Source organism: Sphingomonas sp. YR710 (assembly GCF_900101455.1).
Lineage (GTDB): Bacteria > Pseudomonadota > Alphaproteobacteria > Sphingomonadales > Sphingomonadaceae > Rhizorhabdus.
In genome coordinates this window covers 1-113,427 of record NZ_FMZJ01000008.1, presented here as the reverse complement: position 1 = coordinate 113,427, position 113,427 = coordinate 1, and the positions used below count along the sequence as shown (strand labels likewise).

Annotated in this window: 108 protein-coding genes, 4 tRNA genes and 1 other RNA gene (1 of these 113 only partly in view); 62 read left to right on the top strand and 51 right to left on the bottom strand. The window is 62.9% G+C overall.

The genetic code is table 11. The features are described 5' to 3' along the window. The 4 genes from BLS13_RS11320 to BLS13_RS11305 form a co-directional block, all read right to left on the bottom strand. On the bottom strand, positions 1-1,027 hold the 5' portion of the coding sequence (locus tag BLS13_RS11320) for an MFS transporter (RefSeq protein WP_256325830.1). The gene continues 248 nt to the left of window position 1, outside the view; only the first 1,027 of its 1,275 coding nucleotides appear in the window; the start codon lies at positions 1,025-1,027; its stop codon lies beyond the left edge, outside the window. Positions 1,028-1,264: 237 nt separating this feature from the next. Next, the gene (locus BLS13_RS11315; protein ID WP_093452170.1) at positions 1,265-1,753 is read right to left on the bottom strand and encodes a heme-degrading domain-containing protein; all 489 of its coding nucleotides are present in this window, start codon (positions 1,751-1,753) and stop codon (positions 1,265-1,267) included. Then, on the bottom strand, positions 1,746-2,858 hold the full coding sequence (locus tag BLS13_RS11310; protein ID WP_093452169.1) for a Gfo/Idh/MocA family protein: 1,113 nt from the start codon (positions 2,856-2,858) through the stop codon (positions 1,746-1,748). The genes BLS13_RS11315 and BLS13_RS11310 overlap by 8 nt, the downstream gene beginning before the upstream one ends. 72 nt (positions 2,859-2,930) lie before the next feature. Next, a complete protein-coding gene (locus tag BLS13_RS11305; RefSeq protein WP_093452168.1) occupies positions 2,931-3,836 on the bottom strand; it encodes a TolB family protein in 906 nt (301 codons plus the stop codon). Positions 3,837-4,039: 203 nt separating this feature from the next. Here BLS13_RS11305 and BLS13_RS11300 point away from each other — a divergent pair, with 203 nt between their 5' ends. The 5 genes from BLS13_RS11300 to BLS13_RS11280 all read left to right on the top strand — a co-directional run bounded on the left by BLS13_RS11300 (position 4,040) and on the right by BLS13_RS11280 (position 9,799). Further along, a complete protein-coding gene (locus tag BLS13_RS11300) occupies positions 4,040-4,819 on the top strand; it encodes an IclR family transcriptional regulator (RefSeq protein WP_093452166.1) in 780 nt (259 codons plus the stop codon). Positions 4,820-5,030: 211 nt separating this feature from the next. Then, positions 5,031-6,314, top strand: coding sequence for a TetR/AcrR family transcriptional regulator (locus tag BLS13_RS21165; protein ID WP_093452165.1), 1,284 nt, complete (start codon positions 5,031-5,033; stop codon positions 6,312-6,314). Positions 6,315-6,393: 79 nt separating this feature from the next. Continuing rightward, the gene (locus BLS13_RS11290) at positions 6,394-8,073 is read left to right on the top strand and encodes an N-acyl-D-amino-acid deacylase family protein (RefSeq protein WP_093452163.1); all 1,680 of its coding nucleotides are present in this window, start codon (positions 6,394-6,396) and stop codon (positions 8,071-8,073) included. Positions 8,074-8,117: 44 nt separating this feature from the next. Continuing rightward, positions 8,118-8,609, top strand: a complete 492-nt coding sequence (locus BLS13_RS11285; protein ID WP_176943549.1) for a nuclear transport factor 2 family protein — start codon at positions 8,118-8,120, stop codon at positions 8,607-8,609. Between the two features lie 50 nt (positions 8,610-8,659). Continuing rightward, entirely contained in the window at positions 8,660-9,799 is a 1,140-nt protein-coding gene (locus tag BLS13_RS11280) for a phytanoyl-CoA dioxygenase family protein (RefSeq protein WP_093452160.1), read from the top strand. 222 nt (positions 9,800-10,021) lie between these two features. On the opposite strand, the gene BLS13_RS11275 is transcribed toward BLS13_RS11280, so the two are convergent. After that, positions 10,022-10,112, bottom strand: a tRNA-Ser gene (locus BLS13_RS11275). 77 nt (positions 10,113-10,189) lie between these two features. Between BLS13_RS11275 and BLS13_RS11270 the strand changes: the two genes are divergently transcribed. After that, on the top strand, positions 10,190-11,080 hold the full coding sequence (locus tag BLS13_RS11270) for a peptidylprolyl isomerase (protein ID WP_093452159.1): 891 nt from the start codon (positions 10,190-10,192) through the stop codon (positions 11,078-11,080). A 2-nt stretch (positions 11,081-11,082) separates the two neighbouring features. Here the strand turns inward: BLS13_RS11270 and BLS13_RS20695 are convergent, their stop codons facing one another. The 3 genes from BLS13_RS20695 to groES all read right to left on the bottom strand — a co-directional run bounded on the left by BLS13_RS20695 (position 11,083) and on the right by groES (position 13,357). Continuing rightward, a complete protein-coding gene (locus tag BLS13_RS20695; RefSeq protein WP_176943548.1) occupies positions 11,083-11,226 on the bottom strand; it encodes a hypothetical protein in 144 nt (47 codons plus the stop codon). Between the two features lie 120 nt (positions 11,227-11,346). Beyond that, complete coding sequence (groL, locus tag BLS13_RS11265) at positions 11,347-12,996, bottom strand: chaperonin GroEL (RefSeq protein WP_093452157.1); 1,650 nt, start codon at positions 12,994-12,996, stop codon at positions 11,347-11,349. 73 nt (positions 12,997-13,069) lie between these two features. Next, the gene (groES, locus tag BLS13_RS11260) at positions 13,070-13,357 is read right to left on the bottom strand and encodes a co-chaperone GroES (protein WP_037524518.1); all 288 of its coding nucleotides are present in this window, start codon (positions 13,355-13,357) and stop codon (positions 13,070-13,072) included. 233 nt (positions 13,358-13,590) lie between these two features. On the opposite strand from groES, the gene lnt reads away from it, so the two are divergent. Together lnt and metK are read left to right on the top strand one after the other, a co-directional pair. Next, positions 13,591-15,252 (top strand): apolipoprotein N-acyltransferase, encoded by a 1,662-nt coding sequence (lnt, locus tag BLS13_RS11255; protein WP_256325829.1) that lies wholly within the window; start codon positions 13,591-13,593, stop codon positions 15,250-15,252. An 84-nt stretch (positions 15,253-15,336) separates the two neighbouring features. Then, positions 15,337-16,539 carry a methionine adenosyltransferase gene (gene metK, locus BLS13_RS11250; RefSeq protein ID WP_093452153.1) on the top strand — a complete coding sequence of 401 codons (1,203 nt, stop codon included), beginning with the start codon at positions 15,337-15,339 and terminating at the stop codon, positions 16,537-16,539. Between the two features lie 33 nt (positions 16,540-16,572). On the opposite strand, the gene BLS13_RS11245 is transcribed toward metK, so the two are convergent. The 3 genes from BLS13_RS11245 to BLS13_RS11235 all read right to left on the bottom strand — a co-directional run bounded on the left by BLS13_RS11245 (position 16,573) and on the right by BLS13_RS11235 (position 19,372). After that, a complete protein-coding gene (locus BLS13_RS11245) occupies positions 16,573-16,974 on the bottom strand; it encodes a type II toxin-antitoxin system VapC family toxin (protein WP_218123269.1) in 402 nt (133 codons plus the stop codon). Further along, positions 16,971-17,210 carry a type II toxin-antitoxin system VapB family antitoxin gene (locus tag BLS13_RS11240; protein ID WP_093452151.1) on the bottom strand — a complete coding sequence of 80 codons (240 nt, stop codon included), beginning with the start codon at positions 17,208-17,210 and terminating at the stop codon, positions 16,971-16,973. The genes BLS13_RS11245 and BLS13_RS11240 overlap by 4 nt, the downstream gene beginning before the upstream one ends. A gap of 65 nt (positions 17,211-17,275) precedes the next feature. Then, the gene (locus BLS13_RS11235) at positions 17,276-19,372 is read right to left on the bottom strand and encodes a catalase (RefSeq protein ID WP_093452149.1); all 2,097 of its coding nucleotides are present in this window, start codon (positions 19,370-19,372) and stop codon (positions 17,276-17,278) included. A gap of 132 nt (positions 19,373-19,504) precedes the next feature. Between BLS13_RS11235 and BLS13_RS11230 the strand changes: the two genes are divergently transcribed. Both BLS13_RS11230 and BLS13_RS11225 read left to right on the top strand, forming a co-directional pair. Then, complete coding sequence (locus BLS13_RS11230; RefSeq protein ID WP_093452303.1) at positions 19,505-20,185, top strand: tRNA (guanine(46)-N(7))-methyltransferase TrmB; 681 nt, start codon at positions 19,505-19,507, stop codon at positions 20,183-20,185. A 477-nt stretch (positions 20,186-20,662) separates the two neighbouring features. Next, positions 20,663-24,754 carry an SIR2 family protein gene (locus tag BLS13_RS11225; protein ID WP_176943547.1) on the top strand — a complete coding sequence of 1,364 codons (4,092 nt, stop codon included), beginning with the start codon at positions 20,663-20,665 and terminating at the stop codon, positions 24,752-24,754. A 34-nt stretch (positions 24,755-24,788) separates the two neighbouring features. On the opposite strand, the gene BLS13_RS11220 is transcribed toward BLS13_RS11225, so the two are convergent. Both BLS13_RS11220 and BLS13_RS11215 read right to left on the bottom strand, forming a co-directional pair. Beyond that, positions 24,789-25,694 carry a glycoside hydrolase family protein gene (locus BLS13_RS11220; protein WP_093452146.1) on the bottom strand — a complete coding sequence of 302 codons (906 nt, stop codon included), beginning with the start codon at positions 25,692-25,694 and terminating at the stop codon, positions 24,789-24,791. A 4-nt stretch (positions 25,695-25,698) separates the two neighbouring features. Further along, the gene (locus BLS13_RS11215) at positions 25,699-26,475 is read right to left on the bottom strand and encodes an SDR family oxidoreductase (RefSeq protein WP_093452144.1); all 777 of its coding nucleotides are present in this window, start codon (positions 26,473-26,475) and stop codon (positions 25,699-25,701) included. Positions 26,476-26,699: 224 nt separating this feature from the next. Between BLS13_RS11215 and rimP the strand changes: the two genes are divergently transcribed. From rimP to rbfA, 5 genes are all read left to right on the top strand, one after another. Then, entirely contained in the window at positions 26,700-27,260 is a 561-nt protein-coding gene (rimP, locus tag BLS13_RS11210; RefSeq protein ID WP_093452142.1) for a ribosome maturation protein RimP, read from the top strand. A 7-nt stretch (positions 27,261-27,267) separates the two neighbouring features. Further along, a complete protein-coding gene (gene nusA, locus BLS13_RS11205; protein WP_093452141.1) occupies positions 27,268-28,908 on the top strand; it encodes a transcription termination factor NusA in 1,641 nt (546 codons plus the stop codon). Positions 28,909-28,969: 61 nt separating this feature from the next. Further along, positions 28,970-29,665 carry a DUF448 domain-containing protein gene (locus tag BLS13_RS11200; protein ID WP_256325828.1) on the top strand — a complete coding sequence of 232 codons (696 nt, stop codon included), beginning with the start codon at positions 28,970-28,972 and terminating at the stop codon, positions 29,663-29,665. 78 nt (positions 29,666-29,743) lie between these two features. Then, the gene (gene infB / locus BLS13_RS11195; protein WP_093452139.1) at positions 29,744-32,338 is read left to right on the top strand and encodes a translation initiation factor IF-2; all 2,595 of its coding nucleotides are present in this window, start codon (positions 29,744-29,746) and stop codon (positions 32,336-32,338) included. A gap of 159 nt (positions 32,339-32,497) precedes the next feature. Continuing rightward, complete coding sequence (gene rbfA, locus BLS13_RS11190) at positions 32,498-32,902, top strand: 30S ribosome-binding factor RbfA (protein WP_093452138.1); 405 nt, start codon at positions 32,498-32,500, stop codon at positions 32,900-32,902. Position 32,903: 1 nt separating this feature from the next. Here rbfA and BLS13_RS11185 read toward each other — a convergent pair whose 3' ends face one another. Beyond that, positions 32,904-33,635, bottom strand: coding sequence for an HPP family protein (locus BLS13_RS11185; protein ID WP_256325827.1), 732 nt, complete (start codon positions 33,633-33,635; stop codon positions 32,904-32,906). Positions 33,636-33,747: 112 nt separating this feature from the next. Between BLS13_RS11185 and BLS13_RS11180 the strand changes: the two genes are divergently transcribed. The 7 genes from BLS13_RS11180 to pnp all read left to right on the top strand — a co-directional run bounded on the left by BLS13_RS11180 (position 33,748) and on the right by pnp (position 39,796). Continuing rightward, entirely contained in the window at positions 33,748-34,347 is a 600-nt protein-coding gene (locus BLS13_RS11180; RefSeq protein ID WP_093452136.1) for a thymidine kinase, read from the top strand. Then, positions 34,344-34,868 (top strand): HIT family protein, encoded by a 525-nt coding sequence (locus BLS13_RS11175; protein ID WP_093452135.1) that lies wholly within the window; start codon positions 34,344-34,346, stop codon positions 34,866-34,868. Before BLS13_RS11180 ends, BLS13_RS11175 begins: the two co-directional genes overlap by 4 nt. A gap of 40 nt (positions 34,869-34,908) precedes the next feature. Then, a complete protein-coding gene (locus BLS13_RS11170; RefSeq protein WP_093452133.1) occupies positions 34,909-35,271 on the top strand; it encodes a DUF6491 family protein in 363 nt (120 codons plus the stop codon). Between the two features lie 51 nt (positions 35,272-35,322). After that, positions 35,323-36,006: a site-2 protease family protein gene (locus BLS13_RS11165; protein ID WP_093452131.1), complete on the top strand. Its 684-nt coding sequence runs from the start codon at positions 35,323-35,325 to the stop codon at positions 36,004-36,006. After that, positions 36,006-37,004, top strand: coding sequence for a tRNA pseudouridine(55) synthase TruB (gene truB, locus BLS13_RS11160; RefSeq protein ID WP_093452130.1), 999 nt, complete (start codon positions 36,006-36,008; stop codon positions 37,002-37,004). The genes BLS13_RS11165 and truB overlap by 1 nt, the downstream gene beginning before the upstream one ends. 1 nt (position 37,005) lies before the next feature. Continuing rightward, complete coding sequence (gene rpsO, locus BLS13_RS11155; RefSeq protein WP_037524500.1) at positions 37,006-37,275, top strand: 30S ribosomal protein S15; 270 nt, start codon at positions 37,006-37,008, stop codon at positions 37,273-37,275. 187 nt (positions 37,276-37,462) lie between these two features. Further along, positions 37,463-39,796, top strand: coding sequence for a polyribonucleotide nucleotidyltransferase (gene pnp / locus BLS13_RS11150; RefSeq protein WP_093452128.1), 2,334 nt, complete (start codon positions 37,463-37,465; stop codon positions 39,794-39,796). Positions 39,797-39,896: 100 nt separating this feature from the next. On the opposite strand, the gene BLS13_RS11145 is transcribed toward pnp, so the two are convergent. Further along, on the bottom strand, positions 39,897-41,084 hold the full coding sequence (locus tag BLS13_RS11145) for a carbohydrate porin (protein ID WP_093452127.1): 1,188 nt from the start codon (positions 41,082-41,084) through the stop codon (positions 39,897-39,899). Between the two features lie 151 nt (positions 41,085-41,235). Between BLS13_RS11145 and BLS13_RS20870 the strand changes: the two genes are divergently transcribed. Both BLS13_RS20870 and BLS13_RS11135 read left to right on the top strand, forming a co-directional pair. Then, positions 41,236-43,008: a methyl-accepting chemotaxis protein gene (locus tag BLS13_RS20870; protein WP_093452125.1), complete on the top strand. Its 1,773-nt coding sequence runs from the start codon at positions 41,236-41,238 to the stop codon at positions 43,006-43,008. An 87-nt stretch (positions 43,009-43,095) separates the two neighbouring features. Next, complete coding sequence (locus tag BLS13_RS11135) at positions 43,096-43,602, top strand: CcdC protein domain-containing protein (RefSeq protein ID WP_093452124.1); 507 nt, start codon at positions 43,096-43,098, stop codon at positions 43,600-43,602. A 209-nt stretch (positions 43,603-43,811) separates the two neighbouring features. Here the strand turns inward: BLS13_RS11135 and ssrA are convergent. After that, positions 43,812-44,192: a transfer-messenger RNA gene (gene ssrA / locus BLS13_RS11130) on the bottom strand. An 11-nt stretch (positions 44,193-44,203) separates the two neighbouring features. Beyond that, positions 44,204-44,644 (bottom strand): large conductance mechanosensitive channel protein MscL, encoded by a 441-nt coding sequence (gene mscL / locus BLS13_RS11125; RefSeq protein ID WP_093452122.1) that lies wholly within the window; start codon positions 44,642-44,644, stop codon positions 44,204-44,206. 133 nt (positions 44,645-44,777) lie between these two features. On the opposite strand from mscL, the gene BLS13_RS11120 reads away from it, so the two are divergent. The 5 genes from BLS13_RS11120 (at position 44,778) to BLS13_RS11100 (ending at position 48,031) form a co-directional block, all read left to right on the top strand. After that, positions 44,778-45,371, top strand: coding sequence for a LemA family protein (locus tag BLS13_RS11120; RefSeq protein WP_093452121.1), 594 nt, complete (start codon positions 44,778-44,780; stop codon positions 45,369-45,371). Positions 45,372-45,610: 239 nt separating this feature from the next. Then, on the top strand, positions 45,611-46,384 hold the full coding sequence (locus tag BLS13_RS11115; RefSeq protein ID WP_093452296.1) for a TPM domain-containing protein: 774 nt from the start codon (positions 45,611-45,613) through the stop codon (positions 46,382-46,384). Then, entirely contained in the window at positions 46,384-47,055 is a 672-nt protein-coding gene (locus BLS13_RS11110) for a TPM domain-containing protein (protein ID WP_093452299.1), read from the top strand. Before BLS13_RS11115 ends, BLS13_RS11110 begins: the two co-directional genes overlap by 1 nt. Before the next feature lie 17 nt (positions 47,056-47,072). Further along, positions 47,073-47,567: an NUDIX hydrolase gene (locus BLS13_RS11105; protein WP_093452297.1), complete on the top strand. Its 495-nt coding sequence runs from the start codon at positions 47,073-47,075 to the stop codon at positions 47,565-47,567. A gap of 56 nt (positions 47,568-47,623) precedes the next feature. Further along, entirely contained in the window at positions 47,624-48,031 is a 408-nt protein-coding gene (locus tag BLS13_RS11100) for an endonuclease domain-containing protein (protein WP_093452119.1), read from the top strand. 103 nt (positions 48,032-48,134) lie between these two features. Here the strand turns inward: BLS13_RS11100 and BLS13_RS11095 are convergent, their stop codons facing one another. The 3 genes from BLS13_RS11095 to BLS13_RS11085 form a co-directional block, all read right to left on the bottom strand. Beyond that, complete coding sequence (locus BLS13_RS11095) at positions 48,135-48,416, bottom strand: ETC complex I subunit (protein ID WP_093452118.1); 282 nt, start codon at positions 48,414-48,416, stop codon at positions 48,135-48,137. Positions 48,417-48,487: 71 nt separating this feature from the next. Continuing rightward, positions 48,488-50,929, bottom strand: coding sequence for an ATP-dependent helicase HrpB (hrpB, locus tag BLS13_RS11090; RefSeq protein ID WP_093452116.1), 2,442 nt, complete (start codon positions 50,927-50,929; stop codon positions 48,488-48,490). A 151-nt stretch (positions 50,930-51,080) separates the two neighbouring features. Beyond that, positions 51,081-52,094 (bottom strand): polyprenyl synthetase family protein, encoded by a 1,014-nt coding sequence (locus BLS13_RS11085; RefSeq protein ID WP_176943546.1) that lies wholly within the window; start codon positions 52,092-52,094, stop codon positions 51,081-51,083. A gap of 102 nt (positions 52,095-52,196) precedes the next feature. Between BLS13_RS11085 and BLS13_RS11080 the strand changes: the two genes are divergently transcribed. Together BLS13_RS11080 and BLS13_RS11075 are read left to right on the top strand one after the other, a co-directional pair. Then, positions 52,197-52,481 (top strand): chorismate mutase, encoded by a 285-nt coding sequence (locus tag BLS13_RS11080; protein WP_093452115.1) that lies wholly within the window; start codon positions 52,197-52,199, stop codon positions 52,479-52,481. A gap of 89 nt (positions 52,482-52,570) precedes the next feature. After that, on the top strand, positions 52,571-54,343 hold the full coding sequence (locus BLS13_RS11075) for a methyl-accepting chemotaxis protein (RefSeq protein ID WP_093452113.1): 1,773 nt from the start codon (positions 52,571-52,573) through the stop codon (positions 54,341-54,343). Positions 54,344-54,359: 16 nt separating this feature from the next. On the opposite strand, the gene BLS13_RS11070 is transcribed toward BLS13_RS11075, so the two are convergent. Then, positions 54,360-56,147 (bottom strand): ABC-F family ATP-binding cassette domain-containing protein, encoded by a 1,788-nt coding sequence (locus BLS13_RS11070; protein ID WP_093452112.1) that lies wholly within the window; start codon positions 56,145-56,147, stop codon positions 54,360-54,362. 185 nt (positions 56,148-56,332) lie between these two features. On the opposite strand from BLS13_RS11070, the gene BLS13_RS11065 reads away from it, so the two are divergent. From BLS13_RS11065 to BLS13_RS11050, 4 genes are all read left to right on the top strand, one after another. Further along, positions 56,333-56,560 carry a hypothetical protein gene (locus BLS13_RS11065; RefSeq protein ID WP_093452292.1) on the top strand — a complete coding sequence of 76 codons (228 nt, stop codon included), beginning with the start codon at positions 56,333-56,335 and terminating at the stop codon, positions 56,558-56,560. Positions 56,561-56,594: 34 nt separating this feature from the next. Then, on the top strand, positions 56,595-57,260 hold the full coding sequence (locus BLS13_RS11060; RefSeq protein ID WP_037524628.1) for a response regulator transcription factor: 666 nt from the start codon (positions 56,595-56,597) through the stop codon (positions 57,258-57,260). A 121-nt stretch (positions 57,261-57,381) separates the two neighbouring features. Further along, positions 57,382-58,689, top strand: a complete 1,308-nt coding sequence (locus BLS13_RS11055) for a sensor histidine kinase (protein WP_176943545.1) — start codon at positions 57,382-57,384, stop codon at positions 58,687-58,689. 68 nt (positions 58,690-58,757) lie between these two features. Next, positions 58,758-58,834: transfer RNA gene (locus BLS13_RS11050), tRNA-Pro, on the top strand. A gap of 405 nt (positions 58,835-59,239) precedes the next feature. Here BLS13_RS11050 and BLS13_RS11045 read toward each other — a convergent pair. From BLS13_RS11045 to BLS13_RS11025, 5 genes are all read right to left on the bottom strand, one after another. Then, entirely contained in the window at positions 59,240-59,998 is a 759-nt protein-coding gene (locus BLS13_RS11045) for a DUF4198 domain-containing protein (protein WP_176943544.1), read from the bottom strand. Positions 59,999-60,032: 34 nt separating this feature from the next. Beyond that, a complete protein-coding gene (locus BLS13_RS11040) occupies positions 60,033-61,235 on the bottom strand; it encodes an aromatic amino acid transaminase (RefSeq protein ID WP_143011937.1) in 1,203 nt (400 codons plus the stop codon). 83 nt (positions 61,236-61,318) lie between these two features. After that, positions 61,319-61,828 (bottom strand): hypothetical protein, encoded by a 510-nt coding sequence (locus BLS13_RS11035; RefSeq protein WP_143011936.1) that lies wholly within the window; start codon positions 61,826-61,828, stop codon positions 61,319-61,321. Positions 61,829-61,881: 53 nt separating this feature from the next. Further along, a complete protein-coding gene (locus tag BLS13_RS11030; protein ID WP_176943543.1) occupies positions 61,882-64,773 on the bottom strand; it encodes a TonB-dependent receptor domain-containing protein in 2,892 nt (963 codons plus the stop codon). A 453-nt stretch (positions 64,774-65,226) separates the two neighbouring features. Beyond that, complete coding sequence (locus tag BLS13_RS11025) at positions 65,227-65,697, bottom strand: Lrp/AsnC family transcriptional regulator (protein ID WP_093452103.1); 471 nt, start codon at positions 65,695-65,697, stop codon at positions 65,227-65,229. A 112-nt stretch (positions 65,698-65,809) separates the two neighbouring features. On the opposite strand from BLS13_RS11025, the gene BLS13_RS11020 reads away from it, so the two are divergent. The 9 genes from BLS13_RS11020 to BLS13_RS10980 all read left to right on the top strand — a co-directional run bounded on the left by BLS13_RS11020 (position 65,810) and on the right by BLS13_RS10980 (position 75,602). Further along, positions 65,810-66,061, top strand: a complete 252-nt coding sequence (locus BLS13_RS11020) for a DUF6356 family protein (protein WP_093452102.1) — start codon at positions 65,810-65,812, stop codon at positions 66,059-66,061. 34 nt (positions 66,062-66,095) lie between these two features. Continuing rightward, the gene (locus BLS13_RS11015) at positions 66,096-67,130 is read left to right on the top strand and encodes a YeiH family protein (RefSeq protein WP_256325826.1); all 1,035 of its coding nucleotides are present in this window, start codon (positions 66,096-66,098) and stop codon (positions 67,128-67,130) included. A gap of 601 nt (positions 67,131-67,731) precedes the next feature. Then, complete coding sequence (locus BLS13_RS11010) at positions 67,732-68,280, top strand: thermostable hemolysin (RefSeq protein ID WP_093452100.1); 549 nt, start codon at positions 67,732-67,734, stop codon at positions 68,278-68,280. Next, complete coding sequence (locus BLS13_RS11005) at positions 68,277-70,319, top strand: AMP-binding protein (protein WP_093452099.1); 2,043 nt, start codon at positions 68,277-68,279, stop codon at positions 70,317-70,319. Before BLS13_RS11010 ends, BLS13_RS11005 begins: the two co-directional genes overlap by 4 nt. Continuing rightward, the gene (locus tag BLS13_RS11000; RefSeq protein WP_093452097.1) at positions 70,306-71,061 is read left to right on the top strand and encodes an SDR family NAD(P)-dependent oxidoreductase; all 756 of its coding nucleotides are present in this window, start codon (positions 70,306-70,308) and stop codon (positions 71,059-71,061) included. Before BLS13_RS11005 ends, BLS13_RS11000 begins: the two co-directional genes overlap by 14 nt. A gap of 17 nt (positions 71,062-71,078) precedes the next feature. Continuing rightward, positions 71,079-71,729, top strand: a complete 651-nt coding sequence (locus BLS13_RS10995; RefSeq protein WP_093452096.1) for a tetratricopeptide repeat protein — start codon at positions 71,079-71,081, stop codon at positions 71,727-71,729. Positions 71,730-71,790: 61 nt separating this feature from the next. After that, entirely contained in the window at positions 71,791-72,276 is a 486-nt protein-coding gene (locus BLS13_RS10990; protein ID WP_256325825.1) for an RNA polymerase sigma factor, read from the top strand. 82 nt (positions 72,277-72,358) lie between these two features. Continuing rightward, positions 72,359-73,321, top strand: coding sequence for a FecR family protein (locus BLS13_RS10985; RefSeq protein WP_093452093.1), 963 nt, complete (start codon positions 72,359-72,361; stop codon positions 73,319-73,321). Between the two features lies 1 nt (position 73,322). Next, on the top strand, positions 73,323-75,602 hold the full coding sequence (locus BLS13_RS10980) for a TonB-dependent receptor (RefSeq protein WP_256325824.1): 2,280 nt from the start codon (positions 73,323-73,325) through the stop codon (positions 75,600-75,602). Between the two features lie 5 nt (positions 75,603-75,607). Here BLS13_RS10980 and BLS13_RS10975 read toward each other — a convergent pair whose 3' ends face one another. Genes BLS13_RS10975 through BLS13_RS10955 form a run of 5 tightly spaced genes read right to left on the bottom strand, consistent with a single transcriptional unit; the run spans position 75,608 to position 82,423 of the window. After that, the gene (locus tag BLS13_RS10975; RefSeq protein ID WP_218123268.1) at positions 75,608-76,690 is read right to left on the bottom strand and encodes a PLP-dependent cysteine synthase family protein; all 1,083 of its coding nucleotides are present in this window, start codon (positions 76,688-76,690) and stop codon (positions 75,608-75,610) included. Positions 76,691-76,719: 29 nt separating this feature from the next. Beyond that, positions 76,720-77,541, bottom strand: a complete 822-nt coding sequence (locus BLS13_RS10970; RefSeq protein WP_093452090.1) for an ATP-binding protein — start codon at positions 77,539-77,541, stop codon at positions 76,720-76,722. Positions 77,542-77,590: 49 nt separating this feature from the next. Continuing rightward, a complete protein-coding gene (gene prsR / locus BLS13_RS10965; protein WP_093452088.1) occupies positions 77,591-78,955 on the bottom strand; it encodes a PEP-CTERM-box response regulator transcription factor in 1,365 nt (454 codons plus the stop codon). Beyond that, positions 78,952-81,027 (bottom strand): XrtA/PEP-CTERM system histidine kinase PrsK, encoded by a 2,076-nt coding sequence (gene prsK, locus BLS13_RS10960; protein WP_093452087.1) that lies wholly within the window; start codon positions 81,025-81,027, stop codon positions 78,952-78,954. Before prsK ends, prsR begins: the two co-directional genes overlap by 4 nt. Before the next feature lie 7 nt (positions 81,028-81,034). Then, the gene (locus BLS13_RS10955) at positions 81,035-82,423 is read right to left on the bottom strand and encodes a TIGR03013 family XrtA/PEP-CTERM system glycosyltransferase (protein ID WP_093452085.1); all 1,389 of its coding nucleotides are present in this window, start codon (positions 82,421-82,423) and stop codon (positions 81,035-81,037) included. 116 nt (positions 82,424-82,539) lie between these two features. On the opposite strand from BLS13_RS10955, the gene BLS13_RS10950 reads away from it, so the two are divergent. Together BLS13_RS10950 and BLS13_RS10945 are read left to right on the top strand one after the other, a co-directional pair. Then, positions 82,540-83,625, top strand: coding sequence for a mannose-1-phosphate guanylyltransferase/mannose-6-phosphate isomerase (locus BLS13_RS10950; protein WP_093452084.1), 1,086 nt, complete (start codon positions 82,540-82,542; stop codon positions 83,623-83,625). A 112-nt stretch (positions 83,626-83,737) separates the two neighbouring features. Further along, a complete protein-coding gene (locus BLS13_RS10945; RefSeq protein ID WP_093452082.1) occupies positions 83,738-84,100 on the top strand; it encodes a response regulator in 363 nt (120 codons plus the stop codon). 10 nt (positions 84,101-84,110) lie between these two features. On the opposite strand, the gene BLS13_RS10940 is transcribed toward BLS13_RS10945, so the two are convergent. From BLS13_RS10940 to BLS13_RS10910, 7 genes are all read right to left on the bottom strand, one after another. Beyond that, a complete protein-coding gene (locus BLS13_RS10940) occupies positions 84,111-84,818 on the bottom strand; it encodes a 2OG-Fe(II) oxygenase (RefSeq protein ID WP_256325823.1) in 708 nt (235 codons plus the stop codon). Positions 84,819-84,909: 91 nt separating this feature from the next. After that, entirely contained in the window at positions 84,910-85,734 is an 825-nt protein-coding gene (locus BLS13_RS10935) for an MOSC domain-containing protein (RefSeq protein WP_256325822.1), read from the bottom strand. Between the two features lie 17 nt (positions 85,735-85,751). Beyond that, the gene (locus BLS13_RS10930; protein WP_093452079.1) at positions 85,752-87,044 is read right to left on the bottom strand and encodes an amidohydrolase; all 1,293 of its coding nucleotides are present in this window, start codon (positions 87,042-87,044) and stop codon (positions 85,752-85,754) included. Beyond that, on the bottom strand, positions 87,041-87,694 hold the full coding sequence (locus tag BLS13_RS10925) for a DUF4893 domain-containing protein (protein ID WP_256325821.1): 654 nt from the start codon (positions 87,692-87,694) through the stop codon (positions 87,041-87,043). The genes BLS13_RS10930 and BLS13_RS10925 overlap by 4 nt, the downstream gene beginning before the upstream one ends. Before the next feature lie 75 nt (positions 87,695-87,769). Further along, complete coding sequence (locus BLS13_RS10920; RefSeq protein WP_176943542.1) at positions 87,770-88,360, bottom strand: methyltransferase family protein; 591 nt, start codon at positions 88,358-88,360, stop codon at positions 87,770-87,772. A 25-nt stretch (positions 88,361-88,385) separates the two neighbouring features. After that, on the bottom strand, positions 88,386-89,171 hold the full coding sequence (locus BLS13_RS10915; protein WP_093452077.1) for a 3-hydroxybutyrate dehydrogenase: 786 nt from the start codon (positions 89,169-89,171) through the stop codon (positions 88,386-88,388). 21 nt (positions 89,172-89,192) lie between these two features. After that, complete coding sequence (locus BLS13_RS10910; protein WP_093452075.1) at positions 89,193-90,329, bottom strand: patatin-like phospholipase family protein; 1,137 nt, start codon at positions 90,327-90,329, stop codon at positions 89,193-89,195. 276 nt (positions 90,330-90,605) lie between these two features. Here BLS13_RS10910 and BLS13_RS10905 point away from each other — a divergent pair. Further along, positions 90,606-90,681 (top strand) — tRNA-Ala (locus tag BLS13_RS10905). A gap of 320 nt (positions 90,682-91,001) precedes the next feature. On the opposite strand, the gene BLS13_RS21030 is transcribed toward BLS13_RS10905, so the two are convergent. Genes BLS13_RS21030 through BLS13_RS10880 form a run of 5 tightly spaced genes read right to left on the bottom strand, consistent with a single transcriptional unit; the run spans position 91,002 to position 93,885 of the window. After that, positions 91,002-91,451 carry an HU family DNA-binding protein gene (locus BLS13_RS21030; protein ID WP_256325820.1) on the bottom strand — a complete coding sequence of 150 codons (450 nt, stop codon included), beginning with the start codon at positions 91,449-91,451 and terminating at the stop codon, positions 91,002-91,004. A gap of 18 nt (positions 91,452-91,469) precedes the next feature. Beyond that, entirely contained in the window at positions 91,470-92,813 is a 1,344-nt protein-coding gene (locus tag BLS13_RS10895) for a hemolysin family protein (RefSeq protein WP_093452074.1), read from the bottom strand. 27 nt (positions 92,814-92,840) lie between these two features. Then, complete coding sequence (locus BLS13_RS10890; protein WP_093452072.1) at positions 92,841-93,317, bottom strand: nucleoside deaminase; 477 nt, start codon at positions 93,315-93,317, stop codon at positions 92,841-92,843. Between the two features lie 40 nt (positions 93,318-93,357). Then, complete coding sequence (locus BLS13_RS10885; protein WP_093452071.1) at positions 93,358-93,543, bottom strand: YqaE/Pmp3 family membrane protein; 186 nt, start codon at positions 93,541-93,543, stop codon at positions 93,358-93,360. 24 nt (positions 93,544-93,567) lie between these two features. Next, on the bottom strand, positions 93,568-93,885 hold the full coding sequence (locus BLS13_RS10880; RefSeq protein WP_256325819.1) for a hypothetical protein: 318 nt from the start codon (positions 93,883-93,885) through the stop codon (positions 93,568-93,570). 162 nt (positions 93,886-94,047) lie between these two features. Here BLS13_RS10880 and rpmB point away from each other — a divergent pair, with 162 nt between their 5' ends. After that, positions 94,048-94,338, top strand: a complete 291-nt coding sequence (rpmB, locus tag BLS13_RS10875) for a 50S ribosomal protein L28 (RefSeq protein WP_037524458.1) — start codon at positions 94,048-94,050, stop codon at positions 94,336-94,338. Positions 94,339-94,432: 94 nt separating this feature from the next. Here the strand turns inward: rpmB and BLS13_RS10870 are convergent, their stop codons facing one another. After that, on the bottom strand, positions 94,433-95,392 hold the full coding sequence (locus BLS13_RS10870) for an esterase-like activity of phytase family protein (protein WP_093452068.1): 960 nt from the start codon (positions 95,390-95,392) through the stop codon (positions 94,433-94,435). A 182-nt stretch (positions 95,393-95,574) separates the two neighbouring features. On the opposite strand from BLS13_RS10870, the gene BLS13_RS10865 reads away from it, so the two are divergent. Beyond that, the gene (locus BLS13_RS10865; RefSeq protein ID WP_093452066.1) at positions 95,575-95,919 is read left to right on the top strand and encodes a glycine zipper 2TM domain-containing protein; all 345 of its coding nucleotides are present in this window, start codon (positions 95,575-95,577) and stop codon (positions 95,917-95,919) included. A 72-nt stretch (positions 95,920-95,991) separates the two neighbouring features. Here the strand turns inward: BLS13_RS10865 and BLS13_RS10860 are convergent, their stop codons facing one another. Beyond that, entirely contained in the window at positions 95,992-96,423 is a 432-nt protein-coding gene (locus BLS13_RS10860) for an ATP-binding protein (RefSeq protein ID WP_093452065.1), read from the bottom strand. Between the two features lie 44 nt (positions 96,424-96,467). Here BLS13_RS10860 and BLS13_RS10855 point away from each other — a divergent pair, with 44 nt between their 5' ends. Both BLS13_RS10855 and BLS13_RS10850 read left to right on the top strand, forming a co-directional pair. Further along, positions 96,468-96,896: a FecR family protein gene (locus BLS13_RS10855; RefSeq protein ID WP_256325818.1), complete on the top strand. Its 429-nt coding sequence runs from the start codon at positions 96,468-96,470 to the stop codon at positions 96,894-96,896. Next, positions 96,896-97,486 (top strand): OmpA family protein, encoded by a 591-nt coding sequence (locus BLS13_RS10850; protein WP_093452063.1) that lies wholly within the window; start codon positions 96,896-96,898, stop codon positions 97,484-97,486. Before BLS13_RS10855 ends, BLS13_RS10850 begins: the two co-directional genes overlap by 1 nt. A 4-nt stretch (positions 97,487-97,490) precedes the next feature. On the opposite strand, the gene BLS13_RS10845 is transcribed toward BLS13_RS10850, so the two are convergent. The 3 genes from BLS13_RS10845 to BLS13_RS10835 are packed head-to-tail and all read right to left on the bottom strand — an operon-like array spanning position 97,491 to position 100,848. Then, a complete protein-coding gene (locus tag BLS13_RS10845) occupies positions 97,491-99,494 on the bottom strand; it encodes a CHASE2 domain-containing protein (protein WP_176943540.1) in 2,004 nt (667 codons plus the stop codon). 28 nt (positions 99,495-99,522) lie between these two features. Then, positions 99,523-100,485: an MBL fold metallo-hydrolase gene (locus tag BLS13_RS10840; RefSeq protein WP_093452060.1), complete on the bottom strand. Its 963-nt coding sequence runs from the start codon at positions 100,483-100,485 to the stop codon at positions 99,523-99,525. A gap of 27 nt (positions 100,486-100,512) precedes the next feature. Continuing rightward, positions 100,513-100,848: an STAS domain-containing protein gene (locus BLS13_RS10835; protein ID WP_093452059.1), complete on the bottom strand. Its 336-nt coding sequence runs from the start codon at positions 100,846-100,848 to the stop codon at positions 100,513-100,515. A 162-nt stretch (positions 100,849-101,010) separates the two neighbouring features. On the opposite strand from BLS13_RS10835, the gene BLS13_RS10830 reads away from it, so the two are divergent. Continuing rightward, positions 101,011-102,012, top strand: a complete 1,002-nt coding sequence (locus BLS13_RS10830) for a sensor histidine kinase (protein ID WP_176943539.1) — start codon at positions 101,011-101,013, stop codon at positions 102,010-102,012. Positions 102,013-102,019: 7 nt separating this feature from the next. Here the strand turns inward: BLS13_RS10830 and grpE are convergent, their stop codons facing one another. Then, entirely contained in the window at positions 102,020-102,562 is a 543-nt protein-coding gene (gene grpE, locus BLS13_RS10825) for a nucleotide exchange factor GrpE (protein ID WP_093452056.1), read from the bottom strand. A 163-nt stretch (positions 102,563-102,725) separates the two neighbouring features. Between grpE and BLS13_RS10820 the strand changes: the two genes are divergently transcribed. The 4 genes from BLS13_RS10820 to BLS13_RS10805 all read left to right on the top strand — a co-directional run bounded on the left by BLS13_RS10820 (position 102,726) and on the right by BLS13_RS10805 (position 107,089). Beyond that, complete coding sequence (locus BLS13_RS10820) at positions 102,726-103,859, top strand: 8-amino-7-oxononanoate synthase (protein ID WP_093452054.1); 1,134 nt, start codon at positions 102,726-102,728, stop codon at positions 103,857-103,859. Next, complete coding sequence (gene bioD / locus BLS13_RS10815; protein WP_093452052.1) at positions 103,856-104,485, top strand: dethiobiotin synthase; 630 nt, start codon at positions 103,856-103,858, stop codon at positions 104,483-104,485. The genes BLS13_RS10820 and bioD overlap by 4 nt, the downstream gene beginning before the upstream one ends. After that, positions 104,482-105,735, top strand: coding sequence for an adenosylmethionine--8-amino-7-oxononanoate transaminase (locus BLS13_RS10810; protein ID WP_093452051.1), 1,254 nt, complete (start codon positions 104,482-104,484; stop codon positions 105,733-105,735). The genes bioD and BLS13_RS10810 overlap by 4 nt, the downstream gene beginning before the upstream one ends. Positions 105,736-105,910: 175 nt before the next feature. Continuing rightward, entirely contained in the window at positions 105,911-107,089 is a 1,179-nt protein-coding gene (locus BLS13_RS10805) for a glycosyltransferase family 4 protein (RefSeq protein ID WP_093452280.1), read from the top strand. A gap of 18 nt (positions 107,090-107,107) precedes the next feature. Here BLS13_RS10805 and BLS13_RS10800 read toward each other — a convergent pair whose 3' ends face one another. Together BLS13_RS10800 and BLS13_RS10795 are read right to left on the bottom strand one after the other, a co-directional pair. Next, the gene (locus BLS13_RS10800; RefSeq protein ID WP_093452049.1) at positions 107,108-107,404 is read right to left on the bottom strand and encodes a DUF2218 domain-containing protein; all 297 of its coding nucleotides are present in this window, start codon (positions 107,402-107,404) and stop codon (positions 107,108-107,110) included. A gap of 5 nt (positions 107,405-107,409) precedes the next feature. Continuing rightward, on the bottom strand, positions 107,410-108,042 hold the full coding sequence (locus tag BLS13_RS10795; RefSeq protein WP_093452048.1) for a PadR family transcriptional regulator: 633 nt from the start codon (positions 108,040-108,042) through the stop codon (positions 107,410-107,412). Between the two features lie 117 nt (positions 108,043-108,159). Here BLS13_RS10795 and BLS13_RS10790 point away from each other — a divergent pair, with 117 nt between their 5' ends. From BLS13_RS10790 to BLS13_RS10765, 6 genes are all read left to right on the top strand, one after another. Then, complete coding sequence (locus BLS13_RS10790; RefSeq protein WP_093452046.1) at positions 108,160-109,473, top strand: replication-associated recombination protein A; 1,314 nt, start codon at positions 108,160-108,162, stop codon at positions 109,471-109,473. Further along, positions 109,470-109,814, top strand: coding sequence for a hypothetical protein (locus BLS13_RS10785; protein ID WP_093452045.1), 345 nt, complete (start codon positions 109,470-109,472; stop codon positions 109,812-109,814). The genes BLS13_RS10790 and BLS13_RS10785 overlap by 4 nt, the downstream gene beginning before the upstream one ends. Then, positions 109,811-110,698, top strand: a complete 888-nt coding sequence (locus BLS13_RS10780; RefSeq protein WP_093452043.1) for a hypothetical protein — start codon at positions 109,811-109,813, stop codon at positions 110,696-110,698. The genes BLS13_RS10785 and BLS13_RS10780 overlap by 4 nt, the downstream gene beginning before the upstream one ends. 18 nt (positions 110,699-110,716) lie before the next feature. Then, a tRNA-Thr gene (locus tag BLS13_RS10775) sits at positions 110,717-110,792 on the top strand. Positions 110,793-110,959: 167 nt separating this feature from the next. Beyond that, the gene (locus BLS13_RS10770) at positions 110,960-112,240 is read left to right on the top strand and encodes a tyrosine-type recombinase/integrase (RefSeq protein WP_093452042.1); all 1,281 of its coding nucleotides are present in this window, start codon (positions 110,960-110,962) and stop codon (positions 112,238-112,240) included. A gap of 447 nt (positions 112,241-112,687) precedes the next feature. Next, complete coding sequence (locus BLS13_RS10765; protein WP_143011935.1) at positions 112,688-113,338, top strand: hypothetical protein; 651 nt, start codon at positions 112,688-112,690, stop codon at positions 113,336-113,338. Positions 113,339-113,427 lie beyond the last annotated feature (89 nt).

Genomic DNA, 113,427 nt, shown 5'->3' with positions numbered 1-113,427 from the left:
GGTTCGGCGTCAGTTCCTGAAGCGCTGCAAGTCCACCGCCGAAGTTGAACCCGGCAAAGAAATTCATCAACGCAATCATCGTCAGCGCCAGCCCCGCGGTCGGCATCAGCGGAAAGCCGACCGACAGCGGCACCAGGATGCTGAACCCGATCAGCGCGGCGCGCAGGTTGGCATCGGCATAGCCCCGGCGGCGCAGCCAGGAGGCAAAGAAGCCTCCGGCCAGCGCCCCGCTGGTCCCGCACACGAACACGACCGGACCATAATATTGGCCGACCTCGGCGGTGCTCCAGCCAAAGGCCCGTGCGAAGAAGGCCGGAATCCACACCGTCGTCCCGTTCCCGCACAGGATCATCAGCGCGAATCCGAGCGCGATCCCGACATAGGAGCGCCAGCGCGTACCGACATGGCCGAAGAACTCGCCCAGCGACACGCTGGCCTGAGCAGCACCCGCACCCTGCCGCGCAGGCTCGCGGATCGTGAAGCACAGCAGGGAGAGGATGATGCCGGGCAGTCCGAGCAGCAGAAAAACGACCTCCCACCCCTTCAGACTTCCCAGTACCAGCACTGTCACGATGGACGATGGCGGGATGATCGACGAGATGAGTCCTCCGATCACCAGCGCCGACGCGCCGCCGATATACAGGCCCATCTGATACACGCCCATGGCGGCGGCGAGCTTCTTTTTCGGAAAATAGTCGGCCAGCAGCGAATACGCCGCGGGGGTCAGCCCGCCCTCGCCCGCGCCGACCCCGACCCGCGCGAGGAACAGGCCCCCAAACGACCGTGCGACGCCGCACAGACTGGTGCAGATGCTCCACACGAAGATCGATCCGGCGATAATGTTGCGCCGGCTGGAACGGTCCGCGATGCGCGCCACAGGCAGGCCGACCGCGACATAAAAGAGGGTGAAGCTGAGACCGTACAACAGGCTGATCGCCGTATCGGATATCTTCAGGTCCTGCTTGATCGGCTCGACCAGCAATGCCAGCGCCTGCCTGTCCACGAACGCCAGCGTGTTGGCAAGCATGAGGAGTATCGCGACATACCAGGCGCTCCGGGACGATGGCCAGGGACGGGTCGGTGCGCTGTTCCCGGGCGCTGCTGACACCTCCGGCGGCGCCTTCCCTCCACCGGGATAAGATATTGATCGATCAGACACCCGCCTGCTCCTTCCACTTTTCGGCTTTATGCGCATGAACAAGGCATTCGCGAGCGCAGGGATCCGGATCGGGAAACGCGATCCGGCGAACGGATGGTGGGGAGTTCATGCGGATGCCTCGCCCTGATGCGCCTTCAGCGCTGCCAGCGCCTCGATGACGATCCCATGGTCCTCCTCCTGCGCCAGCCCGCTGATCGCTGCGGCGCCGATGACGCCCGTACCGATCAGGCGGATGGGAACCGCACCTCCGGCGGGCGCATAGGTCGCACGATTGAGGCCGAACCGCTCGAACAGGCCATCGCCCGCCCGGAACATCAGGTTGAGCGCGTAGCTCGACCGCTCGAAACGCATGGCAATGGCGATCTTGCGGTCGACCCAGGCCAGATTATCCTGCGTCGCGCCCGGCATCACGACGCTGAACAATCGTGTTCCCGCGCGCCGTATCTCGATCGCCACAGGCGCGTGGCGCGCGGCGGCATGATCGCGCAACCGGCACCCCAGCCACCATGCGTCATCGGCATCGAAACGCCGCAGGAGCAGCGCCTGCTCCGCGCGGTCGATCTCCTCCGGGGTCGGCTCGCCCTGCTCAACCATCCAGCGTCACCCAGCCGGCACCGTCAGCGCTGCTTGCCACCGCGCGCTCGACGAAGCGCATACTGCGAACGCCCGCTTCTATGCCCGGCAGCATGTTGTCGATCAGCTCCGGCTTGCCCGCGCAGGCCTCGGCAAAATCGCGGTAGAGGATCGCGAACGGCGCGATCAGGCCATTACCGATGCCGCGCGGCACCGGCGTGGGCGCCAGCAGCCCCGCTGACGCCGGCGTCAGCAGACTGGTGTCACCGCCGCGCACCAGCCGCAGCATATCGGCCTGATCGAAATGCCAGTGCAGCGCTCCGCGATCGCCATAGACCTGGAACGACAGCGCATTGCGCTCGCCAAAGGCGATCTGCGACGCGATCAATGCACCCCGTCCGCCGCCCCCGAAGCGCAGCAGGACGGTACAATCATCGTCCAGCAGCCGCTCGTCGCCCTGACTCCCGAGGTCCGCGCATATCGCCGTCACCGGCGTGCCGGTGACATATTCGGCCAGGTTGAAGGCATGGGTTCCGATGTCGGACACGCATCCCCCGACACCGGCCTGCGCCGGGTCCGTCCGCCAGCTGCGCACAGCATCCGGTCGCGCGGGACCGGCCAGCGTGCCCTGCGCGTAGGTGACGATGGTCTTGCGCACCGCGCCGATCTCTCCGGCGGCGATGCGCGCCCGCGCCTCCCGCACCATCGGATAGGCACTGTAGGTGAAGGTCAGCGCATAGCGGCTATCGCCTTTTGCCAGTGCATCGCGCAACAGCAGCACCTCCGCCAGCGTCGCGGTCGCAGGTTTGTCCGATATGATATCCACTCCCGCCGCAATTGCCTGTAGCGCAACAGGCAGATGGAGATGGTTCGGCGTGGCGATCGCCACCATATCGATGCCGTCCGCGCGTGCGCTCTCTGCGGCAAACAACGCTTCGGCCGTTGGGTAGCAGCGGTCGGGCGCGATACCATATCCTCTTGCGGCCTCGAGCGACTTGTCCCGGTTCCCGCTGAAGACGCCCGCGACCAGATCGATCCCGGCAATCTGCGCGCCCAGCCGGTGAATGCCCCCGATGAAGGAACCCGGCCCGCCGCCGACCATGGCCAATCTCCGCCTGACGATCATCCTGCATCCTTTCGCAGACGACGGGTTGGTCCCGCGCGCCTCTGATTAACGTGTCCCCGGCAGTACCCGACGTCAGCAAGCCTCGACGTCGGGATAAGCGACATAGGCCAGCCGTCGCGAGTCCGGGGACCAGCTGTTGACATTGATCGTGCCCTGCCCGCCGCTCAGCGTGACCAGCGTGCGGGCGTCGCCGCCCGACGCATCCATCAGCCGGATCTGAACGGGCATGTCGGGCGGGTGCCCCTGCGTCCCAGGCGGGAAGCTGAGGAAGGCGATATGTGCACCGTCGGGCGAGACGTGCGGGAACCAGTCGACGGAGGGGCTATCGGTCATCCGGGCGAGCCCGCTACCGTCGGGACGGATGCGAAACAGGCGGGCATGGCCGGCAACGCTCGCGCCGACCTCTCCATTGAACCAGATCCATTCGCCGTCAGGCGTCCATTCCGGTCCGTCGAGCGGCACGCGTCCACTGAGGAGAACTGTGCCCGTCCCGCCCGTCGACGGCACCAGCCGAATGCCGCACCCTTCTTCCGGGTCGCCATAGTCGATCGTCGTGCAGGCGAGCGTTGCGCCGTCTGGCGACACGCCATGCAGGTAATAGCGAACGCTTCCCGGCGGGGTCAGCCGAACCGGCGTGCCGCCCACGACGGGGACCGAATAGACGCCGCCCTCCGCCGACAGAAACAACGTGGTGCCATCCGGCGAGATCAGATGATCGTTGTTCGCGCTTTCCATGCCGTCGATATCGATCCACGCCAATCGCGCGGCTCCGTCCACAGGCAGGATCGCGATACGCCCTCCGCCATTGACGCACAGCCCCGCGCCATCGGGCGTCCAGTTGGGCGCTTCCAGCATATGATTGGCCTGATATATCAGCCGATTTTCGCCGCTATCGATATCAAAGATCCTGACCTGTGCGCACGTTCCCGCACGCAGCGGGCGCAACGCGCCGCCCGGACTGTGCCCGGCGACGATCATCGGGCGCTCCCGCCTGCTCTTCGCAATTTCGATTGCCTCTTATTTGGTATCTTGCCCGCCATCATAGGCACGAATATTGTACACAGGCCAATTGATTTCTCAATAGCCAAACTGAAGAGCGACGGTGCGCTTCGGTCACGCCGCTTGACTGCGCACTGCCAGTAAGCAAGCAAGGCCGCGGATTATCAGGAGAGCCCAACGTCATGGAACAAAAGGCCGAACGTCGCCGCGGCATCCAGTCGGTTGAGATCGGCTTGCGGGTGCTCGACGCGCTGGTCGGCCTGGGCAAAGCTTCCCCCCTCAGCGCCATCGCGCAGGCGAGCGGGCTGCCCGCGTCGCAGGCACATCGTTACCTCGCCAGCCTGATCGTCGCAGGCATGGCGCGACAGGACGCGGCGAGCGGCCGTTACGATGTCGGGCCCGCCGCGCTCCGCCTCGGGCTGGGCGCGCTTGCCCGCATCGACGCCGTCCAGATTACCGATGCCGCCATCACCGCCTATTCGGAACGTACGGGTCGCACCGTCCAGATCGCGGCGCTCGGGCCGCTGGGGCCCACCATCATCCGATGGTCCGTCGGTCGCCCACCCGTGATGACCTCGTTCAACATCGGATCGGTGCTGCCGTTGCTGACCTCGGCGACCGGCCAGATCTTTCTCAGCTATGCCTCTGCCAACGAGATTGAACCTCTCCTCGACGCGGAGCTGGCGGCCAGCGGGCAGACGCGGGAGGAAGTTGAGGCGATCCGCAGGCGGGTTCTCGCCGAGGGCATGGCGGGGGTCGAGGGGACGATGGTCCCCGGCTTGCGCGCAGTCGCTTTTCCGATCTTCGACTTGCAAGGCAGGGCAATTCTGTCGGCAACCGCGCTATCGACGGGCAGCGCGATGCTCCCACACGAACAGGCGTCGACGGCCGAACTGGGCAGAACCTGCCGGCTGATCAGCCTGCAATTGGGATATGCCGGCAATGTGCACGGTGATGATTAGAGGACTTTGAAAAATTAGGGTTTCACAGAAGAATTGATTGACAATTTCCCCTATCGATATCGCGCGCTGCCCCCTCCAAATTCGCCCGGAATTGCGCCTATCTCCACGTCCAGTCAAATATTTGACTTCAAACTAACTGCCCGGCAGTCTGCGGACTGCAATCTGGATAGACACCCGGCCCGCTGGGCTGAATGCGAACAGGGAAACCATCATGCCTGAAAAGGCGCTCGGCCTGCACCAGATCTCCGATCCGCCCGCCAGGGGAATCCGCCGCTCTGAAATCCTGGAAACGGCCGCACGGATGTTCGCAATCTCCGGCACGCGGACGTCGCTGAAAGACATCGGCAATGAATGCGGAATTCTTCCCGGCAGTCTCTATCACCATTTCGAATCCAAGGAAGCGATCGTCATCGAGTTGATCCGTCGCTATCAGGCCGATCTCGACCGCGTGGCAGCGGACGCACTCGAAGAACAGCGGACCGCAATTCCGGCACCGCTCCGCGAACGGGTGATACGGTTCGGACAAGCCATCGCGGGATGCGCGGTGCGCCACCCCGCCGCCTTGCTGATGACCTTGTACGAACCGCCGACGGGTGCCAGCGACGAATTGCGGCAGTTGGTCGGGCAGACGCCGACCGCCATTCACGACGCGATGCTGGCAATTCTGCGGTCGGATTATGATGGCCGCGGCAGCGTCCGCGCGGGTGTCGACCCCGCCATGCTCGGCGACCGCCTTTGCGAAAGCATGTTGCGCCATGGCGTCGCCGACTTCCATCTCGGTCCCGAGGCGCAGGATCTGCCGGACCTTCGCTGCCGCATCCTGCTCGACGGGCTGGCGACAAACCCGACTGACACTGCCGCCCTCGACACCTCACCGGCCGTTCGCGCCGTGGCGGAGGCAGCCGCCCTTTGGCACGACGGAGAACAGGATAACGAACGCAGGGCCCACTTGCTGCAGGTCGCGCGACATGAGTTCGCCCGACGCGGATATGGGGTGACAACCCTGCGTGACATAGCCGCCGCATCGGGGATCAGCGCGGGCACTGCCTATCGCGTGTTCCCGTCGAAGGAAAATCTGCTGAATGTGATCATCGACAACTTTGAGACCCAGCGCAACGCGGCATGGGACGCCGTTCTCCATTCGCCATCGACTCCGCTGGAAAAGCTCGATGCCCTGCTCGGCCTCCACGTCAGGCTGCAAGAGCGGTTCAGCGATGAAATCCGTATTCAGTTCCGGTTCGTCCTCGAAACGCCGCTGGGCGCGCGGCGCATCGCGGCACCATCACGATTGCACGACCTGGAACGTCTGCTCGAAGCGGGGGTGAATTCGGGGGAGATCCGACGTCAGGACCTGCCAATCGGTCTCTACGCGCGGTGTGTCTATGAAGCGTTCTGGACGTCGGAAGGCCTGCTGCGTCAGGCTGGACCGGAAAGAGCTCGGGAGCTCGCTCGCAATACCGTGCTCGCCGGGGGGCTAGACCGCGAATTTTCTTGAACCAAATATTTGACCCGATATACGCCGATGAAAGCAGCCGAACCCGAAATGGCTGTCTTGCGCATTTGGGAGATCGATAATGGCCTATGATCTGGTCGTGCGTAACGGCACGCTCATCGACGGGTCGGGTGCCCCCAGACAAACGGCCGATGTCGCGATTACGGGCGGTCGTATCGTCGCGACAGGCAAGATCGACGAACGGGGGCGCGAGGAAATCGACGCTGAGGGCCACATCGTTGCGCCGGGCTTCGTCGACGCGCACACGCACATGGATGCGCAGGTCTTCTGGGATGAACTGGGGTCCACGTCCTGCTTTCATGGCGTCACCACCGCCGTAATGGGCAATTGCGGTTTCACCCTTGCTCCTTCCCGGCCGGGCGAAACCGCACTGGTGGTCCGAAATCTTGAACGCGCCGAAGATATTTCGGCCGCAGCCATGGCGCAGGGGATCGACTGGACGTGGTCGACATTTGCCGAATATCTCGACGCCGTCGAGGCCCAGCGCAAGGGCATCAACTATGCCGGTTCCATCGGCCATTCGGCGCTGCGCACCTGGGCCATGGGCGATCGCGCCTTCAGTGAGACTGCCACGGCCGAAGAAATCGATGTCATGGCTACCGAACTGCGCTCGGCGCTCGCCGCCGGGGCCGTGGGTTTCTCCACCTCGCGCCAGATCACGCACCTGACGGGCGACGACAGGCCCGTCGCCTCGCGGCAAGCATCATGGGACGAAGTGGTCACCCTGGTGGGGATCATGTCGCGCGAGAGCAATGGCTGTTTCCAGCTGGCGCCGGAAACGCATCATTACGACCCTGACGGCATGGCCGATTACGAGCGGCGCCTTCGCGAGCTGACGCTGTCGACCGGCGTTACCGTGTCATATGGCGTGATCGGCGGCAAGAACACGCAATTCATCGACGAGACCGTGGCGCTCGGCGGCAGCATGTACGGCTTCACCCATTGCCGCGGCGTCTCGGAAGTTCAATCGTTCCGCACCAGTCTTCGCTTCGATATCATCCCGGAATGGAAAGAGGTACGCGGCAAGCCGCTCGAGGAACAGCGACGGCTCCTGCAAGATCCCGAGGTTCGCGCGCGGCTGGTTCATGCCGCGCACCACGGCGACTACGGCAATTCGCGCGGGGATTCATCGAAACCCAAATATGACAAGCTGCAGGTGATGCGTTCGGCCTATCTGCCAAATCCTTCCGTGCAGGATCTTGCCGGCCAACGCGGAGTCGATCCCGTGGAGCTGATGATCGACCTCGCGCTCGAACAGGACTTCGACGTCTTTTTCCAGCAGTTCTTCAGCCCCGAAACCGACGAACAGATGATAGCGCTGCTGCGCAATCCCAACACCGCGATGACATTCTCGGATTCGGGCGCTCATGTGGGATCGATCATTGATTCATCGATCCAGTCGCACCTGCTTGCCTATTGGGTGCGCGAGCGCGGGCTGCTCACGCTCGAAGAGGCGATCCAGATGATGACGAGCCGCCCGGCCCGAATCTGGAAGCTGAACGACCGCGGCCTGCTTCGCGAAGGCTTTGCCGCCGACATCACGATCTTCGATCCCGAGACAGTCGCACCCTGCCTGCCAAGCGTCGCCTACGATCTTCCCGGCGGTGCGCGTCGGCTGTTTCAGAAGGCGCAAGGGTATAAGGCGACGATCGTCAACGGCCAGGTCTTCATGCGGGACGGCGAGCCGACTGAGGCCCGCGCAGGCCGATTGCTTCGCGCGGCCCCCGGCACAAGACATTGACCATGCCATTGCCCGACATCGTGCAACAAACCGGGAGACGCAAATTGGACGACGAGCTGCTCGCGCGCATCGAAAGACTTGAGGCGATCAACGAGATTCGAAACCTCATGGCGGACTACACCCACTATTTCGATACGGGCTGGGAGGGCGCGGGCAAAGACGCGGCCAAAGTCGGCGCGGTGTTTACTGAGGATGCGGTCTGGGGCGGCGATTCAGGCAGGCAGAAGGGACGCGGCAGGATCGAGGGCTGGTGCGCGAAGTACGGGCACACCGCGCAGATGAGCCTGCACATCGCCATGAATCCCAAAATCGAAGTCGATGGCGACACGGCCAGCGGTTCGTGGAGCGGGCTGATTCCGCTGGTCACGCCCGATGGCGAGGCGCTCTGGGTGGGCGGCCGGTACGAATGCGATTTGGTGCGGACCACATCAGGCTGGAAATTCTCACGAATGAACTTCCTGACGGCGTTCCAGACGCCTTACGATGAAGGATTCGCGCGGACGCGCTTCGTCAAACCGGCTTCGTACAAGGAATAGAGCGACTGGGTCGCCTTGTGGCACGAAGATGAGGTCAGAGAGGACAAGCGATGGCGACTGTAGATGATCGGCAGACCCAGGGCACGGCGCTGACAGCCTACTTCCGGGAAGGGGAAGAGCGCGCTCGCAATCTCGACAATCGCGGCCCCATTCGGTTGACCGAGCAAGGCAAACTGGCGCCTGAAATCCTGGATTCGTATAAAGAACACGGCTTCTATATTTTGGAAAATGTGTTCGACGATGCCGAACTGGCCGAAATAAGGGCCGAGTTTGAAGGCATCGTCGATCACCTGCCGACTAGCCCGACTTCGTCGATCGACAAGCACGGTCGCCCGGCGCTGGGCCTGGGACTTCCCCAATCGCCCTTCCACTGGTCGAAACCGCTCGGCGATCCGTTCGGCGGGGCCAACGGCATGGCACGAGCGCCGGTCAAGATGATCGAAGGCAGACCAGCAGCAGAGCAACCCCGGGAAGTCGTCTTCATCATCCGCGGGCCGCTCCAGTTATCGGATGCCGCACTCAGAGCTTACGCGCATCCGGGACTGCTGGCCGTTACCGAGGCCATCAATGGCGAGGATTTCGTTCCGTTCAGCGAAGGATATGTGGTCAAACAACCGGGTGCGGGAGCAGCCTTCGCCTGGCATCAGGACGGTATGACCCATTGGGACCATCCCGAATGGGATCCGCAAATCCACGGCTTCAACTTCATGATCCAGCTTTACGGATCGACCGCCGCCAACGGCGTATGGTTTGTCCCGGGAAGCCACCGCCGCGGAAAGCTGGATATTCACGATCTCGTGACCACCGCAGGTGGGAACCTGCTACCCGATGCCGTTCCGTTCGTCTGCAACCCCGGCGATGTCGCGATCAGCAACCGCCAGATCCTGCACGGTTCCTTCGCCAACACATCCGGCGACCTGCGCGTATCGCTCAATTTCGGATTCCACCGGCGCAGCGCGATCATCGGGTTCCAGGGGAAAGGCCAGCAAGGGAATATCATCTACGACGCAGATTTAGTTCGCAAACGGTCGGAACTGATCGGTTACGCGATCGACGCGCGCCGCCAGCACTTCCCTGTCGAGAAGCCCTTCGTTTACCAGCCATATGCGCAAAGTGCCGAGTTGTTTCACTGGAACGATGCCGCGCGTGCCGATATCAGCGCCTATTACATGCGCGACCTGAATATATGAATGCTGGCCTGTCCCGCAAAGGCCCGACACCTTCAGCACCAACCCATGCCGACGCCAACGCACAGCGTAGCCAGACCATATTTGCTGCCGATTATCTCAAGTCGATGGACAACTATCTTTGCGAGGTGCGCAATCCCTCGACAACCCGTTCGGCCCGAGGTTGTTACCCATGTTCTTAGGTACGGTCTGTTACCTATGTGTCCGGACTGGACACAAGGCATGTGGCGGAGCGGGAGGGATTCGAACCCTCGATACGCTTTTGACGTATACTCACTTTCCAGGCGAGCGCCTTCGACCACTCGGCCACCGCTCCGCACTTTCGCTGGAAGGCAGCCCCCTATCGTGTCGTCGCGGCTTCCGCAAGCATAGTCGGCATGGCATGTTGGGAAGATGAAACACGCCCTCTCCTTGTTATGCCGCACTCTCCCGCTGGTTGCGATCGCGGCAGGCGTGCCATCCTCTCCCAAGCCCGCCACACCTTCCGAAATCGTCGCGGCAGCGCCCAGCGAGGCCTGGCGGGCGATCCCGGCGGATCAGTTGCTGATGATCGACCTCGATACCGGCCAACGGGTGACAATCGCGCTCGCGCCGGATTTTGCGCCGGTCCATATCGCCAATATCCGGATACTGGCGCAGCAGCGATGGTATGACGGCACCACGATCAACCGGGTGCACGACAATTACGTCACCCAATGGGGCGATGCGACCGAGAAGAAGCCGCTGCCGGCCGGGATCATCGCACAGCCGCCGGCCGAATATGATCGCGACAGCAAGGGGGTGCGGTTTCGCCCGCTCGGCTACCGCGATGCCTATGCCCCTGAAGCCGGGCATGTCGATGGCTGGCCCGCGGCGCGCGATGGCGCGCTGACATGGCTGGTGCATTGCTACGGCATGGTCGGCGTCGGGCGCGGGCTGGCGCCGGACACAGGCACCGGTGCCGAACTATATGCGGTGAGCGGGCACGCGCCGCGGCACCTCGATCGCAACATGGCGGTCGTGGGGCGCGTCCTGGGCGGCATGGAAGCGCTGACCGCTTTGCCCCGCGGCACGGAACAACTGGGATTCTACAAGGAAGGCGCTCCACGCCCCCAGATTGTCCACGCAAGACTTGCCAGCGACCTGCCGAAAGATCAGCAGCCGACGTGGCAAATCCTGCGCACCGATACACCGACCTTTACCGCCTGGGTGACGGCACGCGCCAACCGCAAGGACGACTTCTTCATCAGGCCGGCCGGATCGGTGGACATATGCAACGCAACACCACCGGTACGCACGAATTGATATCAGTGGGTATGGCGACCGCGCAGCGCGTCTTCGATTGCCACGAACAGGATGGTGACCATGAACGCTCCGGCTGAGGCCAGAACAACGCCCAGATAGGCTTTTTCGACGACCGACATGATGATCTCCTCATTTATGAAGGTCATCTTTCCGCCGATCGCATCGCCGATCGTTGATCCAGATCAATTCGAACCACCGCAAATGCAAAAAGGCCCGGGAATTGCTCCCGGGCCTTCCTGTTTCGCTTGGAACGGTTGGGGTAGGACTTAGAAGTCCATGCCGCCCATGCCGCCCATGCCGCCCGGCATGCCGCCGCCGCCCATCGCAGGCTTGTCTTCGACAACGTCGGAGACAGCTGCTTCGGTGGTGATCAGCAGGCCGGCAACCGAAGCTGCATCCTGCAGCGCGGTGCGGACAACCTTGGTCGGGTCGATCACGCCGGCGGTCACCAGGTTCTCGAACACGTCGGTCTGCGCGTTGAAGCCGAGCGTCGGATCGTTGCCGTCGAGCAGCTTGCCCGAAATCACCGCACCGTCATGACCGGCATTCTGCGCGATCTGGCGGACCGGCGCGTAGAGCGCCTTGCGGACGATATCGATGCCGCGGGTCTGATCGTCATTGGCACCCTTGAGGCCTTCGAGCGCGCGCGTTGCATAAAGAAGCGCCGTGCCACCACCGGGGACGATGCCTTCTTCGACAGCCGCGCGGGTTGCATGGAGCGCGTCGTCGACGCGATCCTTGCGCTCCTTGACCTCGACTTCGGTCGAACCACCGACCTTGATGACCGCAACGCCGCCGGCGAGCTTGGCAAGGCGCTCCTGGAGCTTTTCCTTGTCATAATCGCTGGTGGTGTTCTCGATCTGGCGACGGATCGCTTCGACGCGGCCCTTGATCGAATCGGCATCACCGGCGCCATCGACGATGGTGGTGTTGTCCTTGTCGATCGTGACGCGCTTGGCGGTGCCGAGCATGCCGACGGTGACGTTCTCGAGCTTGATGCCGAGATCTTCCGAGATCATCTCGCCCTTGGTCAGGATCGCGATGTCCTCGAGCATGGCCTTGCGGCGATCGCCGAAGCCCGGCGCCTTGACGGCTGCGACCTTGAGGCCGCCGCGCAGCTTGTTGACGACGAGCGTGGCCAGGGCCTCACCCTCGATGTCTTCCGCGATGATCAGCAGCGGACGGCCCGACTGGACGACCGCTTCGAGGATCGGCAGCATCGCCTGCAGGTTGCTGAGCTTCTTCTCGTGGATCAGGATGTACGGATCGGCGAGTTCGACCGACATCTTCTCCGGGTTCGTCACGAAGTACGGCGACAGATAGCCGCGATCGAACTGCATGCCTTCGACGACATCGAGTTCGAATTCGAGGCCCTTGGCCTCCTCGACGGTGATCACGCCTTCCTTGCCGACCTTTTCCATCGCTTCGGCGATCTTCTCGCCGACGACGGTGTCGCCATTGGCCGAGATGATGCCGACCTGCGCAACTTCATGCGAACCGGCAACCGGCTTCGAACGGGCCTTGAGGTCCTCGACGACCTTGACGACGGCGAGATCGATGCCGCGCTTCAGATCCATCGGGTTCATGCCGGCCGCAACCGACTTCATGCCTTCGCGCACGATCGCCTGGGCGAGCACGGTCGCGGTGGTGGTGCCATCACCGGCGATGTCGTTCGTCTTCGAAGCGACTTCGCGCAGCATCTGCGCGCCCATATTCTCGAACTTGTCCTTGAGTTCGATTTCCTTGGCGACGGTAACGCCGTCCTTGGTGATGCGCGGCGCACCGAACGACTTGTCGATCACGACGTTGCGGCCCTTGGGGCCGAGGGTCACCTTCACCGCATCGGCGAGGATGTCGACGCCGCGCAGAATGCGCTCACGGGCGTCACGCGAAAACTTGACGTCTTTCGCTGCCATGTTCCTAATTCCTTCTCAAATTCGTTGCCGGCGGATCGCCGGGATCAAAAAGCAGTCTCGAAATCGCAGGCGTTCAGCCGACGATCCCCAAGATGTCGCTTTCCTTCATGATCAGCAGGTCTTCACCGTTGATCTTGACCTCGGTGCCGGACCATTTGCCGAACAGGATCTTGTCGCCAGCCTTGACATCGAGCGGCGTGATCTTGCCGTCATCGCTCTTCAAACCCGAACCGGCCGCCACGACCTCGCCCTCCTGGGGCTTTTCCTTGGCGCTGTCGGGAATGATGATGCCGCCGGCCGTCTTTTGCTCGGCCTCGACGCGGCGAACAAGCACGCGATCGTGGAGTGGACGGAAACCCATGCTTCACCCTTTCCTTATCTGCGCGAACGGGTGGGCATCATGCCCGCCATCGCCCGTGCATCGATGGAGATAGAACTTTTAGCACTCACCGGTGACGAGTGCTAGCGGCGATATGTGTGACCGGTTGTTGGCTGTCAAGAATGGCCTTCGCGCTTTTTTGTTACAGGCAATCGATCACATGGCCTTCCCGGCCACCCGGTTTCGGCGATATGGGTGCGCCGCCCGATGATTCAATGCCGTCCCAACCGTTTGCCGATACGGAGCCCCGCCTGAAAATCCTGCTGATCGCACTCGTGCTGGGAATGATCTCGGCGCTCGGTTTCGCCCCGCTGAACCTGTGGGGGCTGACGTTGCTCAGCATGGCCGGGCTGATGTGGCTGGTGCTGCGCGCTGCACGTCTGCGGCGGGCAGCGGCGATCGGCTACTGGTTCGGCATGGGCCATTTCACGATCGGGCTGAACTGGATCGCCACCGCCTTCTATTATCAGGATGCGATGCCGCACTGGCTCGGCTGGATCGCGGTGGTGGCGCTGGCCTTCTACGTTGCCGTGTTCCCGATGGCCGCGACCGCAATGGCATGGTGGCTGTCCGCCAAACGGTCTCCCAAAGCCGCGGCAGATCAGGGGGCATCCCCTCCCCGTGCGTCACGCCTTCCTCTCCATCGCATCTGGCGGTCATCCTTGCCTTCGCAGGGGGGATTTTCGCGGCATCATTATGCGTTCATTCCGATCTTCGCCGCGAGCTGGATCCTCACCGAATATCTGCGCGCCCTGCTGTTCACCGGCTTTTCGTGGAACCCGCTGGCCGCGATCATGATTTCGGCGCGAACCGGCGAGCCGCTCTATATCGGGCTCACCCGGCTGATCGGCACGTATGGCATGTCGGGGGTGATGATCCTGCTGTCCGGCGTGGTGCTGATAGCGACGATCCCCGCACCTCGCAAAAAAGCCTGGACGCGACTCGGCGCCGCGATCATTGCCGCCATCGGCGCGCAATTCGCATCGCACGCGCTGCTCGGATCCTTGCCAACCACATCAAGGCCGCGCGTCCTGGTGGTCCAGCCCAATGTCGGCCAGTCCGAAAAATGGGACAAGGATCTCGAAGCGCGCAACAATGCCCGGATCGAGGCGCTGACTGGGCGGCCCGGCCCGATGCCCCGCATGATCCTGTGGCCGGAAGCCGCCACCGCCGACTATCTCGAGATAGAAACCGCCGCGCGCGAGCGGATCGCGCGCGTGCTCGGCCCCGGCGACATCATCCTGACCGGCGCCGACTCGCTCGAATATGGGCGCGACGAGCGGCTGGTCGGCGCGCATAACAGCCTGTTCGCGATGAATGCGCGCGGGCAATTGCTCGGCCGCTATGACAAGGCTCATCTTGTCCCTTATGGCGAATATCTGCCGATGCGCCCGATCCTGTCCGCTATCGGGTTGTCGCGACTCGCACCGGGCGACATCGATTTCTGGTTCGGCCCCGGCCCGCGCACGATGGTGCTGCCCGGCTTCGGCAAGGTGGGCATCCAGATTTGCTATGAAATGATCTTCTCGGGCCAGGTCATCGATCGCGATCATCGCCCGGATTTCCTGTTCAACCCGTCCAACGATGCCTGGTTCGGGCCATGGGGCCCGCCCCAGCACCTCGCCCAGGCGCGGCTGCGCGCGGCGGAGGAGGCGATGCCGATCATCCGGTCGACGTCTAACGGCATATCCGCGGTGATCGATGCCAATGGGCGGCTGCTCGATACGATCCCGTGGCACAAGGCCGGCGTGATCGACACCAAATTGCCCGCAACGCAGCCGCCAACCCCGTTTTCGCGCTTCGGCAACCTGCTGCCGATGCTGTTCGCGCTGCTGCTGTTTGCGACAGGATTTGCGATCCGGCGAAAAGCGCGCTAAAGGCGATATAAGGAAGTCTTTATATCTTTATATCTAAAAGCCGCCTACTCAATGATGACAGACACTGGAAGGATCCGTCCCACGATGCGCAGCAATTTCCTCTTCACGTCCGAAAGCGTTTCTGAAGGACATCCCGACAAGGTTGCCGATCAGATTTCCGATGCGGTCGTCGACCTGTTCCTGTCCAAGGACCCGTTCGCGCGCGTCGCCTGCGAAACGCTGACGACCACCAACCGGGTGGTGCTGGCCGGCGAAATCCGCTGCAAGGGCGTTTATGAGGAAGCGACCGGCTGGGCGCCGGGCGCGCTCGACGAGATCGAGGCCGCTGTCCGCGCGACCGTGAAGCGGATCGGCTATGAGCAGGCCGGCTTCCACTGGAAGACCTTCGAATTCTCCAACTATCTGCACGGCCAGTCGGCCCATATCGCCCAGGGCGTCGACGAAAGCGGCAACAAGGACGAAGGTGCTGGCGATCAGGGCATCATGTTCGGCTATGCGACCGATGAGACGCCCGATCTGATGCCGGCCACGCTTTATTATTCGCACAAGATTCTCGAGCGGATGGCCGCCGACCGCCACTCGGGCGCCGCGCCGTTCCTCGAGCCCGACGCCAAGAGCCAGGTCACCTTGGAATATGAAAATGAGGTGCCGGTGCGCGCAACCGCGCTGGTCGTCTCGACCCAGCATTCGCCCGAGTTCAGCAACGATGCCGGCCAGGCGAAGCTGCGCGAATATGTGAAGGGCATTTTCGAAGAAATCCTGCCCAAGGGCTGGCTGCCCGGCGACGAGGCGATCTTCGTCAACCCGACCGGCCTGTTCGAAATCGGCGGCCCGGATGGCGACGCCGGCGTCACCGGCCGCAAGATCATCGTCGACACCTACGGCGGTGCGTCCCCGCATGGCGGCGGCGCGTTCAGCGGCAAGGATCCGACCAAGGTCGATCGCTCGGCGGCCTATATCTCGCGCTACATGGCGAAGAACATCGTCGCCGCCGGGCTCGCCCGCCGCGTGACGATCCAGCTCAGCTATGCGATCGGCGTCGCCGAGCCACTGTCGCTCTATGTCGACACCCACGGCACCGGCACCGTGCCGGAAGCCGCGATCGAGGCGGCGCTGCCCAAGCTGGTGCGCCTGACCCCGAAGGGCATCCGCACCCATCTTGGCCTCAACAAGCCGATCTACCAGAAGACCGCCGCCTACGGCCATTTCGGCCGCACGCCCGAGGGCGACTTCTTCCCGTGGGAGAAGACCGATCTGGTCGACGCGCTGAAGGCTGCTCTGGCCTGAAAGCATATAAGGGGCGAGCGATGCTCGCCCCTTTCACATCGCCTGGGATATATCCGTTCGGATGAAGTCGTCGCCCTTGAATAGCAGATCGGCGCCGATCGCCTTGGTGCAGCCATAGGCGAAGCAATCGCCCATATTGAGCGCTGCCGGGTGGCGCCCTTTGCCGAAATGCTCGAAAGCTGCCAGCGCAGCTTCCGTTTCCGCTTGCCCGATCACCATCAATTCTATGCCAGTCAAACCCAGGAAGTCCGCGACCATCGCGCGTGTTTCGTCGATGCTATAACTGAGCTTTCGGGCTACCGCGGCGACGGTTTCGAATACGGCCATACCCGACGTACAGCGCCGGCCAGCAGCTTGCAGCCGATCGGCTAGCGCCTCCCAGCCCGGTTCTTGGGTCATCAATGCGACCAGAGCCGATGCGTCGACAAAGATCATAGATCGCCCGACAAATCATCAAAGAACGCCTTGTCCGCGACGAGTCCCGTCTTCGGTCGGCGCAACACCTCTTCCTGAAAAGCTGCAATCCGTTCGCGGAGAGGAATCGCAGTGGCATCCCGCTCCAGTTCATGCTGAACGGCCAACCGAACCGCCTCCGTCAGTCCAACCCCGCGCTTGCGCGCCAGTTCTCTGACGAGAGTATCTGTCTCGATATCCCGCACGTGAAATGCCATCACAGCCTCCGCTATCCAGCTAGCCAAAATAGGATAGCCGGATAGCGGATTGCGCGGAAGCGATTTTACGCCAGCGTGCGAACGTTCAGCTCGCGTGCCCAGAAGCGCTTCTTCGCCGCCTCGACAAACGCCGCGCCGAGATCGGTCACGCCCGCATCGGGCTCGACGCCAGCCTTGTCGAGCAACGGCCTGGCCGCCGCGCTCGCACCGATCGCCTTCAGATGGCCGAATGCGTCCATCGCGAACTGCACCGCCGCCGCTTCCTTCAGCAGAGCCTTGCACCCCACTTCCGACAGGATGATCGCGACTGCGTCGAAGATCTGCGATGGCGATCCGGCCAATTGGCCGTCGGCCTTCATCACCGAACCGTCGGCGAGTTTGGCACCGCCCACTTTGGGTGCGACGATCACCGGCTTGCCGCCCGCTTTCTTCACCGCGGCCACCACCGCCTTGATCTCGGCGCCGTCGGATCCGTCGGCGATCAGGATGCCGACCGCGCGGCCTTCGAGCGTGTCCTTCATGTTCGCCTGGATCGACAAGGCCGGGCTCGGGTCCATCGCGAACGGCTCGCGCGCCGCCGGGGCCTTCTTCGGCAGCTCGATGCCGAGGCCGCCCGCGACCCGCTTCGCCAGATCCTCGTCGACATTGCGCAGGTTCGCCAGCATTCGCGGCGGCACCTGCTCCAGCCCGACCTTCGACAGTTCGAAGGTGAAGGAGGAAGCGACATGCGCGCGCTCATTGTCGGTCAGCGAGGTCCAGAACAGCCGCGCCTGGCTGTAATGATCGGCGAACAGCTCGGCCCTGATCCGCAGCTTGCCGCCCTGCTCATCCGCTTCGGCGCGGCCCTCCACGGTCGTGAAGCCGGTCGCCGGGCATTCGCGCGGCCCGCCATCCTCGCCATGCTCGGCCAGACTGTTGGGCTCGTAATTGGCGCGCCCCTTCGGGACGGCCATCTGCATCTGGCCATCGCGCTGGAAATTCATGAACGGGCATTTCGGCGCATTGATCGGAATCTGGTGGAAGTTCGCCGTCCCGAGCCGCGATTTCTGCGTGTCGAGATAGCTGAACAGCCGCCCCTGCAGCAGCGGATCGTTCGAGAAATCGACGCCGGGCACGATGTTCGCGGGGCAAAACGCGACCTGCTCGGTCTCGGCGAAGAAATTGTCGACGTTGCGGTCGAGCACCATCCGCCCAACGATCCGCACCGGCAGCACTTCCTCCGGAATGATCTTGGTCGGATCGAGCACGTCATAGGGCAGCGCATCGGCGAACGCCTGGTCGAACAGTTGCAGGCCCAGTTCCCACTCGGGGAAATTGCCGGTGTCGATCGCCTCGAACAGGTCCCGCCGATGATAATCATTGTCGGCCGCCTGCAGCTTCAGCGCCTCGTCCCACAATGTGGATTGCACGCCGAGCTTGGGCTTCCAGTGGAATTTGCAGAAGGTCACCCCGCCCTTCGCATCGACGAGCTGAAAGGTATGGATACCGAAGCCTTCGATCGTCCGCAGCGAGCGCGGGATCGTGCGATCGGACATCGCCCACATCAGCATATGGGTGGTTTCCGGCATCAGCGACGCCCAATCCCAGAACGTATCGTGCGCGCTGCCGGCCTGCGGGTAAGCGCGATCGGCCTCCATCTTCACGGCGTGGACCAGATCGGGGAATTTGATCGCATCCTGGATAAAGAAGACCGGGATGTTATTGCCAACCAGATCCCAATTGCCCTCCTGCGTATAGAATTTGACCGCGAAACCGCGCACATCGCGCGGCGTGTCGACCGATCCGGCGCCGCCGGCGACAGTCGAGAAGCGCACGAATACCGGCGTTTTTTCACCGGGGCGCTGAAACAGATCGGCCTTGGTGATGTCAGCCAGCGATTCATAGACCTCGAAAAACCCGTGCGCCGCCGAACCGCGCGCGTGGACGATCCGTTCCGGAATGCGCTCATGATCGAAATGGAAGATCTTCTCGCGCAGCACAAAGTCCTCGAGCAGCGTCGGCCCGCGCGCGCCGGACTTGAGGCTGTTCTGATTATCAGAAACGCGAATGCCCTGATTGGTGGTAAGGTGGCCGCTGCCCTCATGAGGGCCCTTGGCCGGAACCTGCTGGTGCGTTTCGCCGCCATTGCCGCGCGTCGTCTCGAAATCGGAATTGGTCGCCATGCTATCCTCCGCTCGTTGAGCCACCCCAACGCGCAGGCAATCGGCAGGTTCGATGAATTAAGACGATCAGGGTAATCGATCCTGTGCTGCGGCGCTGGCATTTGCGCGGCAAGCTGCTCTATGGGCACCGCCATGAACGATCCCACGACCATCCGCCGGCTCTACGGCCGCCGCCAGGGCCACAAATTGCGGCAGGGCCAGGCCGAACTTGTCGAGCAGCTATTGCCCGAACTGTCAGTCCCCGAAACCGGCGCGGTGACTGCCGAACTGCTGTTCGGCAACGATCGGCCGCTGGAGTTCGAGATCGGCTTCGGCAAGGGCGAGCATATGGCCGGCCAGGCGCTGATGCGGCCCGATCATGGCTTTATCGGCTGCGAACCGTTTCTCGACGGCGTGGTCGGCGCGCTGATGAAGGTCGAAGAGCAGGTGATCGATAATATCCGTCTGCATATGGGCGATGCGCTCGACGTGCTCGAACGGCTGCCCGATGCCTCGCTCGACCGCGCCTATCTGCTTCATCCCGATCCCTGGCCGAAGGCGCGCCACGCCAAGCGCCGCTTCATGAACGCCGGCCCGATCGCGATGATCGCGCAGAAGATGAAACCCGGCGGCGAATTCCGCTTCGGCACCGATCACCCCGTCTATGTGCGGTGGGCGATGATGGTGATGGGCCAGTCACCGGATTTCGAATGGCTCGGCGAACATCCCCGCGACTTTCTGGTGCGCCCCGACGACTGGCCCGAAACGCGCTACGAAGCCAAGGCGCGCGCGCAGGGTCATGAAGTCTGGTACTTCCGATACCGGCGACGCTGAAAGCCCTTACCACTCTTCCCGAGCGGAATGCCCCGCAATCTGGGCCACGCCCAGACGATAGGACTTTTGTGCCCTGATCTCGAACTGACGACAGACTTGTTGGCCCCGCTCGTCAGGCCGGACAAGTTGGGGGCGATTGGCTTCCTTGGTGCCCCGCACGCATACAGACGGGCGCAGGTTCGCCCGCGCGGACCCAGGCCAAATCCCGAGCTACTTATGCGTTCCTCCGAGCGAACATGCTGACGATCGCCACAAAGCGACGGAACATGCACAGGGAAGATCCGTGGAGATCTCCGATCTCACAGCCAAAACGGTCCTGTTCATGTCTTTTCAGATGTACATCTATGCAGAATGAGATATTTTTATTGATAATCACCGCCTTCTTCCTTCATGTTGCGCCGATTCGACTTTTCGGTAAAGTATGTTTTCGTTTTCAAGCAAAACGAGATCCCGAATGCGCGGCCGGGGGGAGCAACCTTGCGAAGTAATCTCAAGCAGCATTATTTGGATGACGCAAAGTTAGCCCAGCTTACCTGGCTCGAATTCGCGCGCGCAATGCGAACACACCGGGTGATCGCCTTCGTTGGCAGCATGGCGACGGAGGCACTGGGGTACGGGTCGTGGAACGATCTGCTGACCGCCTTCATAGCCGCCGCCAGGGATGTCGTCGGCGAACTTCAGCTCGCAGATGATCCGTCCGCCGCCGCAGATCTCGAGAGCGACCGTAAATGGGCCGTTCAGAAGATCGACGACATCGCGAACGAAGGTATCAACGATACCGTCAAGATGAGCCTGATCGAAGAGGTATTGGAAAGTGCCCGGATTCGACGCTGGCGGATCGGGCAAGAGCATTTCGACTGGCCACTCGACACTGTTCAGACACCGCTACAAGTGCTCGCCCAGCGGTTCGCTGTCAGATTTCGTGGGCCGACGGCGCTCGCCACCGCCGCTCCGGTGGGCCATTCCGCCGGCATGGACGTCCCGCGCATTCTGTTCGACGATCTTGACATCGGCCGCTTCGCCACGACGAACTACGACTTCGAGATTGAGCGCAAGACGTTCTTGCGCGATCATCCGGTACAGACCGACGGGGTTGTGGAATCGCCTTTCGCTCAACTTTCGAAGCTGCGCAAAGGCATCGACGCCGCCCACGGATCCGAAATATTCAGTTGGGATCTGGGAAGTGGACGGCTCCGCCGTGTCCTTGCGCATGGCAAGGCTGCCGAAAGCGATCTGCTGAATCGCGAGCGCATCGATCGGCTGATCGAGTTCGCCATCGGCACCGATGATGTCGACACCCATGTGATGCACATGCACGGGCGCGCTTGCGACTGGGACAGCATGATCGTCACGCGGCGCGACTATGACGAATTATACCGCCGGAGCGATTTGAACCGGCTTCCGTTCGAATTCGCCAAACGCCTGATGACGGGCGGAAACCCGATCCTTTTCGTCGGCCTGGGCATGAATGAGGATGAGCTGAATCGGGAACTGGAAGAATTCATCAGCAACAAGCCCTACCACCGTGCCGCGCCGGCCTTTCTGCTGTGGAGCGCAATCCCCGACGCGCTGGATGAAAAACAACGGCATATCAAACGACTGGACTGGTTGCACCGTTTGGGCGTGCTGACGATCTTCGACACAGATCTGGGCAGCGAGGAGATTCGGCTCGCCTTTGAAGACGCCACCAGAAAGCGCGAGATCGCAAGAAAGAAAGGCACAAAAAAGGGCATTCCCGTAAAAGGGCCGTACATTTCGCGCCCACAGCAACTGTACGCGCTCGCGCTCGGTGCATCGACACTCGCCAAGCGGCTCAAACATCCATTGCGGGAAGACCATTGTGGCGGCGCCTGGCGCGAAACGAAGCCGATCATAACGGCGGCGGACAAAACCCATCCGCAATTGAAGAAACTGTGGGCGACCTATCGGCCAACGCGCGCAAAACGCCCCCCGCAGCCGCCCGAAGATCTTGTTGACGCCGCGCGCAAGGAGCGCATGCTCTGCGTGCTTGGATCTTCCGGGGCCGGCAAAGGCTTTATCGCCACGGGGCTGGCGGAAAGCCTGTCGGATTGCTCCTGCCTCCTTATCAACGGTGGCTTCAGTTTCGACACCGACTCCATGCTCAATGGCATCGCGCATTTCCTGAGCAACTTCCTGGCCAAGCGAAATGCTGCGGGCGAAAGCCGCAGCCGGTTTTTCGGCAGGCTTCGCCAAGCGTGCAAGAACGCGGAAGGTCCGGTCGTCCATATCATCCTCAACGGATCCGAGCGCTTCTTTTCCATAACCGGCCGCCCCTTGAGCGCCGAACTGGACGAACTGATGCGCATGCAGATACCCAATATTCGGTGGGTGCTTTTCGGGACGGAACGGATAAGAAGCTATGCGCTGAACAGGCTCGGCGCGCGAGAATGGCGGCTGCGCATCTCGCATGACGATGTTTCCGACTTTCAGAAGCAAAATCCCGATTACGCCCTGCCGAGGCTGCCGTTTCGGCAAATGCGTTTTATCGCCGAAGGTCTGGCGCAGAGCCTGATCGCGCAACGCGATCCCAGGCACCTCTCGTCGATTTCATCGGGCGACTGGCGCAACCTTATGGCCGAAATTCAATCGGTAGATGCTCTGGCGGCAAGCCATATCAGCGGCAATACGCAGAATCTGCGCGAGGCATTTTACGATTGGGCGCTGGACAACGACGTGCTCGCCGCGGCGTTCGGGGTGGATCTGGAGGATCGCCGCGGCCGCGAAACCGTCAAGCTCGCGCAAGAAATACTGCGCGTGTTGGCGTTTATCGGACTGCCCGTGGAAGCCGACGTCCTCGCGCGAACGCCGCTGCTGAAAGGCAGAAGGGCGCTAAAAGACGCCATTCGAAAACTGGTGGAGATTGGCTTCGTCATTCGGCTCGCGGGATTCCCGTACAAGCGTCGGCCCGAATACCGCTACGCCCTGCACAGGTCATTGCTTGCCGAACTGCGCTATCGTTTTGGAATCCCGCTTACCGAGGCGAAACTCTCGACCGCGTTCAACATGTCGCTGTACGTCGCGCAACCCATCGATGGCTTCATTCCTGAGCCCGACATTCACGACGAACTTGGCGAGTTGATGGATCGTCTGATGGGATCCTATCGCGAGGCCGACGGTGACACGCTGCAGCGCGTGGCAGAACGATATGAGCTTGACCGCGATCAGTTGTCCGAATGGCTAAAGCAAGCCGGCGCCGCCGCGCAGGCATGCGCCAATCTCGATGAGGAAAACGAGCAGCTTCGGATTCACCGGCTTTGCCGCACGGAAAGCGTCCAGTGCCTGCGTGCCTCGCTAGCCGTAATCCGAGGATATTACTCGACAACGGGGATACTGACGCTCGATACCGGAGATCGACTCGTGCGGCAGGACCGCGACGGGATCCTGCTCGAACATGCCGAACGGCTCGACCGGTTGATCGATGCCTATGCGAAAACGAGTCTCGCTCGCGAATATTTGAAAGCGAAATTCAATCGGACATTCGAATCGGATAGTCGGTTCGATGAGATCTACGGCACCGGCGAGCCATTTTACGCGGACGAGCTGGTCTGGCTTCACAACGAACGCGGCGTCGTGTGTCTCGCAATGGGCGACCTTTACGAAGCCGATGCTTCGTTCGAGCGTGCGATGCACGTCAATCGAAAGTATGTGGAATATGATCACCGCGCCCACAACTGGCGGCGCATTCGCCTCAACCAGCTGACCGTGGCGATCGAAATGGGCGATATCGGGCTGACCCGGCGCCTTGCGGAAGAAATCATTTCAGTTTCCGAGGTACCGCTGCCAGCAGAAGAGGGATTGTTACCGCAGGAGGCCGAACTCGCGATTGCAATCGCTAGGGGGCATTTGGGTTGGTGCAGCCACTTGCAGGGCGAATATGACCGCGCGGAGATTCAATATCGCGATGCAATAACGGCGTTGGTCGATCTCGAGGAGGTGCGCGCTCAGGCCTACTTCCTCAGGCTCCGGGTTAACGCGTTCAACCGCTCCAAGCCCGGAGAGGACAATCATCTCGAGATTGAGAAGGCGCTCGATCTCGCGCAATCGACGCGGCAAATGGATCTTGTCTATCGCTTCCAGGTAAGCTTGGCCGACGCCTATTTTTTTAGCCCCAACAGCCAGGACGGCGGGCGTCAACACCCGGGGAATCGACGCCAGCGCGCCCATCGCCTTCTCGAAGAAGCGATGCAATACGCACTGCAAACTGATATTCACCGGGTCCGATGCGAAGCAGCGATGACGATCGCACGGATCCGCTACGTCAGCGGAGATTATGAAGGCGCGCTGCGGTTTGCCACCGATGCGCTGATGGTCGCCACGCGATATGGCATGGAGTTGCGCAAGATCACGCTGCGCGCCGATATCGCGCGCATCATGGCCGCGCGCGGCGATCCCGTCACCGCCCAGAAACTGGCGCTCACCGCCGTCAACGCCGCATCGCGCCAGCGCTTCCAAACGGCGATCGACCGGGCGGAGCGGGTCTTGCTGGATATTCCCAGCCTGTCGGCCGCGATCCGCTCGTCCGACAGCTCGGGCAGGCGAAAGTTCTGACCCCGTCGAGCCACCTCAACGATCTGCCCGTCGATCACCCATAGCGCGTAACCGTCGCCCGGCGCAGCACGCGATCTTCGAGCGAATAATAGAGCCAGATCCCGTCCCGCTTGATGACAACAGACGCCGCGAAGGCGATATCCGTCGCCGTCCGGTCCTTTGCCGGCGGCGGCATCAGCAGCGGCTCGACGCCGCGCGCCGTCACTTTCGCATAATCGGGGGAGAACTCGATCCAGCCGATCCGCCAGCGCGCGTCGACCGTCGCGCCATTATAGAACATCACCGGGTTCTTGCCCGGCTGCTCGAGCATCGGGCCGGTCGACAGATGCCAATTGTCCCACGCGCCCTCGCGGATCGGAAAGGGATCCTCCACGACAGTCCATGGCCCTTCGAGTCCCGGCCCAACCGCCATGCCGACGCGCGAGGCATTGTCCTTCGCATATTCGTAGAACAGCCGACATTGGCCGTCCGAGCCCTTGGCTAATGTCGCCTCCTTGATATTGCCCTCCCCCTTCGGCGCTTCAAGCATCACCTTCTGCTTCTTGAGTTCGACAAGGTGCGGCCCTGCTGCGACCAGCATTGCCCCCTGCTGCCGGGCGGCATCGACGCCGGTGTAGAAGATCAGATATTCGCCGCGCTCGTTGCAGACCATCGATGGATCCTCGCAGCCGCCAGCGTCGACCGGCTCCGGCCCCGGCACGATCGACGGCTCCTTACGCATCACGAAGTTGAGGCCATCAGCAGAATCGCCGGCCCAGATCACGCCTGTCGGATCGGTCGGCCCCAACGGATTGGGAAGAACGCGCACCAGCATGCGGTGACGCGACTCGCCTTCGAGCCACACATAGGGGCTCATCAGGTCGTGCCCCGCCAGCCGGCCTTCGGGGCCAGCAATATCGAGCATCACGTCATCCAGCGCCTCGACGACAAAAGCGACCATCGGATCAGGCTCCCAATGCAACGGTGAGTGACAGGGCGCCGTCGATCGTGACGGTGGTACCGGTGATATAGTCGGCGGCCGGTGAGAGCAGGAACACCACCAGATCGGCAACTTCCTCGGGCCGCCCGGCGCGTCCCCATGGAATTGCGGCTTCTTTCGCGCGCAATTCCTGCGGATTGTCGAGCGCCGACTGGTTCATCGGCGTCAGGATCATGCCAGGCGCAACGCCATTGACCGCAATGCCCTTGGGCGCGAGTTCCAGCGCGAGCGTCGCGGTGAGCTGGGCGAGGCCGCCCTTCGCCGCGTCATAATCGGCACCGCCGGGCCGCGGCGCGCGTTCGTGGATCGAGGAGATGTTTACGATCCGGCCCCTGCCCGCGCTTGGCTGCAGCCCGCGTACCAGGCGGCGGCAGGTCAGGAAGGGACCGTAGAGATCCGATCGGACAACCCGGTCGAACTGCGCGAGGCTCATATCAGCGATCATCACATCCGTCATGTTGAGGCCCGCCGAATTGACAAGCAGCGACACGGTTCCGAAGGCTTCTTCCGCCGTCGCGAACAAGGCCTCGATCGCCGCCTCGCTGCCAACGTCGGCCTGCACTGCGATCGCACGACCGCCGCCCTGCCCGATCTCGGCGACAACCGCATCGGCGGCGGCCCTGTCGCGAAAATAGGTCAGCGCCACGGCCGCACCGGCCTTGCCCAGCGCAATGGCGGATGCCCGACCAATCCCCGACTCCCCCCCGGTCACCACGGCGACGCCGCCCTCGACCACGGCCATTCAGCGCGAGTCCGGTCGATTTGAACTCGGTGCGTAGCGCGGGATATTGAGCATTGTAACGTCTCCTTACGTTTCCGCCCAACTCGGCAACGCCTAACTGGTTGCATCTTGCCCCGCCCCGATAGTTCGCCTATATCGCCGTCATCTTCTCGACATTGGAAACACTGCCGGGGTCGGGGGCGAAAGCCTCCGGCGCGAAAACCCTTGTGCGTATTGGAAGCGGAATGGCGGATATCGCCGCACTGACGAAGCTGATCGAACCCGAAGCGGAAGCGCTCGGACTCAAGCTCGTGCGTGTTGCGTTCTTCGGCGGCAAGAGCGATCCAACGTTGCAGATCATGGCCGAGCGGCCAGATACGCGCCAGCTCGTTATCGCCGATTGCGAGGCGCTTTCGCGGCGGATTTCCGAGAAATTCGATGAGATCGATCCGATCGAGGAAGCCTATCGGCTCGAAGTCAGTTCGCCGGGCATCGACCGGCCGCTGACGCGCCCCGAAGACTGGACCGACTGGGCCGGCTTTGAAGCGCGGGTGAAGCTCGCGGCGCCACTTAATGGACGCAAGCAATTTGACGGACGGATATTGGGTCGCGATGGCGACTCGGTCCGGATCGATGTAGATAAGCTCGGTGAGGTGGCAGTACCGTTCGCGCAGATTGCGCAGGCGAAGCTCGTCCTGACCGACGCCCTCATCAAGGCCACCGCACCGCTCTCCGCCGAGGGTGTCGATAAGATTGTAGAAGACGCGCCGCGGCGCGGCGCCGGCAAGATTCAACTGGAAGGATAGACTCGTCATGGCCACCGCCATTTCCGCCAACAAGGCCGAGCTGCTCGCCATCGCCGATGCGGTGGCGCGCGAAAAGCTGATCGATCGAGAGATCGTGATCGAGGCGATGGAGGACGCGATCCAGCGCGCCGCCCGTGCCCGCTACGGCGCCGAAAACGACATCCGCGCCAAGATCGACACCAAGCAGGGCGATATGCGGCTGTGGCGCGTCGTCGAGGTGGTCGAGCAGGTCGAGGACTATTTCAAGCAGGTCTCGGTTGCCGATGCACAGAAGCTGCAGAAGGGCGCCGTCGTCGGCGACTATATCGTCGATCCGCTGCCCCCGATCGAATTCGGCCGCATCGCCGCGCAGGCCGCCAAGCAGGTGATCTTCCAGAAGGTCCGCGATGCCGAACGCGACCGCCAATATGACGAGTTCAAGGATCGCGCCGGCGAGATCATCACCGGCGTCGTCAAGCGGGTCGAGTTCGGCCATGTCGTCGTCGATCTCGGCCGCGCCGAAGGCGTGATCCGCCGCGACCAGCAGATCCCGCGCGAAGTCGTCCGCGTCGGCGATCGCGTCCGTTCGCTGATCCTCAACGTCCGCCGCGAAAATCGCGGACCGCAAATCTTCCTGAGCCGCGCGCATCCCGACTTCATGAAGAAGCTCTTCGCGCAGGAAGTGCCCGAGATTTACGACGGCATCATCGAGATCAAGGCCGCCGCCCGCGATCCGGGCAGCCGCGCCAAGATCGGTGTCATCAGCCACGACAGCTCGATCGATCCGGTCGGTGCCTGCGTCGGCATGAAGGGCAGCCGCGTCCAGGCCGTCGTGCAGGAAATGCAGGGCGAGAAAATCGATATCATCCCCTGGTCGCCCGACACCGCGACCTTCGTCGTCAACGCGCTGCAGCCGGCGCAGGTCTCCCGCGTGGTGATCGACGAGGAAGACAGCCGCATTGAAGTGGTCGTCCCCGACGATCAACTCAGCCTCGCCATCGGCCGCCGCGGCCAGAATGTCCGTCTCGCTTCGCAGCTCACCGGCTCGGCGATCGACATCCTCACCGAGGCCGATGCCAGCGAGAAGCGCCAGAAGGAATTCGTCGAACGTTCCGAACTGTTCCAGAACGAACTCGACGTCGACGAGACGCTCGCGCAGCTGCTGGTCGCCGAAGGCTTTGGCGAACTCGAAGAGGTTGCCTATGTCGAGACCAGCGAACTGGCCTCGATCGAAGGCTTTGACGAGGAACTAGCCGGCGAGTTGCAGAGCCGCGCCCAGGAGGCACTCGATCGTCGCGAAGCCGTCGCCCGCGAGGCGCGCATCGCGCTCGGCGTCGAGGATGCGCTGGCCGGGCTGCCCTATATCACCGAAGCGATGCTCGTCACGCTCGGCAAGGCCGGCATCAAGACGCTCGACGATCTCGCCGATCTGGCGACCGATGAGCTGATCCAGAAGAAGCGCCAGGAGCAGCGGCGTCGCGGCAACACCGCCGATCGTCCGCACAATGATCGCCACGAGCGCAATACCGAAGCCGACAAGGGCGGTGTCCTGGCCGAATATGGCCTGACCGAAGAGCAGGGCAACGAGATCATCATGGCCGCGCGCGCGCACTGGTTCGAAGACGAACCAGCATCCGGGGAGGTCGCTCCCGCGAATGGCGAACAATGAAACCCGCAACGGCGTAAAAGCTAAGGGCAAAAAACCCCTCCCTGCCAAGGGAGGGGTTGGGGTGGGTCAGTCCGGCCAGGGACCGGCAGATGCGTCTGCCTCTGCTGCCGGCCTAACCCACCCCCCAACTCCCTCCCTCGGGAGGGAGGGGGAGTTCCCCGAGCGCACCTGCATCCTGTCGCGCGAGCATGGCACGCGAGACGGGCTTATCCGGCTTGCGCTCGGCCCCGATGGCAATGTGCTGCCCGATCTGCGCGCGAAAGCGGGCGGCCGCGGTGCGTGGATAGCCGTCGACAGAGCGACGCTGGAAACGGCGATCGCCAAGGGCAAGCTCAAGGGCGCGCTCGCGCGGGCGTTCAAAACCGGCGACTTCGCGATTCCCGCCGATCTGCCACAGCGAATCGCCGACGGTCTGCAGCGCGCCGCGCTCGACCGGCTCGGCCTGGAGGCGCGCGCCGGCGCTCTGCTCACCGGTTCGGAAAAAATTGCCGAAGCCGCCCGTCGCGGTCAGGTCCACCTGCTGATTCACGCTGCGGATGCTGCGGAAGATGGCAATCGCAAGCTCGATCAGGCGCTTCGCGTGGGCGCCGACGAAGAGGGAAGTGGCCGGCAGGGCATGGTAATTCCCGTCGATCGCACTACATTGTCGATGGCGCTCGGGCGCGAAAATGTGGTACATATTGCTTTGACTGCGCCGGCATCCGCTGCGCGCGTCTCCGATGCGTTTAGCCGCTGGTGCGGCTTTATTGGATGTTAGAGCGTCAACGAGCCTTGCGAACCGGCTTCGCAGGGTCCATCGGCGCTCATTAAGTGAAGTGAAGGGTTCGGTTACCAGATGAGTGATAACGACAAGCCGAAACTGGGCATGCGCGCGCCGCTCGGCCTCAAGCGTACGGTCGAAACGGGCCAGGTGAAGCAGAGCTTCAGCCATGGCCGGTCCAACACCGTCGTGGTCGAGGTGAAGCGCCGTCGCATCCTGGGACGGCCCGGCGAAGCCGAGCCTCAGGTGATCGAGGAAGTCGCTCCCCCCGCAGTTGCGCCACCGGCGCCTGTCGCGGCCAGCGCCCCGCCGCAGCCTGCGCGCCCTGCGCCAGCGCCTGCGCCTGTATCACGCCCTGCGCCGGCACCAGCGCCTCTCGTTTCCCGCGGTCGCCCGAACGATCTGCTGAGCCGCCAGGAATTGCAGGCGAAGCTGCTGCGCGAGGCCGAAGAGTCCCGCATGGTCGCGCTCGAGGAAGCACGCCGTCGCGAGGAGCGTGCACGACTCGAAGCGATCGAAGAAGAAAAACGCCGCGCCGAGGAAAAGAATCGCGCCGAGAGCGAGCCTCCTGTTGATGCAGATGCCCCCGCAGCGGCAGCGGTAGCCGAACCGGCCCCCGCGGCCGCCGAAGCGGCTGCGCCGGCCGCCGAGCCCGTAGCCGAAGCCCCTGCCTCGGAAACCCGTGACGCAGTGCCCCCGCCGCGCCGGTTCACGCCCGTCATTTCGCCCAAGCGTCCCGAACCGAGCCGTCCGCAGCAGCGCGACCGCAAGGGCGACGATCGCCGGCAATCCGGCAAGCTGACCGTCACCAAGGCGCTCGACGACGACAGCGGCGCGCGCGCGCGCAGCCTCGCCGCGCTGAAGCGCGCCCGCGAAAAGGACAAACGCGCCCATCACAGCGTCGTCCAGACCAAGCAGGTCCGCGACGTCAATGTGCCCGAGACGATCACCGTCAGCGAGCTCGCCAACCGTATGGCCGAACGCGGCGCCGATCTTGTGAAGTCCTTGTTCAAGATGGGCATGCCCGTCACCGTCAACCAGACGATCGACCAGGATACCGCCGAGCTGCTCGTCACCGAATTCGGTCACAACATCCGCCGCGTCTCCGACAGCGATGTCGATCTGATCGCCGCCGACGATGTCGATCATGACGAGACCCTGCTGCCGCGTCCGCCGGTCGTTACGATCATGGGCCATGTCGATCACGGCAAGACCAGCCTGCTCGATGCGCTGCGCGGCACCGATGTCGCCAGCGGCGAAGCCGGCGGCATCACCCAGCATATCGGCGCCTATCAGGTAACGGTCGCCGACGGATCGAAGATCACCTTCCTCGATACGCCGGGGCATGAAGCGTTCAGCGAAATGCGCGCCCGCGGCGCCAATATCACCGACATCGTGGTGATCGTGGTTGCCGGTGATGACGGCCTTCGTCCGCAGACGATCGAGGCGATCGCGCATACCCGTGCGGCCGGCGTGCCGATGATCATCGCGATCAACAAGATGGATAAGCCCGGTTCGAACCCGCAAAAGGTTCGCGAGGCGCTTCTCCAGCATGACGTGCAGGTCGAAAGCATGGGCGGCGACGTTCAGGAAGTCGAAGTGTCGGCGCTGAAGAAGACCGGCCTCGAGGAACTGATCGAGAAGATCCAGCTCCAGGCCGAAATCCTCGAACTGCGCGCCAATCCCGATCGCGCCGCCGAAGGCACCGTCGTCGAAGCCAAGCTCGACAAGGGTCGCGGCCCGGTCGCGACGATCCTGGTCGGCCGCGGTACGCTGCGGGTCGGCGACATCTTCGTGGTCGGCGCCGAGAGCGGCAAAGTCCGCGCGCTCGTCAACGACAAGGGCCAGCAGGTCAAGGAAGCCGGTCCTTCGGTTCCGGTTGAGGTGCTCGGCCTGTCGGGCGTCCCCGGCGCCGGCGATCCTTTGTCGGTGGTCGAGAACGAAGCCCGCGCCCGCGAGGTCGCGGCCTATCGTGCCAGCGTGATCCAGCAGAAGCGCACCACATCCGCGCCAGCCAGCCTGGAGTCGATGTTCTCGGCGCTGCGCGAAAAGCAGGCGCAGCAATATCCGGTGGTGGTCAAGGCCGATACGCAAGGCTCGGTCGAGGCGATCGTGGGTTCGCTCAACAAGATTTCGACCGACCTCATCCAGGTCCGCATCCTACACGCGGGCGTCGGCGGCATTACCGAGAGCGACGTCACGTTGGCGGCGGCTTCGAAAGCGCCGATCATCGGCTTCAACGTGCGGGCCAATGCCAAGGCGCGCGAATTCGCCACCCGCGATCAGGTCGCGCTCAAATATTATGACGTGATCTATGATCTGCTCGACGAGATCCGCGCCGCGATGGCCGGGCAGCTCGGGCCGGAATATCTGGAGCATGTCGTCGGCCGCGCCGAGATCCGCGAAGTCTTCTCCGCCGGCAAGCATGGCAAGGCAGCTGGCCTGCTCGTGCTCGAAGGCTATATTCGTCAGAAGCTGCGCGCCCGCATCCTGCGCGACGACGTCATCATCTACAACGGCCAGATCTCCTCGCTGCGGCGCTTCAAGGACGATGTCCCCGAAGTCCGCGCCGGCCTCGAATGCGGCATCACGCTGGATTCGACGACCGACATCAAGGCGGGCGATATCGTCGAGACGTTCGAGGTCGAGGAACGCGCCCGGACTTTGTGAGCCCTATTTCTCCCCTCCCTGCAGGGAGGGGATCAAGGGGTGGGTGGCGACCGAGGCGGCTCGACGCCGCCGAGGGCGCTTGCGGCAAGCGCGGACGCTCGCTGCGCTCGCGACCCACCCCCTACCCCCTCCCTAAAGAGAGGGGATAAGGATTTTGGAATGCGTCGTAACGAATCCCCTGAAGGCAAATCGGTCCGCCTGCTTCGCGTGGGCGAACAGGTGCGCCATGCCCTGTCCGATATCCTGATGCGGGGCGAGGTCCATGACGAGACGCTGGCAACCCATATGGTCTCGGTCACCGAGGTCCGCATGTCACCGGATCTGCGCCACGCGACGGCGTTCGTGAAACCGTTGCTCGGCAGCGACGAGGAAACCGTGCTCAAGGCGCTGCGCATCAATACCGCCTACCTCCAGAAGGAAGTCGCCCGGCGGGTGAACACCAAATATGCCGCGAAACTGAAATTCCTCGCCGACGATAGTTTCGACGAGGGCAGCCATATCGACAGCCTATTGCGCGATCCGAAGGTGGCGCGCGATCTGACCGGCGACAGCGACGCCGAATAGATTATCGGCGACTGCCCGCCCGACGACGGGCGGCATGGTGCTCCGCTGCGTGCAGTAGATTTTCGAGATCCGCCGGATCGACATCAAGCGCGTCAGGATATTCCGCGATCGCGCGTTCGAGATCCTCGCGGCGGAAGTCGCCGAAGGCCGCGTGCTGCGGCTGCGGTTTGGCAACGTGCGGATAGCTGTGCCCCGAAACGCGATGAAATCCCCACGCGGCCGCAATCAATAGCACCGAATCGATACCGACCGGCACGATCGCGAAGTCATATCCGGCCGACTTAACCGCCGCCCCGCCGAACACGGCAGTGAGGGCAATCGCGCCGCCCGGCGGGTGTAGGCACCGCAACGCCGTCATCGCCGCAATTGCGCCAGCCACGGCAACGCCGGCCGCAATCATCTGATCCGGGATCATGCGCGCCGCAGCCACGCCGACTACCGCAGAGAGGATATTGCCAACCAGCGCGGCATAAGGCTGCGCGAGCGGGCTGGCCGGCACCGCGAAGAGCAGAACCGCTGCAGCCCCCATCGGCGCCACCAGCAGCGGCAAGTCCACATTGGTCCCGATCAGACTGCGCACCAGCAAGCCGGTAGCCGCAATCCCGACCAGCGCGCCGATGCACGCGAGCAGCCGATCGCGCACGCCATGGTCCGCCGGCACGGCGACCATCATCGCATGGTAGCGACTCCAGCGGAATTTGACGCGGGGTGCCTCGGGTTGTGGCCTGCTCATGCCCAGCCTTTAGCCGATCCCGCAGGCTCCACGCGACAAACATGTCCTTTACGGGAGCATAAACGCGCCGATCCTCTGGACGCCGCTGCGCGCCCATAGAATAAGAGGCGCGATGGCCAAGCTCTATTTCTATTATGCCGCGATGAACGCCGGCAAGTCGACGACGCTGCTGCAGGCGAGCTTCAACTATCGCGAGCGCGGCATGGAGACCATGTTGTTCACCGCCGCGATCGACGATCGTTATGCGAAGGGGACGATCAGTTCGCGGATCGGGCTGTCGGCGGAGGCCAGTCTGTTCGATACGAACACCGACATAAGGGCGGCGATCGAGGCCGAAAACGCGATCCGTCCGCTAAGCTGCATCCTTGTCGACGAAGCCCAGTTCCTCACCCGCGACCAGGTGTTCCAGCTCGCCGACGTATGCGACGACATGAACATTCCCGTGCTGGCTTACGGCCTGCGGACCGATTTTCGCGCCAACCTGTTTACCGGCAGCATGCACCTGCTGGCGATCGCCGATACGCTCGTCGAGCTGAAGGCGGTGTGCGTGTGCGGGCGCAAGGCGACGATGAACTTGCGGATCGATGAAGACGGCCGCGCGGTGGCGATCGGTGCGCAGACCGAAATCGGCGGCAATGATCGCTACATCGCCTTATGCCGCCGCCATTTCGTCGAGGAAATGCGCTGGACCGCCGGCAAAGTGCAGCGATGAACCGTCGCGCGGCCTTCGCGATCTCGCTCGCCCTGCTCGGCGGCTGCACCACCGCGCCCCGCGTCGTGCCGGCCGCACAGATCCAGGCGGTGCTGCCGGGACGTTATGATCCGGACAACAGCTTCGCGAAGATCATCCGCGGCGAACTGCCGGCGGCGAAGGTCTATGAAGATGATCGGGTGCTCGCCTTCATGGATTACAAGCCGGTCGAGCGCGGGCATGTGCTGGTGATCTCGAAACGATCGCAGGCGCGCAACCTGCTCGATGTGGATCTGGCCGATTTCGACCGCATCATGGCGGTCGCCCGCCGGATCGGCCAGGCGCAGATGAAGGCGCTCGGCGCCAACGGTTTCTCGATCGAGCAGAATAATGGCTATGGCCAGACCGTGCTCCACCTGCACGTCCATGTCATCCCGCGCTACAGCGGCCAACCCTGGGGCGAAAAGAGCGGTCCGCCGATGCCGATGGAGGCGCGCGAGGCGCTGGCCGCACAAATTCGCGCGGCGCTTCCGCCACGCTGAGTCAGCCTCGGTTCAGGCCCGATTCTATAAAGGAAAGGTCATGGAACGGATGCTCGCCTTTGGTACCGTGATATTGGCTTTGGCCGTCGCCGCAGCGGCCACGCCGCCGACCCCGCCGCAGGAAACCCATATCGCCTTCGCCAACCATGGCGGCATCAGCGATTGGCAGTCGGATGGCGACGAGGCGATGTATCTGCGGAGCAGCAACGGCAAATGGTATCATGCCAAATTGCTGGGCCGTTGCCTTGATCTCGATACGGCGCTGGCGGTGGGCTTCGACACGGGGCCGGTCGGCGATTTCGATAAATTTTCGAAGATCGTCGTCCATGGCCGCCCCTGCCCGATCACCAGCCTGGTGCGGAGCGATCCGCCACCGCGCAAGGTGTACAAACCCCACCATTGATCGCAGCCGCCGGCACTGGCGTCCGCGGCGGCTTGCCGGTAGAGCGCGGCGATGAACCCCGCCAACCCGATCTATGAGGCCGCGACCGCGATCATCCCGATCCTGATCGCGGTCACCTTCCACGAGGTCGCCCATGGGCTGGTGGCGAACTGGTTCGGCGATCCGACGGCCCGCCTCGCCGGCCGGCTGAGCCTCAATCCGTTTCGTCATGTCGATCCGGTGGGCACGATCCTGCTGCCTGTATCGCTCGCCATCGCCGGCGCGCCGGTCTTCGGCTGGGCGAAGCCGGTTCCGGTGCGCACCGATCGCTTGCGCAATCCGCGCTGGCACGGCGTGCTGGTCAGCGCCGCCGGACCGGCGACGAACTTCCTGATGGCGGTGATCGCCGCCGCCTTGCTCGCGATCCTGTTCCGGCTCACGCCCGGCGAACGCGGCACCGGCACGCTCTTCCTGCTGGTCAACCTCGATGTGTTCGTGACGGTCAACCTGTTCCTCGGCATGTTCAACCTGCTGCCGATCCCGCCCCTCGACGGCGGCCGGGTGATCGAGGGACTACTGCCGCCCGCCGCCGGTCGGCGCTTCAACGCCTTCGGCCGTTATGGCTTCGCGCTTCTGCTGTTCCTGCTGGTCGCGCTGCCGATGCTGATGCCGTCGGTCGATCTCATCGGCCAGATCGTGCAGCCCCCCGTCAGGATGCTCAATCGGGCGCTCTTCGATCTGTTCATGGTCCGCTGATGCACGGCTGGATCATCATCGACAAGCCGGTGGGGCCCGGATCGACGCCGATGGTGTCGGCGGTCAAGCGCGCGCTGCGGGTAGGCGGCTATGGCAAATATAAGGTCGGCCATGGCGGGACGCTCGATCCGCTCGCGTCGGGCGTGCTGCCGATCGCGATCGGCGAGGCCACCAAATTGTGCGGCCGCATGCTCGACGCCGACAAGGCCTATGATTTCACGATCAAATTCGGCGAGCAGACCGATACGCTCGACGCCGAAGGTCCGGTGATCGCGACGTCGGACGCACGGCCGACGCTGGCGGAGCTGGAAGCGGTGCTGCCGCGCTTTACCGGGCCGATCGAGCAGGTGCCGCCGGCTTATTCCGCACTCAAGATCGACGGCGAGCGGGCATATGATCGCGCGCGGGCGGGAGAGACATTCGAGATCAAGACGCGGGCGGTGGTCGTGCATTCCCTCGATATTGTTGAAAAGGAAAAAGAAGAAGGCCCTCACCCAACCCTCTCCCGCGAGCGGGAGAGGGCTTCACTGCACCTTCTCCCGCTCGCGGGAGAAGGCCGGGATGAGGGTCTTCTTCTTTCTTCCGTCACCCTCTCCGCCCGCGTATCGAAGGGCACCTATATCCGCAGTCTCGCCCGTGACATCGCGCTGGCGCTCGGCACCGTCGGCCATGTCACCATGCTCCGCCGCACCAAGGCCGGGCCGTTCACGCTCGAACCGGCAATTTCGCTGGACAAACTCGATGAACTCGCTAAGGGCCACCGGCTTGAAGCTATAACTTTGCCGCTGACGGCGGGGCTGGACGACATCCCGGCTCTTGCAGTCACCCCCGATCAGGCGAAGGCGCTCCGCGAGGGGCGCATTTTGATCGGGACCGCCGCAACCACGGGTCTTCATCTGGCGATCGACGGGGACATCCCCGTTGCGCTGGTCGAGGCCATTGATCGCGAGATCAGGGTGGTGCGCGGCTTCAACATGACGATGTCGAAGGATATTTAAGATGACGATTACCGCAGAGCGCAAAGCCGTAGTGATTTCCGAGAACGCCCGCAGCGAAGGCGATACAGGCAGCCCCGAAGTCCAGATCTCGATCCTCACCGAGCGCATCGTCAACCTGACCGAGCATTTCAAGATCCACGCGAAGGACAATCACTCGCGCCGCGGTCTGCTGATGCTGGTCAACAAGCGCCGCAGCCTTCTCGACTATCTCAAGCGCGAAGACAGCGACCGTTACGCAGCCCTCATCGCGAAGCTCGGCCTTCGCAAGTAACACCAACGGCCCCCGATCCGGGGGCCGTTTCCATTCCGGCCACGGGCAATTCGGCTCGTGGTGGATCGGCAGGCCAATAGCCTGCCACAAGCGGGCGATGTGCCCGCTGAGCGGGCCCGATGCATCAGAAAGCGCATCCGCCCGATAGGCCCCGGACGCATAGGGCGTTCGGAGAGAAGGAACGAAAATGTTCAACATAAAGAAATCCGAAATCCAGTGGGGCGATCAGACGCTGACTCTGGAAACGGGCCGCGTCGCCCGTCAGGCCGATGGCGCCGTCATGGCGACCCTGGGCGAAACCGTTGTGCTGTGCGCCGTTACGGCCGCCCGCAGCGTGAAGGAAGGGCAGGACTTCTTCCCGCTCACCGTCCACTATCAGGAAAAATATTCGGCGGCCGGCCGCATCCCCGGCGGCTTCTTCAAGCGTGAGCGCGGCGCGACCGAAAAGGAAACGCTCGTCAGCCGCCTGATCGATCGCCCGATCCGCCCGCTGTTCCCCGAAGGTTTCTACAACGAAATCAACGTCATCTGCCAGGTTCTGAGCTATGACGGCCACAACGAGCCCGATATTTTGGCGATGGTCGCCGCTTCGGCAGCCCTGACCCTGTCGGGCGTGCCCTTCATGGGCCCGATCGGCGCCGCCCGCGTCGGCTATATCGACGGCGAATATATCCTGAACCCGACCCTCGACCAGGTGAAGGCCGGCGAGCTCGAACTCGTCGTTGCCGGCACGCAGAATGCGGTGATGATGGTCGAATCCGAAGCCAAGGAGCTTTCGGAAGAAGTCATGCTCGGCGCCGTGATGTTCGCGCATCGCAATTGCCAGGCCGTGATCGGTGCGATCATCGATCTCGCCGAAAAGGCCGCCAAGGATCCGTGGGAAATGGCCCCGCAGGCCGATCTGTCCGCCGCCAAGACCAAGCTCAAGAAGCTGATCGGCAAGGACATCGACAAGGCTTATAAGCTCACCGACAAATCGGCCCGTTCGAACGCCCTCAACGAAGCCCGCGCCAAGGCGAAGGCGGCATTCGCCGACGCCGCCCCGCAGGACCAGATGGCCGCCAACAAGCTGGTCAAGAAGCTCGAAGCCGAAATCGTCCGCACCGCGATCCTCAAGGACGGCCGCCGCATCGATGGCCGCGACACCAAGACGGTTCGCCCGATCGAGGCGATGGTCCACTTCCTGCCGCGCGCCCATGGTTCGGCCCTGTTCACCCGCGGTGAGACCCAGGCGATCGTGACGACCACGCTCGGCACCAAGGATGCGGAGCAGATGATCGACGGCCTGACCGGCCTGTCCTACGAAAACTTCATGCTCCACTATAACTTCCCGCCTTACTCGGTCGGTGAAGTCGGTCGCTTCGGCGCGCCGGGCCGTCGCGAAGTCGGCCATGGCAAGCTGGCATGGCGTGCGCTGCACCCCGTGCTGCCGACCAAGGAAGAGTTCCCCTACACGATCCGCGTCCTCTCCGACATTACCGAGTCGAACGGCTCGTCGTCGATGGCGACGGTGTGCGGCGGTTCGCTGGCGATGATGGATGCGGGCGTTCCGCTGAAGCGTCCGGTATCCGGCATCGCGATGGGCCTGATCCTCGAAGGCAAGGATTTCGCCGTGATCAGCGACATCCTGGGCGACGAGGACCATCTCGGCGACATGGACTTCAAGGTGGCCGGCACGTCCGAGGGCATCACCTCGCTGCAGATGGACATCAAGATCGCGGGCATCACCGAGGAAATCATGCGGATCGCGCTGGCGCAGGCCGGCGAGGGCCGCGCGCATATCCTGGGCGAAATGTCCAAGGCGCTCGATCACACCCGTACCGAGCTCAGCGCCCATGCGCCGCGCATCGAGACGATGTCGGTGCCCAAGGACAAGATCCGTGACATCATCGGCACCGGCGGCAAGGTGATCCGCGAGATCGTTGCCACCACCGGCGCCAAGGTCGACATCGACGATGACGGCACGGTCAAGATCAGCTCGTCCGACCCGGAGAAGATCGAGGCCGCGCGCAAGTGGATCCAGGGCATCACGATGGAAGCCGAAGTCGGCAAGATCTATGATGGCAAGGTCGTCAACCTCGTCGATTTCGGCGCGTTCGTGAACTTCATGGGCGGCAAGGACGGTCTCGTCCATGTGTCCGAGATCAAGAATGAGCGCGTCGCCAAGGTCTCCGACGTCCTGAGCGAAGGCCAGGAAGTCAAGGTCAAGGTGCTTGAGATCGATCCGCGCGGCAAGGTTCGCCTGTCGATGCGCGTCGTCGATCAGGAAACCGGTGCCGAGTTGCCCGACGAACGCCCTGCACGTGAACCGCGCGAAGGCGGTGACCGCCCGCGTGGCGATCGCCCCGATCGTGGCCCACGCCGCGATGGCGAGCGTGGCCCCCGGCGTGACGGCGACCGCGATCGCGGCCCACGCCGCGACGGTGGCGATCGTCCGCCCCGCCGCGAGCGTTCTGAAGGCAGCAATGACGACGGCCCCGCGCCCGAGTTCGCCCCGGCCTTCCTGAAGCGCGAAGACTGATCTTCGGCATCACCACAAACAAGGGAAAGGGGAGCCTCGAGCTCCCCTTTTTCGTTTCCGGCTATCAGGTGGAGCCGCCGGCATGGCATGCCCCCTGCAGTCACAGCGAGAGTGTCGTCCGTAGGCCCATGACAACCAGCGAGCCCCGCCGCCGGTCGCCTCCAGGATCGAATATCCACTGAATGTCCGGCTGCAACGTAAGGCGCGACGCTACCCGATCCGATACCGTCAATTCGATCGCCCGCTCTGACTTTGCCGGGCTACCGCCGGCATCCCTCTCATTCGCGCGATAGGCCGAAGACAGGCGACCTTCGTGAATTCCTAGCGATAGAGCGCTGTCCGGATGGCCGACAATCAGCTCCCGCACAGAAATTCCAAGTTGCCATCCACCGGAATAGGGGGTCGTTCGACCATCAGACCAACCTGCTCTCCCAAATAGCGATACGTATCCGGACGAACCACTGTTCAGGATTGGTATGTCGGCAAGCAGATAGCCACCGAACGCACGGCGACGAAGGGGTTCACCATTGGGATCAAGCTGGCGAACGTCGTCCTGCCTGCGTGTATAAGCCCACGCCCCCAGCGAAATTTTAACATCGCCCTCGTGCCCAACTTCGCCGATTACAAGCGCGCCGGAATTGAAACTCACATCAACGCCGCCGGCATCGCCCACCGTTCCGGCAGCTGCATTGACCACCGCAAAATGGGTGTAATAACCATGTGCTTCAACGCGAAGCCGCACGGCAAGCGCCGTGGAGGGAAAGATCGACGGCCCGTTTGGCCCTGTAGCCGCGATTTCCGAGCCGATCCCGAATGGTGGAGCCAGCAACAAGCCCGCAGATGGCGCCGAATAAAATTCGCTGTTCAAATCGTACAGACCAAGGCGCAGACCGACATTATCGCCGAACTGCTGATTTAACCATGCCTCGAAGAGGCGCAGGCGCTGGCTCGATACTTCGATATTGTCGATACCCTGTAGCGTTCCGGCGGCATCGTTCGGCGAACCACCGTTATTGTTGAGCAGATGAATATGCGCACTCGCGCCTGTCCACCCAGCCAGACGATCCAGATCGGCGGTTCCCACCAGATCGACATTGTCGAGGCCATAAGGCTTATTACGCAGCCCCCCGGCGACAGGCGCCATGACATCGATCTTATAAGTCAGGCCAACGTCCCAGATCCGAGCTGCGGTAGCGTTCGCGGCCTTAGCCTGGGTAGAATTTGAAATATCCAACAGTGCAACCATTAAGGTGCACAGCATTCCAGTGCAGTGATTACGCTTTATCATTTCAATGTACCAGATGTAACGCCATCAGCGATTTATCAATCATCGTCATATCTGAACATTAATTACAAATTGTTAACTGAGTCACGATATTCAGCTGATATAGATATGAAATTAACCATAAGTATTTATACTTATTAGGAGCTACTTCACGATGACTTTGTCATTGAACGCAAAGGCGAAATTGACCGGCGGGCTGACGATCGCCACGATATCCCTTTGTGCCACGGTCGTTCTTTGGTCGGGCCACACCCAAGCACAATCGTTCGATCAGTTACGGGCTTCAGGGGAGCTGCTGCGCAATCATATGGACGCCGACATGATGCACGATGCAATTCGGGCCGATGTGCTGAGCGCACTCATGTCACGCGACCCTGCAACGGGCCTGTCCATGGCGGCAGCGGCCGACGATCTTCATCGCCATATCGAGCGGCTGAAGGCCGGAATTGCCGCCGATCGCGCATATCGCGGCTCTCCAGCCGTCAGTGGATCGACCGCCAAATTGGCCAAACCGATCGACGATTATGCCGCGGCAGCCGACCGGATAATACGCGTCATGCACGACCACCCTGACCAGACGACCGACGAACTCGCAAATTTCAAAAGGCAGTTCGACGCTCTGGAGACAGGGATGGAAAATGCAGGTAACATCATCGCCGAGCATGCCCGAAGCGTTGAGACGCAGGCACGATCGGAAAGGCGACTTTCGACGATCATCGTCAACGTTTCGCTCGCCGTGCTGTTGATCGAAACCCTGATCGTCATCGCCCTGATTGGCCGCCACCTGCTGCGGCCCCTTCTCGGGCTCCATCATGCCATGCAGAAGCTTTCTACAGGTATCCTCGATGTCGATGTACCCGCTGCGGATCGTAACGACGAGATAGGCCTCATGGCCGGTGCTATCAGTCGCTTCCGTACCGAATTGATCGACCGGCGACGGCTCCAGGAAGCAATGGATGGCGAAGCACGGCATGCACAGGTTCGGATGATCGACGAACTTGCCGAAGGTCTCAAAGCGCTGGCCGACGGGAATCTTTCAGGCCAGATCGGGACGCCCTTCCCATCGGAATATGAACCGCTCCGCAACAACTTCAATCACGCGTCCCGGACGCTCGGCGCCGTCCTGCAGCAGGTAGGATCCACGGTGGCACGTGTTCACTCGGGCTCGGGCGAGATTGTTTCCGCATCGAGCCACTTCGCGCAACGAACCGAAGCGCAGGCCGCGGGCATCGAACAGGCCGCCAGTTCGATGCGGACGATAACCACCTCGGTAACGCAGAGTGCCAGCGGTGCCGCGCAGGTCAACGAATCTGTCGCCGGGGCCCACGGCGATGCGATGCTGGGCGGTGAGATCGTTCGCGATGCGATCGACGCGATGGCCCGCATCGAGGAATCCGCCCGGGCGATAGGGCAGATCGTCAACGTTATCGATGCCATCTCCTTCCAGACCAATTTGTTGGCGCTCAATGCAGGCGTCGAGGCGGCGCGCGCGGGCGATGCCGGCAAGGGGTTCGCGGTGGTGGCCACCGAAGTAAGAGCGCTCGCCGAGCGCTCGCGTGAGGCGGCGCGCGAGATTGCCGATCTGATTTCGAAAAGCTCCGACCAAGTCTCGATAGGTGTCGATCTAGTTGGCCGAAGCGGCGCGGCGCTTGAACGAATTGTCGCCAAGGTCGGCGAAATACGCGATCTGGCCGGAAGCATCGCGACGTCGGCCGATGAACAGGCAAACAGTCTAGCCAACGTGAATATCGTTGTCAGCAATATCGACCAAGGTATCCAGCAAAATGCGGCGATGGCCGAGCAATCAACCGCTGCAGCGAGGTCGCTGGCGAGCGAAGCAGATGATTTGGCGGTGATGATCGCACGGTTCCGCTTCGAAAGTAACGAGAAGGAGCAGGATTACCCGATACGATCGCGCGCCGCCTGAACAGGATCGGATCGTCCAACCGATTGACTATGCCGCATTGCAGCGCCGTGATAATGATCAACGGAGCGTTCGGAGGCAGCGATCCATATGAGCCAGACCGATATCATGCGGTACACGATCACGGCGGCGTTGATCGCCGCCGTCATGTTCCTGCGGCTGCGCAACATGGGCAAGATACGCAAGCTGCGGATCGAGGTGCTGTGGGTCATCCCGACGATCTATCTGGCCTTCGCCGGCTTGCTGTTCTGGCGCATGCCCCCCGAAGGCCTGGGCTGGCTTTGGACTATCCTGGCCTTTGCGGTCGGTGCGGCGATCGGATGGCAACGTGGCCGGATGGTTGCGGTCACCGTCGATCCGGTAACGCACGAACTGAACCAGCGCAGTTCGCCGGCCGCGATCCTGTTCATCCTGCTGCTGATCGCCATCCGGCTGGGCATGCGATCGGCGCTGACGGGCAGCGGCGCCTATTGGCATCCGGGCGCGGCGCTGGTGACCGACATCTTCGTCGCGTCAGCCGTCGGCATTTTGGCCGTCTATCGTCTGGAAATCTACCTGCGCGCGCGAAGGCTGCTCCGCGAAGCACGGGGTTATTGAGGCGCCCCAACGCGGACGCAGGCGCCGACTTGGTGCGAACACTTCCCAACCCGTCACCCTGAACCTGTTTCAGGGTCCACTCCTCCGCGGGAGACGCTCTACTTGTGGCACGGTGGATGCTGAAACAAGTTCAGCATGACGATGAGGAAAAGGCGGCCGTTTGAATCTACGTCAACGGCTCACAAGACGGTTTCACCACAATAGAACCAAGTGGGGAGCTTCTGTTGCCCGGTGCTCCCCGTACCGCTGGATTCCGCTTCTGTTGCCCGGTGCGGACCGAACCGCGCTTAGCCTTGTAACCTAGTTCCCGTGAGGGAGTTCAGTTACGCAGCAATCGCGAGTGCTTCGTTATCGTTAGCACTTGTAGTTTTGAACGGTTTAACGGCTCATTCAGGCCGGGCAAACTGCCGTCTTTGAATACACGTCGATCCTAGTTCGGCCCCGTCAGGAAACCCGTATCCGGGCCTTCTGGTGGAGCCGCCGGGTACCGCCCCCGGGTCCGCTGCATCTATTACACGACACGATTTATCGCCATATCCGGGCAAGCCCGGCAGGACCTATATAAGCGCGCGCGCAGAAATGAGAAGGGTGTGCGTGGCGCTCAGCCCTTCTTCTTCAGTTCGGCCAGAATCTCACGCAACAGGACGACATCCTCCGGCGGCGGAGCGGGCGCGGCGACCTCCTCGACCTTCTTTTTGGCGTTCAGCTTGTTGATCGAGCGGACCAGCAGGAAGATGACAAAGGCAACGATCAGGAAATTGACCGCCACGGTGGCGAACTGGCCAAAGCCGATCATCGACACGCCGGCCTTCTTGAGATCGGCATAATTGTTCGCGGCCCCGGTAAAATCGGCCGGAATCGGCCCCAGTCGCACGAAATAGCTCGAAAAATCGAGGCCGCCAGTGATGTAACCGATCGCGGGCATGATGATATCGTCGGTCAACGACGATACGATCTTGCCGAAGGCGCCGCCGATGATCACGGCCACGGCCAGATCGACGACATTGCCGCGATTGATGAACTCCTTGAATTCGTTCAGCATGATGCTCTCCCTGACGATCGCCTTTATCCTAGATGATCACGGGCGTGCAATAAAGCGGGGGCATGGGATTGAAGCGCGAGCAGGCAAAACCTACCTACGCGGATAATACAGTTTATGCAGGGATGATCGCTACATGTCTTCCGTCCGCCGCTTTTCGCCACTGTTGCTGGCCCCCGTCGCCGCCTTGTCGCTGTCCGCCTGCGGGCTGAACAGCGTGCCTGCCGCGCAGGAGGAGGCCAAAGCCAAATGGGCCGATGTCCAGACCCAGTATCAGCGCCGCGCGGATTTGATCCCGAACCTCGTCAACACGGTGAAGGGTTTCGCGACGCAGGAGAAATCGGTGCTGGTCGAGGTGACCGAGGCGCGCGCCAAGGCGACGAGCATCCAGATCTCGGCAGCGGATCTGCAGGATCCCGCCAAGGTCAAGGCGTTCAGCGACGCGCAGGCGCAGCTCGGCAAGTCGATCGGCCGGCTGATGGTCGCTTCGGAACGCTATCCGGAGCTCAAGTCGAGCCAAAATTTCATGGCTCTGCAGTCGCAGCTTGAAGGCACCGAGAACCGCATCGCCATCGCCCGGCGCGATTATAATGAGTCGGTCCGCGCCTATAATACGCTGATCCGGACCTTCCCCGATGCGATCGGCGCTAAAGTCTTCCACGGCGCGCAGCCTATGGCCCCGTTCGAGGCTTCCGCGGCCGCAGCCAACGCCCCGACCGTCTCGTTTTGAGCCGGACGGTGGCCGTTCGTTCCAATCCTCCCCCGGCAGGGGGAGGTGGCAGCCGAAGGCTGACGGAGGGGGAGGTTGGCGGTCCGCCGGGCAGGAGAAGAAAAGCGGTGAATTCCAAAGCGGATTTGATCGCCACCCGCCCCCTCCGTCGCCTTTGGCGCCACCTCCCCTTGGCGGGGAAGGATCAAGCCCGCGGATTCGATTATAGCCCGTATGGGATCAAGTCCGGGACGACGATCATGAGGATGCTGGCCCTTCTCCTTCTTGCCTTTGCCTGGCTCTCCCCCGCTTCCGCGCAAACCTTCCCCCCGCTCACCGGCCAGGTCGTCGACAACGCCCACCTGCTCTCGCCCGAGCAGACAGCGGACCTCACCGCGAAGCTCGCCGCGCTCGAACAGAAAACCGCGCATCAGATGGTGGTCGTCACCGTCCCCGATCTGCAAGGTTATGAGATCGAGGATTATGGCTATCGGCTGGGGCGTACCTGGGCGATCGGGCAGAAGAAGATCGACGACGGGCTGCTGCTGATCATCGCGCCCAAGGAGCGCAAGGTGCGGATCGAGGTCGGCTACGGGCTCGAACCGATCGTCACCGATGCACTGTCGAGCGTGATCATCCAGAACCAGATCGTACCGGCCTTCCGCAAGGGCGATATGGCCGGCGGCATCATGGCCGGCAGCAATGCTTTGATCGACATATTGAAGCTGCCCGACGATCAGGCAGCCGCCCGCGCCAAAACGCTCGTCAGCAAGCAGAAGCAGCAGGAAGGCAGCGGCATCCCGGTATCGTTGATCTTCTGGCTGGTCGTCGGCGGCTTCATCCTTGTCTCAACCATTGGCCGCCGCATGGGCGGGCGCCGTTATGGGGGTTTACCGGTCGTGCTTTGGGGCCCTGGCCTCGGCGGCTGGGGTGGCCATGGCGGCGGCGGATGGGGCGGCGGCTCCGGCGGCGGTGGCGGTTTTTCGGGCGGCGGCGGCTCGTTCGGCGGCGGCGGATCGTCGGGGAGCTGGTGATGAAGATCAGCAAACAGGATATCACGCTGGTCACCGATGCCGTCGGCGCGGCGGAAGCGCGGACCGATGGCGAGATCGCGACGATCGTTGCCGATCGTTCGGACCCTTTTCATGACGTCGCCCTGATCTGGTCGGCGCTGATCGCCCTGCTGGCATTGGCGGCGCTGGCGGCCTTTCCGGATTTCTATATCGGCCTGTTCGATCGCGCGACCGGCGGCTGGGCGCATGTCTGGACCCACCGCGAATTGCTGACCGCCGCTTTGATCGTGGTGACGATCAAATTTGCGGCGATGCGCGCGCTCCTGCTGTGGCAACCGCTGCTGCTCGCGCTCACCCCCCGCAAGGTGAAGGCCCACCGCGCCCGCGCCCGCGCGATCATGCTGTTCAAGGCCAGCACCGAGAAGCGCACCCGCACCCGCACCGGCGTTCTCATCTATCTGTCGATGGCCGAACATCAGGCCGAACTGATCGCCGACGAAGCGATCGCCGCCAAGGTCGCACCCGAAATATGGGGCGATGCGATGGCGGCGATGATCGGCCATCTGCGCGAGGGCCGGCCGGGCGAAGGCATGGCCGCGGCGGTTGCCAAAGTCGGCGAGGTTCTGGCAATCCACTTCCCGTTCAGCGGCACCGACCCTGATGAAATGCCGAACCGGATGATTACCTTGTGAACCAACCGATCGAAGTGATGTGGGAAGGCCGCTTCATCACGGCCAAGCGCGAAGGCAAATGGGAATATGTCGGCCGCGCGCGCGGGATCGCCGCCGCGGTGATCGTCGCGATCGACGATGGCCATGTCCTGCTCGTCGAGCAATATCGCGTGCCGCTCAAGGCGCATTGCCTCGAACTGCCGGCCGGCCTGATCGGCGACGACAGCGAGGGCGAACCGATGGCCGAAGCCGCCGCGCGCGAACTGGAGGAGGAAACCGGCTACCGCGCCGCCGCGATCGAATCGCTCGGTAATTTCGCCTCGTCGCCGGGCATGGTCTCGGAGACCTTCACGTTGGTGCGTGCGACCGGGCTGGAAAAGGTGGGCGATGGCGGTGGCGTCGACGGAGAAAATATCCTCGTCCACCGCGTCCCGCTGGCCGGCGTCGCGGACTTCATCGCTGCGAAGCGCGCCGACGGCGTGATGATGGACGTGAAACTGCTGCTGCTGCTCGGCGCGGGGATATTGAATTGATCCTCCCCCGCCAGGGGGAGGTGTCAGCCACAGGCTGACGGAGGGGGCGGACGGCAATGCGCCTGGAAGGATCCACAACCGGCCGGCGTAACGCCAAGCGACTACGTCAAGACATGACGCCCCCGGAAATCGCCTTGTGGCTCGCGCTGCGACGGAACGAAGACGGGCTGCGCTTCCGCAGACAGCATCCTGCGGGCAACTATGTGCTCGACTTCTATTGCGCACCTGCGCGTTTGGCGATCGAGGTCGATGGCGAAGCCCATGATCGGGGCGATCGCCCGGCGCGGGATGCGCATCGCGACGCATGGCTTACCGCGCAAGGCGTGCTTGTCGTGCGCTACCCCGCTGAGGAAATATTGGCCAATCTGGACGGCGTGGTCCGCCAGATCATCGCCATCGCAACCGACCGCCGACCGCCCCCTCCTTCGCCTTCGGCGCCACCTCCCCCTGGCGGGGGAGGATGATAAACCCTAATCCTCCCCCGCCAGGGGGAGGTGTCGGCCGCAGGCTGACGGAGGGGGCGGACGACGAGCCGACTACCGCTTCGCGCTGCGGCACCGCCTGATTTTACTTAAAATTGTCCGCGTAAGCCTGAATCTTGAGCGTCCGCACCGCCGGCGGCACGACATGCGCGGTCAGCCCCTCGCGCGAGGCATAGGCCTGCGCAGCGCTCAAGGTCGGGAAATAGAGCAGCACCTGCCCCTTGGTATCGCCAGAGCCCGCCCAGCCGGTCAGCGGATCGGGCTTCTTGGCCTCGGCGGGTTCGAACTCCAGCACCCATTGGCCGGTGCCTGCGCGGCCCGACTGCATGCTGTTCTTGATCCGCTGATAGATGCGCGCCTGCGTCATATCCTGCCTGTTCCCTGCGCCCTGTGGCTCATGTTGCGATGCCGCAGTGCGGGGGGATGCGTCAAGGGCCGTTACGTGCGCCCTATCGCCCTCTTTGTCCTGAGCGTCGGATCAGCCCCCGCCGGATCGTCCGGCCAAGGATGCCGTGGATAGCGCCCCCGCATCTCCTTCGCCACCGCCACCCAGCTGCCCGACCAGAAGCCCGGCAGGTCGCGAGTCGTCTGGATTGGCCGGCCGGCAGGCGACGTCAGGCGCAGCAACAGCGGCACGCGGCCATCGGCGACCATCGGGTGTGTAGCGAGACCGAACAAGGTCTGCGGACGCAATTCGACGGCGGGGCCACCCTCGGCTGCATAGTCGATCGCGTGATGGCTGCCGGCGGGCGAGACGAACTGTTCGGGCGCGATGCGGTCGAGCAGGCGGCGGCCGTCCCAGCCGAGCAGTCCGTCGATCGCACCGTGCAGATCGGATGCCGTGATATCCGACAGGCGCCGTCGCCCCTCGACCAAAGGCGCGAACCAGTCGTCGAGCTTCGCGATCAGCGCTTCGTCCGAAAGATCGGCGATGTCTGCGCCATGCGCGATCGCGAACGCCGCACGGGCACGCAGCCCGGCAAGGCTCTCCGGCCACGCGATCAGGCCGAGCCCGCGCTCGCGCACCGCTTCGACGAGGGCCGCTGCGATCTCCTTGCGATCGGCGGCCTCGTCGCGCCCGGCGGACAGCACGATCGCCCCCAACCGCCGCTCGCGCCGCGCCTCGACCGCCCCGGTGGCCGGATCGAAGCGCGCCGTGCGCCGTACCTCGATGCGATCCACAAACATCGCTTCAATGTCGGCAGCATCGATCGGTGCCGCCGACAAGATGCGAGCGCCGGCCGCCGAGCCCTGCGTCTCGGCCACCGCGAGCCATTCGTTGCGCGCGAGCGGCGACGTCGGATCAAGCCGGAAGCCGCGCCCGCCGCTTGAAATCCAGTCCTCGCCGCTCACAGATCGCCGCCGCGCGATGCGATCGGGGAAGGCGAGCGCTACACAGGCCGCGACATCGGCCTCATCGGCAACCGCATGCGCGCCAACCAGCCGTGCCCAGCGTGCGGCCAGCTTGCGCGATGCGTCGGCGCGCCGCCCCCGCTCCTGCCGCCACCGCCGCAGCCGCAGATCGAGATCGGCATCGCTGCCGCCCAGCCCGCGCTCCGACAGCAGCACCGCGACATGCGCCGCTGTACCGCCCATCCCGCGTTCGCCCGCGCGCACCAGCATATGGCCAAGCCGCGGCGGCAGCGGCAGGCTGGCGATGCGGCGGCCATGCGCGGTGACCCGTCCGTCGCCATCGAGCGCATCGAGCGCGATCAGCCGCTCGCGTGCCTCGGCGATCCCGGCGGCCGGGGGCGAGTCGACCCAGCGCAAGGATGCCGGATCGGTCACGCCCCAGATCGCGCAATCGAGCAGCAACGCCGACAGATCGGCCTCCAATATCTCAGGCGGATCGAAGCGCGGCAAGCCTGCCGTCGCCGCCGCCTCCCACAGCCGATAGACGATGCCTGCCTGCTGCCGCCCGGCGCGGCCCGCGCGCTGCGTAACCGCCGCCTGGCTTGCGCGCTCGGTGACGAGCCGGGTCATGCCGGCCGCGCGATCATAGCGCGGGCGGCGGGCAAGGCCGCTGTCGACGACGATGCGCAGGCCATCGATCGTGATGCTGGTTTCGGCGATCGAGGTGGCGAGCACGAGTTTTCGGTATCCGGCAGGCGACGGCGCGATCGCCGCGCGCTGCTCGGCCGGATCGAGCGAGCCGTGCAGACGATGCAGGATGACATCGGGCGGCAGATCGCCGAGCCGTTCGGCGGTACGCTCGATCTCGGCGACACCGGGCAGGAAGGCGAGCAGGCTCCCGCCCTCCTCCGCCAGCGCGCGGCGGATCGCCGGCGCCATATCATCCTCGATCCGCCGTTCGGCGTTACGCGGCAGATGGCGATATTCGAGCGCGAAGCTGCGCCCCTCGCTCTCGATCACCAGTCCGTCCATCAGCCCGGCAAAGCGCGCACCGTCGAGCGTGGCGGACATCGCGACCAGCCGCAGATCGGGCCGCAACGCCGCCTGCGCATCGAGCGCGAGCGCGAGCCCGAAATCACTGTCGAGACTGCGTTCGTGCACCTCGTCGAACAGCACCGCCGAGATGCCCGGCAAATCGGGATCGCTCTGGATGCGATTGACGAAGATGCCCTCGGTGACGACCAGGATGCGGGTGGCGGCGGACTGCTTGCTGTCGAGCCGGGTCGCATAGCCGATCGTGCCGCCCACGGCCTCGCCCGCCAACGCCGCCATCCGCTCGGCCGCCGCCCGCGCCGCAAGCCGGCGGGGGGAGAGAAGAAGGATCTGGCCGGTGCACCATGGCCGGTCGAGCAGGGCCGGCGCCACGGCCGTCGTCTTGCCGGCACCGGGGGGTGCCACGAGCACCGCGTTCGGCGCGGCGTCGAGCGCGGCGATCAGATCAGGCAGGACGGCGTGGATCGGAAGCATGGCGGCTCGCCCGAATGAGGACGGTAAAATCCTCCCCGGCACGGGGAGGGGGACCATGCGCAGCATGGTGGTGGGGCATTCCGACGGTTCCGCAAGCCCCTCCACCGCTCTTCGAGCGGGCCCCCTCCCCGTCCCGGGGAGGAATTAGGAATTAGTAAGCCCGCGCGACCGCGAACTCCACCGCCTCGATCAACGCCGTCTTGGCCTGCCCGTTCGGAAAGCTCGCCAGCGCATCGATCGCGCGGCGGCCATAATGGCGGGCGCGCGCGGCCGTATCGACCAGCGCGCCGGTCGATTTCAGGATCGCCGTCGCCCGCGCCAGATCGTCATCATCGTTGCGCAAGCCCTCGATCGCCTCGCGGAGGAAGGTGCGGTCGTCCTCGCCGGCGCGTGCATAAGCGAGGATGATCGGCAGGGTCACCTTGCCGTCGCGGAAGTCGTCGCCGGCATCCTTGCCCATCGTCGCATCGTTCGATTCATAATCGATCGCATCGTCGACGAGCTGAAAAGCGATGCCGAGATAACGGCCGAAATTGTCGAGTGCTTCTTCAATTGCGGGCTCGCGCTCGGCCACCACCGCCGCGATCCGGCAGGCCGCGGCAAACAGGACCGCCGTCTTCGCCGCGATGATATCGAGATAGCGATCCTCGTTCGTATCGATCCGGCGCTGCGCGGTCAGCTGGTTGACCTCGCCCTCGGCGATTACCGCCGAGGCATGCGACAGGATCTTGAGCACGCGCAGCGAGCCATCCTCGACCATAAGCTCAAACGACCGGCTGAACAGGAAATCGCCGACGAGCACACTCGCCGAATTGCCCCAGATCATGTTGGCGGTGCGCCGTCCGCGCCGCAGCCCCGAACCGTCGACGACATCGTCGTGCAGCAGGGTGGCGGTATGGATGAACTCGACGATCGCCGCGAGCTTGTGGTGCCGGGTGCCCTGATAATCGAGCAGCTTGGCGCAGGCGAGCGTAAGCATCGGCCGCATCCTCTTGCCGCCACCGGCGATCAGGTGGCCGGCCAGTTCCGGGATCAGCGGAACATCGGATTGCATCCGCGTCAGGATGACGCTGTTGACCTTGTTCATGTCGGCCGCAACCAGCGTCATCATCGGGTCGAGCGATGGCGCGGCAGATCGGCGGATCGGCGTCACGGTTGCAGTCATGCGCGTGCCCATGGCGCGGACCCGCGCGAAAGGCAAGCGGATGGGCTTGCGTTCATGCCCATTGGTCAACAAAAGGCGACGAAACGGCAGAGCAGGACGGACATGAACGACGAGATTTTGAAGAGCTATCGCGAGAGCATCGACAATATCGACGCCGCCTTGGTGTTCATGCTGGCCGAGCGCTTCAAGATCACCAAGGCCGTCGGGCTGCACAAGGCGACGTCCGGCCTGCCGGCCGCCGATCCCAATCGCGAATCGGCGCAGATCGAGCGGCTTCGCAGCCTGGCGAAGAGCGCCAATCTCGATCCCGATTTCTCCGAAAAATTCCTGCGATTCATCATCGACGAGGTGATTCGCCATCACGAGAAGGCGAAATCGGGCGATTGAAAGACGAGTGAAAGGCGAGGAATCGTCCCTAATCTCTTCTTAACCACTTCCGCCGTACCGCTTGGTAGAGTCTTGCGGCGGAGTCCAAAATGTTTTTCCTGAATCTCGCCATGTCGCGAAAGCTGTCGCGAAAGCTGATGAGTGCTTTTGCTGTGGTGATTGCTGTGTTCTTCACCGTCAGCCTGATACTCTTCGCCAGTCTCAACGCGCTACGCGCCGATGCCGATGCCAATGAACGCATGTTCGACATGATGGGCGAGGCGCGCACGATGATGACCAGCGTGATCGAGCAGCAAAATGCCGTGCGCGCATATGCCATCCTGGGAAAAGCCGAGTTCCTGAAAACCTATCAGGAAAATGCCGCCAGACTGGATATGTCCGCCCACAAATTTGACGCGCTGGCAGAAACAGCCGAGCAGCGCGCGCTGGGCGCCGAATTCATGGATGCAGTGAAGGCGTGGCACGAAACGCGGCTCGACCGCACGATCGCGCTCGCCGCCGATCCGCTGACCCGCCCCGAAGCGCAGGAAATGGCCGGGGTCAAGCAACTCGGCGGCATGCGCAAGGCCATGGAAAAGATCATGGCTTTGCAGGATGAGCGGCTCGCGGCGAGGCGCGACCAGCAGCATCACAGCGACATGATGGCGCGACTCGCGCTATGGACCGGCGGCGCGGCGGCCATCGCGATCGCCGGCATCATGGGATGGCTGCTGTGGCGATCGATCGCCAGGCCCGTAAGCCGGATGACCGAAACGATGAAGGCGCTCGCCGCAGGCGATTTCGATGTCGACATTCCCGCGTCCGACCGCCACGACGAGATCGGCAGCATGGCGCAGGCCGTGCTCGTCTTCCGCGAGGTCGGCATCGCCAACGCCAGTGCTGTTGCGGCGAAAGCCCGCGCCGATGCCGAACAGGCCCAGGTCGTCGCGAAGATCGGAGCCGGCCTCGGCCAGCTGGCGCAGGGCGATCTGACCGTCCGGCTCGCAGACTTTCCCGCGGCGTATCGTCAGCTCCAGACCGATTTCAACGCCGCGCTGGGCTCCATGGCGAGCGCCGTCGGCGGCGTCGAACACGGCATCGCGGCGATCCATACCGGATCGAGCGAGGTGAGTTCGGCATCAATCAATTTCGCCCAGCGAACCGAGGAACAAGCGGCATCGCTTGCGGAGGCAGCGGCCACGATCAACGAGATCGCCATCACCATGCGCGCGGCCGCCAATGGCTCGGCGGAAACCAGCCGGACGGTGCAGGAGGCGCATCGGGACGCGACCGAGGGGGGCCATGTCGTGCATGATGCGATCGTCGCGATGGAAGGAATCGAAAAATCCTCGCAGGAAATCACCCAGATCATCGATGTCATCGACGGTATCGCATTCCAGACCAACCTTCTGGCCTTGAATGCCGGCGTCGAGGCGGCGCGCGCCGGCGATTCGGGTCGCGGCTTTGCGGTGGTGGCCAATGAGGTTCGTGCGCTCGCGCTGCGTTCGGCCGAAGCTGCAAAGCACATCAAGGATCTGATCCTCACCAGCTCGCAACAGGTGCAAAGCGGTGCCGAACTCGTCAACAAGGCCGGCCTGGTGCTCAAGCGGATCGTCACGAAGGTGGGCGACATCAACACGCTGATGAGCGAGACTTCCGTATCCGCCGAGGCGCAGTCAGGCCGCCTGCAGCAGGTCAACGGCGCGGTCAGCGAAATGGACCGGATGACCCAGCAAAATGCGGCGATGGTCGAACAGAGCACCGCCGCATCGCGCAGCCTGGCCGATCAGGCGGATCAGCTCGCCGCGCTGATCGCGCAATTCACGCTGGATGACGCCGCCGCCCGCGGACTACCGGCCCGGACATATGCGCGCGCGGCGTAACTAGCCGGAGGGCCGCTCAGCCCAGCCCTTCGGCCATTTCCGCAAGCTCCATCCACCGCGTTTCCGCCGCATCCTTCTTGGCCCGCGCCGCATCGATCGCCTTCATGAGCTGGTCGAACTTCGCCGGGTTCTTCGCGTAAAGATCGGGATCGGCCAACGCCGCCTCGTCGCGAGCGATCGCCGCTTCCAGTTTCTCGATTTCCGCCGGCAGCAGGTCGAGATCGCGCTGATCCTTATAGGTCAGCTTCGATTTAGGCTTTGGAGGAGCCGTCGCCGGAGCAGGCGCCGCCTTCTGCGTCGCCACCCGCCGGGCCTCGGCTTTCTCGGCGCGTTGCCGCTCCCAATCCTCATAACCGCCGGCGACGATGTCGACCTTGCCCGATCCGTCGAGCCCCAATGTCACGGTCACGGTGCGATCGAGGAAGTCGCGGTCATGGCTGACGATCAGCACCGTGCCGTCATAGTCGGCCACAACCTCCTGCAACAGATCGAGCGTTTCCAGATCAAGATCGTTGGTCGGTTCGTCGAGCACGAGCAAGTTCGACGGCCGCGCAAACTCGCGCGCGAGCAGGACGCGCGACCGTTCGCCGCCCGACAACGTGCCGATCCGGGCGTCGGCCATCGAGGGATCGAACAGGAACTCCTTCAGATAGCCGTGAACATGCTTCTTGACGCCCTGCACCTCGATCCAGTCGCCGCCATCGGCGAGCACATCACGGACGCGCTTTTCGGGGGCCATCAGCTTGCGCTGCTGATCGATGACGACGCTGTCGAGCGTCCTCGCCAGCTTCACCTTGCCCGAATCGGGCGCCAGTTCGCCGGTCAGTAATTTGAGCAGAGTCGACTTGCCGACCCCATTCGCGCCGACCAGCCCGATCCGGTCGCCGCGCGTCACGCGAAAGGTGAAATCCTTGATGATCGGGCGATCCCCGAAGGCCTTGGTGACATGTTCGGCGTCGATCACGACCTTGGTCTTGCTGTCATCGGCCATGATGCCAAGCTTGGCGGTGCCCGGCGGCCCGAGCATCGCCTTGCGCTGCGCCCGCATCTCATGAAGCTTCCCGAGCCGCCCCTGGTTGCGCTTGCGCCGCGCGGTCACGCCGCGCTGCAGCCAGTGCAGTTCGAGCTTGAGCTTCGCGTCGAGCTTTTCCGCGACGCGGGCTTCTTCCTCATAGACCTTCTCGGTCCACGCCTCGAACCCGCCAAAACCGATCTCGGCACGGCGGATCGCGCCGCGATCGAGCCACAAAGTCTGACGGGTGAGCCGCGTGAGGAAGGTGCGATCGTGGCTGATCGCCACGAACGCGCCGCTGAACCGCCCGAGCCAATTTTCGAGCCATTCGATCGCTGCGAGATCGAGATGGTTGGTTGGCTCGTCGAGCAGCAGCACATCGGGCTCCATCGCCAGCGCACGCGCAATCGCAGCGCGACGGCGCTCGCCACCCGAGGCGGTCGCCGAATCGCGCGACAGATCGATACCGATCTGATCGGCGATCGCCTCCACCTCATGGCGCGGCGGCGCATCGGCGCCCGCCAGCGCATAGTCACGCAAGGTCGCATGGCCGCTCAGCGACGGCTCCTGTTCGAGCAGGACTACCTTGGTGCCGGGCACAATCACGCGCGTGCCTTCATCGCAATCGATCGTTCCGGCGAGCAGTTTCAGCAAGGTCGTCTTGCCGGCACCATTACGGCCGATCAGCGCCAGCCGATCGCGCGGAGCGATGTGCAGATCGAGATTGCGGAAGAGCCAGCCATCGCCCTGGACAAGGCCGAGATTCTGATAAGCAAGGATAGGTGCGGCCATGATGCAACATATAAGAGGGATAGAAAGGCACGGATATTCATGCCCTATTCAACGGGTGGGCCCTATGCCACAAGCCCATGGTAATGCGTAAACATAATGTCGCCCCCGGCCCTCTTTCGGCTGCGCTGGCATCGGCAGCCCTCGCGGCGGCCCTGCTGGCAGCGTCCGCATCTGCAGATCGGCGCATGCCAGAACAAGATGCCATCCGCGCCGGCGTCCGCAGCGGCAATATTCTGCCCTTTCAGGAAATGCGCGCACGCGCAATGGATCGGGCGGGCAATGCGCAAATGATCGGTTCCGAATTCGATCCGGGAACCGGACGCTATCGTTTCAAGTTTCAACGAGGCAACTCGGTGATATGGCTTGATATGGATGGCCGCACGGGGCGTGAAATGGGCCGTTCGGGCGAGTGACGCCTGCAACGGCCGCCAGGAACAAGGGGAAGATATGCGCGTCCTGATCGTAGAGGATGAACCCAATCTCGGGCGTCAGCTTCGGGCAACGCTCGAAGGCGCCGGCTATGCGATCGATCTCGCGACCGATGGCGAGGACGGCCATTATCTCGGGTCGACCGAGGCCTATGATGCCGTGATCCTCGATCTCGGCCTGCCCGAGGTCGACGGGTTGACCGTGCTCGATCGTTGGCGGCGCGAGGGCAAGGATACGCCCGTGCTCGTTCTCACCGCGCGCGATAGCTGGTCGGACAAGGTGGCCGGGCTCGATGCGGGCGCCGACGACTATCTGGCCAAGCCGTTCCAGACCGAAGAATTGATCGCGCGGCTGCGCGCGCTGATTCGCCGCGCCTCCGGCAACGCCTCGTCCGAACTGATCGCCGGCGACGTCCGCCTCGATACGCGCAGCGGCAAGGTCACGCTGGCAGGCGAGCCGGTCAAGCTGACCGCCCAGGAATATAAATTGCTCAGCTATCTGCTGCACCACAAGGGCAAGGTCGTCAGCCGCACCGAATTGATCGAGCATATCTACGATCAGGATTTCGATCGCGATTCGAACACGATCGAAGTGTTCGTCACGCGCATCCGCAAAAAATTGGGCCAGGACGTGATCACCACAATCCGCGGGCTTGGCTATTCGCTCGACGAACCGGTGGCCTGACCGGCAACCGACCGGACAGGCCCGCATGTCGCTTCGGCGATCCCTTTTACTCATCCGGGCCCGCCTTCGCGGCAGGCCACGCGCGGCCAATGTGCGCTCGACGGGATCGCTCACCCGCCGGATGATCAGCATCGCCGCCTTGTGGATCGGCGTGTTGCTGTTCGGCGGCGGGTTCGCGCTCGACAGGGTGCTGAGCGACGCGATCACACGCAATTTCGATGCCCAGCTCGAATATGTACTGACGGCGATGATCGCGTCGGCCGAAATCGGCCCTGACAAGGAGGTGCGCTTCAATCGTCCGCTCGGCGACCAGCGCTTTCTGGAGCCTTATTCGGGCTTATATTGGGAAGTGTCGGGCGCCGGCCATGAACCGTTCCGATCACGATCCTTGTGGGATCGCGCGCTCCGGCAGGCCCCCGATCATGTCGGCACCCATGTCCATATTCACAACAGCGAAGAATTTCCCGGCGAGGCGCTGCGCGTCCTCGATCGCGAGGTGCATCTGCCGGGATCGCCGACCGAATGGCGGTTCCAGGTCGCTGCAAGCCGCGCGAATCTCGACGATCAGATCGCGGTGCTGCGACGCACGCTGGTACGATCGTTTGCTTTGCTTGGGCTGGGCCTGATCATATTGGCGGCGCTGCAGGCGACCTATGGGCTGTGGCCGCTGCGCAGCCTGCGGCGCGCTCTGGCCGAGGTACGATCAGGCGCGAGCGCGCGGATCGACGCGAAATTGCCCGATGAGGTGGCGCCTTTGGTGCAGGAACTCAACGACCTGCTCGCGCATAGCGAGACCCAGGCCGAGGAAGCGCGCCGGCACGCGGGCAACCTTGCCCACGCCCTCAAGACTCCGCTGACCGTTATCATGAACGAGGCCACCGCGAAGAACCCTGATCTGGCGACGACGGTCATCCGCGAGGCGACAACGATGCGGCGCCAGGTCGACCATCACCTTGCCCGCGCCCGCGCAGTCGGCCGGCGCGCCAACGCCCAGGCTCGTGCCGAGATCTGGCCCTCGCTGAAAGCCGTCGAACGCGCGGTGACGCGCATGCACCGCCACGTAACGATCGACGTCGCCGGCGCGAAGGATGCGATCGCGCATGTCGAGCGGCAGGATCTCGACGAAATACTCGGCAACCTTATCGAAAATGCCGCTAAATACGGCCAGGGCCGCGTGTTCGTGACGGTGGTCCGCGATGCAGGCTTCATCGAATTGCAGATCGAGGATGATGGCCCCGGCATTCCTGCCGAGGCCCGCGACAAATTGTTCGAACGCGGCGCCCGGCTCGACACCAGCAAACCCGGCACCGGCCTCGGCCTCGCGATCGTCCGCGACGTGATCGAAATCTACAGCGGCACGATCCGTCTTGAGGAAAGCGAGGATCTGGGCGGCCTGCTCGTCCGCGTGCGGTTGCCGGCAGCGGCCTGAAAAGGGCGGCGGCCGCGCGAATCTAACCCTTGCTTATCGCATGCCGTAAAAGCTAAGGGCATCGGCGTCGGGGAGTGGCGCAGCCTGGTAGCGCATCTGGTTTGGGACCAGAGGGTCGCAGGTTCGAATCCTGTCTCCCCGACCATCACCGTTTTCCAAGCGATCTCATCGCCGCTCGAAACGAGCCCGGTCATGCGGGCAAATCTCCAGTACATCCCCACCCCTTCGGCCAGCGGCGCCAGACAGGGTTCAAAAGCGCGCCAATGATCGAGGCCGGAACGGATACCTTGTCGAATTTCTGAAGGCGGGGGAGGCGCAGCATGGGCTTTGCGTTTTCTCGAGACGATCTCAGCTTTCCATTCGCGCCACGAATGGCAACTGAAAATAATCCAATATCAACAGGGCAGGACGAAATACAAACGGGGTTGATCGCGGTGAACGCAAGTGGAATGTCCGCCTGCCATCGCGCGTTATATCCCCGAAGTCGCGGTTCGATGGTGCCGGACGAATCCATCGAATCGCGGGGGTGTGCAGGATTTCTGATGGCAGCTCAGCGGGAGAAGACGAGTGACGCTGTGTAGTCGTCATAGGCGAAGAGCTCGGGATATTTCGACTTTGCCCGGAAATCGACAGCGAGACGATAATAACCCTTATGGTTCAACGGAACGTTGAACATGCCTGCCCCATCGGTATGGACGCCCGGAATTTTGGATGCCGCGGTATCGTCGCCGACTTCTACCTTGTAATTCGGCATGGGCTTGCCATCGATCAGCAACAGCACCGGCAGCATCGCACCATCCTTCAGGGCGAAAGGGTCGCCCTTGGGAACGAATTCAATCCGGTGTCCAAGCACGCGATCATAGCCTGCGCTCGGCTTGTCGATGAAGAAGAGAGACTTGCTGAACTTGAGATAATGCGCTGAATCGATGACGTCAGCTCGCCATTCCAATGTCGTCGCAACCGCCCGGTTCTCGCCATCATGAACATAGAATCCGTTGTCATAACGGCCAGCGAGAACGTACGTGCCTTCGGCGAAATCGCCGAGCCGCAGATCTGGCGTGACGAGCTTTTTGGGGTCGCCCGCGACCTTTTCCACGTCGCGCACAAACGCAATCTTGACGCCCTTGCTGTCGTAGCTCGACAGTTCGACCATGCGAACCTTGTCGATCGGCTGGTAGTCACCGGGATCGCCGTAGAAAATATCAAGCTTAACGCTTTCCTTGTCAGGGATCGGGAAGAGCGTCACGTCGTGCGCCTGAACGGCGCCAGCCGAGATCAGAAGGGCGGCACCAGCGATTATCATCTTCATGGCATGGCTTCCTTTTGTAGCAACAGGTTCATGATCAGCGGCACCCCACTGCCTCCAACGCGGCGAGAAAATGCGGTATATCGTCGTCGCGCATACCCACGAGATTTGCCCGGCCCGACGCGGGCAAGTGAATGGCATGGTCAAGCATGAGGCGATGCACCTGGGCCGGGTTCAGCGGCAGCATCGCAAAGATACCACGCTCGTCGCCTAGCGAGGCGAGCACGGAAAGTCCGCTGGCGGCAAGACGGGCCCTCAGTCGAATGATACGGTCACGCATTCCCGCCAGTTCATCGCGCCAGGCTTGTGTCAGGTCGGGATTGTCGAGGATCATTGCCACGGCTTCGGCTCCGTGCGCCGGCGGTGTTGACACCATCAATCGGCTCAGTCGGCCAAGCTTGTCGCGCACCCGGACGGCTTCGCCAGCATCGGCACACAGCACGAACAGGGCGCCGACGCGCTCGCGATATAATCCGAACGCCTTCGAACAGGACAAGGCGATCATCGCACGCTGGCTGCGTGCCACCATATCGCGGGCGATCTCCAGATCGTCGTCGATGCCGCTACCCAGGCCATAATAAGCGATGTCGAGCATCGGCACGGCACCGGTCCGCTGCAATATCGCAAGCGCCTCTCTGCGCTCCGCCATCGAGAGATCCACGCCGGTGGGATTGTGGCACGGCCCGTGAAACAGAAAAAGATCGTTGGGACTGCTATTCCGTGCAGCAATCAGAATCTGATCGACAAGAGGTGCATTCGCGCCGCGCTCCCAATATGCGTGTTCGACGGCCACGACACTCTCGGCGGCAAACACGCCGGCATGACTTGGCCAGGTGGGGGCCCCGAGGTGAATGCGGGGTTCTGTGCTTGCCGAACCGGCAAGCGCGGCCGCCAGTCGGAGAGCGCCTGTACCGCCGACCGTCTGGATCGCGACGATTCGATGCTCGGCCAGCGCGGGGCAATCGGCGCCCAGCACCAGGTCATTCATCGTTCGCAAGAACGCCGGGTCGCCTAGCAACGGGCGATATGCTTTCGTTTCCTGCCGGTCGACGAGACATCGCTCGGCTCGCTTGACCGCTTTCATGACCGGCGCCCGACCGGAACCATCACGGTAGACACCGACGCCGAGATCTATGCGCTGCGGCCGCAGGTCGGCCACATAGCGCGCGGCGACCTCGTAAAGAGGATCGCCTGAAAGGACCGAGATACCAGCAAACATAGCAACCTCGATCGCCGACACTTGCGGCGTCAGACCTTTGGGATCGATGAAAGTGCTTGCCCGTCGCCAGCCGCACGGGGCGGCTGGCGACGGGGTTGCAACAGCTATTTTCCGGCTGGAATTATCGGATAATAGACGCCGGGATGCGCGGCCTTGAGATCGACCTCGATCACGCTCTGATCCCAGTGGCCGACGGTCATTGCCCAGCGGCTCGCCTCACCAGCGGCATAAGCATCGAGATCGGGAAACAGCTTCTTGATGACTTCGCCGCGCGTCAGAGGCAGCTTCTTGGCTTGGCTCGGCGGTGGGGAAATATTGATGATCATGAAATCCCAGGACGGCTCGATCGAGTGGCTCGAATTGGCATAGACGGTCGAGCTGAGCGTTGCCCCCTGTTGGATCTGATACTCCATGATCGGCCTGTGCCATTTCAGATAAAGCGCAAGCCACTCATCCTGCTTGCCCGGCGGCGCCTTATAATAATCTACGCCGACGACCGGCCTGTCGGGCAGCTGGCGCCCAGCCATCGCCTGGGCTGAGGCGGGGCTGCTCGCCATCGGTGCGGCCACGGCCGCGAGACCGACGGCGAGGAGTGCACGAGTCAATAATTTCATCATATATTCCCTTCACTGGAGGATGACTCAGGTGGAAATCGGTTTGGTGGCGATCAGAATTTGACGTTGACACCAACGTAGAAGGTGCGGCCGAGAACATCGTAGGTACTGGCTTCGGTGACGCCAAATTGTCCGCCAAGTCGGGGCGGATCCCTGTCGAACAGATTGTTGACCCCGAAACGGAATGCGTAATCCTTCAGGACATTGATCGAGGCATATAGGTCGAAGAGATTGTACGGGGATTGGCCCGGTGTCGTCGACGCCGGATTCGTCGCCCTGGACGCCGATTGCATCGCGCCCAGATAGCGCCACCGAAGACCGAGAGTGGCGGCCTCATTGCGATAGGACAGGCTGGTTGCCGCCTTCCACTTCGGCAAGGATCCGGGCTGGCCGTTGGCGGTCGAACCGACCGTACCGGCATAATGCGCAAATACGCCGCCCGCCGCGGTTTGTACGTCGAACTTGTCGAGCCAGCTGACAGAAGAATTGAGGTCCAGATAGGAGGATGGCGAGAGGCCGATTGCGTCAAGCGCGATCGACCAATCCAGCTGAAAATCGACGCCGGCGGTCTTGTAGGCACCGAGATTCAGGGTCGGCTGGAAGACATTGAGCAGTCGGCCATCGGCATCGCGCGTGACGTTCTTGCAAAAGAAGTTCGTGCTTGAATATGTCGGATTCGATCCATTGTAGTTGAAGCAGGATGCGAGGCTTTGCCCCGCCGCGACAACCCCGATCGCGTTCGTCACTTTGATATTATAATAATCGACGGTGAAATTCAGCCGTGAAAACCACGGCGCTTCCAACTTCGGGCTGATCACGACGCCTGCCGTAAACGTGTCGGCGGTTTCGGGCTTCAGCGCAAGGTTGCCGGAATTGGTTGCGTTGGTCTCGTTCTGGGTATTCACGAACGTATCAACCACGGCCGCGGGCACACCTTGCGCAATGCAGAGCGATCGTACAGCCGAAGCATTGCTGCCGAACCGGGCAGGGCTGCCGAGCGTGCAGGGGTCGCCGAGCCCGTTGGACGCCTCACCGATGTTCGGGATCGCGCCGTTATTCGGAACGAACAGCTCACCCACGCTCGGCGCGCGAACGGCACGGGCGTAGCCGCCGCGGAACAGCAACATGGGCACCGGTGCCCATGTCACGTCCGCCTTGTAGGTGTGGACACCGCCTGAGAGGTTATAGTCGGAGTAGCGATAACCCAGATCGAGATCGAGGCTGTGGACGAAGGGCATGTCCTTCATGATCGGGACAAGCAGTTCGCCGTAGATTTCCTTGACACTCGTCGATCCCGAGCTGTCGCTGGTGAACAGAACACCGACGACATCAGCCTGCTGAAGGATGCGGTCGACGTTGGTTGCATAGCTATTGCGCCGGTAATCGGCGCCTGCAGCAAACCGGAGCTGTCCTCCGGGCAGTGTCAGCAGACCGCCCTGAATGTTCGCTTCGATCACATCCTGCTTGAGTGTCGTCTTGCGATAGGGCGAAGCCACCAGATAGCTTTGGCAGGCGGACGACAAGGTCGTGACGCCGAATGGGTTGTAACCGCCCGCGCAGATGCTTTTGCCGCCATCGGCGGCGTTGAGAAGCGCTTTCAGCGACGAAATGAGCACGGACCCGGGTTGGTTTTCATCGATCGAGGTCGATCCGTGCGAGCCATAGACTTCCCACGAACCGTCGATGCCCGTGAGCTTGCCCTGCAGCCCCCCGACGAGCTGCACGACCTCGAAATCTCTGTTGGTCAGGCGCGGACCGGCTTCCAGGAACCGTTTCTGCAAGGTCAGATTTGCGGTGGGATTGGCGCGGCTGGCGAGCAAGGTACTCAGCGCCGCCGGGATGAACGGATTGGTCACCGGGATCGACAAGGCCGTATTGCCGGATTCCACGACGACCTGGGTTGAATAGTTCGCATATTGGAACTGGCCAAATGCTGTGATATCCGGCGTGAGTTCGTAAGTCGTTCGGCCGAACGCAGTATATCTCTCCAAGGGTGCCTGCAGCGTCAGATACACATTCAGATTATTCACCTGAGTGCCAGTGTTGAACAATAACCCGCCTTGCGAGCCCTTGTAATTGAAGACGCCGTTGCTGGCGCTGAACAAGGTGCCATCGGCATTGAAACTGAGAGCGGCATTCCGCGAGACCGATCCCGCTGCGACGCCGTAGCTGCTGAACAACGCATTGATTGCCGCCTGCGAGGGGGCGTTTGAACCGACCGTATAGGCTCCGGTTGGAATCCGAAGATCGGTTCCGCCCCGGTTCTCGCGATAGAAGGCGCGTGACTGGAATCCGACGGGATTGCGCTTCGAATAGGACATCGAAATCACGGCATTACCGCGGCCGTCGGCAAAATTGCTGCCCAGCGTACCGGCAACGTCCACTACTTTGCCATCGCCGTGCCCGGTGATGTTGGATTGTCCGTCCAGCATCAGGCCCTGGAAATTCTTCCTGGTCCGGAAGTTCACGACACCCGCGATCGCATCCGATCCGTAAACCGCAGATGCGCCGCCGGTGATAACTTCGACGCTCTCGATCAGGGACTTCGGAATGGTGTTGATATCGACCGCCTGCTGGACATTGGAAGGCTGCATGCGGCGGCCGTCCAGAAGCACCAGGTTACGAAAGGCACCAAGTCCACGCAGGTTCAGCGTCGCCTGGCCGGTCGAACCGAAGCCCGTCTGCGTACTATTCTCACCGATGCCGAATTGCGGCAAGGTCATAAGCGATTTTTCCAGCGTGACTTCGCCCGTCGATTTGATCGCTTCCAACGAGACGGTCGAAATGGGCGAGGCCGAGCTATAATCGCGCCGGCTGATCCGCGAACCGGTAACGACGATGTCGCTGCTCGCGCTCGATTGGGCTGCGTCCGGTGATGACGTTTCTGGCTGCCCCTGTGCAGCAGGCGTCGGAGATACGACTTGTGAGAATGCCGCTGCGTGCAAGCATAATGCCGAAACAGCGGCGCTACCTTTCAGTAAAGGTCGGAGCCTGGATGAATATCTTGTGCCATAGACCATGATTGTTCCCCAATTTTGTTCGCCTTTAGGTAGTCTACACGCACTGCGGACTACCTTCCCCGTCGATCCGTCGAACCGGGGCGCAAAGCGCTCCCGTTGCTGGTCACGCAACACACCCAACTGGCGATATCCCCAACTTTGATAGTGGCACCCGGCGGTTAGACCCGCCTTTCGGCCCTTAGGATCATAGCTGTGTTGATCCGAAAATTTGTTCCAAACTATGCTGTCTTAACCCCCATCGGCGCAGTATATTTTTTCTTTTTGGGGCATATTGTGGAATTTCATGCGCTTTTCAGCCTCCATCCGGGGCGAAAGTTCTTGCCTTGGCGTAATCCGAATCAGGTGGCGGCGCAAGAAACGATCGGGCCGCGCATTGGCCTAATCAAAGAGTGGCAGGGCCGTCGTCGATTTGATCTCCTGCATGGCAAAAGAAGAACTCACATCGTGCAAATCAGCGACTTTGGTGAGCTTCCGATAAATCCGATCGTAATCGGCGATATCTCGCGCAACGATTTTCAGGAGATAGTCGATCTCGCCGCTCATCCGGTAGAATTCGACCACCTCCGGAATGCGGGAAACACCGGCGGCGAAAACTTCTAGCCATTCCTCGCTGTGGCGCGCAGTCCGAATGGCAACGATCACGGTCACGCCCAAGCCAAGCCGTTCACGGCTGAGAATCGCGACGCGGCGTTCGATAAAGCCCTCTTTCTCAAGTCTCTTTATGCGCTTCCAGCAAGGGGTTGCAGACAAGCCGACAGCTTCCCCGATCTCGACCACGGATCTGGTCGCATCGCTTTGCAGAATTTCAAGAATCCGGCGATCGATTCGGTCGAGACTAAAATTCTCCATAAATCGCTTCCTCTAGCACGTAATTGCGAAGTTAGGCCGGTTCAGCAGCAACAAAAGAACCATATTTCCGATCACCCTGTCTATCCTCTCCTCGCAAGAAGAAGGAAACCCCATGCTCGATCGGTATTTTCTGGCCCATCCGCGCAGCGTCGGTGAAAGCTATGGCGAGCATATGGGGCAGGCATTGTTCTTTGCGCGCCACCTGTTGCTCGGCGGCGTGGCCTGTCTGGTGCATGCGTTTCTGCCCTTCCTGTTTGAAAGGACGGGTAGTGGGCGGGTCGCGATGCTTCATGATCGGATGATCACAAACCGCGTGTCGGCGAAACCCGCCGCCGTCGAAAATACGCGTGTCGCTGCGGAATGAGATCATTGGATGCAGGCTGGGCCCGGGAACCGGTATGACGATCCAGCAACGGCCGATGGCTGCCGACCTTTATGGCGATCTGATCCCAAGCGCTCCAAGAAAATGGCGCGACTACCCAGCCGGACTCGCCGTGATTTGCGCCGCCACCCTTGCGGCGGGCTACCTCACCGATCGGTACGGTGCGCCGCTGACACTGATGGCGCTCCTGATCGGTCTAGCGCTAAATTTCCTGAGCACCGACCAGCGGCTCTCTGCCGGCTTGAGCGTCGCGTCGGGGCCCGCCTTGCGGTTGGGTATCGTGCTGCTGGGCGCCCGGGTCACGCTGGAACAGATAGCAGACCTTGGCCCCACGGCGTTGATCGCGGTCATGTGCATTGTTACCGTCACCATATGTTCGGGCGTTGTCGTGGCACGTATGGCCGGCGCCGGCGCTGCTTTCGGAGTCCTGGCGGGCGCGTCGGTGGCAATATGCGGTGCATCTGCTGCGCTCGCGGTCGCGGCCGTCCTCGGCCAACGGCGGATCGATAGGGCGCAATTGGCCAGTGTCCTGGTCGGTATCGCAGCTCTGAGCGCGACCGCGATGTTCACCTATCCGATCATCGCGCATATGATTGACCTCAATGACCGTCAGGCCGGATTTTTGTTCGGCGCGGCGATTCACGATGTCGCCCAGGCGATCGGCGCCGGCTATTCCTTTTCGCCGCCGGCCGGCGAGACAGCCGCGATCGTGAAGCTCACCCGGGTGGCATTGCTGGCCCCCGTGCTGACAATTGTTTCGTTGGCGTTCCCACGCGACGCTCATGGGCCGAGGGCGATACGCTTCCCGCTATTCGTTCTGGGCTTCTTTGCAATGGCCGGAGTAAATTCATTCGGGCTGGTGCCATCAGGCGTGGCTCACTACCTGAATTCCAGCGCGACCGCCCTGCTCGCGGGAGCCGTCGCCGCCACCGGTATACGCGCTCCGATGGCCGCCCTTAGAGGCGGTGGGTTGAGGCCAATCTTGATCATTGTCGTTCCGACACTTGCCGCGTTGCTGCTGGCTGTGACGGTCGCTCACCTTTTAATCTGATTAATCAGGAAGCCAATCGGAACATCGCCTCGGAGAGGCCATCAAGAGTGACGCTCAAAATTGTCAGCAACTCACGAAGAGTCAACAGTCTGCGGCCTGAAACGACAATTACCTCCGGCGGGGAGTGACCGATTTCTGTGCGAAACCTGCCGATTCAAGCCCTGCTACCGAACGGCGGGTTAACCCCACAAATCGGTGATGACATTCTCACCAAGTCCACCAGGTGCTCAGGCAGTTCAAGCAGCGCAACGGCGCCGACACTTGCCGGACCCTTTGGTGGGCGGGCTTTTTGTTATATCGTTGATATCCAATAACTTTCCTTCCGCGCACGGCGCGCGGCAGCGATACCATTCGCCACCTGCACGAAGCCCCCGGGCGCCGCCGACCATCGGCGAAGATGGGAAGGCCGCAATGGCTGTTTCGATCGCGGTGACAATATTGGCCTTGAGGGCAAGATCGGTGATGACAACGGCACACCGCGTGCCGACAACCTTCGCCCCGAGACCGAAGCGGCCGCGAAAGTACGTATTTCCGCGCCATAGGACTGAGGTCGGCGCCCCAATGCGCCGTCTCTCGCACGAACCTGTTGGCGGGAGTTGCAATGCGTCAGGAAATCGTCCGCGATTATGTGCGGCACCAATTCGCATACCATCATCGGGCCCACGTGGCCGCCGACTATGATACGTGGCGCGTCGTTGCCGATGCTGCCGATCTGCCACTGGCAGTAATCGGCTATCGCGGCGGCGAGGAAGGGTGTCTCTTCCTCGAAAGTTATTTCGACGAAAGTATAGAGCAGGTGCTCGGACGCCATATCGGCAAGCCGATCGGCCGCGACCGGATCGTCGAGCTCGGCTGTCTGGCCGCCGCTCCATCTGCAGCTTTGCTGAAGTTGTGGACCGGATCGGCGGAGGACTTAGGCGACCGCTACGACTATGCGGTCGCCACGCTTACGCTGCCGCTCCGCCGCATGTTCGGGCGGATCGGCATTCCGATCGTCGAGCTGACCCCCGCGCGGATCGAACGGCTCGGAGCGGAGCCTGCCGACTGGGGCCATTATTATGCGCTTGATCCCGTTGTCTGCGCAGGCCCAATCGGCGCCGGTGCCGAAGCCTTGGCACGCTATTTCGCGAAGCGGGCGCTCGCGGCGTGAGCCGATTGCTCGATGCGATCGTCGATCGCTCCCTATCTTTTCCCGACCGGATCGCGATCCGTAACGACCGCGAAACCTTGTCCTATGGCGATCTTGCCGCGCGGATCGCGGCACGGGCGGTGCATATTCGTGCGACGATCGGGGACCGGTCCGGGCCGGTCGGGATCGCTTTGCCCAATGGGCTGGACTGGATTCTCACCGACCTCGCCTTGCTGGCCCTGCACCTGCCCTGTGTCCCACTGCCGCCTTTTTTTTCGATGGCCCAGTCCGAAGCCGCGCTGGCCGATGCCGGAGCAATCGCAGTGGTATCGACCGATGGCATAGCTCTCCTGCACCACATCCCTGCCGATGTTCCGGCCGGCACCGCCAAGATCAGTTATACGTCGGGATCGACGGCTGCCCCCAAGGGCATCTGCCTGTCCGACGACGCGATGCTGGCAACCGCCTCGGCGGTCGTGGCGCGGTTCGGCGCGGGCATGGCTGGTGTCCACATGCCGGTGCTGCCTTTGGGTGTTCTGCTCGAAAATGTCGCGGGCCTCTACGCCAGCCTGCTGGCCGGCGGGACGTACGCGGCATATGATGGCGCCAATATCGGACTCGGCAATCCATTTCAGCCGGACATGCCGACGCTGATCGAAGCCGTACAGTCCACGGGCGCGACCAGCCTCATCCTCGTTCCGGAATTACTCGCGGGCCTGGCAGCCACGCTGGCTGCGGGGCAATGGCGCTTGCCGGGCCTTCGCCTGGTGGCGGTCGGCGGTGCCCGCGTTCCGATCGATCTGCTTGCGGCAGCCGAGGCGGTCAATCTGCCTGTCGTCCAGGGTTATGGGCTCACCGAATGCGGATCGGTGGTGACGATCGAACAGCCTGGCGAGGTCAGCCGGGGCACCACGGGCGCCCCGCTCGATCACGTCACCATATCGATCGCCGATGACGGCGAGATCATCGTCAACGGCACCGGCCATCTGGGCACGATCGGGGCGCCGCGCAGCGCCGGGCCGATCGCGACCGGGGACATCGGAAGGCTCGATGCGGCCGGTCGGCTCATCGTCGAAGGCCGCAAATCGAACCTTCTGATCACGGGCTATGGCCGCAACGTCTCGCCCGAATGGGTGGAGGAAGTGCTGCTCGCGCAGCCCGTGATCGCCCAAGCGATGGTCTATGGCGATGGCGCGGCCAGCCTCTCGGCGCTGCTGGTGCCGTGCGCGCGGGACGCCGATCTTGCCGCGGCCGTGGCGGAGGCCAATAGCCGCCTGCCCGCTTATGCGCGGATCGATACCTGGCAGCCAAGCCGCCCATTCTCGCCGCAAGATGGCACATTGACCGCGAATGGCCGCCTGCGCCGTACCGCCATTCTCCGGCGCGCCGCCGATCTGCCCTTTTTCGATCAGCTCGTGGCGCGAACGGCCCCGGTCAGGGCCAGGCTGCTGGCTGTGCCGCAGTTGCGCGCCGGCCTGGCCGGCCGGATCGATCGCCAGACCTATCTGGCCTATCTGGCGCAGGCCTATCATCATGTCCGCCACACCGTACCTTTGTTGCGCGAAGCCCGTGATCGGCTCGGTCACCGGCCCGTGCTGAAATCCGCGCTCGACGACTATATTGCCGAGGAATCAGGCCATGAGCAGTGGATTCTCGACGATATCGCCGCTGCCGGGGGTGATCCGGCCCGCGCCGTAGCCGACGGCCCTTCGCCAGCAACCGCCGCGATGATCGACCATGCCTATCGCACTATTCGCGAGGGAAATGCGGCGGGCTTGTTCGGCATGGTATTCGTGCTCGAAGGCACCAGTATCGCACTGGCCTCCAGCGGCGCAGGCGCCGTCCGCGCCAGCCTGAACCTGCCCGAAACCGCGTTCCGCTACCTGACATCGCATGGGGCGCTCGACCAGGATCATATGCGCTTCTTCGAAACGCACATGAACCAGATTGACGATGTCGCTGATCGCGAGGCGATCGTGGCCATGGCCGAGGCGATGTTCGATCTGTTCGGCGGCGTTTTCGCGGCCATCCCTATGGAGAGCCTGAATGAAACAGCCTGAACGCAAGACGATAGCACTGACCGGCGCTGCCGGCGGCATTGGAACGCTCGTCGCCGATCGTCTGCGCCATTCCGCTTATGTCATCGGCATCGATCGCATTCCCTGCCCTGCGGCGAACGAGACGATTCTGGGCGATCTCGGCACGTTCGAGGGCCTTCAAATTCTGTCCGCGGATCTGGCCGGTCGAGGGATCGATACGCTGATCAATCTCGCGGGAATCCAGTATTTCGGGCCGTTCGAGGAGCAGGCGCCCGAGAATCTCTGGGCCGGCTATGTCATCAACCTGATCGCCCCCGCGATGTTGTCGCGCGCTGTGCTGCCTGCGATGGCTGAACGCGGACAGGGGCGGATCGTCAATATCGGATCGGTGTTCGGCGCGATTCCCTTCGCCCATTTCGTGAGCTATTCGAGCGCGAAGGCCGGCCTCAAGGGCCTGAGCGATGCGCTGCGCCGCGAATATGCGGGAAGCGGTGTAGCGGTCACCCATATCGCGCCGCGCGCGGTCCGCACGCCGCTGAATTCCGCGAAAGTCCTGGCCTTCGCCGAAGCCACGAAGATGTCGATGGACGCGCCCGAGTTGGTGGCCGACCGGATCGTGGCGGCTATCGCCAGGGGTAGCCGCGATGTCGTGATCGGCTTTCCCGAAAACCTGTTCGTCCGGATCAACGCACTCGCCCCGCGCCTCGTCGATCGCGCACTCGCTGCAAACGATCGCAAGGCTGCAGCCCTGTTCAACGCATAACCAAGAGGATTCAACATATGAAACTGCTTAAACGGGTCGCTTTCGTCGCCCTGCTTCTCGCTGGCGCCGGCGCGGCTCTGGCCGATCCGGTGGTCGATCGGGTGATGGGCATCGCGGGCGGCTGGGCCCAGATCAAATATCGTACGGCGGAGGCCGACCAGCTCGCGGCAATGATGCGGTTGAAGGCGCAGGCCGATGCTGCCGTCTCGGCCATGCCGAACCGGGCCGAGCCCTTGATATGGGACGGTATCGTCACTTCGACCCTGGCTGGCTTGAAGGGTGGGATGGGCGGGCTCTCGCTCGCCAAGGAGGCGCGCGGGCTACTCGAGAAGGCCGAGAAAATCGACGGCAACGCGCTCGACGGATCGGCCCATACCAGTCTGGGCGCACTATATTATCAGGTACCGGGTTGGCCCATCGGCTTCGGCAGCAAGGACAAGGCCCGCGAGGAGCTGACGGCCGGGCTGCGCGCGAATCCGCGAGGAATCGACTCCAATTATTTCTGGGGCGACTTTCTCTACAATCAGGGGCAATATGCCGAAGCGGCAAAGACGCTGCGGACGGCGCTTGCAGCACCGCCGCGTCCAGGTCGCGAAGTGGCCGATGCCGGTCGCCGGGGCGAGGTGCAGAAATTGCTCGCAGCGGTGAATGGCAAGCTCGGCGGCTGAAACGCGGAGAGTTGCTGTAACGGAATTTAAGGGAGAGCAACCGGGAGGCCTTGCCGCCACATTGCTCGCACACCGTCCGCAACTCCTGCGCTTCTTTACGGGCCGCACCGGCGACCCGGCCGAGGCCGAGGATGTCGTCCAGGAAATCTGGCTGCGCATTTCGCAGGCGGAGAGCGGACCGATCGCCGATAGCTTGTCCTATCTATACCGTGTGGGCCTTAACATCGTCATCGATCGCGTGCGCGAGCGGCAGCGCCGCGAACGCCGCGAGCATGACTGGACTGACATCTCGGTGACGCGGCTGGGCGGCGAAGCGGTCGATGAGCGCCCTTCGGCCTTTGCCGGCGTTGAATCACGGCAACGAGCACGTCAATTGGCCGCGGCAATAGAAGCCTTGCCCGCCGGCGCCCGTCGGGTATTCCGCCGGCACAAGCTCGACGGGCTAAGCCATGCCCAGGTGGCGGCTGAATTGGGGATCACCAAGAGTGCGGTAGAAAAGCATATCGCGGTGGCGCTCCGCCACCTGACAGCAGCGCTCAAAGAATGATGCCGGGCGGACTGAGGCGCGGCGGCTCGCATGCCGTCATGACTGCAATAGGGGCCCCGGCGAAGCTCCGGGTGGAGAAGCTATGAAGGGACCGGCAGAACAGGATCGGATCGACGACGAGGCAGCCTTATGGCATGCCCGCATCGGTGGTGACGACGTCGATTGGCAGGCCTTTTCAGCCTGGCTCGATATCCCTGCATGCCGACTCGCTTATGAACGGATTGCCCTGATCGACGCAGAGATCATCGCATCGGCCGCCGCAATATCAGCGCAGCTTCCCGCGAACGACGATGTCGAAGACGCGCGCGTCCCCCGATCCCGCAAGGGCTGGTGGGCAGCAGGAGGCACGCTGACCGCAGGCGTGGTGGCTGGTATGCTGCTGCTGCCCATGCTGACACCCGCCGCCGAGATGATGGCGACTTACAATACCGGCCCGACCGAAACACGCACTATTGCTCTGAAAGATGGCAGCACGATCCGCATCGACCGCAACAGCCGCCTTTCGGTGAGTGACAGCGCTACGCGACGCATCGACCTTGCCGCCGGCGGTGCCTATTTCGACATCCGTCATGATCCTTCCCATCCGCTGACCGTTACGGCCGGGGGCTATGAGGTGCGTGACGTCGGCACCCGATTCGACATGGTTCATCAGGGCCAGCGCGTATCCGTAGCAGTGGCCGAAGGCGAAGTGGCGGTCGCGCCTGCCAATGGCCGTGGCACTCCGCTGCGTGCCGGTAGAAGGATCGACATCCTGGGGCCATCCGCCGAAGCCGCGATCGCTACCGTCAATCCGGCCAATGTCGGCAGCTGGCGGGATGGGCGCCTTATCTATGATCAGGCCGCGCTAGCTCTGGTTGCCACGGACATCTCACGCTATGCGGGGAAAACATTGACTGTGGATCCGGCAATTGCGGACCTGCGGTTTTCGGGTGTCTTGACGATCGGGGACGGATCGCGGCTTGTTGACCAGATTCAAGGGCTTCTGCCGGTCGACACGCGTCGCGAGGGCAACAGGATTCGCCTGGTGGGCCGCGCTGCTCGCTAGATTGACGTATGCGGCCGCGGCGCAGGCCGCGCCCGTCCCGATCGATGTTCCGGCCGGGCCGCTGCGCGACTCGCTCGTCGCACTTTCCCAGCAAACGGGTATTTCGATCGGGGTAAGCGGCAAGCTGCCGACCGATCGAGCGCCTGCAGTGCACGGACTGCTTGAGCCAGGCCTCGCCCTCGATCACCTTCTCGCGACAAGCCGCTGGAGGGCCGTCCGCGTGGACGGGATGACGTGGCGGATCGTGCCCCGCCTGGTCCCGCCAGTTCCAACAGTTCCGGCAGCCGCACCGCCATCGCTGTCCGCCGCCGACGATATCATCATCACCGCCACCAAGCGCGACGAACGGCTCAGCAATATTCCCGCCGCGATCAGCATCATGCCGCTCCGTGCCATCGCCGCACCAGGTTCTAGCCACAGCGTCGGCGATCTGCTGAGCCAGACCGAAGGCGCTTTTTCGACAAATCTCGGTGCGGGCCGCGACCGGATATTTCTGCGCGGCGTGGCAGACAGCCCGTTCAACGGCCCCACCCAATCCACGGTCGGCCTCTATCTCGACGACGCGCGGATCAGCTATGCGACCCCCGATCCCGATTTGCGTCTGGTCGACGTAGATAGGGTGGAATTGCTACGGGGGCCGCAAGGCGCGCTCTACGGCACGGGATCGCTCGGCGGCATCGTTCGGCTCGTCACGACACGGCCCGACCTCGATCACTGGTCGGGCGGCGGCGCGATCGAAGCGAGCGCCGTCATGGGGGGCGCGGCCGGCGGCGCCCTCGACGCCGTCATCAACGCGCCGCTGGTGGAGGGTCGGCTGGGCCTGAGGGCCGTGGGTTACACCGAGTTGATGCCGGGCTGGATCGACGATAGCCAGCGCGGCCGCAGCAATATCAACAGGGTCAGTCGCTCGGGCGGCCGCGTGGCGCTGCGATGGCATCCCGTGGCGGACTGGACGGTGGATGGATCATTTGTCGGACAATGGCTCAACGCCCGCGACAGCCAATATGCGACAAGCGGCCTGACGCACGCGACTGCACAGGCCGAACCGCATGACAATGACTTCGTGGCAGGCCGGATCGAGGTCCATGGCCGAATCGCCGATCTCGACGTGCTTTCCGCCAGCGCAATCGTCAGCCACAAGGCCGACAGCCGTTTCGATGCCAGCGCCGTCGCCGCCGCACGCAATCTGACGCCGCCGCTTGCCTATCAGGAGGATCGACAGCTGACCCTGCTGACGCAGGAATTGCGTGTCAGCGATCCGCGCGCGCGCCATCCCTGGGTGATCGGTGGATCGGTGCTCATTGCCGACAACAGCAATATCGGCGCGTTCGTACCCGCCGCCGGAACATCGGTCGTCGTCCGCGATCAGGACGAGCGATCGCTCGAGGCCGCGATCTTCGGCGAGGCGACGCAGTCCCTTCCCCATCGCTTCGATCTGACGATCGGGCTACGCGTTTTTCGATCGGTCGCAACCAACGAGGCCGGCCCCGTCCGCCAGCAGCATCTGGCCAAGATCGGCGTGACCCCGAGCGCGACCATCGCCTGGCGGCCGGCCGACAACCGCCTGTTCTGGCTGCGCTACGCCAGCGCGATCCGACCCGGCGGATTGAACGGCGACAGCACCGGCATGGCGGGATCGCGCCCCACGTTCCGCTCGGACGAACTGCGCAGCCTGGAACTTGGCGGACGGGCTACGCTGCTCAATGGCAAAATCGCGCTCGATGGCACGATCTTCGCGTTGTCATGGGAAGATCTTCAGAGCGACGTGATCGGAACGGATGGGCTGGTAACGACGATCAACGCCGGTAACGCTCGCAGTTTCGGCGCGGAATTCAGCACGAAGGTCGTACTGATGCCCTTCACCGTCGAAGGCGGCATGACGTTGCAGCATGGCCGGTTGAACGGGCCAGGCCCGATACCAGGCGGCAATGATGATCGTCATCTGCCGGTCGTACCGGATATATCCGGCCACATCCGGCTCTCGGCGACGGCGCCGATCGGTGCGATGATCGGCGGAGCGTTCGTCAACATGCGATATGTCGGCAAGGCCCGCCTCAGCTTCGACCCGGCGGTGGCGCTCCATATGGGCGACTATATCGTCGTCGACAGCGGCCTCAGCGTGACGCGCGGGACATGGAAAGCCTCGATCGGAATCACCAACATGGCAAATGGGCGTGGCGACAGTTTCAGCTTCGGCAACCCATTCACGTTCCGTTCGGTCGATCAGCAGACGCCGATCCGCCCTCGGACGGCATCGTTCCGCATGGAACGCCGCTTTTGACCCAGCTACGCTGTCAGAGTCCCTTCGGCGAAGAACGCCTCCAGCTGCCGTTCGCAAGGCGCAACATCGAAGCCGTTGGCCGAGAGCCACGCATCGTCGAAATAGGTTGAGGCGTAACGATTGCCGTCGTCGCACAATATGGAGACGATCGAACCCTGCTCGCCGGCCGCAGCCATCTCGCTGGCCAGAATCGCGCAGGCCCAGATATTGGTACCAGTCGATCCTCCACAGCGGCGGCCGAGACGACGGCTGACGACGCGGGCGGCGGCGATGCTCGCGACATCGGGCACCGCGATCATGCGATCGACAACCGATGGGATGAAAGACGGCTCGACCCGCGGACGCCCGATTCCCTCGATCACCGACGACCGCCCATCTATCATGACAACCGACCGATCATGCCAGTGGCGGTGAAACACCGATGCCTCGGGGTCGGCCACGCAAACCCGCGTCGGATAGCGATTATAGCGGATGTATCGGCCGATCGTCGCCGAGGTGCCGCCAGTACCTGCACCGCAGACGATCCAACCGGGGATCGGCGACGGCTCCAGCGCCATCTGCGTAAAAATCGATTCGGCGATATTATTGTTGCCACGCCAGTCGGTCGCACGTTCGGCGAAAGTGAACTGGTCCATATAATGGCCGCCGAGATCGGCCGCGAGCTTTGCCGCCGCGCCATAGGCCTGTGACGGAACATCGATGAAATGGCAGCGACCGCCCTGAAATTCGATCGCGGCAACCTTCTCCGCCGCCGTGCTGCGGGGCACGACCGCGATGAACGGCAGACCGAGCATGCGCGCGAAATAGGCCTCGGACACCGCCGTTGAACCGCTCGATGCCTCGACGATCGTCATACCCTCGCCGATCCAGCCGTTGCACAGGGCATAGAGGAACAGCGAGCGGGCCAGTCGATGCTTGAGGCTACCGGTGGGGTGCGTCGATTCGTCCTTCAGATAGAGCGCGATATGCGGCAGTGCGGGCATAGCTACGGGGACGAGATGGGTATCGGCCGAGCGCGCATAATCCGCCGCGATGCGGGCAATCGCTCCGTCCACCCAGGGCCGATGATCAGCCTCTGCTCTGTCCATCACGCCCTTCTTTCCCGCCATAGCGTCAATCAGATGGCCTTGCCGGCCCGCCCGGCCAGTTCGACGACATATTGCCAGGCGACCCGACCCGATCGACTGCCGCGCTGCGTTGCCCAGGCGATCGCATCGAGCGGATCAAAGGACAGGCCATAAGACTGCGCATAACCGCTGACCATCGCGACATAGCTGTCCTGATCGCAGACATGGAAGCCAAGCGACAGGCCGAAGCGATCCGCCAGTGCCAGCTTGTCGTCGACCACATCGCGCGGATTGATCGGGCTATCCTGCTCACGCAGATCGCGCGACACGATGTGGCGGCGGTTGGCGGTCACATGGAGGCGGGCGTTGGCCGGCCGCGCCTCGGCGCCGCCCTCCAGCATCGATCGCAGCAGCCGTGCGCCATGCCCCGCATCCTCGAACCCGAGATCGTCGAGAAACAGGATGAAAGCGCGTGGCAGATCGGCGATCAGCGCGAACAGCCGCGGCAATGTCTCGATCCGGTCGCCGGAGATTTCGATCAACGCGATGGCGAGACCATCATTCTGCAATGCGCCCACCGTCGCCTTGACGAGCGCCGACTTGCCCGCGCCACGCGCCCCCCACAGCAGCACGTCATGCGCGGCGCTACCGGTCGCGAGCCGGCGAGCATTTTCCACGAGCGCACCTTTTTGCGCATCGACACCCGACAACAATTCGAGCGGCAGCGGGGTGAACGCCCGCGCGGCCGCGAGCCCTCCGTCGCGCCAGATATATGCGGGATGTGCCATCGTATCGGCGGCAGGCGGCGCTGGCGGCGCCAGACGTTCCAGTGCGGCAGCAATACGGGCGAGCGGATCGGTGGGATCGGTCATAACCGGGCGATAGGGGGGAAGGCAGAAAGCTTCAAGCGCGGCCGAAGCGCTATCCGCCCATGCTGTGTTGCTTCAGCAGATCATATAGCGTCGGCCGGCTGATACCGAGCAACTTGGCCGCGGTCGAGATATTGCCATCCGCTCGGGCGATCGCACGGGTGATGGCGATCCGGTCGGCGCGTTCGCGTGCGGTCTTGAGGTTGAGGAAACCGCAATCCTCCTGGTCCTGCAGCAGATCAAGATCCTCGGCGGTCACCAATTTGCCCTCCGCCATCACCACCGATCGCTTGAGCCTGTTCTCGAGTTCGCGAACGTTGCCGGGCCAGCTCCAGCCGTCGATCGCGGCGAGCGCATCGGGCGAGAAGCCCTTCACCCGCGAGTTCATCTCGCGCGCATAACGTTTGAGCAATTGCCGCGCGAGCAATATGGCGTCGCCGGGGCGAAGCGCGAGCGGCGGGATGCGAACCACGAGTTCAGCGAGGCGATAATAAAGATCCTCGCGAAATCGGCCATCGGCAACCATCACGTCGATATCCTGATGGGTCGCGCAGACGATCCGCGTATCGACGGCAATAGGCTTGCGGCCACCGATCCGCTCGATCGTCCGCTCCTGAAGAAAACGCAGCAACTTGACCTGCAACGACAATGGAATATCCCCGACCTCATCGAGGAACAGGGTTCCGCCCTCGGCCAGTTCGATCTTGCCTTCGGTCGTCTTTATGGCGCCGGTGAAGGCTCCGCGTTCATAGCCGAACAGTTCGGATTCGAGCAGATTTTCGGGGATCGCCGCGCAGTTGATCGCGACGAAATTGCCATTCGCGCGCCGGCTCGCTCCGTGAAGGCCGCGCGCCAAGACCTCCTTGCCGGTGCCACTGGCACCCAGCAGCATCACCGAGACATCGGTGTCTGCCACCCGCTCGATCGTGCGGCACACCTTCATCATTGCCGGATCGGCGGTGATGAACCCGCCGAGCACCGACTCCCGATCACCGCGCATCGCAAGCCGGGCATTTTCCTGTTCGAGCCCATGAAGTTCGAACGCACGCGCGACGATCAGCCCGAGTTCGTCAATGTCCACCGGCTTGTGGTAATAATCATAAGCGCCCGATGCGACAGCCCGCAACGCGCCCTCGCGCGCGCCATGGCCGGAAGCGACAATAACCTTGGTGTCGCGCTTGAGCGCCAATATCTGCTCAAGGGTGGCAAAGCCCTCGGTCGTGCCGTCAGGATCGGGCGGCAATCCCAGATCCAGCGTCACCACCGCCGGCTCATAGGCGCGCAGCGCGGCGAGCGCGCTGGGCCGATCGGTCGCGGAGATGACCTCATAATCCTCATAAGCCCAACGCAACTGTCGCTGCAGGCCTTCGTCATCCTCAACGATCAACAATCGGGGCTTCGATATCGAATGCGTCATTGGGCAGCCTGCATGGTCGGGCGGCCGAGCGCTGGCGCGATCGGCAGGATGATAGAAAAACGGCTGCCCTCGCCCTCGCAACTGCTCACCTCGACCCGCCCATTCATCGCAGCGACCAAAGATCGCGCCTCGAACGTACCGATACCGAACCCTCCCTCCTTCGTGGAGGAGAAAGCATGAAAAAGCCGCGAGCGGACGAATTCGGCGGACATACCACAGCCTTTATCGACAATATCGATAGTTGCCTCGCGCCCGCGTTGCGCGATGCGGACCTCGACCGGGCTGTCGGCCCCGCTGGCGTCAATGGCATTCTGGACCAGATGACCAAGCGCCTGTTCCAGCCGCCCCGGATCGACCATCGCCGTGACATCGCTGCGGCCCTCTATCATGACTGGGTGATGGCCTGCCTTCTGCGAGACAATCCGCTCGACGAGCGGCCTCAGCGCGTGCCTCTTCGGCTGTTCAGGCCGGCTGCGATGATGCTGCGACAGACGCGCGAGCAAATCGTTCATCTTGCCGACCGACGACTGCAATGTGGCGATCATGTCCGCGCGAAACGCGGGATTGTCGGCATGCCGCTCAGCGTTGCGGGCAAGCAAGCTCAGTTGGCTGACCAGATTCTTGATATCGTGCATGATGAAGGCAAAGCGGCGGTTGAATTCGTCGAAGCGCCGCGCATCAGACAGCGCCTCCTGGCCGCGCGCCTCGGCGAGGTAGCTCGCTACTTGCCGGCCTGCGACACGGAGCAGGTCATGATCTTCCCAGTCGAGCCGGCGGCTGACCTCGGGCTGTTCAAGGAGCACCGCACCGACGAGCCGATCGAAGTGGAGCAGCGGCACGATCGCCCATGCCCGCTCCTCCGCCATCATCCATTCGGGAACGGTGTCGGCCGGGATCGACGCTTCGCCAAGCCGCACCGGATCAAGTTCGATGATGTCGCCCGATTGCTGGAGGTAGTCCGCCAGCACCTTGCTGCCAGCCCGCTGCGGCGGCGCCTCCGCCATTGTCCAGCCGCGCCGTGCGAATATATCGAGGCCGCCGTCATCGGCCGTCAACAACAATAGCCCCCCTGGCGATTCGGGAATGTCAGCGATCGCCTGGACCATTCGTTCGGTAAGCGGGACGGCGCCTTCACTCGGCCGGCCCAGGGTATCGGTGAAACGTCGCCATTCGACACGATAGTCGTAGCGATGCTGAAACAGGTGCCGCGCGAGCGTTCGTTTGAGCCGTGTTCGCATTCTTGTGGATGGAAAGAGCAGCAATGCGAGTGATGAAAATCCCAGCGCAACCGTGATATCGCCGAGCAGATAAAGATTGCCGGTGAGATGGAGCACCTTGGAAAGCAGCACCATCAAGGCGAGATAGGCGCCGACGGCGATCAAAGGCAGCGTCTGGAATCGCGCCGAACGCGACGGTCTAACCGGGCCGACATCGGTGAACCGGCTGACCGTCACCAGCAGCGGCGCGAGCAGCGCCAGCACGAAGCCCCTGACGGCGAACAGTTCAACGGGCCATTGATCCATCAGGTAGGATACCGCCGCCAGATTGAGATCGAACGACCACATCACCGCAAGGGCGAACATTGGCGTTCCGATTCCCCAGCGCGCTTCGGCAGACGCTGCCGTGAAGAGGTTGTGAACGAGGACGAGCGCGCCCGTCGCCGTCGTCAGCCGCAGCGTCAAGCTCGAGAGCAGAATGCCCTGCTGAATGCGCGGGCTGCCGCTGAACACAACCGGCAGCATCTGCAGGGCTATACCCGTCAACAGCACCAGCGCGAGCACGCCGTAAAGGCCGAGGATCAGAGCCCGCCGACGATCTTCCCGGCCGGGTGCCTGCAGCGCCAGCATGAAAGCCAACCATCCGAGATCGGCAACATTCATCGCAACCTCGGCCACCACGCTCGCCGGCCCCGCCACCGCCGCCACGCCACACCACAAAGCGGTGGCGGCGCAGGCCAATGTGAGCATCAGGCGACGGAAGTTCCCCTGCGGCAACGTCGCCTGCCACGCCACCAGAGCAGCGAACAGGAAGGCCGCCAGCGCATGTCCCCATTCGGTGGCGATCGCTATCATCGGCCGCCTAGCGAGCCCCTTCCGCCCACAGCAGCACGCGCAAGGTCTGCAGGATGATCAGGATGTCGAGAAAGAGACTGTAATTCTTGGTATAATAAAGATCATATTCGAGCTTGTGCCGTGCATCCTCCAGGCTCGCCCCGTAAGGATAATTAATCTGCGCCCAGCCGGTGATGCCGGGCTTCATCATATGCCGTTCGGCATAGAAGGGCAGCTTTTCCTCAAGTTCCGTAACGAATTGCGGGCGCTCCGGGCGCGGGCCTACAAAGCTCATTCCGCCTTTCAGCACCGTCCACATCTGCGGCAGTTCGTCGACGCGGATCAGGCGGATGATCCGGCCGACACGGGTAACGCGCGCATCCCCTTTTTGCGCCCAGACCGCCTTACCCCCAACCTCCGCATCCTGACGCATCGAACGCAGCTTCAATATCTCGAACGGCTCGTCATAACGCCCGACGCGAATCTGGCGGTAAAAGGCAGGTCCAGGGCTTTCAAGCTTCACGATGAGGGCTGTTATCAGTATGATCGGGCCCGCGATGATGAGCAGCAGCGCGCTCACCACGATGTCGAACGTGCGCTTGATCACCATCGAGATGCGCTGACCGGACGAAAAACCGTCGGAGAAGATCAGCCAAGACGGCTGCACGCTATCCAGATCGATACGGCCCGTCTCACGTTCGAGAAAACTCGAAATGTCATGCACCGCGACGCCGGTGGTCTTGACGCGCAACAGATCGTCCAGCGGCACCGATTTGCGGCGCTCATCAAGCGCCAGCACGACCTCGCTCGCCTGCGCCGCCACTACCAGATCGCGCAGATTGGGCACGTCCGCACGCGGCGTTGCGGTCGTGATCAGCGCCGGCACATCCTGCATGTCGATGCATTCGACGATCATGAAGCCCGATCCCGGCCGCTTCGAAAGTTCGATCACGCGCGACGCGCGGCGCCCGGCGCCAAGCAGCACCACCCTGCGCTTGAATTTCTCGCCGCCGACGACGCCACCTAATATTATGCGTACAGCCATCAACAGCACGATTGCCATGATCATCGAATAGACCGAATTGGATCGCCACAATGTCAGTTCGGGCAAGATGAAGAACAACATCGAAATCAGGATCACACCCAGCGAAATCGCGACGAGCAGGCGCGCCGCTGCGAAACGCAACGTGTGCAGGGCATCGACCGAATAGACCCCCACCCCGATCATTGCCGCCTGAATCGCCAGTGCAAAACTCAGCAACTGCGGCACGCGTCCCCAGATCGAACCTACCGAGCTGCCGATCTGATGCACGCGCAACACCCAGCCAGCCTCGGCCACGAACAGGAGCACCGCGAAATCGACAAAACACAGGAGCAAAACCCCGTAAGCTACATAATGTTTGAAAATCCTGATCATGCCGGTCCGCGCACTCGCTGATGTCCCCAACCCCTTAGTGGCCCTATGGAGCTAAATTGTCTTTCGGCAATTTAGCAACCATAAGCCCCAGACTGTTCTGACCGAAGGAGCCCACCATTTCCACCACCTTGATTACACCGGTCATTCTTTCCGGCGGATCCGGCACGCGACTCTGGCCGCTTTCGCGATCGAAGCGGCCCAAGCAGTTGCTCGCGCTGACTGGCGAACAGACGATGCTGCAGATGACTGCCGGCCGCTGTGTCGATAGCGGCCGCTTCGGCAAACCCATCATCGTCACCAACGCCCTGCATGCCGACGATATCGCAAGCCAGCTTGCAGCCGAAAACCATGACGCCGCGGCGATCATCCTGGAACCGGTCGCACGTAACACGGCTGCGGCGATTGCACTGGCGGCAATCGAGGCCAAGCCGGATGCGGTGTTGCTGATCATGCCGAGTGACCATGTCATCCGCGACGTGGCGGCATTCCACGCGGCGATCGCGGCCGCCCTTCCCGTATTGAAAGATGGCTGGCTGGTCACGTTTGGCATCACGCCCGACCTACCCGAAACCGGCTATGGCTATATCAAGCGTGGTGCGGAAATCCGGCCTGACGTACACCGCGTCGCCAAATTCGTGGAAAAGCCCGACAAGGCGCGTGCCGAATCCTATCTGGCCGAAGGCGGATATAGCTGGAACGGCGGGATCTTCCTGTTCCGGGCAGATGCCTATCTGAACGCGCTCGAGCGGCACGCGCCGGAAATCGCCCGAGCGGCTCACGCTGCCATGGCCGGTGCCGCCCGCGACGGTCAGATCATTCGGCCCGATGCATCGAGCTTCACTGAATGCCCGTCCGAATCCATCGACAATGCCGTCATGGAACGAGACGATCGGGTCGCCGTCGTGCCGGTCGAGATGGGCTGGTCCGATGTTGGCAGCTGGGACGCGCTCCATGCGCTCGGCTTTGGCGATGATGACGGCAATGTCATTCATGGCGATGTCGTCGCGATCGACACCAGCCATTGTCTGATCAGAAGCGAAGGCCCGGTCGTCACGGTGGCCGGCGTCAGGGACCTGATCGTCGTTGCAACCCGCGATGCGGTGATGATCCTGCCGCGCGGGTCCAGTCAGGACGTCAAGAAAATCGTCGAACAACTGAAGGCCCGGGCACATGATGCGCTCGACACACCCTTTCCGGCATAAACACGAAAATGCCGAAAGACGACCGTAGCTGCATCATCTTGGCGATTGCGCCGCGCAAAATAGCGTTTATTCATCGCTTGCCTGTCCGGGGCCAAAGATTGGGGAAATGTCCATGAGCCAACCGCCAGCCGGCACGCGCGTTTTGATCGTTGAAGATGATTCGATCATCGCAATGACGGCAGAGGACATGCTCGACGAGGTCGGCTGCACAACGGCCGCCGTTGCGACAACTCTGGCCGAAGCGTTGGCCCGTGCCGACGATACCGAATTCGATATCGCCTTGCTCGATCTAAACCTTAAGGACGAATTGAGCCTCCCGGTCGCAGCGTTATTGCGCCAGAAGGGCAAGCCCTTCGTTTTCGCCACAGGCTATGACGGCCTCCCGGCCAACAGCGGATTTGCAGACTCGCCAATCATTTCTAAACCCTATCGCGTGGATCAGTTGGCGGCGGTCATTGCGACCTCGCTCGGTTGACGACGCCCGCTCAGGCCGCGTCGTGGAAGATGATCCCCATCGTGTAGCGCCGGCCTGAACGCACTGTGCCTACGCCGTGCCGCATATTGACACGGTAGCTTCCCCGCGTTCCCGCAACCGGCCGGTTGTGAACGGCGAAGATCACCGCATCACCCTTTGCAAGGGGCACGACCTCGGCGCGTGACTGCATCCGCGGCCGCTGTTCGGTCAGGATGAAGTCACCACCCTCGAAGTCGTCGCCCGGCGCGGACAGCAGGATCGCCGCCTGCAGCGGAAAGACGTGCTCGCCGTACAGATCCTGATGCAGGCAATTATAATCGTCCGGTCCATATTTCAGCAGCAGCGGCGTCGGGCGGCTCTGGCCGGACGCGTGGCAGCGATCGATGAAGGCAGCGTGGTCGTCGGGGAAGATCTGCGCGATGCCCATTCGATCGTTCCAGCAATTGGCAATCGGTAGCAGCCGTCGATACAGTCCAGCGCGCAGTTGCACCACCAGTGGTGGTAACGGATAGGCGAAATAGCGATATTGGCCACGCCCATAGGCATGCCGGCCCATTATGACTTGTTTGCGAAACCGCGTCTCGTCACGATAAAGATCAACAAGTTCGTCGCATCGCTCTTCTGACAGAAGCGCCGGCAGGCGCGCCCAGCCATATGCGTCAAGCGCCCCGGCAATCTTGGCCCAGTCCCATTCGTCCAGCATCATTTCATCGTTCATTCGTGCATCCATTGCCGCGATGCATCACGCCTATAGGCGGCTGGTTGCCTTAGCCTCTCGCTGCTTGCTTTCAATTCGATCTATCTCGTGGTCAACCGAGATTTGACGGACCTTCCTCCAAAAGTTCCACCGCATCACCGACGGCAATCTCGCCGACATCTGCCGGGATTGCGTTCTGCCCGAAGATGATCCCGCCATTTCCGGCGCGGTGGAATCCCCGCAATGTCGTCAGCGGTTCATCGCCGTACCGCCGCGTGCCTGTCAGCGGATCAAGCGTGGTGATTGAGCAGCGCGCGCACGGCTTTACGATGCGAAGCTCGAGATCGCCTATCCTCAGCCGGCGCCAGCGGTCTTCGGCCCACGCCTCCCCGCCCTCGATCACGATATTGGGACGGAATCGACGCATTTGCAGAGGATTGGCGAGACGGCGGTTGAGATCATCGAGCGATTCCCGCGTCGTTACCAGCAGCGGAAAGCCGTCCGACAGATTTACGGCTTCACCGCCCGTGGCGAAGGCGGGATCGATCGGACGCGCTTCGGGATTGTCGAGGAAAGCCAGCCGCAGCGGCCTGCCGAGAACCGCCGACACAAATGTATCGGCCCCGGCCGAGGCCATCCGCACCGGCACCCGATCGCGCCATACCGTGATGTCGCGCGCTTCCGCCCGAGCATCCGGTACCGGGACATCGAACCTGCCGTGCTCGCAATGAACGAGGGTGATGCCGCCGGGACGGCGCAGTACGTCGATCGTGGCCATCGCGGGAAGTTCGCGTTGCGTCTGGAAGCGACCGCCATGATTGACCACCGCCCAGCGCCTGTCGCCGGCGATGCCGATCCGATCGATCGTCGCGCGCTGAAGCGAATGCCCGCGCAGGCTCTTCACCGGATAGCAGGCGAGCGCGGCCACTTTCATCATCGCGCCATCTTCCCCGCTCAGTGTGTGTTCTTGGCCAAAACATGGATCGCGGCCGTGGTCATCGCCTCGATCGCCGTCGATATCACCTTCGGCGCATCAGGAGCCCAGAACGGGCTGTGCAGCGACGGCAATTTGGTAACGTCACCCTTCGCCGCATCCCACTTCGCCTGCGGTACGCCGCCGACCCAGAAGAGCAATGCCTCGTTCGCGGGATCGGCCAGATGATACTCGCTGAAATCCTCACCGCCCATCTGCGCCCGAACCGCCCGCACCCGATCCTTGCCGAAGCGCGCGGCAAACCGATCGGCCATCTCGGCGGTCAGCTTGTGTGTATTAAACGTCGCCGGCGTAAACTGATCCTGCAGCGTGACGATTGGCATCGCATCGTCGGGCATGCCTGCCGCGATCGCCTCGCCCTTCGCGATCCGGGCGATGCCGTCGAGAAGTTGCTTGCGGACCTCCGGTGTATAGCTCCGCACCGTGATCTGCAGCTTCGCTTCCGACGGGATGATATTGTGCTTCGTGCCGGCCTGAAAGCTGCCGACGGTTACAACGCCCGATTCGAGCGGATCGATTTCCCGCGAAATCAGCGTTTGCAGCGATGTGACGATCCGCGCCGCAAGCACGATCGGATCTTTGGTCAGATGGGGATAGGCACCGTGCCCACCAATTCCCTTGACGAGTATATCGACCGAATCGACATTCGCCATCGTATAGCCGTCGACATAGCCGATCGTGCCCGCGGGCAGGCTCGCCGAATCGTGAAACGCAATGGTAACCGTCGGTTTGGGAAAGCGACTGTACAGCCCATCCTTGAGCATCGCGCGCGCGCCCTGCCCGATCTCTTCGGCAGGCTGGCCAATCATGACCAATGTGCCGGACCATTGATCTTTCATGGCGGCCATCCGGCGCGCGACACCGATCCACGCCGTCATGTGTGTGTCATGGCCGCATGCGTGCATAACGCCCGGCACCGTGCTGGCGAAGGTCAGGCCGGTCTGCTCGGTGACCGGGAGCGCGTCCATATCGGCACGCAGCAACAGCACCGGCCCGGGGCCGTTGCGCAGCACTGCGACGACCCCGGTCTTGCCGACGCCGGTCGAAACCTCGAAGCCAGCCTTCTTCGCCGCTTCCGCCAGGATCGCCGAACTTCTGATCTCCCTGAAGCTCAGTTCCGGATGAATGTGCAGATCATGATAGGTCGCCATTAACCCCGGCATATCGGCGGCAATCGCATCGTTCAGCGGATCGGCCGACGCGGGCGCCGCGATCGCCAAGGCAAGCGCCACCAGTGGAAAACGCAATATCATTCCCCTTTCGGTACCAGTTCGATCACGTCGATTATCGATTCCCATCGCGGATAGGGGAAGGCGATGCGCCAACGCGCGGCACTCACCCGCTCCAATATGCCGACCATGTCGCGTTCCGCATCGCGCCCATAAGGCAGCGGCCGCATTTCATCGCCCAGCATCAACGAGCCCAGGAAGATCATCCGGGAACCCCCATCGGTATAGATCATACCCACCGGCCGCTGCGCGCCATCGATCTTGGCAAAGCGCAGCAGCGCCCCTTCCCGGCTGATGCGGCATGTAAATTGCGGATAGGCGATATATTCACGCAGTCCGGCTGATTGCGCGCCCATCTTGAAGGTACGGCACTGATAATCGCCCGGCGGCGGGAGCGGGCCTTCGAGCGCGGCATCGGGCTTGAGCAGGGCGCCTTGGGCGGCTACCAGCGTGCCATTGCCGGCGGCAACCGCCTTATCGAGCCCTGTCATCCAGGCCACACGCCAGCGGGCGAGCCGGTCGCGATCCGATGCGGTCGCCACCTCGTGCCAGTCGGTGCGCGCTTCACGCGGTGCGCGCGCCGACGCGCGATGCATGTCGCCGATGGACGTACAGCCCGCGGCGATCAACAGGACAGCGAATAGAATGGCGGGTTTCAAACGATGCAACGCCATTCGCTTTCCTTCACCAGCACAAGTCCTTTCGGTCCGAAAGGTGCGCGCAGCCACAGCACTTGGCAAGCGGCGGCATCACCGGCGAACACAGGGAATCAGCATCGGTACGGCGGCGCGGTATCGGGCATAGACATGCTCGCCGAGTTCGGCCGACAGGAATCGCTCCTCTTCGCTGGCCTTGAGCACATAACCCATCACGAACAACACGAACCCGGTCAGGCACAAAGGGTTCCCACGGATGCCGAGCGTTGCAACCGCGGCCGCGATTAGCCCCGTATAAATGGGATGCCGCACGATCGCATAGGGCCCGCTATCGACCACGCGGTGATCCTGTTTGCGAGTTAACGCCGCCGACCACAACCGCCCCAGATGCAGCCGCCCCCACCAGGCGAAGCCCGCGCCGGCCAGCGCCAGCAGGACCAGTGCCCATTCGATCGGCGCGGGCAGATGCCAGAGCGGTGCGAACAGCACCGAGGGCATCCCGGCCATGCTGCCCCCCCGGGGCCACGCGCCGAAAGATAGCAGTGCCAAGAAGCCCGAAACGGTGAACAGCCGATAACGCCATTCGCGCGCCGCCGCCGGCCGCGCGATCGCGCGATCGGCCCAGAGCGCGGCGATCGCCCAGGACAAGCCCCAGATCGCCCACACCAGATAGAGCGCGAACATGGCCGGCCTCATCGCCGCGTCCAGATCATTGCGCCGTCCAACCGCCGTCGATCGAAATGTTGGCGCCCGTGATCTGCGCGGCCTCATCGCGACATAGGAATAGGGCCATGGCGGCGATTTCCTCGGCGGTCGCGAATTGCTTGGTCGGTTGACCGGCCAGCAGGACATCATTGATCACCTGCTCGCGCGTCATGCCGCGCGCCTTCATCGTATCTGGGATCTGCTTTTCAACGAGCGGCGTCCACACATAGCCGGGGCTGATGCAGTTAACGGTGATGCCGAATGTCGCGGTTTCGAGGGCGACCGTCTTGGCCAGCCCGGCCAGGCCATGCTTCGCCGTGACATAAGCCGATTTGAACGGCGAGGCGGTCAGCGAATGCGCCGAGGCGGTGTTGATGATCCGGCCCCATTTTTTTGCCTTCATGATCGGCACGGAGGCCCGGATCGTGAGGAAGGCCGACGTCAGGTTGATAGCGATGATCGCGTTCCACTTGTCGATCGGAAAATCCTCGACCGGTGCGACATGCTGGATGCCGGCATTGTTGATCAATATATCCGGCCCACCCATCTGATCGTTGCAGGCCTTGACCATCGCCGCGATCGCATCCGCGTCGCTCATGTCGGCCGGCGAATAGAAAGCGGGCGCTCCGCTCGCCGCCTCCAGCGCGGCCCGCTCCTTCTCGATATCGGCAACGTCACCGAAACCATTGATCATGATCGACGCGCCTTCGGCGGCCAGAGCCTTGGCATAAGCCAGGCCGATGCCGGAGGTGGAACCGGTGATGAGCGCCGTCTTACCCTTGAGAAACATGCAGATACTCCATTCAAATCATCAGCGTGCGGTGAGGTCAAACGCGGCGGTCTCGCCATCATAAATGTTGCGGGCCAGCAGTTCGGAGTGGGTCATGGTCTCGGCGATGGCGCGCCGCCCCGCCTCGATATGCTCCTGCATCGTCCGCGTCGAAAATTCATAGTCGCGCGATCCGCCCTCCCAGGCATTGGCACGGTAGATGAGCTGGACGACGTTGACCGAATTTTCGCGCGTCATCGCCGCCAGCGCGATAACGTCCGGATCATTGGCCATATCCTGTGGCAGCTTGTCGAGCAGCCGGCGCACAGCCTGATGCTCGCGGCGCACGCGCACGAGCTGATCCGAAATCTGGCGTGTGCGGCTCGAGAAACGAATTTCCTTCTCACGCGAGGCCACGTCCATGATCGTGCGCGGCAGTTCCTGCGATGCCGAGAACAGATCGACCTGGAACACCAGCAGGTCGGCATCCTGATTGTCGACGACATGGGCCAGCGGCGTGTTTGAGACGAGGCCGCCATCCCACCACAACTTCCCCTCGATCTCGATCGGCGGCAGCCCCGGCGGCAATGCGCCCGAGGCCATGATATGACGCGCATCGATACGATCGATGCGATTATCGAAATAGCGGAAATTGCCGCTTTCGAGTTCGACCGCCCCCACCGACAGCCGCATCGGCCCGTCATTGAGCAGATCCCAGTCGACAAGCGCGTCAAGCGTCTCGATCAACGGCGAGCTGTCGTAGAAGCTCATCGCATCGATGCTGCCCGCCGGCGCGAAGAAGGGCGATAGCAGTCGCGGCCGGAAGAAGCCGGGGACCCCGCCCATCGCCACCGTCGCCGCCGACATCTCGTGCAGCACCTCGCGGCCGAAATCGCCGCTCCAGAACGGGAAGGCCGGCAGCGCGCTGGTCACCTTCTTCCAGAAGGCATGCAGCCGTTCGGTCCGCCGCTCGCACGGATTGCCGGCAATGATCGCGGCGTTGACGGCGCCGATCGAGATGCCGGCGACCCAGTCTATTTCGATACGAGCTTCATCGAGCGCTTCGAAGACACCAACCTGGAAAGCGCCGAGTGCTCCGCCCCCCTGAAGCACCAGTGCCACCTGGTCGGGCAGCGGCATGCCGGTCGCGGCGCGTTTGTGCGGGTTTGCGTCGGCCATCGCAGAAAATTTTCCGATCCGTTGTGCACCGCATCAAACGCCCGATCGCGCCAAAGTTCCAGTAAAAAAGAATGCCTGCCGCCTCGATGCCTCGCGCCTCTCCGCTCGCGCCCTCTTCCGCCGAAGCACGCGGCCGGTGGGCCGTCCGCGTTTGATTGCAGCCTGCCGTATGAGGGTCGCCAACCGCCCTTCTCATCGACGACGAAATCCTGCGCGCGGCACCTGCGCTGTTGCATCGCGCCGCCGCTGCCGCTAGAGGAAGCGCCCGGCGGGTGCGGGGCTGTAGCTCAGATGGGAGAGCGCTGCAATCGCACTGCAGAGGTCAGGGGTTCGATTCCCCTCAGCTCCACCAGCTCCCGCCGATGATGTTCCGTGATCCCATCACGCCTCCAGCCGCTATCTCAGGCTCACCTTCAGATCGATCGCCGGCTGTTGTGAAACCAGAATTGCGCCCGTACGCGGGCGATCGAGATCGAGGATACGATCAGCGCAAGCGTCATCAACGCCAGCAGCATCCCCGTCACAATCCCTGCGCGCACAACGGCCAGGGTTTCCGTCTGACTTTCGTTGGTTCGGCACTCGCCCGCGACAGCGCAAAGGAAAACGGGGCCGGCAATGCCGACCCCGTTTCCCGATTTACACGCTGGTACGACGGCGACGCCGCCGGTCGGATCAGCCGTTAAGCGAATCCTTCAGCGCCTTTGCGGGCGTGAAGGAAACCTTGCGTGACGCCGCGATGGTGAGCGTCGCGCCCGTTGCCGGGTTGCGGCCTTCGCGTGCCGGGCGATCCTGCACCTTGAACTTGCCAAAGCCCGGAAGCGAGACTTCCTCACCCTTGATAGCGGCGTCGGTGATGGCTTTCAGCGTCGCGTCGATCACGCGCTTGGCGGCGGCCTTATCGAGGCCCTGTTCCGCGGCGACGACGCCAGCGATGTCGGCAGTGTTCATGTTCACTCCTGATGTCTCTTGATACCTGTATGCCGCCTGGTTCGCGGCAAGGCGCCCTTGTGCTCGGCGTTTTCGGGCGGGGCAATCGGAAACTGCCCGAAAAGCTCGCCGATCGTCGCTTTTGACGCGAATTTTGGGCCTTTCATGGACGCAACCCGGCCTGCGCTCCGTCAACAGGCCGTCAAACGGCGTTCAACGGGTCCCCGCCGCAACTGCACTGGCCAGGAGCTTATCGATGCGCCGGCCATCCATATCGACGATCTCGAATCGCCATCCGCGATGCTCGAATGCCTCGCCCGTGGTCGGAAGATGCTTGAGCCGCCACAGCGCAAAGCCGGCCGCGGTCGCAAAATCGCGGTCATCGGGCAGGCTGATGCCGAGCCTGTCGGCCAGCGCATCGGCGGCCAGAGATCCCGATATCAGCCAGCTGCCATCGGAACGCTCGACAAGCGGCGGATCGGTATCCTCGTCCTGATCCGATGCAAATTCGCCGGCGATCGCCGCCAGCATATTGGCGGGAGAGACCAGCCCTTCGAAATGCCCATATTCGTCATGGACGAAGGCGACTGGAACCTCGGCCTCCCGCAATTCCTTGAGCGCATCCATCGCATCCATATGATCGGGGATGACGATACCCTTGCGGATAATCGCGCGCAGATCGATCGCGCCGCCGTCCACCAGCATCCGAACCAGATCACGCGAATGAACAACGCCGATAATTTCGTCGACCGAACCTTCGGCTACCGGCATGCGACTATGCGGCATCTCGGCGATCCGGGCGCGAATGGACTCGTCGTCCTCCGTGATGTCGATCCACTCGACTTCGGTCCGCGGCGTCATAACCTCACGCACCGGTCGGTCGGCGAGCCGCACCACGCCGGAGATGATGGCGCGTTCGTTTTCCTCGATGATCCCCGCGCTCGATGCCTCCGCCACGATGAGGTGAAGTTCCTCCGCCGTAACCTGATGCTCGGACTCGCGGGTGAGCCCCAGCAAACGGAAGAACGATTTGCTGGTATGATCGAGCAGCCACACGATCGGCGCCGTCGCACGCGACAGCCAGAACATCGCCGGCGCCATGGTCGCGGCAATCGGCTCCGGCGATCGCAGCGCGAACTGCTTCGGCACCAGTTCACCGACGATCAGCGAAACGAAGGTGGTTACTGCAATTACGATGGCAAAGCCGACCTCCAGCGCATGCGCCGCAGGCACACCCAGCAGGGCGAGCCGTTGGCCGACCGGATCACCCAGACTCGCTCCAGAAAACGCACCGGCAAGGATACCGATCAGCGTGATGCCGATCTGGACGGTGGACAGGAATTTGCCGGGGTCCGATGCCAGTTCGATCGCCTTTCGCGCACCGCGCCGGCCGGCGCGTGCCATCGCCTCCATCCGCGGTCGGCGCGCGGATACGATCGCCAGTTCGGACATGGCGAAGACGCCGTTAAGCGCGATCAGCGCCACGATTATGGCAAGATCGATCCAGGGAAAGGGCGTGATGGGTGATGGGTGCGGCATGGCGCTCGACATGCTCATGCCGCGAATTTCGGATTTTCACAACAGCTATGCATGATGGGGGGGCACCGCACCTCGCCGCGTTGCGAAAAATGCCCGCAACTGGCCGGCCGCTTCGGCCCCGCCTATTCCGCCATAGACATCCGGCCGGTGATGGCAGGTTGGCTGCGCAAAGACCCGCGGGCCATGCGCCACGGCGCCGCCCTTCGGATCTTCGGCGCCATAATAAAGCCGGCGCAGCCGTGCATGCGATATGGCGCCCGCACACATCATGCAGGGCTCCAGCGTGACCCAGAGATCGCAATCGACGAGGCGCTGCGAACCCAGAGCGGCAGCGGCTTCACGGATGGCACGCATCTCCGCATGGGCCGTCGGATCATATCCGCGCGACATCGCATTGGCGGCTTGGGCGATAACGACATCGCCGCGGGTGATGACTGCGCCCACTGGGACTTCCCCGCCATCAGCGGCGGCCGCCGCGAGATCGAGCGCAAGCCGCATCGGCGGAGGGAGCGGAAAAGGCATGAAGCCCCCTTATCGCCGTCCACGACGATAAGCGAGCCTGTCAGCGAATCGGTATCTGACGCGGAAAGAAAACCGCAGCGAGGCCGAAGATCATGCCTGGCAAATATCCTATCAGTGTGAGCACGATGCTCAGCCAGAATGCCGGTGTGATCCCTCGGGTCAGGAACAACGCCAGGGGTGGCAACAGGATGGCGGCAACCAGCGTCAGGGGATTTACCGACGGCATTTTCGCATCCTGTTGCCGCGCACCTTATTTGGCCTTCTGAACGTCGACCGTCGGTAATTTCACTTCGGTCTTGGTGGTTCCCACCTCGACTTTCGGCACGGTCACGTCGGTCGTCTTCGTGCCGACATCGACCTTCGCCGTGTTAACGTCGAACGCCGGAGCCTGACCACCCTGGACGCTGACCTCGGGCAACTTCGTCTGTTTGGTCTGATTGATATCTATCAGCCCAAAGGCGAAAGCGGCGATGACCGCGAGAATCGCGATGACGGCTACCAGAAGGCCGACCTTCATGCCGCTGGATCGCGCCGGAATTTCACGATATTGTTCGTCTGCCGTGCTCATTTCAGGCTCCTGCGCTGAATTACTGGAGCCCAGACAACGTGCAGTTGCTGTTCCGGTTGCATATTACAGGCAGACGGATTTCGCCGAACGACTTGACGTATCCCGGGATGACGGTTATCCGCCGCGACTTTCCGGGCAACCCGAATATCAGGACGAATAAAGATGTCGCGTATCTGCGAACTCACCGGCAAGGGCCGTCAGACGGGACACAATGTTTCCCACGCCAACAACAAGACCAAGCGGACCTTTCTGCCGAACCTGCAGAACGTAACGCTTCTGTCGGATTCGCTCGGCAAGGGCGTGAAGCTCAAGGTATCGACCCACGGCCTGCGCTCGGTTGAGCATGTTGGCGGGCTCGACAACTGGCTGTTGAAGACGTCTGACACCGATCTGTCGCTGCGCGCACGCCGCCTGAAGCGCGAAATCGCCAAGAAGCAGCCAGTCGCGGCCTGATTACGGGCCTGTCGGATCGGCGGGCTGATTCGGACGAGATTATCAGGCCGGGCTCGATTCGCGTCGATGCCCGGCCTTGTCGTTGTGCGTCGAATCAGTGGCTTTCGAGCGCGAATTTCAGCAGCAGAGTCCTTTCGATCGGCAGTTGATTATCGTCGGAGATGATCCACACGATCGTTCGCCCGCCTTCCCGAATGACGGATATCCCCTCCATATTATCGATATTGAGCGGCCTGCGGAACTCGGCGATCGGTTCACCCGTCACGATCACGCCTGGCCGAATCGCGCGCGGATCGATGATCGTCAACGCTGCCCAGAAACCGTCCATCATTGTGAAATGCCGATTGAGCACGATCAGCCGGCCATCGGGCAACTGTGCGGCATCGCTCGCCAGATAGCCCGGCGGCGGCCGATAGCCAAAGGCGATTGGGACGTTTCGCGGATCGGTGGGATCTCCCGGGAAAAGCAGCGCCTGCTTCACTCCATCCGCCATCACGGCGTTCTCGGACAGTATAACAAACCGCCCGTCTGACATTCGAACCAATGATTCAGGACCGAAATTGGCCGGCCACTCGCGCATCTCGGCCGGACTCCGTTGCGACAGCATCGAGGTGAAATTCGGAGCGTAGCGGAAGATCACATTATGTTGCTCGAAGCCGACCCAGATCTGGCCGGTAGAGGGATCGTTCGCCATCGATTCCGAATCGCGGTCGGTCTTGCTCTTCCCATCGCCGGGAAAGGTGGGAAGTCTGCCGAAGTGCGCGGCCGCGATCTCGCCGGACGCGGTCATGCGAAATTCGAGATATTCACCGGTATCGGCCAAAGCGAGGAACTGGCCATCCCTGACCGACAGCGCCGAATAGCCGCCGAATCGCGGCTCGGCGCTCGCCAGCTGCCACCCTCCCAGATATCTGACACCACCGAAACGGACATGCGCGGCATCGTCCGGATCCAATGGAATCGGCGTCGCCACGACCGGTGTCGATGTTTCCCCAGGAGGGGAGGATGATCCGGCGATCGCCCAGATCAGCATGGCGAGGGCAACCCTTTTCATGACCGGCTTACTAACGCCCTACTGCCGCAGGCGCAAAACCGCATCGCCAATATGAACGGCCGCCAACAGCATCGTTCAGCATCGGCTCACCCTGATCGTGTCATACGCCATAACTCGATCGGCACATGAGCCATCGAACTGCGCCGCAGGCAAATGGCGCCTCAAGGCGGCAGGAGACCGTAATGTTGCGTATGCTTTTCCCTGCCGTTGCCCTGATCGCCGTCCTGGCGCTCGCCGTCGCGCCCAGCGGCGCGGATGCGCGGCCCTATCGCGATCATGACCAACCGCCGCCGCGCTATGAACGTGGCTATGATGGCCGGGACCGAGGCTATTATGAGGCTCGACGGCGCCATGGACGGTGCCGCAGCGATGGGACTGCCGGCACGATTATCGGGGCTATCGCCGGCGGGTTGCTAGGCAATGACATCGGCAACGGCCGCCACAACAATCGCGACGGCACCGGCGGCGCCATCGTCGGGGCTGGGCTGGGCGCCCTCGCCGGTCGCGCTATAGATCGTAACTGCTGAGATAGAAGATCCCCGCGTGGCGTATCGGGGAGGAGGCCGCCATCTGCTCCGGAAGATGGCGGCCTTTGCCATTCAGTCCGCGTCGCCATTGCACGGCAGAATCAATTCAAGCCGATTAATGCCATCGACTGTCCTGTAATCGACAACCCTGGTCCAGTGTTTCACCAGGTCCAAGCCGGCTCCACCGCCTCTTTGCTCATGTACGGGCGTGGCGGGAGTTGCCTGTCGCGGATCGAACGGCAGACCGGGTTCCACAAAAACGACACGTACGCCGCCGCTTTGGAGCGCGAGGCTGAGATCCACCTGATCGCCGGCAGCAACCCGTCCATGTTCAATGGCATTGGTCACAATTTCTTCGATCACGATTGCCAGCCTTGCCGCAGCGATGGCCGCCAACCCATGATGTGCGCCAAAATCACGGGCAAGCGTCACCGCGCCCCGAACAGCATCGGCACCATCGCACCGCACCGTCCAGGGTTCCGATTTGGATTCGCCCGCGTCCATGGACTAGGCTATGCCACGGATCGGCAAACAGGGGGATGCTGACGATGATGCGCAAGGCAATGCTGGCGCTCTACATGCTGGCGGCAGTACAGCCGGCCTGGGCGGAGATCGGGCGAATCAAGCGCTCCGTGGGGACGGTTTCGGTTGAACGGGGCGCCACCAAGCTTCAGCCGGCACCCGGGCTGCAATTGCTCGCCGGTGATACGCTGGTGACGGGCAAGGATGGGCAGATCAGCCTGACCTTTATCGACAATACCCGCTTCGCGGTCGGCCCGAACAGCCGGATCGCGGTCAGCCAGTTCGATTTTGATCGTACGACGCAAATGGGCAGCTTCGTCACCCAGGTCAATCGCGGTTCGCTCGCGGTCGTGTCGGGCCAGATCGCGCATTCTGCGCGCGATGCCATGAAGGTTCGCACCCCCACCTCGCTGCTGGGTGTCCGCGGCACGCGCTTCATCGTGGAGGTGCCGTGATGAACGTGCGCCACATACCAACCCTGATCTGCACGCTGCTTACGGGCTGCGCGAGTCCGCAGCTCGTGCTGCTGCCCAGCGAGCATGATGGCCAAGGCGCGGTCGCCATCATCGAGAGCCACGGCACAGCCGGGGAGACGATAGTCGACAAGGTCAACAGCCGAACGAGACTCGGGCGGCCCCATCCTGCGAGCGAGATCATAGATCCGGCCCGCCTCACGCCGGCGGAAAGGGCGTTGCTGGCCAGCCTGCCGGCCCCGCCCGCACGGTTCATCCTCTATTTTGCCGAGGGCACGACACAACTCACGCCCGAATCGCTGCCGATGCTGGCCGCATTGCGTAACGAAGTTGCATTGCGGCCCGGCGCCGAGGTGCAGGTGACCGGGCATACCGATACCGTTGGCAGTGCCGAAGACAATGACATGCTTTCCAAGCGTCGAGCTGTCGAGATCGTCGGGGTGCTGGCACAGCAGGGGATCGAACCGGCGCTGATGACAGCAGTCGGCCGCGGTGAACGCGAATTGCGCGAGCCGACAGCGGACAATGTCGCGAGCGCCGCGAACCGGCGGGTCGAGGTAATCGTTCGGTAGCCTTTCAACCGACGTAGCGGATTGCCATGATCGTAAGATCGTCGCTGGCTTCCGCCCCCGCCTCGAATGCCCTCACGCACGCGCGCATGCCCTCGACGATTGCCGAGGCTGTGGCGCCCTGTGGCGCCTCCACGGCTGCCAAAGTCCGGTCATTGCCGAACAGCGCGCCATGGCCATTCTGTGCCTCGGTCACGCCGTCGGTGATCAGGATCAGCGTCTCTCCCGGTGCAAGCATCAGCGGCTCGGCGGGCCAGGGATAATCGACGATACAGAAAGGCGGTCCTCCCTCCATCGGATGGGGCCGGACAGTCCCCTCATGCACCAACAGCGGATTTTCATGGCCCGCATTCACCATCGTGACGGCACCGGTGCCGAGATCGATCTCACCGATGAGCATCGTCACACCCATCGAGTCGAGATTGTCGCGCGACACCTCTTCATTGAGCATCGCAGCGGCGGCGGCGAGATCGGCGGACTCGCGGAGCATCACGCTCTTTGCCAGGGCCTTAGACAGCGCCATAAACAACGCGGCCGGCACACCCTTGCCCGTCACGTCGGCGATCAGGAACGCGATCCGATCGGCGTCGAGCCGCAGGACATCGAAGAAATCGCCGCCCACCGATTTGGCGGGTTCGAGCAGGGCATCGATATCGATACGCGGATCGATATCGGCGAGACCGGCGCGGCTGGGCAGCATACCGAGCTGGATCGTGCGCGCAGCCTGCAACTCGCCCTCGGTCGCGGCCGCCGCAATGCGTTCGCGCACCAGTGTGTCGCGAAGCCGCTCGCGTTCGCGACGCGCCTCGAAGAACAGGGCCGCTACGACACCGGCCAGCGCGGCGACGCCGACGACCAGCGATCGCGCAGGATCGACGAGCAGGTCGAACCGGTCAAAAACGATCCATGACGACAGCAGCACCGCCAGCCCGGCGAGCAGTGGCACCGCCAATCGCCCTCGGCGCGCGCGCGGCACGAAGAACAACACCAGTGCTGCGAGCAAAGTCGCCTCGCCCCATTCGATCCACGGCACCCATGCCGGGCGAGCCAGCCAGCCACCGCGCAGGATCGCATCGATCGCCTGCGCCTGCACCAATGTGCCAAAGCCTTCGGCGGCAAGGGGGGTCGCGACGATATCCACACTGCCTTCGGACATTTGGCCGATCAGCACGACCTTGCCGGTGAAGCTGTCCGCCCGGAAATGGCGGCGCAGCACATCGGCCGCAGAAATGACGTGGTTGGGCGGCACGATCCCGAACCGCAAGGTCATCCGTCCCTGTTCGTCGATCGGGATGGCGCGATCCCCGAGCATCAGGTGATGATCGCCGCTCGTCAGACTGTCAAACCCGAGACTCGCCCGCGCCATTTCTAGCGCGAGCCCCGACATCGGCCGCGTGCCGACTCTCGCGAGCAACGGCACACGCCTGACGATCCCATCCGTGTCCGGCGGGCCGTTCAACAGGCCGTGGCCCAGCGCGACCGGCTCCAGCTCGGGAATGTTGATCAAGGCCTGTGAGCGCACGGGCAAATCGCGCGGCAATGGCCCGCGCACATCGGCATCAACGACCAGCGATTCGGGATTGGCGCCATCATGATCGACGCCGAGCCGACCGAGAATCACCGGCGCCCCGCCGATCACGCGGCCGAACAGTCGATCGCTGGGTTCAAGCCGGCGAAGCTCGGCAACGGCGGCCGGGCTCAGTTCGGGATAGAGGTTCGCGAACAGGTCGGGCCGAACCCGATCGGGTTCGGGAAACAACATGTCGAAGCCGATCGCCTTGGGGTGCTGCGCAGCAATCACCTCGGCCAGCCGGGCGAGATCGTAGCGCGGCCATGGCCAAGCGCCGAGGGCCGCCAGGCTCTCGGCATCGATCGCGACCACCCGCACATTGCTGCGCGACATATCGCGCGGGCTGATGCGCTGCCAGCCGTCGAACAGCGCGCGCCCGACGCGATCCCCGACGGCCAAGCTCAAAAGCACGCCGGCCAGCGCCGCGGCGATGCCGGCCACCCTCACCCTACGGAGGGCGTGGCCGCTGTCAGAGACGGACTTCGAGCCCGTCATATGCGCAGAGCACTTCGAGTGGATGCTCGCGCCGGGTCAATTCCTCGTAACGGATGCTCTCGCGGTGCATGCGCAACATATCTTCGTCACTGTAAATCGGTTCGTGGTGAAACAACGCCAGCCGTCGAGCTGTCGCTTCGTGACAGATGTCGATCGCCACGATGTTGCTCGAATGCCCCCAATCTTCCTTCATCGATACGCTGTCCGCGAGCGAATACATCGTATCGCAGATCACCAGATCGGCATCGCGGAAGAAGTGCGCGACATCGGCCTCGCCCTCCATCTTCTCGATCTTGTGCTCGCTGTCGGTGCTGAAGATCACTGTCTTGCCGGCACCGTCGGTGAACCGGTAACCGAAGCTGCAGTGCGAATGATGTTGCTCCATCACGTCCACCTGCAGGCCGGCAATATCGTAGGTCGTGCCGGGCATCAGTGTGACGAACTCGATCTTAGCGCGGAACCAATCGAACGGGACGGGGAAGGAAATCTCCTCCTGCTGGCGTCGCAGCGCCTGCTCGGCATCGGCATGGCCCGAATGGATGACGATACGGGCAGCCGGGTCGAAGGTCGGCGCGAAGAACGGGAAACCCATGATATGATCCCAATGCAGATGGGACATGAAGACATGATAGCTGCGGGGATGGCCCTTCGCACAGCGCGCCAGAGCGCTGATCCCGAACTCGCGCAGACCGCTACCCATATCGCAGATGATGAAATCGCCATCGCCGGCCTCGATCTCGATGCAGGTCGTGGCGCCGCCATAAGTGCCGTTGGTCGCGAAATCGAGTTCCTGATCGACGAACGTGCCAGCGTCTTGCTCATCGGCGAAATGGCGTCCGCCTGCGGCGACGAGCGCGCGAACGAGCTTGCGCCGGATGGCATCCGGCTTTTGCGCTACCGGCAAGGATCCGCGTGTTCCCCAAAACCGCACCAGCATGCCGCAGTCTCCCCCCGGTCGATGGTTTTACAAAGCGCCTTCCACCGTTGCCGCAATCTTGAACAATTTGTCATAACGGCTGATCGCCAGGATTTCGCTGAGGATCTTGTTGGGCGCCGCCAATATGATGGTCACACCGTGACCATCCGCCTTGCGCTTGGCAAGCGTCAGCGCCCGCAATCCACGCGACGACATATAATCGAGCCCCGCGAAATTGATCACAAGCGTCTTCGAATCGCAATCTGCCGCCCGACCGGCCCCGTCTTCCAACTGGGCACCGAAAAAGGCCGCCGTCGCTTCATCCACCCGACCGCGTGGATTCACGATGATCGCGCCACTGCGCACCTCCTCCGACCAGTCCATGCCGCCACCCCTCGCTGTTTTGGGAAGGCTAGCATCGAACGCACACGGAGGAAACGCGGATTCCCCGACTTCGTTTGTATCCGCCGACACGAGCCCCACCACATGAAGCGGGATTGATTTTGCACCGCGGGACGCCATCTTCGCACCCAAGGGGGGATGTCGATGCCAATCGACGGGTTCAGGGAATTCAGACGGATCACCGGCGCATGGCCCCCGCTTGCCCGTGACGTGGTGGTTGCGCTGGCGGCGATGGGACTGTCGATCTGCGCGCGATCGGTTATCGACCTTTTTGTAACAGGCGCGGTACCCTTTGCGCTGACGTTCCCTGCGATCATCGCGGCGGGGCTGCTGGCTGGGGCGCGCGCCGGAATATTGGCGACGATCGGATGCCAGTTGCTCGTCTGGTACTTCGTCCTGCCGCCGCAACACAGCTTCCTCATGCGTACGCCAGGAGACGCCGTCAGCCTCGTGCTGACGACGATAGCGCAACTTGTCGCGGTCTGGGCGATTTCGGCTTACCGCACGTCGTCGATCAAATTGCGTGCGGAAAGCCAGCACCGGGTAGAGATATTGTCACTGGCGTTGAAAGAGATCGATCACCGCACCAAGAATAATTTCCAGGTCGCGGCGTCACTGCTGATGTCGCAGGCTGGAACGACTGAGAATGGCGGCGCCGCCGAGGAACTTCGTCTCGCTGCGTCACGACTGATGTCGATCGCCAGCACCTACAAGAACTTGGCGCTGCACAGCGCAACGTTGTCGAGTGTGCTGCTGCACGAGCACCTTCGTGAAATCTGCAATCAACTGCGGGAAGGCATGTTGCCATCGACGATCGAACTGGCCTTTTCGAGTGATACGATCCTGACATCCGCGGAGATTGCCGTCACGATCGGGCTGATCGTCAACGAATGGATCACCAACGCCGCCAAGCACGCCTTCCCGGATAATATCGGGCGGATCACCGTTTCGGTAACCGAAGTCGGGGGTACGATCTCGATCACGGTGACGGACGATGGCGCGGGCATGATCCGTCCCGACGTCAAAGGTCGTGGCGCCAACCTGACGGTGATGCTCGCACGATCGATCTATGCCGACGCAGAAATCGTGCAGCAGGATGGTACCTGCTGCACGCTGACGCTGGCGGCGGCTAAGAAGCGGGGATAGCCCCCCTTCAGTCTTCCTTCGCGGGCGGGGTTTTGGCCACGCCAACCAACGCCGGCCGCAACAGCCGATCCTTGATCATATAGCCCGCCTGCATCTCCTGAATGACCGTGCCGGGCTCGGCCGTGTCATGCGGAAGCTCGATCATCGCCTGATGCCGATTCGGATCGAGCTTCTGCCCGACCGCCTCGATCTTCTTGATGCCGTTGCGCTGGAACACGCTGTCCAGTTCCTTGCCGGTCATCTCGATACCGGTCAGCAGCGCCTTCAGCCGCTCATCCTCGCGCAGATCGGCCGGCATCGCCGCGAGTGCGCGCGAAAGATTGTCCGCGACGGACAGGATATCGCGCGCGAAATTGGTCGCCGCATACGCCGAGGCGTCAGTCTTTTCCTTCTCGAGCCGCCGGCGGACATTCTGGGTTTCGGCCTGCGCATAGAGCACTTCGTTGCGAAGCTTCTCCAATTCGGCTTCGAGCCGCGCAAACGGGCTTTCGCCTGCATCTTCGCCACCCTGAATTTCGATATCAGCTTCGGTCGTCTTGTCTTCGCTCATGCCTTGTTCCGCTATGGTTGGTGGACTGCCCACGCGTTCGATCGGGGCTGATATAGTGAAACGATCCGGTCAGAACAGGGGGCAACGCAAAAAGCCTCGGTCAGCTGTGATGACATCGCTTAAGACTCGCGATCATCCCCATCAGCCGCTAGGGGCTCTCGCCATGTCGATCCTCGACGCCCATGCCGAAGCGCTCTCCATCCTGGACAGGCGCACCCGCACCCGGACGCTGATCACGCGGGCCGGCCATGATTTCGCATCAAACGACTATCTGGGCCTGAAACAGGCGCCCGAACTGCGCGCAGCCGTGGCCGATGCGCTGGCGCGCGGCGTGGCGATCGGTGCGGGCGGTTCGCGGCTGCTGCGCGGTAACGATCCTGAACATGAGGCGCTGGAGAGCGAGGCGGCTGCCTTTTTCGGCAGCGAAGCTGCCTTGTGGTTCTCGACAGGCTTTGCTGCCAATAGCGCGATCTTCTCCACTTTGCCGGCGACGCGCGACCTGATCGTTCATGACGCATTGATTCATGCCAGCGCACATGAAGGCATGCGGCTGGGCAAGGCCAGTTGCGTCAGCGCGCCGCACAATGATGTCGATGGCTATGCCGATGTCATCCGCACCTGGCGGGCGGCGGGCGGGCGGGGCCGCGTGTGGATCGCGGTCGAAAGCCTCTACAGCATGGATGGCGACCGCGCGCCGCTGACCGATCTGGTCGCGCTGGCGGAACGCGAAGAGGCTTTTCTGATCATCGACGAAGCGCATGCAACCGGTGTGTTCGGCCGCGGTGGTCGCGGGCTGGCCGACGGGCTCGACGGCCGCGAATATGTCATGACACTGCGCACCTGCGGCAAGGCACTGGGTTGCGAAGGGGCGTTGGTATGTCTGCCGAATATTCTCGCCCGCACCCTGGTAAACAAAGCGCGGGGCTTCATCTTCTCGACGGCCCCTTCGCCGCTGATGGCCGCCGCCGTCCGCGCCAGCCTGCGGCTGATCGCGACCCAGCCCGAGCGGCGTGACCGGTTGCATGCGCTGATCGCGGCGTCCGCGCAAATCTTCGCCGATCGGATCGATGTGCCGCCCAGCGGTTCGCAGATCATCCCCGTCATTCTGGGCGAAGATGCACGGACGATGCGGGTGGCGGGCGCAATCCAGGCGCGGGGCTATGACGTCCGCGGCATCCGTCCGCCGACCGTGCCTGCGGGAACATCGCGGCTGCGGATCTCACTGACCCTGAACGTCGATGAAGATATCGTCCTGGGGCTGGCCGAAGCGATCGCCGAAGCGCACACCGCGACATGACCCACGCGATCGTCGTCACCGCCACCGACACCGATGTCGGCAAGACCGTCTTCTCGGCCGGCCTCGCCGGCGCGCTCGACGGCTGCTATTGGAAACCAGTCCAGGCCGGGCTTGATGGCCCCACCGACAGCGAGCGCGTTGCCGCTTTGTCGGCGCTGCCCGCCGAACAAATCCTGCCGGAAGCCTACCGATTGAGAACCCCCGCCTCACCGCACCTTGCGGCCGCGATCGACAATATCGCAATCGATCCGATGCGGTTCGATCCGCCCGATTGCCCGCGCCGGTTGATCATCGAAGGTGCCGGCGGGCCGCTTGTGCCGCTATCCGGCGGCCTGCTCTATGCCGACATCTTCGCGCGCTGGCGCTTTGACACGGTGATCGTCGCACGGACAACTTTGGGCACAATCAATCACAGCCTGCTGGCGATCGAAGCGTTGCGCGCACGCAACGTTCCGATCCTCGGTATCGCGTTCGTCGGCGACGAGAATGAGAATAGCGAAGCTACGATCGCCGCGATCGGGCGGGTGAAGCGGCTGGGCCGGCTGCCACATCTCGACCCGCTCGACGCGGACAGTTTACGCACGGCCTTTGCCGATGCCTTTACCCTTGCGGACTTCGTCGCATGACCTCGCCCGTCTGGCATCCGTTCACCCAGCATGGCCTGGCTGAGGAAATCCCGCTCGTCACCCATGCCGAAGGGGCGGCGATCTACACGGACGACGGCCGGCGTTTCGTCGACGCGATTTCGTCCTGGTGGGTGACGACCCACGGCCATTGCCATCCGCGCATCATGGCCGCGATCCGGGCACAGACCGAAAAGCTCGATCAGTTGATCTTCGCCGGCTGGACGCACGAACCTGCCGAATCGCTGGCGCGCGACCTGATCACGATCGCGCCCGAACCACTCGCTCACGTCTTTTTCTCGGATAGCGGATCGACCAGCGTCGAAGTCGCGCTCAAGATGGCGCTCGGCTATTGGCTCAACCGCGGCGAACCGCGACACCGCATCGTCGTGATGGCGCACAGCTATCATGGTGATACGATCGGCGCGATGTCGGTGGGCGAGCGCGGGGTCTATAACCGTGCCTATCAGCCGCTGCTGTTCGACGTCGACACCCTGCCCTTCCCCGCCGCGGGCGCCGAACAGACGACGCTCGACGCACTGGAGCGCTTATGCCGAACCGAGGCTCCAGCGGCGTTGATCGTCGAACCGCTGATCCTCGGTGCAGGCGGCATGCAGATCTATTCTGCCCAGACGCTCGCGGAAATGCGGCGGATCTGTACACGCCACGGCGTGCTGTTCATCGCCGACGAGGTGATGACAGGCTGGGGCCGCACCGGTACGCTGTTCGCCTGCGAAGCCGCCGGAATCGTGCCGGACATCATGTGCCTGTCGAAGGGCCTGACCGGCGGTGCCGTGCCGCTCGCCGTCACACTCGCGACCCCGGCGATCTTCGATGCGCATCGTTCGACGGACCGCGCGGCGATGTTCTTCCATTCGTCGAGCTACACCGCCAATCCGATCGCTTGCGCCGCCGCCAACGCCAATCTGGCGATCTGGCGCGACGAGCCGGTGCTCGATCGCGTAGCCGATCTCGCCCGGCGCCAGGCGGACCGGCTCGCCGCGCTTGACCATCCCGCCATCGTCAACCGGCGGCAGATCGGTACGATCGCGGCGATGGAGATGATAGCCGGCGACAGTGGCTACCTGTCGACCATCGGGCCAGCGCTCGGCGCGTTCTTCCGCGCGCGCGGCCTGCTGCTGCGACCGATGGGTAACTGCATCTATATCATGCCCCCTTATGGCATCGACGACAGCGATCTCGACGCCATCTACGCAGCGATCGCGGCGGCAGCCATGGAGTTCGGTTCGTGAAAAAGCAGGTCATCGCGGTACTGCTATTGTTTTTGCTACTGCTGCCCATGTTCGCGGGCATACGCAGGATCAAGCGACTGCCGCGACATAAGCCCGATGACGATCAGGATGCATAATCGGGCTGCCGATTTCGTTCAGATTGGCCTTTTCGATCGTAGGGAGTTATCGGGACGCGATGCAGTCTTCAGATCTCCGCGTCGCCCTGTTCACCGGCAATTATAATTATGTCCGCGACGGCGCCAATCAGGCATTGAATCGGCTCGTCGGCTATCTTCTCAAGCTCGGCGCCGCTGTCCGCGTTTATTCACCGACGATCGCCACGCCGGCATTTCCTCCAACCGGAGATCTTGTCAGCGTCCCTTCGATAGCCTTTCCAGGACGGTCCGAATATCGCCTTCCAATCGCGATACCGCAATCGGTCAAGCGCGATATCGCACGCTTTCGACCCAATATCGTGCATGTGGCGAGCCCTGAAGTGTTGGGCCACCGTGCAGTATCGCTTGCGCGCAAGCGGAATTTGCCGGTGGTCGCCTCGGTCCATACCCGCTTCGAAACCTATCCGCGCTATTATGGCCTTGCCTTCATGGAGCCGGTGGTGCTGGCGGTGCTGCGGCGATTCTATCGCCGCTGCGACGCGATCTTCGCACCGTCGGAATCAATGGCGCAACTGCTGCGCGAACAGCGCATGAATTATGATGTCGGCATATGGTCGCGCGGGATCGATCGCGACATCTTCACGCCGGATCGTCGCGATCTGGCATGGCGCGAGACACAGGGCATCATGCCCGATGTCCCGACGATCGGCTTTGTCGGCCGGCTGGTAGTCGAAAAAGGTCTCGACATATTCGCCGATACGATCGACGAACTCACCCGCCGGCAAATCCGCCACCGCGTGCTCGTGATCGGTGACGGACCCGCGCGGGAGTGGTTCCAGCGACGCCTTCCAACCGCAGCCTTTGTCGGTTTTCAGGCCGGAAACGATCTGGGCCGCGCGGTCGCATCCGTGGATATGCTGTTCAATCCGTCCGTGACCGAGACATTCGGAAACGTGACGCTCGAGGCGATGGCCGCAGGCCTGCCCGTCGTCGCGGCCCGGGCTACCGGCAGCGAGAGCCTGGTGCAGGATGGTATAAGCGGCCGGCTGGTCCAGCCGGGGCGCACCCGCACCTTCGCCGATGCCCTGCAGCTCTACTGCGAGGATATCGAGGAACGGGCGAGAGCCGGGACGGCCGGCCTCGCCATCAGCGAACGTTATGGCTGGGATCAGGTCAATCAGTTGCTGGTCGACAGCTACATGCGCATCGTCCGCCAGACCGCGGCGGGGATCAGGATCCCGCGCAGCAGGGTGCCCTGAGCTGCCGCTGCGCACCCGTCACCCTGGTGCCCAATCGAAGGCCAACGGGGCTTCGCGAAAGGCGAAGCGATCGAGGTGCGACGCCACGACCTTCTGCATCTGATCGGCTTCCCCGCCCGGCGGCAGGGCGATCTCCACCTCCAGATCGGCAGGATGTGCGGTCATCGTGACGACCGCGCCGGCGGGGAAGGTGATCTTGCCGGCCTCGGCGGTAAATTCCACCACCATCTTGTGGCTCCAATGCTTGCAGAGCTGCTGCAGATAGCGGCTACCCTGCGCGGTCGGCACGCGCGCGACCATCGAATTTGTCGCCATCGCGATCAGAGCCTTTCGATCCGCCGCGCGGCATCATCGAGAATGGCGGCCACATCATGCGCGATATCCGCATTGGCTTCGCCCCGGGCCATCCTGATGCGCAGCGCCATGTTCAGGTTCATCATCGCCCGCCGTACCGGCGAACGATCCGATGCGCCGCTTTCCTCGGCCAGCGCCGCCAGCCGCGCGAACAAGGTCTCGACCTCGTCAGCCTTTTCGATCAAAAGTGCCTTGCCGGCATCGGTGATCGCGAAACGCCGCCTGGTGCCTTCGGCCGCGAGTTCGGCGATATGCTCCATATCCTGCAGCAAAGTGATCGTCGGATAGACGACGCCGGGGCTGGGCACATAAGCGCCGCCCGATTGTTCCTCGATCGCTCGGATCAGGTCATAGCCATGTCGCGGCTGATCGCCGATCAGCTTGAGCAGGACAAGCCGCAGCTCGGCTGAATCGAACAATCGACGCCGCCCGCCGCGGCCGCCGCCGCGCATTCCCTCGTCCATCGGGCCGTGCCGCCCGCGACCGAAGCCGAACCGGCCCCCGCTCAAATATTCGCCATCGGCATCGCGCCCACGGCCAGCGTGGCGCTCGCCGCAATGACCACTGCGGCCACCATGGCCGCGTCCAAATTTTATCATATATCATCCTATATCGAATCATTTCGATACATCTAAGATATATCTTAAAAGAGTTTTTGCAAGAGCTCTTCCAATCCCCCGTGCGAAATTCGTGCAACCCCCTATATCAGCCGCAATATGGCCGACCTGTTCGCTCCCGCCTCCTCTGTTCCTTCCGCCACGCCCGATGGTGCGCCGCTCGCCGAACGGCTGCGGCCCCGACGGCTCGAGGATGTGATCGGCCAGGATCATCTCACCGGTCCCGATGGCGCGATCGGGCGGATGGTGGCGGCCGGGCGACTCTCCTCGCTGATCCTCTGGGGGCCGCCCGGCACCGGCAAGACGACGATCGCGCGATTGCTCGCCGATGCGGTGGGGCTGCGCTTTGCGGCGATTTCAGCGGTGTTTTCCGGCGTGGCCGATCTCAAGAAGGTATTCGCCGAAGCGCGCGAGCATGTCCGCGCCGGGCTTCGGCACACTTTGCTGTTCGTCGACGAGATTCACCGCTTCAACCGCGCGCAGCAGGACAGCTTCCTGCCCTATGTCGAGGACGGTACCGTGGTGCTGGTCGGCGCCACCACCGAAAATCCGTCGTTCGAACTCAACGCAGCCTTGCTCAGCCGTGCGCAGGTACTGATCCTCAACCGGCTCGACGCGACCGCATTGGCAAAGCTCCTCGCCCGCGCCGAGGAGGTGGAGGGACGTTCGTTGCCGCTCACACCCGAGGCACGAGAGGCGCTGGCCGCCTCAGCCGATGGCGACGGCCGTTTCCTCCTCAACCAGGTCGAGACATTATTTTCGATCGCGATCGAGCATCCGCTCGATCCGCCGGCGCTCGCCAGGCTGCTGCACCGGCGGATGGCGGTCTATGACAAGGATCGCGAGGGCCATTACAACCTGATCTCGGCGCTCCACAAATCCTTACGCGGATCCGATCCGCAGGCTGCGCTTTACTATCTGGCGCGGATGCTGGTGGCCGGCGAGGAACCGCTGTTCGTGCTGCGCCGACTGGTCCGCTTCGCGTCCGAAGATGTCGGCCTCGCGGACCCCCAGGCCCTTGTGCAGTGTCTCGCCGCCAAGGATGCCTATGACTTTCTGGGCAGCCCCGAAGGCGAACTCGCGATCGTGCAGGCCTGCCTCTATCTCGCGACCGCGCCCAAATCGAACGCTGCCTATGCGGCGCAAAAGGCCGCCTGGGCATCGGCGCGCGACACCGGATCGCTGATGCCACCGCAGAACATCCTCAACGCACCGACCCGACTGATGAAGGACATCGGCTATGGCCGTGGCTATGCTTATGATCATGATTCACCCGATAGCTTTTCAGGCGACAATTTCTGGCCAGCCGAAATGAGCCGCCAGGAATTCTATGTGCCCGCTCCGCGCGGATTCGAAGTAAAGATCGCCGAACGGATCGCCTATTGGAACAAGCTGCGCGGCGAGCGATCATGAGCCTGAATTGGGATGCCGTGATCGCCTTCGGCCTGACCCTGCCGGACGTGGAATTCTCGAGCCATTATGGCGCGCCAGCCCTGAAAACCAATGGCCGCGCCTTCCTGTCGCCGAGCCGCGAGGCCGGATCCTTCTGCCTGCACATCGGCAAGGATATGGTCGAGATGCTGATGGAGACCGATCCGGACACCTATTGGCAGACGCCGCATTATGTCGGCTGGGCCGGGCTGCTGGTACGCTATGACACGCCCGACCCCGAACGCGTGCTGGCGACGATCCGCCATGCGCGCGACTGGGCCGCGAGCCAACCCAAGCCGCGACCGCGCACCCGGAAGGCGTGAACCGCCCTTTCGCACAGACGGCCTGCATCGACTGGTCGGGTCAGGCGGTCGAACGGCCGAGGGGCATTGCGATCGCCGTCAGCGCCGCTCCCGATCACCCCCCGACGCTGTTACGCGCCGATCGCGGCTGGTCGCGACCGGCGGTGCTCGAATGGCTGCTCGATCATGCGCGCAACGACACCGACATGTTGATCGGGATCGATTTCTCGGCGGCTTTACCCTTTCTGGATCGCGGTGCCTACTTTCCCGAATGGAATGATAGCCCGCCCGATGCGCGCGATCTGTGGCGTTATATCGATTGCCTGTGCGCCGCCGATCCACATCTCGCCGCGACCGCGATCACCACCCACACCCACGTGGCGCGGCATTTTCGAATGCAGCACGGCAAGGCCATCGTCACGGGGGACCTATTCGGCACCGGCCTCGGCCGCCTGCGGATCGTCGAACAGATTTGTCGGGCCGCGGGCCACGGCAATGCCGTATCGTGCTTCAACCTGATCGGCGCGGCGCAGGTCGGCAAATCGAGCCTGACCGGCATGCGCCTGCTGCATCGCCTGGGCGGTGCAATTCCGATCTGGCCCTTCGATCCCATCCCGGCCAGCGGGCCGATGATCGTCGAAATCTATACGAGCATCGCCGCACGCCATGCCGGACTACCGCGCGGCCGCAGCAAGATGCGCGATCGCGCCAGTCTCGCCTTCGGCCTCGCCACCTTCGGCCTGCCGCCGCCCGCCCCGCTCGATCGCTATGATGACCATAGCACCGACGCGATCCTCACAGCCGCCTGGCTCCGCCGAGCGGCGGTGCGCGAAGATTTATGGCACCCTGCAGCTCTCAACAACGAAATCGGTCGCCTCGAGGGCTGGACGTTCGGCGTTCCCTGAGCCATGAAGCACGACGCTGCCGGGTTAGCTCAGCTGGTAGAGCAACCGCCTTGTAAGCGGTAGGTCAACGGTTCGAGTCCGTTACCCGGCACCAGCAGACCCTCCGGCGAAGTCCGGAAAAGTGTCGAAACCCCTTGTAAAATATGGTAAAATTGGCGTCGAGCCATCCGTCGGCGTCCACCCAAATTCACCCCCATCCGGGCATTTTGGTGGCCACCGTGGTGGCCACGAACGCAACGCGAATTTTTGGTGGCCCCAAAAATGACATTGACTCCCGTTGAAATCCGCGCGGCCAAGCCCGGCCCGATTCCCTACAAGCTCGCCGACGAAAAAGGGCTGTTCCTGCTCGTCCAGCCCTCGGGCACGAAACTCTGGCGGTTGAAGTACCGCTTTCACAAGGTCGAGCGAAAGCTGTCGCTGGGCCGATATCCCGAGATCTCGCTCAAGGAGGCGCGCGACAGGAGGGATGAGGCGCGACGATTGATCGACGAGGGACAAGATCCGTTCGCTATTCGCCGGCGGGAAAAACTTGCCGGCGAAATACGCGCGGCCACGACCTTCCGGGTGGTTGCCGACGAATATCTCGAAAAGATGGAGGCTGAGGGCCGCACCGAGGCGACCATGAAGAAGGCGCGCTGGTTTCGCGATCTGATCGACCGCGACATCGGCCCGCTTCCCGTCGCCGACATCACGCCGCAGGAGCTGCTCGCCGCGCTCCGCAAGCTTGAGCGGCGCGGGCACCGCGAAACGGCCAGCCGCGTTCGATCCTTTGCCTCACGGGTATGTCGCTATGCGATCGTCACAGGGCGAGCCACAACCAATCCGGGCGATATGTTGAAGGGGGCGTTGATCGCGCCCCGCCCGAAGCACCATGCCGCCTTGCTCGATCCCAGGGATGTCGGCGAGCTTCTGCGTGCGATCGACGGCTATAGCGGCCAGCCCGAAACCCTTCTGGCACTGCAACTGGCCCCGCACCTCTACGTCCGCCCTGGCGAACTGCGCGCGGCCGAATGGAACGAGATCGATTGGGAGGCCGCCGTCTGGCGGATACCGGCGCACAAGATGAAGATGAAGCAGCCGCATGCGGTTCCGCTGTCCAAGCAGGTGGTCGGTTACCTCAAGCAGTTGCGGGGGATCGGTCGAAACAGCATCTATCTGTTTCCCGCACTGGGTTCGCCGTTGCGGCATATGTGCGAAAACACGCTGAATTCGGCTCTCCGCCGGCTCGGCTATGGGCGGGAGGATATGACCTCGCATGGATTTCGGGCGATGGCGTCGACGTTGCTGAATGAGAGCGGCCTGTGGCATCCCGACGCGATCGAACGGTCACTCGCACATGGGGAGCGCAACGGCGTTCGCGCGGCGTATCATCGGGGCGCCCATTGGGACGAGCGGGTGCGCATGGCGCAATGGTGGTCCGACCATCTCGACAGTCTTCGCGCCACCGGCAAGATTTTGCGGCCGAAATTCCGGAAGGAATCCGGTGAGCCGCGACGCGGGGCGGAGAAGAAGGTCGGAAGAGCGAAAAGCGCGGTACGATAGCGTCCGTCCGATTCCGGCGATCTCACGCACCTTCATACGCGTGCCTGATTCCCGAATCTGACCTTGGCTTACGCGGAGTATTGTCCGCGTCCGCCGGGGCGTATCCGAAACGCATCGCAATATTGGTGCAATCTGATCGCGGCAGTAGATGCCGGACAAGATCGACCATTTTGCGAGTCCGACATCATCGAGCCCGTCTCCCTCACCCGCGAAGAGCTGTATGACTTGGTGTGGAGCGAGGCGATGACCAAGGTCGCCGCCCGTTTCCATATCTCTGACGTTGGTCTCAAAAAGAGATGTGTCAAACACCGGATACCAGTGCCGGGCCGTGGCTACTGGCGACAGCTGGAAACCGGGAAGCGGCCGAGACGGGTCCCGCTTCCCAAGGTCAAAGATGCCCCGCGAATCGCGTTCGATCTTCCGCATAGAAATGATGAGAGCCCCCCGGTGAGCACGATCGATCCTGTCTCCGCTGCATATGAGGCCGTTCATCCGATCGCGGTGCCTGGTGAATTGTCGCGACCGCATGCGGTGACGAAGGCCGCGTCGCGCGACTTCAAAGGGCAGAAGGCGGACGATTATGGGGCGATCAGGTCGAAAGGTACCGACACCTTCCAGGTGCGAATCCATCCCGCCTCGACAGAGCGCGCGCTACGCCTGGTCGATACCTTGGCGAAGGCCTGTCACGAGCGGGGCTTTGAATTTTGCGAGGGCAAGGCAGGATCGCGCTATTCGGCTCATCTCTCGGTGAAGGTCGACGGTGGGGTATTTTCGCCATCGATCGACGAGCGGATGCGGCGTGTCCCGTATCGGATGACGGAGGCCGAACTGGCCCGGCAGAGCAAAGGCCAATACGTCTACACGCCAAACCGCGCCTACCAACCCACCGGCGAATTTACGTTGAAGCTCGACGGCGGCTATGGCTCCGGCGTGCAGTCGCTGTGGAAGGACAGCCGGCACCAGAAGGTTGAGACGCGCCTGAACGACGTGATGATCAGCCTCCGGGCACTGGCCGCTTATCGGCTCGAAGGGGCACGCAAGGCCGAGGAGCGCCAGGCGCGCTACGACATCATTCAGCAGGCCCGGGCCGATTGTTGATTGCTGCTGAGAAGTGACCCGGGGTTTTCATCGAGAAGTGACCCACCTTGCGATTATGTTTCGGATGTCATTGGTGGGTCAAGACGGGG

Bases quoted from the DNA above. Each gene is read 5' to 3' on its own strand.
- BLS13_RS11035 (WP_143011936.1), bottom strand. From the start codon at position 61,828: ATGAAATTATTGACTCGTGCACTCCTCGCCGTCGGTCTCGCGGCCGTG.
- BLS13_RS11280 (WP_093452160.1), top strand. From the start codon at position 8,660: ATGGCGACTGTAGATGATCGGCAGACCCAGGGCACGGCGCTGACAGCC.
- BLS13_RS10770 (WP_093452042.1), top strand. From the start codon at position 110,960: ATGACATTGACTCCCGTTGAAATCCGCGCGGCCAAGCCCGGCCCGATT.
- BLS13_RS10840 (WP_093452060.1), bottom strand. From the start codon at position 100,485: ATGCTGGTGCGGTTTTGGGGAACACGCGGATCCTTGCCGGTAGCGCAA.
- BLS13_RS11115 (WP_093452296.1), top strand. From the start codon at position 45,611: ATGAGGATGCTGGCCCTTCTCCTTCTTGCCTTTGCCTGGCTCTCCCCC.
- BLS13_RS10855 (WP_256325818.1), top strand. From the start codon at position 96,468: ATGATGCGCAAGGCAATGCTGGCGCTCTACATGCTGGCGGCAGTACAG.
- BLS13_RS10820 (WP_093452054.1), top strand. From the start codon at position 102,726: ATGTCGATCCTCGACGCCCATGCCGAAGCGCTCTCCATCCTGGACAGG.
- BLS13_RS11235 (WP_093452149.1), bottom strand. From the start codon at position 19,372: ATGGCGACCAATTCCGATTTCGAGACGACGCGCGGCAATGGCGGCGAA.
- BLS13_RS10785 (WP_093452045.1), top strand. From the start codon at position 109,470: ATGAGCCTGAATTGGGATGCCGTGATCGCCTTCGGCCTGACCCTGCCG.
- BLS13_RS11075 (WP_093452113.1), top strand. From the start codon at position 52,571: ATGTTTTTCCTGAATCTCGCCATGTCGCGAAAGCTGTCGCGAAAGCTG.
- metK (WP_093452153.1), top strand. From the start codon at position 15,337: ATGCGCAGCAATTTCCTCTTCACGTCCGAAAGCGTTTCTGAAGGACAT.
- BLS13_RS10920 (WP_176943542.1), bottom strand. From the start codon at position 88,360: ATGTTCGCGCTCTATCTGGTGTGGGCGATCTGGGGCTTGTCCTGGGCG.
- BLS13_RS11025 (WP_093452103.1), bottom strand. From the start codon at position 65,697: ATGGAGAATTTTAGTCTCGACCGAATCGATCGCCGGATTCTTGAAATT.
- grpE (WP_093452056.1), bottom strand. From the start codon at position 102,562: ATGAGCGAAGACAAGACGACCGAAGCTGATATCGAAATTCAGGGTGGC.
- BLS13_RS11145 (WP_093452127.1), bottom strand. From the start codon at position 41,084: ATGATAAAGCGTAATCACTGCACTGGAATGCTGTGCACCTTAATGGTT.
- BLS13_RS20870 (WP_093452125.1), top strand. From the start codon at position 41,236: ATGACTTTGTCATTGAACGCAAAGGCGAAATTGACCGGCGGGCTGACG.
- BLS13_RS11080 (WP_093452115.1), top strand. From the start codon at position 52,197: ATGAACGACGAGATTTTGAAGAGCTATCGCGAGAGCATCGACAATATC.
- BLS13_RS10975 (WP_218123268.1), bottom strand. From the start codon at position 76,690: ATGGACAGAGCAGAGGCTGATCATCGGCCCTGGGTGGACGGAGCGATT.
- BLS13_RS11120 (WP_093452121.1), top strand. From the start codon at position 44,778: ATGTCTTCCGTCCGCCGCTTTTCGCCACTGTTGCTGGCCCCCGTCGCC.
- mscL (WP_093452122.1), bottom strand. From the start codon at position 44,644: ATGCTGAACGAATTCAAGGAGTTCATCAATCGCGGCAATGTCGTCGAT.
- BLS13_RS11175 (WP_093452135.1), top strand. From the start codon at position 34,344: ATGAACCGTCGCGCGGCCTTCGCGATCTCGCTCGCCCTGCTCGGCGGC.
- BLS13_RS11105 (WP_093452297.1), top strand. From the start codon at position 47,073: ATGTGGGAAGGCCGCTTCATCACGGCCAAGCGCGAAGGCAAATGGGAA.
- groES (WP_037524518.1), bottom strand. From the start codon at position 13,357: ATGGGTTTCCGTCCACTCCACGATCGCGTGCTTGTTCGCCGCGTCGAG.
- BLS13_RS11215 (WP_093452144.1), bottom strand. From the start codon at position 26,475: ATGGCCGTGGTCGAGGGCGGCGTCGCCGTGGTGACCGGGGGGGAGTCG.
- BLS13_RS11180 (WP_093452136.1), top strand. From the start codon at position 33,748: ATGGCCAAGCTCTATTTCTATTATGCCGCGATGAACGCCGGCAAGTCG.
- BLS13_RS10930 (WP_093452079.1), bottom strand. From the start codon at position 87,044: ATGATATTGCGTTTTCCACTGGTGGCGCTTGCCTTGGCGATCGCGGCG.
- BLS13_RS11290 (WP_093452163.1), top strand. From the start codon at position 6,394: ATGGCCTATGATCTGGTCGTGCGTAACGGCACGCTCATCGACGGGTCG.
- BLS13_RS11110 (WP_093452299.1), top strand. From the start codon at position 46,384: ATGAAGATCAGCAAACAGGATATCACGCTGGTCACCGATGCCGTCGGC.
- BLS13_RS11240 (WP_093452151.1), bottom strand. From the start codon at position 17,210: ATGGCATTTCACGTGCGGGATATCGAGACAGATACTCTCGTCAGAGAA.
- BLS13_RS20695 (WP_176943548.1), bottom strand. From the start codon at position 11,226: ATGACCTTCATAAATGAGGAGATCATCATGTCGGTCGTCGAAAAAGCC.
- BLS13_RS11135 (WP_093452124.1), top strand. From the start codon at position 43,096: ATGAGCCAGACCGATATCATGCGGTACACGATCACGGCGGCGTTGATC.
- prsK (WP_093452087.1), bottom strand. From the start codon at position 81,027: ATGATAGCGATCGCCACCGAATGGGGACATGCGCTGGCGGCCTTCCTG.
- BLS13_RS11165 (WP_093452131.1), top strand. From the start codon at position 35,323: ATGAACCCCGCCAACCCGATCTATGAGGCCGCGACCGCGATCATCCCG.
- BLS13_RS11100 (WP_093452119.1), top strand. From the start codon at position 47,624: ATGCGCCTGGAAGGATCCACAACCGGCCGGCGTAACGCCAAGCGACTA.
- BLS13_RS10935 (WP_256325822.1), bottom strand. From the start codon at position 85,734: ATGATGAAAGTGGCCGCGCTCGCCTGCTATCCGGTGAAGAGCCTGCGC.
- BLS13_RS11020 (WP_093452102.1), top strand. From the start codon at position 65,810: ATGCTCGATCGGTATTTTCTGGCCCATCCGCGCAGCGTCGGTGAAAGC.
- rpsO (WP_037524500.1), top strand. From the start codon at position 37,006: ATGACGATTACCGCAGAGCGCAAAGCCGTAGTGATTTCCGAGAACGCC.
- rpmB (WP_037524458.1), top strand. From the start codon at position 94,048: ATGTCGCGTATCTGCGAACTCACCGGCAAGGGCCGTCAGACGGGACAC.
- hrpB (WP_093452116.1), bottom strand. From the start codon at position 50,929: ATGCTTCCGATCCACGCCGTCCTGCCTGATCTGATCGCCGCGCTCGAC.
- BLS13_RS11010 (WP_093452100.1), top strand. From the start codon at position 67,732: ATGCGTCAGGAAATCGTCCGCGATTATGTGCGGCACCAATTCGCATAC.
- nusA (WP_093452141.1), top strand. From the start codon at position 27,268: ATGGCCACCGCCATTTCCGCCAACAAGGCCGAGCTGCTCGCCATCGCC.
- BLS13_RS10940 (WP_256325823.1), bottom strand. From the start codon at position 84,818: ATGAACGATGAAATGATGCTGGACGAATGGGACTGGGCCAAGATTGCC.
- BLS13_RS11015 (WP_256325826.1), top strand. From the start codon at position 66,096: ATGACGATCCAGCAACGGCCGATGGCTGCCGACCTTTATGGCGATCTG.
- BLS13_RS10800 (WP_093452049.1), bottom strand. From the start codon at position 107,404: ATGGCGACAAATTCGATGGTCGCGCGCGTGCCGACCGCGCAGGGTAGC.
- BLS13_RS11000 (WP_093452097.1), top strand. From the start codon at position 70,306: ATGAAACAGCCTGAACGCAAGACGATAGCACTGACCGGCGCTGCCGGC.
- BLS13_RS11095 (WP_093452118.1), bottom strand. From the start codon at position 48,416: ATGACGCAGGCGCGCATCTATCAGCGGATCAAGAACAGCATGCAGTCG.
- BLS13_RS11230 (WP_093452303.1), top strand. From the start codon at position 19,505: ATGAACGATCCCACGACCATCCGCCGGCTCTACGGCCGCCGCCAGGGC.
- groL (WP_093452157.1), bottom strand. From the start codon at position 12,996: ATGGCAGCGAAAGACGTCAAGTTTTCGCGTGACGCCCGTGAGCGCATT.
- BLS13_RS10795 (WP_093452048.1), bottom strand. From the start codon at position 108,042: ATGATAAAATTTGGACGCGGCCATGGTGGCCGCAGTGGTCATTGCGGC.
- BLS13_RS11065 (WP_093452292.1), top strand. From the start codon at position 56,333: ATGCCAGAACAAGATGCCATCCGCGCCGGCGTCCGCAGCGGCAATATT.
- BLS13_RS11070 (WP_093452112.1), bottom strand. From the start codon at position 56,147: ATGGCCGCACCTATCCTTGCTTATCAGAATCTCGGCCTTGTCCAGGGC.
- pnp (WP_093452128.1), top strand. From the start codon at position 37,463: ATGTTCAACATAAAGAAATCCGAAATCCAGTGGGGCGATCAGACGCTG.
- infB (WP_093452139.1), top strand. From the start codon at position 29,744: ATGAGTGATAACGACAAGCCGAAACTGGGCATGCGCGCGCCGCTCGGC.
- BLS13_RS10790 (WP_093452046.1), top strand. From the start codon at position 108,160: ATGGCCGACCTGTTCGCTCCCGCCTCCTCTGTTCCTTCCGCCACGCCC.
- BLS13_RS10885 (WP_093452071.1), bottom strand. From the start codon at position 93,543: ATGCCGTCGGTAAATCCCCTGACGCTGGTTGCCGCCATCCTGTTGCCA.
- BLS13_RS11055 (WP_176943545.1), top strand. From the start codon at position 57,382: ATGATCAGCATCGCCGCCTTGTGGATCGGCGTGTTGCTGTTCGGCGGC.
- BLS13_RS11300 (WP_093452166.1), top strand. From the start codon at position 4,040: ATGGAACAAAAGGCCGAACGTCGCCGCGGCATCCAGTCGGTTGAGATC.
- BLS13_RS10925 (WP_256325821.1), bottom strand. From the start codon at position 87,694: ATGGCGTTGCATCGTTTGAAACCCGCCATTCTATTCGCTGTCCTGTTG.
- bioD (WP_093452052.1), top strand. From the start codon at position 103,856: ATGACCCACGCGATCGTCGTCACCGCCACCGACACCGATGTCGGCAAG.
- BLS13_RS10915 (WP_093452077.1), bottom strand. From the start codon at position 89,171: ATGTTTCTCAAGGGTAAGACGGCGCTCATCACCGGTTCCACCTCCGGC.
- BLS13_RS11045 (WP_176943544.1), bottom strand. From the start codon at position 59,998: ATGAAGATGATAATCGCTGGTGCCGCCCTTCTGATCTCGGCTGGCGCC.
- lnt (WP_256325829.1), top strand. From the start codon at position 13,591: ATGCCGTCCCAACCGTTTGCCGATACGGAGCCCCGCCTGAAAATCCTG.
- rbfA (WP_093452138.1), top strand. From the start codon at position 32,498: ATGCGTCGTAACGAATCCCCTGAAGGCAAATCGGTCCGCCTGCTTCGC.
- BLS13_RS10810 (WP_093452051.1), top strand. From the start codon at position 104,482: ATGACCTCGCCCGTCTGGCATCCGTTCACCCAGCATGGCCTGGCTGAG.
- truB (WP_093452130.1), top strand. From the start codon at position 36,006: ATGCACGGCTGGATCATCATCGACAAGCCGGTGGGGCCCGGATCGACG.
- prsR (WP_093452088.1), bottom strand. From the start codon at position 78,955: ATGACGCATTCGATATCGAAGCCCCGATTGTTGATCGTTGAGGATGAC.
- BLS13_RS11245 (WP_218123269.1), bottom strand. From the start codon at position 16,974: ATGATCTTTGTCGACGCATCGGCTCTGGTCGCATTGATGACCCAAGAA.
- BLS13_RS10955 (WP_093452085.1), bottom strand. From the start codon at position 82,423: ATGATCAGGATTTTCAAACATTATGTAGCTTACGGGGTTTTGCTCCTG.
- BLS13_RS10860 (WP_093452065.1), bottom strand. From the start codon at position 96,423: ATGGACGCGGGCGAATCCAAATCGGAACCCTGGACGGTGCGGTGCGAT.
- BLS13_RS10910 (WP_093452075.1), bottom strand. From the start codon at position 90,329: ATGGCCGACGCAAACCCGCACAAACGCGCCGCGACCGGCATGCCGCTG.
- BLS13_RS10870 (WP_093452068.1), bottom strand. From the start codon at position 95,392: ATGAAAAGGGTTGCCCTCGCCATGCTGATCTGGGCGATCGCCGGATCA.
- BLS13_RS10985 (WP_093452093.1), top strand. From the start codon at position 72,359: ATGAAGGGACCGGCAGAACAGGATCGGATCGACGACGAGGCAGCCTTA.
- BLS13_RS11305 (WP_093452168.1), bottom strand. From the start codon at position 3,836: ATGATCGTCGCCGGGCACAGTCCGGGCGGCGCGTTGCGCCCGCTGCGT.
- BLS13_RS11220 (WP_093452146.1), bottom strand. From the start codon at position 25,694: ATGGTCGCTTTTGTCGTCGAGGCGCTGGATGACGTGATGCTCGATATT.
- BLS13_RS21165 (WP_093452165.1), top strand. From the start codon at position 5,031: ATGCCTGAAAAGGCGCTCGGCCTGCACCAGATCTCCGATCCGCCCGCC.
- BLS13_RS10880 (WP_256325819.1), bottom strand. From the start codon at position 93,885: ATGAGCACGGCAGACGAACAATATCGTGAAATTCCGGCGCGATCCAGC.
- BLS13_RS10865 (WP_093452066.1), top strand. From the start codon at position 95,575: ATGTTGCGTATGCTTTTCCCTGCCGTTGCCCTGATCGCCGTCCTGGCG.
- BLS13_RS10945 (WP_093452082.1), top strand. From the start codon at position 83,738: ATGAGCCAACCGCCAGCCGGCACGCGCGTTTTGATCGTTGAAGATGAT.
- BLS13_RS11310 (WP_093452169.1), bottom strand. From the start codon at position 2,858: ATGATCGTCAGGCGGAGATTGGCCATGGTCGGCGGCGGGCCGGGTTCC.
- rimP (WP_093452142.1), top strand. From the start codon at position 26,700: ATGGCGGATATCGCCGCACTGACGAAGCTGATCGAACCCGAAGCGGAA.
- BLS13_RS11060 (WP_037524628.1), top strand. From the start codon at position 56,595: ATGCGCGTCCTGATCGTAGAGGATGAACCCAATCTCGGGCGTCAGCTT.
- BLS13_RS11085 (WP_176943546.1), bottom strand. From the start codon at position 52,094: ATGACTGCAACCGTGACGCCGATCCGCCGATCTGCCGCGCCATCGCTC.
- BLS13_RS10995 (WP_093452096.1), top strand. From the start codon at position 71,079: ATGAAACTGCTTAAACGGGTCGCTTTCGTCGCCCTGCTTCTCGCTGGC.
- BLS13_RS11270 (WP_093452159.1), top strand. From the start codon at position 10,190: ATGAAACACGCCCTCTCCTTGTTATGCCGCACTCTCCCGCTGGTTGCG.
- BLS13_RS10970 (WP_093452090.1), bottom strand. From the start codon at position 77,541: ATGACCGATCCCACCGATCCGCTCGCCCGTATTGCTGCCGCACTGGAA.
- BLS13_RS10850 (WP_093452063.1), top strand. From the start codon at position 96,896: ATGAACGTGCGCCACATACCAACCCTGATCTGCACGCTGCTTACGGGC.
- BLS13_RS10890 (WP_093452072.1), bottom strand. From the start codon at position 93,317: ATGCCTTTTCCGCTCCCTCCGCCGATGCGGCTTGCGCTCGATCTCGCG.
- BLS13_RS10805 (WP_093452280.1), top strand. From the start codon at position 105,911: ATGCAGTCTTCAGATCTCCGCGTCGCCCTGTTCACCGGCAATTATAAT.
- BLS13_RS10830 (WP_176943539.1), top strand. From the start codon at position 101,011: ATGCCAATCGACGGGTTCAGGGAATTCAGACGGATCACCGGCGCATGG.
- BLS13_RS10895 (WP_093452074.1), bottom strand. From the start codon at position 92,813: ATGAGCATGTCGAGCGCCATGCCGCACCCATCACCCATCACGCCCTTT.
- BLS13_RS11315 (WP_093452170.1), bottom strand. From the start codon at position 1,753: ATGGTTGAGCAGGGCGAGCCGACCCCGGAGGAGATCGACCGCGCGGAG.
- BLS13_RS10835 (WP_093452059.1), bottom strand. From the start codon at position 100,848: ATGGACTGGTCGGAGGAGGTGCGCAGTGGCGCGATCATCGTGAATCCA.
- BLS13_RS11185 (WP_256325827.1), bottom strand. From the start codon at position 33,635: ATGAGCAGGCCACAACCCGAGGCACCCCGCGTCAAATTCCGCTGGAGT.
- BLS13_RS11170 (WP_093452133.1), top strand. From the start codon at position 34,909: ATGGAACGGATGCTCGCCTTTGGTACCGTGATATTGGCTTTGGCCGTC.